Source organism: Diaphorobacter sp. LR2014-1, assembly GCF_002916785.1.
GTDB lineage: Bacteria > Pseudomonadota > Gammaproteobacteria > Burkholderiales > Burkholderiaceae_C > Diaphorobacter > Diaphorobacter nitroreducens.
Map to the genome: position 1 here is coordinate 1 of NZ_MTBE01000010.1, position 95,694 is coordinate 95,694.

At 68.7% G+C, this 95,694-nt stretch carries 85 protein-coding genes; 45 read left to right on the forward strand and 40 right to left on the reverse strand.

From position 1 onward, the window contains the following. The 5 genes from BV908_RS09780 to BV908_RS09800 form a co-directional block, all read right to left on the reverse strand. On the reverse strand, window positions 1–914 hold a 914-nt coding region (locus BV908_RS09780), incomplete at its 3' end, for an electron transfer flavoprotein subunit alpha/FixB family protein (protein WP_103738003.1). A gap of 21 nt (window positions 915–935) precedes the next feature. Further along, a complete protein-coding gene (locus BV908_RS09785) occupies window positions 936–1,685 on the reverse strand; it encodes an electron transfer flavoprotein subunit beta/FixA family protein (RefSeq protein ID WP_011805966.1) in 750 nt (249 codons plus the stop codon). A gap of 161 nt (window positions 1,686–1,846) precedes the next feature. Continuing rightward, window positions 1,847–3,130, reverse strand: a complete 1,284-nt coding sequence (locus BV908_RS09790; protein WP_103738004.1) for a mechanosensitive ion channel domain-containing protein — start codon at window positions 3,128–3,130, stop codon at window positions 1,847–1,849. Between the two features lie 19 nt (window positions 3,131–3,149). Next, window positions 3,150–3,968 carry an enoyl-CoA hydratase gene (locus BV908_RS09795; protein ID WP_103738005.1) on the reverse strand — a complete coding sequence of 273 codons (819 nt, stop codon included), beginning with the start codon at window positions 3,966–3,968 and terminating at the stop codon, window positions 3,150–3,152. Between the two features lie 48 nt (window positions 3,969–4,016). Beyond that, window positions 4,017–4,976 (reverse strand): histone deacetylase family protein, encoded by a 960-nt coding sequence (locus BV908_RS09800; RefSeq protein WP_011805969.1) that lies wholly within the window; start codon window positions 4,974–4,976, stop codon window positions 4,017–4,019. Window positions 4,977–5,014: 38 nt separating this feature from the next. Here BV908_RS09800 and BV908_RS09805 point away from each other — a divergent pair, with 38 nt between their 5' ends. The 4 genes from BV908_RS09805 (at window position 5,015) to mltB (ending at window position 10,201) form a co-directional block, all read left to right on the forward strand. Further along, complete coding sequence (locus BV908_RS09805) at window positions 5,015–5,935, forward strand: AAA family ATPase (protein WP_103738006.1); 921 nt, start codon at window positions 5,015–5,017, stop codon at window positions 5,933–5,935. Between the two features lie 4 nt (window positions 5,936–5,939). After that, complete coding sequence (locus tag BV908_RS09810; protein WP_103738007.1) at window positions 5,940–6,965, forward strand: DUF58 domain-containing protein; 1,026 nt, start codon at window positions 5,940–5,942, stop codon at window positions 6,963–6,965. A gap of 99 nt (window positions 6,966–7,064) precedes the next feature. After that, window positions 7,065–9,131, forward strand: a complete 2,067-nt coding sequence (locus tag BV908_RS09815; protein ID WP_103738008.1) for a DUF3488 and transglutaminase-like domain-containing protein — start codon at window positions 7,065–7,067, stop codon at window positions 9,129–9,131. Continuing rightward, complete coding sequence (gene mltB, locus BV908_RS09820) at window positions 9,128–10,201, forward strand: lytic murein transglycosylase B (RefSeq protein WP_047350483.1); 1,074 nt, start codon at window positions 9,128–9,130, stop codon at window positions 10,199–10,201. Before BV908_RS09815 ends, mltB begins: the two co-directional genes overlap by 4 nt. A 13-nt stretch (window positions 10,202–10,214) precedes the next feature. Here the strand turns inward: mltB and BV908_RS09825 are convergent, their stop codons facing one another. Next, entirely contained in the window at window positions 10,215–11,129 is a 915-nt protein-coding gene (locus tag BV908_RS09825) for a LysR family transcriptional regulator (protein WP_011805974.1), read from the reverse strand. 113 nt (window positions 11,130–11,242) lie between these two features. Here BV908_RS09825 and BV908_RS09830 point away from each other — a divergent pair, with 113 nt between their 5' ends. Beyond that, entirely contained in the window at window positions 11,243–12,325 is a 1,083-nt protein-coding gene (locus tag BV908_RS09830; RefSeq protein WP_103738009.1) for a YeiH family protein, read from the forward strand. On the opposite strand, the gene BV908_RS09835 is transcribed toward BV908_RS09830, so the two are convergent. After that, on the reverse strand, window positions 12,326–13,624 hold the full coding sequence (locus tag BV908_RS09835; protein WP_103738050.1) for a branched-chain amino acid ABC transporter substrate-binding protein: 1,299 nt from the start codon (window positions 13,622–13,624) through the stop codon (window positions 12,326–12,328). A 67-nt stretch (window positions 13,625–13,691) separates the two neighbouring features. After that, a complete protein-coding gene (locus BV908_RS09840) occupies window positions 13,692–14,585 on the reverse strand; it encodes a DUF2242 domain-containing protein (protein WP_103738010.1) in 894 nt (297 codons plus the stop codon). Between the two features lie 191 nt (window positions 14,586–14,776). On the opposite strand from BV908_RS09840, the gene BV908_RS09845 reads away from it, so the two are divergent. Then, window positions 14,777–15,172, forward strand: coding sequence for an Hsp20/alpha crystallin family protein (locus BV908_RS09845; RefSeq protein WP_047350485.1), 396 nt, complete (start codon window positions 14,777–14,779; stop codon window positions 15,170–15,172). 521 nt (window positions 15,173–15,693) lie between these two features. On the opposite strand, the gene BV908_RS09850 is transcribed toward BV908_RS09845, so the two are convergent. The 4 genes from BV908_RS09850 to BV908_RS09865 all read right to left on the reverse strand — a co-directional run bounded on the left by BV908_RS09850 (window position 15,694) and on the right by BV908_RS09865 (window position 20,565). After that, complete coding sequence (locus BV908_RS09850; RefSeq protein ID WP_199856234.1) at window positions 15,694–16,899, reverse strand: ABC transporter permease; 1,206 nt, start codon at window positions 16,897–16,899, stop codon at window positions 15,694–15,696. Further along, window positions 16,899–17,669, reverse strand: coding sequence for an ABC transporter ATP-binding protein (locus tag BV908_RS09855; RefSeq protein WP_011805980.1), 771 nt, complete (start codon window positions 17,667–17,669; stop codon window positions 16,899–16,901). The genes BV908_RS09850 and BV908_RS09855 overlap by 1 nt, the downstream gene beginning before the upstream one ends. Beyond that, window positions 17,666–19,066, reverse strand: a complete 1,401-nt coding sequence (locus BV908_RS09860; RefSeq protein ID WP_103738011.1) for an efflux RND transporter periplasmic adaptor subunit — start codon at window positions 19,064–19,066, stop codon at window positions 17,666–17,668. Before BV908_RS09860 ends, BV908_RS09855 begins: the two co-directional genes overlap by 4 nt. Window positions 19,067–19,137: 71 nt before the next feature. Then, on the reverse strand, window positions 19,138–20,565 hold the full coding sequence (locus BV908_RS09865) for an efflux transporter outer membrane subunit (protein ID WP_103738012.1): 1,428 nt from the start codon (window positions 20,563–20,565) through the stop codon (window positions 19,138–19,140). A 158-nt stretch (window positions 20,566–20,723) separates the two neighbouring features. On the opposite strand from BV908_RS09865, the gene BV908_RS09870 reads away from it, so the two are divergent. Beyond that, on the forward strand, window positions 20,724–22,175 hold the full coding sequence (locus tag BV908_RS09870) for an aldehyde dehydrogenase (protein WP_103738013.1): 1,452 nt from the start codon (window positions 20,724–20,726) through the stop codon (window positions 22,173–22,175). A 68-nt stretch (window positions 22,176–22,243) separates the two neighbouring features. On the opposite strand, the gene tsaD is transcribed toward BV908_RS09870, so the two are convergent. Beyond that, entirely contained in the window at window positions 22,244–23,293 is a 1,050-nt protein-coding gene (gene tsaD / locus BV908_RS09875; protein WP_103738014.1) for a tRNA (adenosine(37)-N6)-threonylcarbamoyltransferase complex transferase subunit TsaD, read from the reverse strand. A gap of 77 nt (window positions 23,294–23,370) precedes the next feature. Then, the gene (locus BV908_RS09880; RefSeq protein ID WP_103738015.1) at window positions 23,371–24,531 is read right to left on the reverse strand and encodes a branched-chain amino acid ABC transporter substrate-binding protein; all 1,161 of its coding nucleotides are present in this window, start codon (window positions 24,529–24,531) and stop codon (window positions 23,371–23,373) included. Window positions 24,532–24,691: 160 nt separating this feature from the next. On the opposite strand from BV908_RS09880, the gene BV908_RS09885 reads away from it, so the two are divergent. From BV908_RS09885 to BV908_RS09900, 4 genes are all read left to right on the forward strand, one after another. After that, window positions 24,692–25,312, forward strand: coding sequence for an ANTAR domain-containing protein (locus BV908_RS09885; RefSeq protein WP_103738016.1), 621 nt, complete (start codon window positions 24,692–24,694; stop codon window positions 25,310–25,312). A gap of 331 nt (window positions 25,313–25,643) precedes the next feature. Then, complete coding sequence (locus tag BV908_RS09890; protein ID WP_011805987.1) at window positions 25,644–26,888, forward strand: CmpA/NrtA family ABC transporter substrate-binding protein; 1,245 nt, start codon at window positions 25,644–25,646, stop codon at window positions 26,886–26,888. 34 nt (window positions 26,889–26,922) lie between these two features. After that, entirely contained in the window at window positions 26,923–27,864 is a 942-nt protein-coding gene (gene ntrB, locus BV908_RS09895; protein WP_103738017.1) for a nitrate ABC transporter permease, read from the forward strand. Further along, the gene (locus tag BV908_RS09900; RefSeq protein ID WP_011805989.1) at window positions 27,861–28,664 is read left to right on the forward strand and encodes an ABC transporter ATP-binding protein; all 804 of its coding nucleotides are present in this window, start codon (window positions 27,861–27,863) and stop codon (window positions 28,662–28,664) included. Before ntrB ends, BV908_RS09900 begins: the two co-directional genes overlap by 4 nt. 176 nt (window positions 28,665–28,840) lie before the next feature. On the opposite strand, the gene BV908_RS09905 is transcribed toward BV908_RS09900, so the two are convergent. Both BV908_RS09905 and BV908_RS09910 read right to left on the reverse strand, forming a co-directional pair. Next, entirely contained in the window at window positions 28,841–29,278 is a 438-nt protein-coding gene (locus BV908_RS09905) for a CBS domain-containing protein (RefSeq protein WP_011805990.1), read from the reverse strand. 179 nt (window positions 29,279–29,457) lie between these two features. Then, window positions 29,458–30,126, reverse strand: a complete 669-nt coding sequence (locus BV908_RS09910; RefSeq protein ID WP_011805991.1) for a DUF937 domain-containing protein — start codon at window positions 30,124–30,126, stop codon at window positions 29,458–29,460. 374 nt (window positions 30,127–30,500) lie between these two features. Here BV908_RS09910 and BV908_RS09915 point away from each other — a divergent pair, with 374 nt between their 5' ends. The 8 genes from BV908_RS09915 (at window position 30,501) to cobA (ending at window position 45,086) form a co-directional block, all read left to right on the forward strand. Then, window positions 30,501–31,841: an efflux RND transporter periplasmic adaptor subunit gene (locus tag BV908_RS09915; RefSeq protein WP_047350495.1), complete on the forward strand. Its 1,341-nt coding sequence runs from the start codon at window positions 30,501–30,503 to the stop codon at window positions 31,839–31,841. Between the two features lie 18 nt (window positions 31,842–31,859). Further along, window positions 31,860–35,027 (forward strand): efflux RND transporter permease subunit, encoded by a 3,168-nt coding sequence (locus BV908_RS09920; protein WP_103738018.1) that lies wholly within the window; start codon window positions 31,860–31,862, stop codon window positions 35,025–35,027. Then, window positions 35,024–36,610 carry an efflux transporter outer membrane subunit gene (locus BV908_RS09925; RefSeq protein WP_103738019.1) on the forward strand — a complete coding sequence of 529 codons (1,587 nt, stop codon included), beginning with the start codon at window positions 35,024–35,026 and terminating at the stop codon, window positions 36,608–36,610. Before BV908_RS09920 ends, BV908_RS09925 begins: the two co-directional genes overlap by 4 nt. A 488-nt stretch (window positions 36,611–37,098) precedes the next feature. Beyond that, on the forward strand, window positions 37,099–39,564 hold the full coding sequence (gene nirB / locus BV908_RS09930) for a nitrite reductase large subunit NirB (RefSeq protein ID WP_103738020.1): 2,466 nt from the start codon (window positions 37,099–37,101) through the stop codon (window positions 39,562–39,564). Between the two features lie 76 nt (window positions 39,565–39,640). Then, a complete protein-coding gene (gene nirD, locus BV908_RS09935) occupies window positions 39,641–40,030 on the forward strand; it encodes a nitrite reductase small subunit NirD (protein WP_088886406.1) in 390 nt (129 codons plus the stop codon). Between the two features lie 368 nt (window positions 40,031–40,398). Beyond that, window positions 40,399–43,257, forward strand: a complete 2,859-nt coding sequence (locus tag BV908_RS09945) for a nitrate reductase (RefSeq protein WP_103738021.1) — start codon at window positions 40,399–40,401, stop codon at window positions 43,255–43,257. A 93-nt stretch (window positions 43,258–43,350) separates the two neighbouring features. Next, complete coding sequence (gene ybiB / locus BV908_RS09950) at window positions 43,351–44,280, forward strand: DNA-binding protein YbiB (protein ID WP_047350501.1); 930 nt, start codon at window positions 43,351–43,353, stop codon at window positions 44,278–44,280. Further along, window positions 44,277–45,086 (forward strand): uroporphyrinogen-III C-methyltransferase, encoded by an 810-nt coding sequence (gene cobA / locus BV908_RS09955; RefSeq protein WP_011805999.1) that lies wholly within the window; start codon window positions 44,277–44,279, stop codon window positions 45,084–45,086. Before ybiB ends, cobA begins: the two co-directional genes overlap by 4 nt. Window positions 45,087–45,090: 4 nt before the next feature. On the opposite strand, the gene BV908_RS09960 is transcribed toward cobA, so the two are convergent. Beyond that, window positions 45,091–45,591: an acyl-CoA thioesterase gene (locus BV908_RS09960; protein WP_011806000.1), complete on the reverse strand. Its 501-nt coding sequence runs from the start codon at window positions 45,589–45,591 to the stop codon at window positions 45,091–45,093. A 194-nt stretch (window positions 45,592–45,785) separates the two neighbouring features. Here BV908_RS09960 and BV908_RS09965 point away from each other — a divergent pair, with 194 nt between their 5' ends. From BV908_RS09965 to BV908_RS09980, 4 genes are all read left to right on the forward strand, one after another. Then, on the forward strand, window positions 45,786–46,952 hold the full coding sequence (locus BV908_RS09965) for an ABC transporter substrate-binding protein (RefSeq protein ID WP_103738022.1): 1,167 nt from the start codon (window positions 45,786–45,788) through the stop codon (window positions 46,950–46,952). A gap of 70 nt (window positions 46,953–47,022) precedes the next feature. Beyond that, window positions 47,023–48,264 (forward strand): NAD(P)/FAD-dependent oxidoreductase, encoded by a 1,242-nt coding sequence (locus BV908_RS09970; protein ID WP_011806002.1) that lies wholly within the window; start codon window positions 47,023–47,025, stop codon window positions 48,262–48,264. 102 nt (window positions 48,265–48,366) lie between these two features. Continuing rightward, on the forward strand, window positions 48,367–49,572 hold the full coding sequence (locus BV908_RS09975) for an NnrS family protein (RefSeq protein WP_103738023.1): 1,206 nt from the start codon (window positions 48,367–48,369) through the stop codon (window positions 49,570–49,572). A gap of 69 nt (window positions 49,573–49,641) precedes the next feature. Continuing rightward, a complete protein-coding gene (locus BV908_RS09980) occupies window positions 49,642–49,941 on the forward strand; it encodes a DUF2249 domain-containing protein (protein ID WP_011806004.1) in 300 nt (99 codons plus the stop codon). A gap of 67 nt (window positions 49,942–50,008) precedes the next feature. On the opposite strand, the gene sufT is transcribed toward BV908_RS09980, so the two are convergent. From sufT to BV908_RS10015, 7 genes are all read right to left on the reverse strand, one after another. Further along, on the reverse strand, window positions 50,009–50,566 hold the full coding sequence (gene sufT / locus BV908_RS09985) for a putative Fe-S cluster assembly protein SufT (RefSeq protein ID WP_103738024.1): 558 nt from the start codon (window positions 50,564–50,566) through the stop codon (window positions 50,009–50,011). Further along, window positions 50,563–51,042 (reverse strand): Fe-S cluster assembly sulfur transfer protein SufU, encoded by a 480-nt coding sequence (gene sufU / locus BV908_RS09990; RefSeq protein ID WP_011806006.1) that lies wholly within the window; start codon window positions 51,040–51,042, stop codon window positions 50,563–50,565. Before sufU ends, sufT begins: the two co-directional genes overlap by 4 nt. Next, window positions 51,039–52,304: an aminotransferase class V-fold PLP-dependent enzyme gene (locus BV908_RS09995; RefSeq protein ID WP_103738025.1), complete on the reverse strand. Its 1,266-nt coding sequence runs from the start codon at window positions 52,302–52,304 to the stop codon at window positions 51,039–51,041. The genes sufU and BV908_RS09995 overlap by 4 nt, the downstream gene beginning before the upstream one ends. Next, a complete protein-coding gene (locus BV908_RS10000) occupies window positions 52,297–53,544 on the reverse strand; it encodes a SufD family Fe-S cluster assembly protein (RefSeq protein WP_103738026.1) in 1,248 nt (415 codons plus the stop codon). Before BV908_RS10000 ends, BV908_RS09995 begins: the two co-directional genes overlap by 8 nt. Before the next feature lie 4 nt (window positions 53,545–53,548). Further along, window positions 53,549–54,319 carry a Fe-S cluster assembly ATPase SufC gene (gene sufC / locus BV908_RS10005; RefSeq protein WP_103738027.1) on the reverse strand — a complete coding sequence of 257 codons (771 nt, stop codon included), beginning with the start codon at window positions 54,317–54,319 and terminating at the stop codon, window positions 53,549–53,551. Between the two features lie 80 nt (window positions 54,320–54,399). Further along, window positions 54,400–55,893, reverse strand: a complete 1,494-nt coding sequence (gene sufB / locus BV908_RS10010) for a Fe-S cluster assembly protein SufB (RefSeq protein ID WP_103738028.1) — start codon at window positions 55,891–55,893, stop codon at window positions 54,400–54,402. A 142-nt stretch (window positions 55,894–56,035) separates the two neighbouring features. Next, entirely contained in the window at window positions 56,036–56,764 is a 729-nt protein-coding gene (locus BV908_RS10015; RefSeq protein ID WP_047350543.1) for a helix-turn-helix transcriptional regulator, read from the reverse strand. Between the two features lie 108 nt (window positions 56,765–56,872). Between BV908_RS10015 and BV908_RS10020 the strand changes: the two genes are divergently transcribed. The 11 genes from BV908_RS10020 to murI all read left to right on the forward strand — a co-directional run bounded on the left by BV908_RS10020 (window position 56,873) and on the right by murI (window position 65,240). Beyond that, complete coding sequence (locus tag BV908_RS10020) at window positions 56,873–57,226, forward strand: NIPSNAP family protein (protein ID WP_011806012.1); 354 nt, start codon at window positions 56,873–56,875, stop codon at window positions 57,224–57,226. Beyond that, on the forward strand, window positions 57,223–57,627 hold the full coding sequence (locus BV908_RS10025) for an antibiotic biosynthesis monooxygenase (RefSeq protein WP_103738029.1): 405 nt from the start codon (window positions 57,223–57,225) through the stop codon (window positions 57,625–57,627). Before BV908_RS10020 ends, BV908_RS10025 begins: the two co-directional genes overlap by 4 nt. A 129-nt stretch (window positions 57,628–57,756) precedes the next feature. Then, the gene (gene rpsU / locus BV908_RS10030; protein ID WP_007833691.1) at window positions 57,757–57,969 is read left to right on the forward strand and encodes a 30S ribosomal protein S21; all 213 of its coding nucleotides are present in this window, start codon (window positions 57,757–57,759) and stop codon (window positions 57,967–57,969) included. Between the two features lie 97 nt (window positions 57,970–58,066). Next, complete coding sequence (locus BV908_RS10035) at window positions 58,067–58,528, forward strand: GatB/YqeY domain-containing protein (protein ID WP_103738030.1); 462 nt, start codon at window positions 58,067–58,069, stop codon at window positions 58,526–58,528. A gap of 337 nt (window positions 58,529–58,865) precedes the next feature. Then, window positions 58,866–59,960: a tartrate dehydrogenase gene (locus BV908_RS10040; protein ID WP_103738031.1), complete on the forward strand. Its 1,095-nt coding sequence runs from the start codon at window positions 58,866–58,868 to the stop codon at window positions 59,958–59,960. A 202-nt stretch (window positions 59,961–60,162) separates the two neighbouring features. Continuing rightward, window positions 60,163–60,435 carry a metal/formaldehyde-sensitive transcriptional repressor gene (locus BV908_RS10045; protein ID WP_011806016.1) on the forward strand — a complete coding sequence of 91 codons (273 nt, stop codon included), beginning with the start codon at window positions 60,163–60,165 and terminating at the stop codon, window positions 60,433–60,435. After that, window positions 60,432–61,415, forward strand: a complete 984-nt coding sequence (gene dmeF, locus BV908_RS10050) for a CDF family Co(II)/Ni(II) efflux transporter DmeF (RefSeq protein WP_210434010.1) — start codon at window positions 60,432–60,434, stop codon at window positions 61,413–61,415. The genes BV908_RS10045 and dmeF overlap by 4 nt, the downstream gene beginning before the upstream one ends. Before the next feature lie 11 nt (window positions 61,416–61,426). Beyond that, window positions 61,427–62,071 carry a DUF938 domain-containing protein gene (locus tag BV908_RS10055; RefSeq protein WP_103738032.1) on the forward strand — a complete coding sequence of 215 codons (645 nt, stop codon included), beginning with the start codon at window positions 61,427–61,429 and terminating at the stop codon, window positions 62,069–62,071. Between the two features lie 25 nt (window positions 62,072–62,096). Continuing rightward, a complete protein-coding gene (locus BV908_RS10060) occupies window positions 62,097–62,528 on the forward strand; it encodes a GFA family protein (RefSeq protein WP_047350515.1) in 432 nt (143 codons plus the stop codon). A gap of 330 nt (window positions 62,529–62,858) precedes the next feature. After that, a complete protein-coding gene (locus BV908_RS10065) occupies window positions 62,859–64,067 on the forward strand; it encodes an IS4-like element ISBvi1 family transposase (RefSeq protein WP_103738033.1) in 1,209 nt (402 codons plus the stop codon). 297 nt (window positions 64,068–64,364) lie between these two features. Further along, on the forward strand, window positions 64,365–65,240 hold the full coding sequence (gene murI, locus BV908_RS10070; protein ID WP_103738034.1) for a glutamate racemase: 876 nt from the start codon (window positions 64,365–64,367) through the stop codon (window positions 65,238–65,240). Window positions 65,241–65,307: 67 nt separating this feature from the next. Here murI and BV908_RS10075 read toward each other — a convergent pair whose 3' ends face one another. The 5 genes from BV908_RS10075 to BV908_RS10095 form a co-directional block, all read right to left on the reverse strand. Next, window positions 65,308–65,826 (reverse strand): YgjP-like metallopeptidase domain-containing protein, encoded by a 519-nt coding sequence (locus BV908_RS10075; protein WP_103738052.1) that lies wholly within the window; start codon window positions 65,824–65,826, stop codon window positions 65,308–65,310. Window positions 65,827–65,892: 66 nt separating this feature from the next. Then, the gene (locus tag BV908_RS10080) at window positions 65,893–66,879 is read right to left on the reverse strand and encodes a tripartite tricarboxylate transporter substrate binding protein (RefSeq protein ID WP_103738053.1); all 987 of its coding nucleotides are present in this window, start codon (window positions 66,877–66,879) and stop codon (window positions 65,893–65,895) included. A gap of 50 nt (window positions 66,880–66,929) precedes the next feature. Further along, window positions 66,930–67,931 (reverse strand): tripartite tricarboxylate transporter substrate binding protein, encoded by a 1,002-nt coding sequence (locus tag BV908_RS10085; protein ID WP_103738035.1) that lies wholly within the window; start codon window positions 67,929–67,931, stop codon window positions 66,930–66,932. Window positions 67,932–67,967: 36 nt separating this feature from the next. Beyond that, window positions 67,968–68,942 carry a hydroxymethylglutaryl-CoA lyase gene (locus BV908_RS10090; protein WP_088886386.1) on the reverse strand — a complete coding sequence of 325 codons (975 nt, stop codon included), beginning with the start codon at window positions 68,940–68,942 and terminating at the stop codon, window positions 67,968–67,970. Then, the gene (locus BV908_RS10095) at window positions 68,939–70,171 is read right to left on the reverse strand and encodes a CoA transferase (protein WP_103738036.1); all 1,233 of its coding nucleotides are present in this window, start codon (window positions 70,169–70,171) and stop codon (window positions 68,939–68,941) included. Before BV908_RS10095 ends, BV908_RS10090 begins: the two co-directional genes overlap by 4 nt. 120 nt (window positions 70,172–70,291) lie before the next feature. Here BV908_RS10095 and BV908_RS10100 point away from each other — a divergent pair, with 120 nt between their 5' ends. The 3 genes from BV908_RS10100 to efp all read left to right on the forward strand — a co-directional run bounded on the left by BV908_RS10100 (window position 70,292) and on the right by efp (window position 73,021). Beyond that, on the forward strand, window positions 70,292–71,191 hold the full coding sequence (locus BV908_RS10100) for a LysR family transcriptional regulator (RefSeq protein ID WP_103738037.1): 900 nt from the start codon (window positions 70,292–70,294) through the stop codon (window positions 71,189–71,191). Continuing rightward, window positions 71,188–72,300 (forward strand): elongation factor P maturation arginine rhamnosyltransferase EarP, encoded by a 1,113-nt coding sequence (gene earP / locus BV908_RS10105; RefSeq protein WP_103738038.1) that lies wholly within the window; start codon window positions 71,188–71,190, stop codon window positions 72,298–72,300. Before BV908_RS10100 ends, earP begins: the two co-directional genes overlap by 4 nt. Window positions 72,301–72,466: 166 nt before the next feature. Then, window positions 72,467–73,021, forward strand: coding sequence for an elongation factor P (efp, locus tag BV908_RS10110; RefSeq protein WP_011806028.1), 555 nt, complete (start codon window positions 72,467–72,469; stop codon window positions 73,019–73,021). A 114-nt stretch (window positions 73,022–73,135) separates the two neighbouring features. Here the strand turns inward: efp and BV908_RS10115 are convergent, their stop codons facing one another. The 4 genes from BV908_RS10115 to ppsA all read right to left on the reverse strand — a co-directional run bounded on the left by BV908_RS10115 (window position 73,136) and on the right by ppsA (window position 78,554). Beyond that, window positions 73,136–73,603, reverse strand: coding sequence for a hypothetical protein (locus BV908_RS10115; protein WP_103738039.1), 468 nt, complete (start codon window positions 73,601–73,603; stop codon window positions 73,136–73,138). A gap of 136 nt (window positions 73,604–73,739) precedes the next feature. Continuing rightward, complete coding sequence (locus tag BV908_RS10120; protein WP_103738040.1) at window positions 73,740–75,827, reverse strand: VC_2705 family sodium/solute symporter; 2,088 nt, start codon at window positions 75,825–75,827, stop codon at window positions 73,740–73,742. Next, window positions 75,820–76,137, reverse strand: a complete 318-nt coding sequence (locus BV908_RS10125; RefSeq protein ID WP_047350522.1) for a DUF4212 domain-containing protein — start codon at window positions 76,135–76,137, stop codon at window positions 75,820–75,822. Before BV908_RS10125 ends, BV908_RS10120 begins: the two co-directional genes overlap by 8 nt. Before the next feature lie 26 nt (window positions 76,138–76,163). After that, complete coding sequence (ppsA, locus tag BV908_RS10130; protein WP_103738041.1) at window positions 76,164–78,554, reverse strand: phosphoenolpyruvate synthase; 2,391 nt, start codon at window positions 78,552–78,554, stop codon at window positions 76,164–76,166. A gap of 223 nt (window positions 78,555–78,777) precedes the next feature. Here ppsA and BV908_RS10135 point away from each other — a divergent pair, with 223 nt between their 5' ends. Beyond that, on the forward strand, window positions 78,778–79,608 hold the full coding sequence (locus BV908_RS10135; protein ID WP_011806033.1) for a pyruvate, water dikinase regulatory protein: 831 nt from the start codon (window positions 78,778–78,780) through the stop codon (window positions 79,606–79,608). Window positions 79,609–79,708: 100 nt separating this feature from the next. Here BV908_RS10135 and ahpF read toward each other — a convergent pair whose 3' ends face one another. After that, on the reverse strand, window positions 79,709–81,265 hold the full coding sequence (ahpF, locus tag BV908_RS10140; protein WP_103738042.1) for an alkyl hydroperoxide reductase subunit F: 1,557 nt from the start codon (window positions 81,263–81,265) through the stop codon (window positions 79,709–79,711). A 105-nt stretch (window positions 81,266–81,370) separates the two neighbouring features. Beyond that, window positions 81,371–81,934, reverse strand: coding sequence for an alkyl hydroperoxide reductase subunit C (gene ahpC, locus BV908_RS10145; protein ID WP_015913767.1), 564 nt, complete (start codon window positions 81,932–81,934; stop codon window positions 81,371–81,373). 237 nt (window positions 81,935–82,171) lie between these two features. Here ahpC and bfr point away from each other — a divergent pair, with 237 nt between their 5' ends. The 3 genes from bfr to flhC all read left to right on the forward strand — a co-directional run bounded on the left by bfr (window position 82,172) and on the right by flhC (window position 83,863). Beyond that, entirely contained in the window at window positions 82,172–82,648 is a 477-nt protein-coding gene (gene bfr / locus BV908_RS10150) for a bacterioferritin (RefSeq protein WP_011806036.1), read from the forward strand. Between the two features lie 304 nt (window positions 82,649–82,952). Continuing rightward, a complete protein-coding gene (gene flhD / locus BV908_RS10155; RefSeq protein WP_011806037.1) occupies window positions 82,953–83,282 on the forward strand; it encodes a flagellar transcriptional regulator FlhD in 330 nt (109 codons plus the stop codon). A 41-nt stretch (window positions 83,283–83,323) separates the two neighbouring features. Continuing rightward, window positions 83,324–83,863 (forward strand): flagellar transcriptional regulator FlhC, encoded by a 540-nt coding sequence (gene flhC / locus BV908_RS10160; RefSeq protein WP_015913769.1) that lies wholly within the window; start codon window positions 83,324–83,326, stop codon window positions 83,861–83,863. Window positions 83,864–83,944: 81 nt separating this feature from the next. On the opposite strand, the gene BV908_RS10165 is transcribed toward flhC, so the two are convergent. From BV908_RS10165 to ppc, 4 genes are all read right to left on the reverse strand, one after another. Next, the gene (locus BV908_RS10165; RefSeq protein WP_246867486.1) at window positions 83,945–84,499 is read right to left on the reverse strand and encodes a FlgO family outer membrane protein; all 555 of its coding nucleotides are present in this window, start codon (window positions 84,497–84,499) and stop codon (window positions 83,945–83,947) included. 14 nt (window positions 84,500–84,513) lie between these two features. Further along, window positions 84,514–85,128: a hypothetical protein gene (locus BV908_RS10170; RefSeq protein WP_015913771.1), complete on the reverse strand. Its 615-nt coding sequence runs from the start codon at window positions 85,126–85,128 to the stop codon at window positions 84,514–84,516. A gap of 97 nt (window positions 85,129–85,225) precedes the next feature. After that, a complete protein-coding gene (gene yccS, locus BV908_RS10175) occupies window positions 85,226–87,409 on the reverse strand; it encodes a YccS family putative transporter (protein ID WP_103738044.1) in 2,184 nt (727 codons plus the stop codon). Window positions 87,410–87,418: 9 nt separating this feature from the next. Further along, complete coding sequence (gene ppc, locus BV908_RS10180; RefSeq protein WP_103738045.1) at window positions 87,419–90,268, reverse strand: phosphoenolpyruvate carboxylase; 2,850 nt, start codon at window positions 90,266–90,268, stop codon at window positions 87,419–87,421. 124 nt (window positions 90,269–90,392) lie between these two features. On the opposite strand from ppc, the gene hemC reads away from it, so the two are divergent. The 4 genes from hemC to BV908_RS10200 are packed head-to-tail and all read left to right on the forward strand — an operon-like array spanning window position 90,393 to window position 94,519. Further along, complete coding sequence (gene hemC / locus BV908_RS10185) at window positions 90,393–91,325, forward strand: hydroxymethylbilane synthase (protein WP_103738046.1); 933 nt, start codon at window positions 90,393–90,395, stop codon at window positions 91,323–91,325. 2 nt (window positions 91,326–91,327) lie between these two features. Further along, entirely contained in the window at window positions 91,328–92,146 is an 819-nt protein-coding gene (locus BV908_RS10190; RefSeq protein WP_103738047.1) for a uroporphyrinogen-III synthase, read from the forward strand. Then, entirely contained in the window at window positions 92,136–93,212 is a 1,077-nt protein-coding gene (locus tag BV908_RS10195; protein WP_103738048.1) for a uroporphyrinogen-III C-methyltransferase, read from the forward strand. Before BV908_RS10190 ends, BV908_RS10195 begins: the two co-directional genes overlap by 11 nt. A 23-nt stretch (window positions 93,213–93,235) precedes the next feature. Next, window positions 93,236–94,519: a heme biosynthesis HemY N-terminal domain-containing protein gene (locus BV908_RS10200; RefSeq protein ID WP_103738049.1), complete on the forward strand. Its 1,284-nt coding sequence runs from the start codon at window positions 93,236–93,238 to the stop codon at window positions 94,517–94,519. A gap of 16 nt (window positions 94,520–94,535) precedes the next feature. Here the strand turns inward: BV908_RS10200 and BV908_RS10205 are convergent, their stop codons facing one another. Beyond that, complete coding sequence (locus tag BV908_RS10205; protein WP_078465000.1) at window positions 94,536–95,501, reverse strand: IS110 family transposase; 966 nt, start codon at window positions 95,499–95,501, stop codon at window positions 94,536–94,538. Window positions 95,502–95,694 lie beyond the last annotated feature (193 nt).

Below are 95,694 nucleotides of genomic sequence, written 5' to 3' on the forward strand. Positions count from 1 at the left end.
TCCGGCACGGCCTGGAACAGATCGGCCTCCAGCCCGTAGTCGGCCACCGCAAAGATCGGCGCCTCCGGGTCTTTGTTGATCGCCACGATCACCTTGCTGTCCTTCATCCCTGCCAGGTGCTGGATGGCCCCCGAGATCCCCGCCGCGATGTACAGCTGCGGCGCAACGATCTTGCCCGTTTGCCCCACCTGCAGGTCGTTCGGGGCGTAGCCCGCGTCCACCGCTGCGCGGCTGGCGCCAATGGCCGCGCCCAGCTTGTCCGCCAGCGGGGTCATGACTTCGTTGAACTTCTCGCTGCTGCCCAGCGCCCGGCCGCCCGAGACGATGATCTTGGCGGCGGTGAGCTCGGGGCGGTCGCTCTTGGTGACTTCGCGTCCTGCAAAGCTGCTCTTGCCGGCGTCGGCCACGGCGGCGGTGGTTTCCACCGCGGCGCTGCCACCCGTGGCGGGCGCCGCGTCAAAGCCGGTGCCGCGCACGGTGATGACCTTGACGCTGTCCGCGCTTTGCACGGTGGCGATGGCGTTGCCCGCGTAGATGGGGCGCTCGAAGGTGTCGGCGGAGATCACTTTGGTGATGTCGCTGATCTGCGCCACGTCCAGCTTGGCGGCCACGCGCGGGGCGACGTTCTTGCCGCTGGCGGTGGCCGGGAACAGGATGTGGCTGTAGTTGCCGGCAATCTGCAGCACCTGGGCGGCCAGGTTCTCGGCCAGGCCGTCCTTCAGGCTGGCGCCGTCGGCGTGCAGGACTTTGGCGACGCCTGCGATTTGGGAGGCGGCCTGGGCGGCGGCCTGCGCGCCTTCACCGGCTACGAGCACGTGCACGTCGCCCCCGCAGGCGAGTGCGGCGGTGACGGTGTTCAGGGTGGCGGCCTTGAGGCTGGCGTTGTCGTGTTCTGCAATGACGAGTACGGTCATGTTGTTTCTCCTGTCCTGCCTTTAGATGACCTTGGCTTCGTTCTTGAGCTTGTCCACCAGCGTGGCGACGTCGGGCACTTTCACGCCGGCGCCGCGCTTCGGGGGTTCGGCCACCTTGAGGGTCTTGAGGCGCGGGGCCACGTCCACGCCGAGGTCTTCGGGCTTGATGGTGTCCAGCGGCTTTTTCTTGGCCTTCATGATGTTGGGCAGCGTGACGTAGCGCGGCTCGTTCAGGCGCAGGTCGGTGGTGATGACGGCCGGGGTGGTCAGTTGCAGGGTTTCCAGGCCGCCGTCGACTTCGCGTGTGACGCTCACTTTGTCGCCGGCGACTTCGACTTTGCTGGCGAAGGTGGCCTGGGGCAGGTCGGCCAGGGCCGCCAGCATCTGGCCGGTCTGGTTGGCGTCGTCGTCGATGGCTTGCTTGCCCAGGATGATCAGGCCCGGTTGCTCTTTGTCCACCAGGGCCTTGAGCAGCTTGGCCACGGCCAGGGGTTGCAGCTCGGCATCGGTTTCCACCAGGATGCCGCGGTCGGCGCCAATGGCCATCGCCGTGCGCAGCGTTTCCTGGCATTGCGCCACGCCGCAGCTCACCGCGATCACTTCCGTGGCCACGCCTTTTTCTTTGAGCCGCACCGCCTCTTCCACGGCGATTTCGTCAAAGGGGTTCATGCTCATCTTCACGTTCGCGATGTCTACGCCCGTGCCGTCCGACTTCACCCGGACCTTCACGTTGTAGTCCACCACGCGCTTGACGGGGACCAAAACCTTCATTGCTGCGGCTCCTTCAATAGTTGATTGCTTGACGTTTACGTAAACCGGTCCATTCTATTGCGCACTGCAGCATTTCCGTCATGGAAACATGGTGCACAAGGCAAAAACGAACGATCGTGCTTTTTGATGATTATGCCAGTGCATTCATGGCAGGTCGAGGCCTACACCGGTGGCAATGCCGCCGGCGCGACTCCGTCTTGCCCCGGCGTCGAAGCCACGACATGCACCACGCGCTGCGGCTGTGCGATCTCGATACCCGCTGTGCGCAAGCCTTCCAGCACCGCGAGGTTGACGGCAGACCGCACGCTGGCAGTGCCGGCAGCCGGATCATTGATCCAGTAATTGAGGTTGAACACCAACCCGTCGGGCATGAAATCGAGCAAGAAGGCTACGGGCGCCGGGTCGCCCAGCACGCGCGCTTGCGCACTCGCCGCAGCACACAGGATCTGCTGCACCTTCGCGGCATCACTGCCGTAGGCGACGGTGATATTGGTCGTGAGGTTGAATTTGCGGTCGGACGCGGTCAGGTTTTCCACGCGCTGGGTGATCAGGCTTTCGTTGGGCACGATGGACTCGCGCCCGTTGCCCGCGCGGATCAACGTGTAGCGCGTCTTGATGTCCGTGATGCGGCCCTCGAAACCATCCACGCGCACGTTGTCCCCGATGCGCAGCGAGCGTTCCAGCAGAATCACGAAGCCGCTGACGTAATTGGCCGCCAGCTTCTGCAGGCCAAAGCCCAGGCCCACGCCCAGCGCACCGCCCAGAACCGACAGCGCGGTGAGGTCCACCCCCACAGCGGCCAGCGCCAGCAGCAACCCCACGAACAGCAGCAGCGCCCGCGTGGCATTCACCGCCACCTTGCGCATGGACAGGTCGGCCACCGCATGGTCGAGCACGCGCCGCTCGAAAGTCGACGCCGCCCACAGCGCAGCCACCAGCACCAGGACCGCGGACAGGCCGCCTTGCAGCAGCGCCAGCAGGCTGACGCTGGACTTGCCGAACGCGATGCGGATGTCGTCCAGTTCCTGCAGCACGCGCGGCAGCAGCCCGGCGATCCACAAGGCGGCCACGCCCCAGGCCAGCCAGGAGAGCACGCGCTCCATCAGGCGCATCAGGCCTGAACGCGGAAACGCCATGGCCAGCACGCGTGCCACGAAGCGGATCAGCACCAGCGACGTGAACACCGGCACCGCCAGGCGCAGCAGGAAAACCGCCTGGTAATGCTCCACCACCACGCGCGCCGCATACACCAGTGCCAGCACCACCGCAGGAAACATCAACCCGTCCACGATGCGGCGGCCGAACCAGACCGACTCCGGCGGCTGTCCTCGACCGGCCCGCCGGCTCAGCACATAAGCGAGTGCCACGCTACCGGCCAGCACCGCCAGTTCCAGCCACAGGCTGGACAGCCGGAAGTCGGCCGCCAGCCGTTCCCACCATTCCATCAGCGCGGCGCTCCTCGGCTCAGGCCTTATCAGCAGCCGGCTTCCAGGCCGGCTGACGCTTCTCTGCAAAGGCGCGCGCACCTTCTTGCGCGGCCTCGTCCATCATGTTGGTGGCCATGGTCTGGCCCGCCAGTTGGTACGCCGCGTCCAGGCCCAGTTCGCGTTGCTGGTACACCAGCGCCTTGCCCATGGCCACGGCCACGCGGGGTTTCTGCAGAATGGACTGCACCAGCGACTCCACCTCGGCGTCCAGCGACTCGGGCGCCACCACGCGGTTGACCAGCCCCTGGTCCAACGCGGTGCGCGCGTCAATGAAGTCCCCGGTGAGCAGCATCTCCATGGCCCGCTTGGCCGGCACGTTGCGCACCAATGGCACGCTGGGCGTGGCGCAGAACAGGCCATAGTGGATGCCGCTGGTCGCAAAAGTCGCGTTTTCGCTGGCAACGGCCAGGTCGCACTGGGCCACCAACTGACAGCCCGCCGCCGTGGCCATGCCGTGCACACGCGCAATCACCGGTACGGGCAGCTTGTGAATGCTCAGCATCATGCGGCTGCACTGGGCGAACAGGCGCTGGTACCACGCCAAGTCCGGGTTGGCCGCCATATCCTTGAGGTTGTGGCCCGCACAGAAGGCCTTGCCAGCCGCGGCGAGCACCACCACGCGCACGCTGTCGTCGCGCGCAACATCGTCCAGTGCCTGCTGCAGTGCTGCCAGCATCTCGTGGCCGAGGGCGTTGAAGCGCGGCGCGTCATCCAGCGTGAGGGTGACCACGCCGCGATCGTCGCGCTGCACACGCAGTGGGCCGCCACCGGCCGCCGTGGAGGGGGAGGAAGTCATGGCGAAGTCTCCTGAGTACGAATACCGCGCGGCGCGCGCGGGGAAGAATCAAAGGTCTGCCAACACGCGCACATGGGCTTCCACGCTGCGCGCCAGAGGCCCCATCATGTAGCCGCCCTCCAGGCACGACACGATGCGGCCGCGGGCAAAGCGCCGGGCCACATCCTTGACGCGCATGGTGATCCAGGCGTAGTCCTGTTCGTTGAGGCCGAGCTGGCCCATGTCGTCCTCGCGGTGCGCATCAAAGCCCGCACTCACGAAGATCATCTCGGGCTTGAACGATTCCAGCCGCGGCATCCAAACCATGTCCACGATGTCGCGCACCTCCATGCCCTTGGTGTAGGCGGGAACGGGCACGTTGAGCATGTTGGACGCCGGCTCCTGGTCCCCGCAGTACGGGTAGAACGGATGCTGGAAGATGCTCACCATGAGCGCGCGCGGGTCGCCGGCCAGGATGTCCTCCGTGCCGTTGCCGTGGTGCACATCGAAGTCCACCACCGCCACGCGCTTCAGGTTGTAGCGCTGCAGCGCGTACTTGGCGGCGATGGCCACGTTGTTGAAGAAGCAAAAGCCCATGGCCTTGGTGCGCGTGGCGTGGTGGCCCGGCGGTCGCACGCTGCAAAAGGCGTTCTCGATCTCTCCGGCCATCACCGCGTCGGTGGCGGCCAGTGCGGCGCCCGCGGCGCGCAGCGCGGCCGTCCAGGTGTGGCGGTTCATCGAGGTGTCCGTGTCCACCTGCACATAGGGCGGTCCGCCCGCGGCCTCTTCCTCGATCAGACGGTCGGACAGGCCGCGCAGCGCAGCCATGTGCATGCGGTCGTGGGCCAGCTCGATGTCGGCCAGTGAGGCCAGCGGTACCTCACAATGCTGCAAGGCATCGGCCACGCCGGTCACCAGCAGCCGATCCTCGATGGCGTCCAGCCGCGCCGGGCATTCGGGGTGTCCTGGGCCCATCTCGTGCTTCCAGCAGTCACGGTGGGTGTAATAGCCCGTCTTGCTCACAGTCATTCCCCGGTGTCTCAATCGTTTTCGGATAACGTCACGCCATGCATGCACAGCAGAAGATCAAGTCGCTTGTGGATCAGCTTAACACGGTGATCGTGGGCAAAACCGCGCAGGTACAGGACTGCGTGGCCTGCCTGCTGGCCGGCGGGCACCTGCTCATCGAGGACGTGCCGGGCGTTGGCAAGACCACGCTGGCCCATGCGCTGGCACGCACCTTCGGCCTGCAGTTCGCGCGTGTGCAGTTCACGGCCGACCTGATGCCCAGCGACCTCACCGGCGTGTCGGTGTACGAGCGTGGCAAGGAGGCCTTCGTGTTCCACCCCGGGCCGGTGTTCGCCCAGGTGCTGCTGGCCGACGAGATCAACCGCGCCAGCCCCAAGACGCAAAGCGCGCTGCTGGAGGCCATGGAGGAAAAGCAGGTGTCGGTGGAAGGCGAGACGCGCGCCCTGCCCCACCCGTTCTTCGTGATCGCCACGCAGAACCCGCACGACCAGCTGGGCACCTTCGCATTGCCCGAGAGCCAGCTCGACCGCTTCCTCATGCGCATCTCGCTGGGCTATCCCGACCGTGGCGCCGAGCGCCTGCTGCTGGCCGGCAGCGACCGCCGCGACATGCTGGACGGCCTGCTGCCGCTGCTGTCGCTGGACGATCTGGCCGCGCTGCAGCACCAGGTGCTGGCCGTGCACACGGCCGAGCCGCTGCTCAACTATGTGCAGGATCTCATCGCCGCCACGCGCTCGGGCCGCTGGTTCCTCCAGGGCCTGTCGCCGCGCGCGGGCATCGCGCTGATGCGGGCGGCCAAGGCCCAGGCGCTCATCGAGGGGCGCGACTACGTGGCGCCGGACGATGTGCAGGCCATCCTGCCGCAGACCATTGCCCACCGCCTGGTGCCGGTGGGCGACGCCGGCCGCGGCGCCGTGGAGCAGGTGCGCGCCATGGTCGAGTCCGTTCCCCTGCCCTGACGCCATGCCCGCAGCATTCGAGCAGGCCGCACCGCCCGGTGCCGCGGCCCCGCGGCAGATGCCCTGGCGTGCCGTGGCCGCGCGCTGGCAGCGCTGGTGGCTGGCGCGCCTGCGGCGCACCGACACGCTCACGCTCACGCAGGGCAACATCTACATCCTGCCCACAGGCGCAGGATGGATGCTGGCCCTCACGCTGCTGGTGCTACTGGTGGCGTCCATCAACTTCCAACTCAACCTGGGCTACCTGCTCACCTTTCTGCTCGCCGGCAGCGTGGTGGTGGGCGTGCACCTGTGCCACGCCACACTGCGCGGACTCACGCTGCACCTGGTGCCGCCGCAGCCGCAGTTCCTCGGTGCTGGCGCGCTGCTGCAGGTACAGCTGCACAACCCGCGGCGCGCCACGCGCCATGGCATCGCGTTGGCGGTGCGCGGCGGCCAGGCCGCGGAATGGGCCTGGACCGACGTGCCCGCCGAAGGCTCCGCCACCGTGCGGGTGGCGTTCCTGCCCGCGCGGCGCGGGCTGCAGGACGTGCCCGTGCTGATGGCGGAAACCCGCTACCCGCTGGGCACGTTCCGCGTGTGGACGCTGTGGCAGCCCGCCGCGCAGCTGCTGGTCTACCCGCGCCCGGAGGTGGGCGCCCCTGCGCTGCCCGCCGGCGAGCCGCGCTCGGGCAGCGGCGGCCAGGCACCGGCGCGCGGCATCGGGGAATTCGATGGCGTGCGCGCGTACCGGCGGGGTGACCCACTCAAGCTGGTGGTCTGGAAGAAAGCCGCCAAGTCGCTTGCCACCGGCACCGACGACCTGGTGAGCCGCGACACCCAGCAGGCGCAGCACCACGAACTCTGGCTGGACGGCGCTGCCACCGGCCTGCAGGACCCGGAGGCCCGCGTCTCGCGCCTCACGGCCTGGGTGCTGCAGGCCGACCGGCTGGGCGTGGAATACGGCCTGCGCCTGCCCGGCCAGCAGATTGCACCGGACAGCGGCGCCGCACACCGCCACCGCTGCCTGGAGGCACTGGCGCTGTGCTGATTCTGTGTTTGACATGAAAAAAGCACCTAGCCCACTACCAACAAGCGCGACCAGCTATTCATTCAATAGCAGACCCTATCGACGCGCGGGAGCCTCGACGTGAATCTGGCCCAGCGGCTTTCGCATCTGCCGCGCGAAGCGCGCGACACCCTGTTCCTGCTGGCGGTGGTGGCCTGTTGCGTGGCGCCGCTGGCCGCATACCTGCCGCTGTGGACCAGCGCGCTGACCGCCGCGCTGCTGGGCTGGCGCGGCTGGCTGGCCGTGGGCGCGCGTGCCCTGCCGGGGCGCTGGGTGATTGGCGCACTGCTTGCGGCGGCCGTGGCGCTCACGCTGCTGTCGCACCGCACCATCGTCGGGCGCGACGCGGGCGTGACGCTGATCGTGGTGCTGCTGGCGCTCAAGACCCTGGAGCTGCGCGCGCGGCGCGATGCCATGGTGGTGTTCTTCCTCGGCTTCTTTACGCTGCTGGCCAACTTCTTCTTCTCGCAGTCGCTGCCCACGGCCGCCGCCCTGCTGGTGGCGCTGCTCGGGCTGCTCACCGCGCTGGTCAACGCCCACATGCCGGTGGGGCGGCCGCCGCTGGCGGCCTCCATGCGCACCGCCGCGCGCATGGCGCTGCTGGGCGCGCCCATCATGGTGGCGCTGTTCCTGCTGTTTCCGCGCATGGCACCGCTGTGGGGCGTGCCGGACGATGCGCGCTCGGGGCGCAGCGGCCTGTCGGGGGAGATGTCCATCGGCAGCATGGCGTCGCTGGTGCTGGACGACAGCGTGGCGCTGCGCGTGCGCTTTGACACGCCGGGCGGAGCCCCACCGCCGCAAAGCAGCCTGTACTTTCGCGGCCCGGTGCTCACGGCCTTCAACGGGCGTGACTGGTATGCGCTGTCGCAGCCCGAGGCGCGCGGCATCACCTGGGCCTACCCCACGCCGGCCAACCTGCAAATGCAGGGTGAGTCCGTGCGCTACGAGGTCACGCTGGAGCCCAGCCGCCGCCCCTGGCTGCTGACGCTGGACGCCGTGCAGGAGCGGCCCGAACTCCCACAGGGCACTGGCGCGATGATGTCGCCCGAACTGCTGTGGTCCGCCAGCCGGCCCATCTCCAGCGTGCTGCGCTACCGCGCCGAAAGCCACCTGCGCTTCACCCACGGCCCCACGCGGCGCACCTCCCTGTTGAACGGCTACGTGGAACTGCCCGCGGAGATGAACCCCCGCACCCTGGCCCTGGCCGAACAGATGCAGGCCGACCCCGCGATCGCGGCGCGCGTGGCCGCCAGCGGGGCACAGGCCTACATCGACGCCGCGCTGGCACGGCTGCGCACGGGCGGCTACACCTACACGCTGGAGCCCGGCGTGTACGGGGAGCACACGGCCGACGAGTTCTGGTTCGACCGCAAGGAAGGCTTTTGCGAGCACATCGCCTCGGCCTTCGTGGTGCTGATGCGCGCGCTGCACGTGCCATCGCGCATCGTCACGGGCTACCAGGGGGGCGAGCTCAACGGTATCGACGGCTACTGGACCGTGCGCCAAAGCGACGCACACGCCTGGGCCGAGGTCTGGCTGGAGGGCCGCGGCTGGGTGCGCGTGGACCCCACGGGGGCCGTGTCGCCGGGGCGCATCGGCCAGTTCCAGCGATTGCAGGCGCCACGCGGCGTGTTGGGCACCGCGATGGATGCAGTCGTCAACCCTTCGCTGGTACGCCGTCTGCGGTCGGTGTGGGAGGCCGTGAACAACGGCTGGAACCAATGGGTGCTGAACTACACCCAGGGGCGCCAGCTCGATTTGCTCAAGTCGCTGGGCATGCAGTCGCCCAGTTGGCAGGACCTGGTGCGCCTGCTGGGCCTGCTGGCCGCGCTGGCCGCCGCCGCGGGCGCAGGCTGGGCCCTGTGGGAGCGCAGCCGCCAGGACCCCTGGCAGCGCCTGCTGCTGCAGGCCCGCCAGCGACTGGCACGCGCCGGCCTGCCGCTGCCACCCCACCTGCCGCCACGCACCATGGCCGCGCGTGCGCGCGCCGAACTGGGCGCCCCCGCCGAAGCCGCCGCGCAGTGGCTGCTGCGCGTGGAGCAGGCCCGCTACGCCCCCGAACCCCGCGCCCTGCTGGCCGACCTGCAGCGCGAATTGCGCCGCCTGCCCTGGCCCACCGCGCAGAATCCACGCCCCTCTGCCCCATGATCCGCACCCTTGCAAAAGCTACTTTTTTCATAGCTGTCAGCGCTTTACCCATAAGCGCTTTAGCCCAAAATCATTCTAAAAAGACAGCCACCAAGACGGCGGCCATCTACCACTATGCGCAACGTGCGCAGGCCATGCAATTCGCCGACGATCTGGCAGAGCGGCGCGGGCTGGACCGCGAATGGGTGCGCCAGGCGATCGGGCAAGCGCGGCTGCTGCCCCAGGTGCCGCGCCTGGTGCTGCCGCCCGCGCGGGGTACGCCCAAGAACTGGGCGGCCTACCGTGCGCGCTTCGTGGAGCCCACGCGCATCCGCGCGGGCCTGCGCTTCTGGCAGGACAACGCCGAAGCGCTGGCACGCGCTGAAACGCAATACGGCGTGCCCGCCGAGATCATCGTGGGCATCATCGGCGTGGAGACACTCTACGGCCAGCACATGGGCAACCTGCGGGTGATCGACGCGCTGGCCACGCTGGCCTTCGACTTTCCCGACGCACACCCGCGCGCGGCCGAGCGGCGCGCGTTCTTCCAGCGCGAGCTGGAGCAGTTTCTGACCCTCATGGACCGCACGGGCATCGACCCGCACACCCCGCGCGGCAGCTACGCGGGCGCCATGGGTCTGGGGCAGTTCATGCCGTCGAGCTGGTCGCGCTACGCGGTGGATTTCGACGGCGACGGCCGCATCGACCTGTGGCGCAGCGCGCAGGACGCCATCGGCTCCGTGGCCAACTACTTCGTGGGCCACGGCTGGCAGAGCGGCATGCCCACGCACTACGCAGTGGCGTTCGACGCGGCCACGCTGCAGTTGGACGCGCTGCTGGCGCCGGACATCCTGCCCACTTTCAGCGTCGCCAGCATGGCGGCCCAAGGGGCGCACGTGCAGAGCGAAGGCGCGCAGCACACGGGTCCATTAGCGCTGGTGGAACTGCAGAATGGCGCTGAGGCGCCCAGCTACGTGGCCGGCACCGAGAACTTCTATGCGATCACGCGCTACAACTGGTCGAGCTACTACGCCATGGCGGTGATTGAGCTGGGCCGTGAAATCGCAACGGCGCGTGCCACGCCACGGTAGCGGCGCACCCGTCTCATGCGGGCGTCCCTCGGGCATGCGCCTGGCAAGTCTGCACGAAGGCTGCCAGCGTGGGCGATTGCCTATGCCCCGCGCGCTGGAGCAGCGAAAAATGGCGCCACATGCGCGGCAGCAGGGTAGACAGCAGCACCAGTTCGCCGGCATCAAGCAGCGGCTGCACCAACACGCGCGACAGGCAGCTGATGCCCAGCCCTTGGGCCACGCAGCGCGCGATCGCCTCAGAACTGCCTAGCGTAGCGGCTGAGGGCAGCTGGTGCAGACGCGGCAGCAAAGCGTGCTCCACCATCTCGCGCGTACCTGACCCCTGCTCGCGCAGCAGCCAGCGCGCACTGCGTAATGCGGCCGCGCCCAGCGGCCGGGCTTGAGCTGCCTTCACCAACGGGTCGTGTGGTGCGGAGACGATGACCAGCTCGTCACGCTGCCAAGGCTGGACCTGCAGCCCCGGCCAGTGGCTGGCGCCCTCGATCAGCCCCAGGTCGGCCTCCAGCGCCTGCACGGCGTGTGCCACCTCGCGCGTGTTGCCGATCTGCAGGTCCACGCTCACCTGTGGGTGGCTGCGCGCAAAGGCGGCCAGTACGCGGGGCAGCGCATAGCTGCCGATGGTGGTGCTGGCCGCCACGCGCAGGCGTACCGGCAGGACCGCACTCTGCGCGCCAAAGGCCTGCTCGATGGTGTGCGCCTGCGCCAACAGCTCCAGCGCCTGCGGCAGCAGTGCACGTCCCGCATCGTTGAGCACCAGGCTGCGGCCCGCGCGCTCAAACAGCGGCGCGCCCAGGCAATGCTCCAGCTGCTGCAGCGCCGCGCTGGTGGCCGACTGCGACAGCGCCACCACGTGTGCCGCAGCCACCGTGGAGCCGCTTTGCGCCACGGCGCTGAATATCTCGAGCTGGCGCAAGGTGATATGCAGCATAAGACGAACCAGTTTTCCAGGTAGATTTTACAAAAAGTATTTGTTATACAAATATAACTAATATTTCTAAAGTGGGCGCCTGCCGTAAGGACCTTTTACCAGCGGCCGCTGTCATGCCCCTTGCTCCGCTTACCCTCGCCTCCTTCACTACCGAGCCAGTCCGCTGGCTGCCAGGGCTGCTGCTGAGCGGCGCCATCGCGGCGGGCGCGCTGCACCTGGCCGGTCAACCGTTTTTTGTAGGGCATGGCCTGAGTACCCTGACGCTCGCGATCGTGTTCGGGCTGCTGCTAGGCAACACCCTATACCCACGCCTGGCACAGACCTGTGCGCCCGGCGTGGGCTTGGCCAAACAGCAGCTGCTGCGCACAGGCATCGTGTTGTACGGCCTGCGTCTGACCTTCCAGGACATCGCCCACATGGGCTGGGGTGGCGTTGCCGTCGACGCCCTGGCGCTGGCCAGCACCTTTGGGCTGGCCTGCTGGCTGGGCCAGCGGGTGCTGGGGCTGGACCGGCGCACCACGCTGCTCATCGGTGCAGGCAGCTCCATTTGCGGTGCGGCGGCGGTGCTGGCCACAGCCCCCGTGGCCAGGGGACGCCCCCAGGATGTTGCCGTGGCTGTGGCCACCGTTGTGGTGTTCGGCACGGTGGGCATGTTCCTGTATCCCGCGCTCTACCGGTGGAACGCCGCCGGGGGCTGGATCGGCATGGATGCGCAGCAGTACGGCCTGTATGTGGGCGCCACAGTACATGAGGTGGCTCAGGTGGTGGCCGCCGGCACAGCCATCGGCTCCCATGCCGCCAGCACCGCCGTTATCGCGAAGATGGTGCGCGTGATGATGCTGGCGCCCTTCCTGCTCATCCTGTCATTCCTCCTGTTGCGTGCTCAACAGGCTTCGGACGCGAGCCGGGGGGAGACAGGCAGCCCGGGCGCCATCACCATCCCGTGGTTTGCGCTGGGCTTCGTAGCCATGGCAGGCGTGAACTCGCTGGACATGCTGCCTCCGGCATTGGTACAGGCCGGTGTGCGACTCGACGACCTGCTGCTGGCCGTGGCCATGGCGGCCCTGGGGCTCACCACGCATGTGCATGCCGTGCGCGCCGCGGGCCTCAAGCCACTGCTGCTGGCCGCTGCACTGTTTGCCTGGCTGCTGGTTGCGGGGTTGCTGCTGAGCCGTTATCTACCCGCGTGGCTGTGATCAAAGCCGCTGCATCTGGCAGGTGCTGGGCATTTGCGCCTTGTCCGCCGCGATCTGCCGTACCACGCGAAAGCCGTAGCCTGAACCCTCCACATCGAACTTCACACCCGGCGCGCCCTGGCGGTCCATGACGCCTATGACCAGCGATTGTTGGAACTGATGGTCTTGCGCGCGCATGGCGCCTGCCTGGCCGTACAGGCGCACACTGGCATGCTCCAGCGCGCGCGCCACGGCCAACGGATCGTCACTGCCCGCCTGCTGCAGGGCCTGCGCAAGCGCTTCGACCATGAGCTGCATGCGCATGTGCACATAGTCGTCCTGCGGGCTGGGAAAGCGCTCGCGGAAGGCACGGTAGAAGGTCTCGCTGCCCTGCGTGGGCAGATTGGGCAGCCAGTCGGCCACGGCCACCACCTTTCCCACGCCCGCATCGCCCAGGGCCGCAGGCGCGCCGAGCGCGTTGCCGTAGAAGGTATAGAACATGCCGTCGTAGCCCACCTCCCGCGCAGCCTTGACCAGCAGCGTGAGGTCATTGCCCCAATTGCCCGTGATGACGGCTTGCGCGCCGCTGGCCTTGATCTTCACGGCGTAGGGCGCGAAGTCCTTCACGCGGCCCACGGCGTGCAGCTCGTCGCCGACGATGGCGACATCGGGCCGTTGCGCGGCCAGCTGGCGCCGGGCTTCGCGCAGCACGGCCTGGCCGAAGCTGTAGTCCTGCCCGATGAGGTAGGCGCGCTGCAGGGCCTTGTCCTCGCGGATCACCTCCATGAGCGCTGCCATGCGCATGTCGGCATGCGCGTCGAAGCGAAAGTGCCAGAAGCTGCACTTCTCGTTCGTGAGGGCGGGGTCCACGGCCGAGTAGTTCAGGAACACCACACGCTTGCCGGGCTCGCGCTGGTTGTGCTTGTTGATCGCGTCGATGAGCGCAGCGGCCGTGGCCGATGAGTTGCCCTGCATGACGAAACGCGCGCCGCCGTCAATGGCGGCGCGCAGCGCGGACAGCGCCTCTTCGTTGGTGCCCTTGCTGTCGTAGCGCACCAGCATCAGCGGCCGCGCCCCGCCCGCCGCAGGGGGCAGTGCCACGCCGCCGCGCGCGTTCACACGTTCCATGGCCCAGGCGATGTTGCGGAACACCGCCTCGCCGGTATTGGCAAAGCTGCCGGACAGGCTCTCGATCAGCGCCACGCGGATCGGCGCGCCCTGGGGCGGCGCCGCCGCACCGGCCAGCGGCGCCGCAACGCCCAGCAGGGAGGACAGAGCCAACGCACAGGCGCGCAGAACATGGCGGCGGGGCAGGATCATCATGGCAACGGGCACAAGCAGGAAAAGATGGCAGCGCAGCGGCGCGCTGGCTCACGAAGAATGGAATTCACTGGGCCATGAGCTGCTGGATGCCCGGCGGCGCAGCGCCGTCGGATGCGCCGTCAGGTGCACCGTCGGATGCGCCGGCCGGCTGCGATTCTGGCGCTGGCTGAGGCGCTTGCGCGGACGCCTGCGTGCGCGGCTGCTCCCCGGCGGGAACCATGGGCGCAGGGGTGCTGGACTCTGCAGCCGGGCTGGCGGTGGCGGCTGCAGCAGCGGCGGGCGGCTGCGCCGCAACGGTCGCGGCGACCGCAGCGTGCGGCACGGCTTCGCGCTCGTGCAGGGCTGGCTTGGCCGCCACCGTCGGCGCTGCCGGCACCACGGGCGCCGCGCGCACGAACTGCTCGAAGAGCTGGAAGAACCGCTCGTAGAACTGCGGATCGGCGATGGTCTCGCTGCCCACCTTCACCAGCGTGTCGTCGATCGCCGTGACGGGCAGCGACACCGAGCCGATGCCACCGACGCCAAGCGACGCCGAGTTGTTGATCTTCTTGATCACGTAGCGGTCCTGCAGCGCGCTGGCAAAGGCCGACGTACGCACGTCGCCCTGCCCTTCGGATGCGCAGACCACGCGCATCTCCACGACGTAGTGCACGTCGGTGTGGGGCTGGTAGTACTTGCGGCCCGCCACCGTGTCGCTGGAGGCCACGTGCACCATGTAGCCCTGGCTCAGCAGCGCCCGCCGGGCCGCCTCGCAGGTGCTGGCCTGCGGCGCCGCCATGTGGCGCGTGTGCATGCCGGCGGTATCGAAGTCGTTGGGCGAGAACTGCAGGTTGCGGTCCAGGCCGGGCATGGTGTCGGGAATGTGGGCGCAACCAGCCAGCAGGGCACAGGCCACCAGGCCCAACCGGCAGCCCAGGGAAGCGAAGGGGGAAAGGCGTGGGAATCGAGACACGGGCATCAGCTAGAAAAATCTGCAGCAGGGCCGCATTGTGAAGCCTGAGCGATGCCCCTCCCGCGCGCGCTCGTTGTAACCCATTGCAAGGCGACGTTCCATCCGCGCGGTGGGGCACTCTTGAAAAACACCGCACGCAAACACATGTGCGGTCCATGCGGCCGACCCGTGCCGCGTCTGACCCAGGAGCCACCGACATGATTTTCGCCCCCGTGATCCGCCACGCCACCTATGTCGCACCGCGCGTGGGAGACGCCGCCGTGCAACGCTTCCTGCGCCACACGCTCACTGCCGCCGCCGCGCCGCACGATGCACGCGCCACAGGCGTGAACGTGCAGCAGGACGACAAGGCCATCACCGTGCAGCTGGACGTGCCAGGCCTGTCGCGCGAGCAACTCGCGGTCACGATCGAAGGCAACCAAGTGCGCGTCGCCAGCGCCGAAGGTGCGCCCCGGCGCGTGCAGCGTGCATGGGAGTTGGCGCAGGACATCGACCCGCAGGCCAGCACGGCGCGACTGGAACATGGCGTGCTCACCCTGGTGCTGGCCAAGAAGCCGCCGCAAAGCAGCGCCGTTCGACTGGCCATCGACTGACAAGACGCAGAGCGTCGCCTGATTCCAGGGCGGCCGGGCGGCCGCCCTTTTGCTATGTTTTATATAGCTACTGCCGCTTACCGGATGGGCGCTGCCGCCCATTTTTAACCTGATCCTCTTTCAGGGCACACCACAGCGAGACTCCGACTAGGGCCTGTTCACACTATTTTTGCCAGATGCGTTGCGATCAAAAAGGGCCAGGCGCAAGGCGCCAAACGAAGCTGGGGTGCTACCCCAGCGAGGCTTGGCAACGCCGCGAATGGCCCTTTTTGATCGCAACCCGGAGGGAACGGAGTGAAAACCGCGCCATTNCGTCGTTGCCCTCCTAGCCAAGGCCCCGGCCTTGGCGTCGTCACGCGCCTAGATTGGCGCGGTTTTCACGCCATTCGCACTGGCAAAAATAGTGTGAACAGGCCCTAAACCGTCCGCGTTCGACGCATGTGGGGCCTTGTCCCGGCTTGTCCAGTCCGGCGCCTGTCCGCATCGAACGCCGCGGCCGGGTGCTGCCCCATCGCAGCGCCTCACTCGTGGCGCAGCGCCTCGATGGGGTCCAGCCGCGCGGCGCGGCGGGCCGGGAAGTAGCCGAACAGCACCCCGATGCCCGCCGAGAACACGAACGACAGCAGGTTCACGCCCGCGTGGAACACGTAGGGGATGCCCATCACCTGCGCCAGCGCAATCGACGCGCCCGTGGCCAGCACGATGCCGATGAGGCCGCCCAAAGCAGCCAGCACCACGGCCTCGATGAGGAACTGCATCAGCACCTCGCGCTCCAGCGCGCCGATGGCCAGGCGCAGGCCAATCTCCCGCGTGCGCTCGGTCACGCTCACCAGCATGATGTTCATGATGCCAATGCCGCCCACCAACAGGCTCACGGCCGCCACCGCGCCCAGCAGCGTGGTCATCACGCGCGTGGTGCCCGAGAAGGTGTCGGCCAGTTGCTTGGTGTCCAGCACGTTGAAGTTGTCATCGTCGGTGTCGGCCAGCTTGCGGCGTTCGCGCAGCAACTCGGTCAGGCTGGCCTTCACGCGCTCGGGGTCGCTGCCATCCTTCATGGACACCAGCAGCGTCGGCACGCGCGTGGAGCCCGTCACGCGGCGCTGCAGCGTCTTGAGCGGCAGCAGCACCAGATCGTCCTGGTCGTTGCCGAAGGCGCCTTGCCCCTTGGAGGCCAGCACGCCCACCACCTCGCACGAAAACTGGCGCACGCGCACGCGCTCACCCAGCGCATCGCCGCCGGCGAACAGCTCCCGCCGCACCGTCTGGCCGATCAGGCACACGGCAGCGCCCACGCGCAGCTCGTCGGAGGTGAATTCGCGCCCGCTTTCCAGCGTCCAGTTGCCGGTCTGCAGCCAGGCATTGGTGCTGCCCATGACGCTGGTGGCCCAGTTACGCCCGTTGGCCACCACGGTGGCGCTGGTGCGCGCCTCGGGCGCCACGGCCAGAATGCCGCCGATCTGCTGCGCGATGGCCTCGGCATCCACATCCTTGAACGAGGGTGCGCCGCCACTGCCGCCGGGGCCCAGCCGCTGGCCAGGACGCACTTGCAGCAGGTTGGTGCCCAGGCTGGAGATCTGCGCCTGCACCGCCAGCGTCGCGCCGTTGCCCAGCGTGACCATGGTGATCACCGCGCTCACGCCGATCACGATGCCCAGCACGGTGAGAAAGGACCGCATCAGGTTGCGCCGTATCGAGCGCAGCGCCTGCAGCAGGGAGTTGAGCAGCATCATGGCGCCACCTCCCCCGTGCCTGCACTTGCAGGCGCTTCCCGGGGCACCTGCGCATGCGGGTGCGGATTGCGCTCGTCGCTTTCGATGCGCCCGTCCACGAAGCGCACGATGCGCCGTGCGTACTGCGCCATGTCGGGCTCGTGTGTGACCATGAGTACGGTGATGCCCTGCTCGGTGTTCAGGCGCCACAGCAGTTCCATGATCTCGCGGCTGCGCTGCGTGTCCAGGTTGCCGGTGGGCTCGTCGGCCAGCAGCACCGTAGGCTCGGTGACGATGGCGCGCGCAATCGCCACGCGCTGCTGTTGGCCGCCGGACAGCTCGGCCGGTGTGTGGTGCTCCCAGCCCTTGAGGCCCACGGCGTCCAGGGCGCGGGCCGCAGCCGCATGGCGCGCGGCCGTGCTCTCGCCGCGGTACAGCAGCGGCAGCTCCACGTTCTCCTGCGCCGAGGTACGCGCCAGCAGGTTGAAGCCCTGGAACACGAAGCCCAGGAAGCGCCGCCGCAGGCGCGCACGGTCGTCGCGCGACAGCGAGTGCACCGGCAGCCCGCGAAACAGGTAGGTGCCCGCGGTGGGCCGGTCCAGGCAGCCCAGCACGTTCATGGCCGTGGATTTGCCCGAGCCGCTGGGGCCCATGATGGCCACGAAGTCGCCGCTGTCGATGTCCAGGTCCACGCCCTTGAGCGCCTGGAAGGCCAGCGCGCCCTCGCCGTACACCTTGGTGATGCCGCGCAGGCGGATCAGCGGCTGCGCATCGGCGGGCGCCATCATGGCTTCGCCCCGCTCGCAAGCTGGTCGGTGATGACCTGCATGCCCGGCTGCAGCTCGTCGCTCTCCACCTCGGTGACGCGGCCGTCGCTGATGCCGGTCTTCACACGCACGGGCTTGGGCGCGCCGTCCTGCAGCACCCACACCTGGCGCTGGGGGCCGTCGCCGCGGTTGCCGTCCGCACCCGCGCTGCGTCGCTGGCCCGAGGGGCGCGGCATGCGCGGCATCAGCTGGGACATGATGCCGCCGCTGCCGCCCGCGCTTGCGCCAGAGCTGCCCTGTGCACCGGGCCGGCCTGCCTGGGGGGTGTCCCCCGCCGCGCTCGCGGGCTTGAAGCGCAGGGCCGTGTTGGGCACGGTAAGCACGTCATTGCGCTCGGTGGAGGTGATGGTGGCCGCGGCCGTCATGCCGGGGCGCAGGCTCAGATCGCCGTTGTCCACCTCCAGGTAGGTGATGTAGGTGACCACGTTGTCGGTCTTGGTGGAGCCGAAGGCCACGCGCGTGGTGCGCGCCGGGTAACGCCGCGAGGGGTAGGCGCTCACGGTGAAGGTGGCCTTCTGGCCCGGGCGCACCGAGCCCACGTCGGCCTCGTCCACGTTGACCTCCAGGCGCAGCTTGGTCAGGTCCTCGGCCAGGGTGAGCAGCGTCACCGCCTGCAGCGACGCGGCCACGGCATTGCCCGGCTCCACCGCACGCGAGAGCACCACCCCGTCGATCGGCGATCGGATGGAGGCCTTGGTGACGTTGGTCTCGTCGGTGGCCAGCGCCGCGCGCGCATCTTGCACGCTGGCGCGCGCAGCGGCCTCGTCGGCCTGGGCGCGCTCGTAGGCGGCGCGGCCGGTGTCCAGCTCGGCCGCCGAAGGCACCTTGCCGCCGGACAGGCGTGCCACCTCCTCCAGGCGCGACAGGCTGGCGCGCGCCTCCTGCATGGTGGCCTGCGCCTGTGCCAGGCGCGCCTGCGCCGACGCGACCGAAGCGCGCGAGCGCAGCACCTGCGAGTCGAGCTTGGTGGTGTCCAGCTCCACCAGCACCTGGCCCTTCTTGACCTGGTCGTTCACGTCCACCAGCACGCGGCGCACGGTGCCCGAGAGTTCACTGCCAATGTTCACCGACCGCGTGGGCTGCAGCGTGCCGTTGGCCGCCACGGTGAGCGTGATCTGCCCCCGCTGCACCTCCTGCGTGACATAGCGCGGCGCCGCCTGGGCGCGCTGGCGGTCCTGCCAGTACCACCAGCCGCCGGCAGCGGCGGCCAGCACCAGCACGGCCAGCCACAGGGTGATGCTCTGCCACCAGCGCCGGCGCAGGCCGTCGCCCAGCAGGGCCTGCAGGCTCTGCGGGGCCGCCGCGGCGGCATGGGAAGCGGGGGCGCTGGAAGAGCTTGGGGATTCTTGGTCGGTCATGGTTCTTGCCTGGGAAGGCGCTGCGTCGGCGGCAGCGCCGGGTCATTCAGCAGGTTTTTTGGGGGGGCCGCTCAGGGCGCGGGCCAGCCGCCTCCCAGCGCCTTGTACAGGCGCACATGGTCGGTACTCACGCTGGCGGCCGTGCTGGCCACGCTGTCCTGCGCGGACAGCAGCGTGCGTTGGGTGTCCAGCACGGTCTGGAAGTCCACCAGCCCGCTCGCATACTGGTTCTGCGCCAGCAGCGCCGCGTTGCCCGCAGCCTCGGCCGCGGCGGACAGGCGCTGCAGACGGTCACGGTCGCCCTGCAGCGCGACGAGCGCATCTTCCACATCCTTGAGCGCGCCGAGCACCGATTCCTCGTAGCCCACCTGCGCCTGCTGCAGCGCAGCCTCCTGCGCGCGCACCTGGGCACGCAGCGCCCCGCCATCAAACACCGGCAGCGACACGCTGGACAGCAGCGACGCCACCGTGGCGCCCCCACCCGTGAGCGCGCCCAGCGTGAGGGCGCGCAGGCCCAGCGTTCCGCTGATGCGCAGGCTGGGCATGCGCTGCGCCTCGGCCTGGGCGACGCGCTCCCAGGCGGCGCGCACGCGCTGCTCGGCCTGGCGCACGTCGGGGCGCTGGCGCAGCGTGTCTGCGGGGAAGGCCAGCGCCAGGTCCGCCGGCGGTTGGGGCACGGGCGCGGGCGCGGCCAGGGCAGCGTCCAGCGCCGCGGGCGGCTGGCCGGTGAGCACCGCCAGCGCATGCCGCGCCTGCGCGATGCCCGCCTGCAGCGTGGGCACCTGGGCGGCGGTCTGCTCCACGGCGGCGCGGGCCTGCTCGGCTGCCAGCGAACTCGCCAGCCCCGCCTGCACACGCCATTGGACGATCTGCGCGGTTTCGCTCTGCGCCGCCAGGTTCTGCTGGGCAATCTGCAGGCGCTGCTGCTGGCTGCGCAGGCTGATGTAGTTCACCGCCACCTCGGCGGCCAATGCCACCTGGGCGGCGGCCACGCCTTCCTCGGCGGCCAGCAGGTCGGCCTCGCTGGCGCGCACCCCGCTGGACAGGCGGCCAAACAGGTCGGGCTCCCAGCTCGCGTCCAGTCCCGCCTGGAAAGTGTTGCCGGTGCTGCCATTGCTGCGGCTGCGCTGGGCGGAGCCCGATGCGTTCACGGAAGGCAGCAGGCCGGCGGCCTGCACGTCGCGCTGGGCACGCGCCTGCTCCACGGCGGCGCGTGCGCTGCGCATGCTGGTGTGCGACTGCAGCGCGCGTTCCACCAGGCCGGTGAGCTGCGCATCGCCCAGTTGCCGCCACCACTGGGCCAGGTCTTGCGGGGTCGCGGCCGCGCCGCCCTGCACTGCCCCCTGGCCGGCCCAGGCGGCGGGAGTGGCCACCGCCCCCTCCAGCGCGGGAGGCGGCCGCGTGGCGCAACCGGCCAGCACCAGGGCGGCCAGCAAGGCCAGTGGCGCCGAAGCGCGCGGGCGACGGCGGGAGCGAGAAGGAAGCGCTGCGGCAAACATGAGGGCAATTGTTACAGCGCTCCTTGTCAGCGCCACCTGCGGCAGATGAACTTTTGTAAAGAAAACCGGAGAACCCGTGGCGTGGCACGCTGCTACACTTGCGTGCCAAACGCCCGCGTGGCCTCGCCGCCGCGGCCGCCCCTCGAAAAGGAGTTCCCATGCCCCCTCTTCCCCTGCTGATCGACGGCGCGCCCCGGCCCGCCTCGGGCGGCGCCACCTTCGAGCGCCGCAACCCGCTGGATGGCCGCATTGCCACCACGGCCGCTGCGGCCACCCCCGAAGACGCCGTGGCCGCCGTGCACGCGGCCGCCCAGGCCTTTCCCGCGTGGGCCGCGCTGGGCCCCGCCGCGCGGCGCGACCTGCTGCAGCGCGCCGCGCAGGCCCTCACGGCGCGCGCCGATGCCTTCGCCGCCACCATGGCGGCCGAGACCGGCGCCTCTGCCGCCTGGGCCGGCTTCAACGTGCACCTGGCCGCCAACCTGCTGCAAGAGGCCGCCGCCCTCACCACGCAGATCGCCGGCGAGGTGATCCCGTCCGACATGCCGGGCAGCCTGGCCATGGGCGTGCGCCAGCCCGCCGGCGTGGTGCTGGGCATGGCGCCGTGGAATGCGCCGGTCATCCTGGGGGTGCGCGCCATTGCCACGCCGCTGGCGTGCGGCAACACGGTGGTGTTCAAGGGCTCGGAAACCTGTCCGGCCACCCACCGCCTCATTGCCGAGGCGCTGCACGACGCCGGCCTGCCCGCGGGCGTGGTGAACTTCATCACCCATGCGCCCGGCGATGCGGCCGACGTGGTGGAGGCCATGGTGGCCCACCCAGCCGTGCGCCGCGTGAACTTCACGGGCTCCACCAAGGTAGGGCGGCTGGTGGCGCAAACCTGCGCGCGCCACCTCAAGCCCGTGGTGCTGGAGCTGGGCGGCAAGGCCCCGCTGGTGGTGCTGGACGATGCCGACGTGGATGCCGCCGTGAACGCCGCCGTGTTTGGCGCGTTCGCCAATTCGGGGCAAATCTGCATGTCCACGGAGCGCCTGGTGGTGGACGAGGCTGTGGCCGATGCGTTCGTGCACCAACTGGCCGAACGCGCCCGCGCCCTGCCGCTGGGCGACCCGCGCCAGGGCCCCGTGGTGCTGGGCCCGGTGGTGGACATGGCCACCGTGCAGCGCTGCAACGCGCTGATCGACGACGCGCTGGGCCAGGGCGCGACGCTGGTGTGCGGCGGCAAAAGCGACACCCCGCTGATGCCCGCCACGCTGCTGGACCGGGTGACGCCCGCCATGCGCATCTACCACGAGGAGACCTTTGCCCCGGTCAAGGCGATCGTGCGGGTGCGCGGCGTGGAGCAAGCCATCGCCACCGCGAACGACACCACCTACGGCCTGTCGGCCGCCGTGTTCGGGCGCGACGTGGCGCGCGCCTGGAACGTGGCCGCACGCATCGAGTCCGGCATCTGCCATGTGAACGGCCCCACGGTGCACGACGAGCCGCAGATGCCCTTTGGCGGCGTGAAGCAGTCGGGCTGGGGGCGCTTTGGCGGCATGGCGGGCGTGCGCGAGTTCACGGAACTGCGCTGGATCACGGTGCAGACCGCGCCGCGCCACTACCCGTTCTAGCTTGCTACCAAAATGTGAGCTACCAGCGCTTGATAGACAAGCGCTGGAGCCTATTTTGACCCATATCTTCAGGCCGCGAGCGTGATGGCGTCCAGCGGCCAGCGCGGCTTCACGTCGAAGGCGTAATCGCGGTTGGGCTGCTGCTGCCCGGCCTGCAGGCGCATGGCCGCGGCCATGGCGATCATGGCGCCGTTGTCGGTACACAGGTGCAACTCGGGGTAGTGCACACGCACCTTGGCTCGCGCGCAGGCCGCGTTGAGTTGCGCGCGCAGATGCCGGTTGGCGCCCACGCCGCCGGCCACCACCACGCGCTGGAGCCCTGTTTTCTGAAGGGCGGCCAGCGTCTTCTTGACCAGCACCTCCACGATGGCGGCCTCGGTGCTCGCGGCCAGGTCGGCCTTGCGCGCGGACAGTTCGTCGCCCAGCTTCTTGGCCTGGGTCAGCACGGCGGTCTTGAGGCCTGCGAACGAGAAGTCCAGGTCGCCGCTGTGCAGTAGCGGGCGCGGCAGTTTGAACGCGGTGGCGCTGCCCTGCTCGGCCAGGCGCGACAGCGCCGGCCCTCCGGGATAGCCCAGGCCCATGAGCTTGGCCGACTTGTCGAAGGCCTCGCCCGCCGCGTCGTCGATGGTCTCGCCCAGGATCTCGTAGCGCCCCACGCCCTCCACGCGCATGAGCTGCGTGTGCCCGCCCGACACCAGCAGCGCGACGAACGGGAATTCGGGTGGGTCGCTGCTCAGGAACGGTGATAGCAGGTGGCCTTCGAGGTGGTGCACGCCCAGCACGGGCTTGTCCAGCGCTGCGCCCAGCGCGCAGGCCACGCCCGCGCCCACCAGCAGCGCACCCGCCAGGCCCGGCCCGCGCGTGTAGGCCACCACGTCCACATCCTCCAGGCGCTCGCCCGATTCGCGCAGCACCTCGCGGGTCAGCGGCAGCACGCGGCGGATGTGGTCGCGGCTGGCCAGCTCGGGCACCACGCCGCCATAGGCCTGGTGCATGTCGATCTGGCTGTGCAGCGCATGCGCCAACAGCACGGGCACGGCGCCGCCCTCGCCGGCGCGCACCAGGGCCACGCCGGTTTCGTCACAGGAAGATTCGATACCGAGGATCAGCTGACTCATGCCCGCGAGTGTAGTGGCCGCCCCCCGCGCCCGCCGGGCCGGGGGCAATCGCACGCCCGCGCATACCCGGACGGCGGCTACCAGCGGTCGGAGCGCATGCGCAGCTCCCACTGGCCCTTGCGCAGCTCGTACACGCCCACGGCGCCATAGCGCAGCTCGCCCCGGTCGTCCCAGGCCATGGTGCCGGTGACGGGGGCGTAGCCGTTGATGCCGCGCAGCGCGCGCGTGATGTCGGCGGGCGCGGCGGAGCCGGCCTTCTTGATCGCCTCGCTGACCACGTACACGGCGTCGTAGGTGTAGTGGCCGCCATAGGCCGGGGGCTTCTGGAAGGCGGCGATGTACTTCTCCAGGAACTGGCGGCCGGTGGTGAACTCGGCCACGTCCAGCACCGGCGAGGTGGCGTAGATCCCGTCGATCACGCCCATGCCCTTGGCCATGTCGGCCGTCTTCACCAGGTCGCCGCCCAGCAGCGCCACACGGCTGTGGCCCAGCTTCTGCAGTTCCTGCAGCAGCGCCAGCGCCTGGAAGTCGTTGAGCATGCAGACGATGACGCGCACCTGCGCCTCCATGAGCCGGGCCGCCAGTTCAGCAAAGGCCACGGTCTTGTCGTCGAAGCTCTGGCGCACGGCGATGTGCTTCTTGGCCGCCAGCAACTGCGCGGCCGCGCCCTCGGCCAGTCCCTTGCCGTAGGGCGAGCCGTCGTCGACCACCGCGTAGGCATCGGCGTTGAGCTGCGCGGCCGCGAACGCCCCGATGGCGCGCGCCTGCAGGTTGTCGTTGGCGACGATGCGGAAGGTGGTGGCCAGCCCCAGCTGCGTGATGCGCGGGTTGGTGGAGATGATGAGTTGCGGCACCTCCTTGGCGGCATAGATGGGCGCGGTCTCCAGGCTCACGCCCGAGTTCAGGTGCCCGATGACGGCCACCACGCCCGATTCCAGCAGTTGCTGCGCAGCCGCCTTGCCCGAAGCGGCGTCCGCGCGGTCGTCCTGCGCCACCACCTCCAGCGTCACGCGCTTGCCGTCCACGTTCAGGCCGGATCGGTTGATCTCGTCCACCGCCAGCTTCACGCCATTGAGCAGGTCCTGCCCCAGACCCGCCAAGGGGCCGGACAAGGGCTGCGCCACACCGATCTTGATGGTGTCCGGCACCTTGCTGCATCCCGTGATCCACCCGCCCACTCCCAACGCCGCCAGCCCCAGGCTGGCGGAAAAACCGCGTCGTTTGATTCCCTGCTGCACAGTCGACTCCTCTCTCATTCATGTGGATATGTGACAGGATGTTCGCGAAAGGATGCCGCCCGCGCCAGGGGGATTGCCCGCGGCCCCAACCGGCGCGTTTCGGCAATCTTCCACAACGCATCGGGGCGGGTGTGGCGTATTTCTTGCTGGCGCCTGCGGCATGACTGAACAACTGCGGATCGTGGTGGTGGCGCCGGACCTGGCGGCCGACGGCGACGCGCACGCGGCGCTGCAGGCCGAGCGTTCGCGCGCGCTGCGCATCGGGCTGCTGGAGAACGGCTTCAACCTCGTGGCCACGCTGCCGGGCGACATGTTCCTGGGCGAGCGCCTGGCCCAGTTGCAGCCCGACCTGGTGATCGTGGACGCCGAAAGCGAGGCGCGCGACGCGCTGGAGCATGTGGTGATGGCCACGCGCGAGGCGCCCCGCCCCATCGTCATGTTCACCAACGACGAGGACACGCGCCACGTGAAGGACGCGCTGGCCGCGGGCGTGACGGCCTACATCGTCACGGGCCTGGCACCGCAGCGCATCCGCCCCATCCTGGAGGTGGCGCTGGCCCGCTTTGCCCACGAACAGGCGCTGCGCACCGAACTGGCGCAGGCACGCACCGCCCTGCACGAGCGCAAGACCATCGACCGCGCCAAGGGCCTGCTGATGCAGCGCCAGGGCCTGACCGAGCAGCAGGCCTACGAGCGGCTGCGCCGCGCCGCCATGGACCGCGGCCTGCGCCTGGCCGAGGTGGCGCAGCGCATGCTGGACGCGGCCGATTTGCTGGGTTGATGCGCCGGTTTGTGCATTGCACAAATGCGGTGCATCCGATGCCGCGCCGCACGGCCATGAAGCATTCAAACAAAACGGGGCTGGAACGCCCGACCATCAAGCGCAGACAGCTATCAAAATGAAAGCAACCCCAGAGATGGCACACCGCTTGCAATAGGCCTTGTGACCACCGCTGGTCACGCACCAGGCCCTTCCAACGGCGGAAGGGCCAGGCTCCCAGGACAAAGGCGTCCCCACCCGCCCGGACAGCGCACATGCGCCGGCCGCGCGGCGTGAGGACGCCTTTTTCCGTTGCTGCACTGCTTTTTTGACGACCCCAAAGGACTCTTGCATGACCGATCTGCTCCACACCCGAATCCCCCGACGCACCGTGCTGCAGGCGGCCACCGTGGGCGCCGTGGGCGTGAGCCCCGCGCTGCGTGCCCTGGTGCACGCCCAGGGCTCGGACGCCCCCGAGAAGAAAGAGGTGCGCATCGGCTTCATCCCCCTCACCGACTGCGCCAGCGTGGTCATGGCATCGGTGCTGGGCATCGACCAGAAGTACGGCGTGAAGATCATCCCCACCAAGGAGGCCAGCTGGGCCGGCGTGCGCGACAAGCTGGTCAACGGCGAGCTGGACTTCGCCCATGTGCTCTACGGCCTGGTCTACGGCGTGCATCTGGGCGTGGGCGGTCCCAAGAAGGACATGGCCGTGCTGATGACGCTCAACCACAACGGCCAGGCCATCACGCTGTCGCGCAAGCTGGCCGACAAGGGGGCCGTCAACGGCGCAGGCCTGGCCCAGCTGATGGCCAAGGAACGGCGCGAGTACACCTTTGCGCAGACCTTCCCCACCGGCACGCATGCGATGTGGCTGTACTACTGGCTGGCCGCGCACGGCATCCACCCCCTGAAGGACGCCAAGGTCATCACCGTACCGCCCCCGCAGATGGTGGCCAACATGCGCGTGGGCAACATGGACGGCTTCTGCGTGGGCGAGCCCTGGAACCACCGCGCCATCATGGACGGCATCGGCATCACCGCCACCACCACGCAGGCGATCTGGAAGGACCACCCAGAAAAGGTGCTGGGCACGACCGCCGACTTCGTGCAAAAGTACCCCAACACCGCACGCGCCGTGACGGCCGCCATCCTGGAGGCCAGCCGCTGGATCGACGAAAGCCTGGCCCACAAGAACCAGATGGCCGAGACCATCGCCGGCAAGGCCTACGTGAACACCAGCGTGGACGCCATCAACCAGCGCATCCTGGGGCGCTACCAGGACGGCCTGGGCAAGACCTGGGACGACCCCGACCACATGAAGTTCTATGGTGGCGGCGCGGTGAACTTCCCCTACCTGTCCGACGGCATGTGGTTCCTGACCCAGCACAAGCGCTGGGGCCTGCTCAAGGACCACCCGGACTACCTGGGCGTGGCCAAGGCCATCAACCGCACCGACGTGTACCGCCAAGCCGCCACGGCCGCGAAGGCCCCCCTGCCCGCGAGCGACATGCGCAGCCACAAGCTGGTGGATGGCGTGGTCTGGGACGGCAAGGACCCCGCGAAGTACGCCGACGGTTTCAAGCTCAAGGCCTGACGCCCCGATCGCCCCACCCCCACCAGGAGAAACCATGGTCAGTGCCGTCTTTCACAGCCCGCTGGAGCCGCAAGCGCCGGCCGGCGCGTCCGATGCTCCCAAACCGATAGCTGCCAGCACTCATCCCACAAGCGCTGCAGGCCCAAAAGCCTCAGGGCCTGCCAGCCCACCCCCGCGCAGCGACGCGCGCCAGCGCTGGAACGCCCTCTGGCTGGCCGTGCTGCCGCCGCTGTGCGGCGTGGGCCTGCTGCTGGGCCTGTGGGCCGTGGTCTCGGCCACCACGGGCCAGAGCATTCCTGGCCCGCTGCAGACCTGGGCGCAGGCGGTGGAGATCTTCAGCGACCCGTTCTACCGCAACGGCCCCAACGACCAGGGCGTGGGCTGGAACGTGCTGGCCAGCCTGCAGCGCGTGGCCGTGGGCTTCGGCCTGGCCGCGCTGGTGGGCATACCGGCGGGCTTCGTGATCGGGCGCTTCGCGTTCCTCTCGCGCATGTGCAACCCGGTCATCAGCCTGCTGCGGCCCGTCTCGCCGCTGGCGTGGCTGCCCATCGGCCTGCTGGTGTTCAAGGGCGCCAACCCGGCCGCCATCTGGACGATCTTCATCTGCTCCATCTGGCCCATGGTCATCAACACCGCCGTGGGTGTGCAACGCGTGCCGCAGGACTACATGAACGTGGCGCGCGTGCTCAACCTGAGCGAATGGAAGATCGCCACCACCATCCTGTTCCCGGCGGTTCTGCCCTACATGCTGACCGGCGTGCGCCTGGCCGTGGGCACGGCCTGGCTGGTGATCGTGGCGGCCGAGATGCTCACCGGCGGCGTGGGCATTGGCTTTTGGGTGTGGGACGAGTGGAACAACCTGAACGTCACCAACATCCTGGTGGCCATCTTCGTCATCGGCGGCGTGGGCCTGCTGCTGGAATGGGCGCTGGTCCGGCTGGCCACGGCCTTCACGTTCGAGGAGGTGCAATCATGAGCGACGCAAAATTCCTGCAGATCCAGGGGGTCGAGCAGACCTTCCGCACCGCCAAGGGCGTGTTTCCCGCGCTGCGCGGCATCGATCTGGCCATCGCCCGGGGCGAATTCGTGGCACTGATCGGCCACTCGGGCTGCGGCAAGAGCACGCTGCTGAACCTGATCGCGGGCCTGACCACGCCCACCGCCGGCGCGCTGATCTGCGCCGGGCGCGAGATCAAGGGCCCCGGTCCCGAGCGCGCGGTGGTGTTCCAAAACCACTCGCTGCTGCCCTGGCTGACCTGCGAAGGCAACGTGCACCTGGCCGTGGAACGCGTGTTCGGCGCGCGCGAGTCCAAGGCCCGGCTGAAGGAGCGCACCCACGCCGCGCTGGAACTGGTGGGCCTGGCCCATGCCGCGCACAAGCGCCCCGGCGAGATATCGGGCGGCATGAAGCAGCGCGTGGGCATCGCACGCGCGCTGTCGATGGAGCCCCAGGTGCTGCTGATGGACGAGCCCTTCGGCGCGCTGGACGCGCTCACGCGCGCACGGCTGCAGGACGAGCTGCTGGAGATCGTGGCGCGCACGCGCAGCACCGTGGTCATGGTCACGCACGACGTGGACGAGGCGGTGCTGCTGTCCGACCGCATCGTGATGCTCACCAACGGCCCCGCCGCCACCATTGGCGAGGTGCTGGACGTGGGCATTGCACGCCCGCGCAACCGGGTGGCGCTGGCGGAGGATGCGCGGTACCTGCAGTGCCGCAAGGCGGTGATCGACTTTCTCTACACGCGGCAGGGGCACGTGGAGAGAGCGGCTTGAGGGTTTTTGGGCTCTAGCGCTTGCTGGGTAAGCGCTGGCAGCTATTGTTTTTGATCATTTGCCCTTGGGTTTCATGCCGCTGGCCGGGGCGAGTCCCGGCCAGCGACGAAGAAACTCACACCGCAGGGCTTCACAGAGCCCGCGCCCCGATCGGCACAGGCCCGCCCGGAACACCGTCACCGCACCCCCGTGATGTAAAGCTCCATCTGCTCGATGATGAACTGCTGCTCCGAAATCACGCTCTTGACCAGGTCGCCGATGGACACCAGCCCCACCACGCGCCCGCCCTCCACCACCGGAAGGTGCCGCAGCCGGTTTTCTGTCATCAGCGCCATGCACTGCTCGGCGCTCTGCGCGGGCCGCACGAAGCGCACCGCGCGCGTCATCACCTCGCTCACCGGGGTGTCGCCCGAGGAGCGGCCCAACAGCACCATCTTGCGGGCGTAGTCGCGCTCGGTGAAGATGCCCGCGATCTGATCGCCTTCCATCACCAGCAGCGCACCGATGCCCTTGTCGGCCATGCGCCGCAGCGCGGTGAGCACGGTGTCCGAAGGTTCGACGGCATGGACCTGCCCATCGGCTTTGGTTCTGAGGATTTCTGCAACAGTCGTCATGGCTGCCTCCCTGGCTGTGGATGGAACGAAACCGAACACGCGCCCACAGTGTCCGCCGAACCAGGGCGGGCGCGCAACCGGGTTCAAAATTTGTTGCAACCAGGTGGTCGCAGCGCCCACGGGCCGGGCGAGTGCAGCTATGCTTTTGGAAGCTGCAGGCGCGGCCTGAGCCGCTGCGCTCAGCGCCGCCCACCCAGCAGGCTGCCGCCGATCTTGAACAGGTCGCCCAGGCCCACCTGGCCGTCGCCGTCCTGGTCCAGCAGGCTGCCCAGCAGATCGCCGCCGGGCGCGCCCGTGCGCTGCACCTGGGCGCGCTCCTGGCCCAGCACCTGCCCCAGGCCACCCGCGTCCAGCCCGTCGCTGCGCACCCGTTGCGCCAGGAACGCCATGACGATGGGCGCCAGCATCTGCAGCAGCTGACCGGCGTTCGCACCCAATCCGCTGGCCTGGCCCAGGCCGGCTTCGGCCCTCTCGCGGCCACCGCCGAAGATATGGCCCAGGATGGCGCCCGCATCGCCGCCCTGCCCGGCGCCGCCGGCCATGCCGCCGCCCAGCACCGACCCCAGCAGCCCGCCCAGGTCCAGGCCGCCGATGCCCTGCGCCGCAGGTGCCGCGGCGTCCATGTGATCGCGCTGCAGCGCCCCCATCAGCGACTGCGCACCCTGCGGCCCCTCGGCGTTGCGCCCCAGGGCACCCAGCAGCAGCGGCAGGGCCATCTCCACGGCGCTTTGCGTCTGGGCGATGTCGGTGCCCAGGCGCTGGGCCATCTGCTGCAGCGGCGCCCCCTGCAGGTGCTGCAAAAGCTGCTGGGTCAGCAGCGGGGTCGATGCGGAAGTGGAAGTATTCATGGCAGGCAACTCCTTCAGGCGGTGATGCGCGGCCACGGCAGCCGCGTCAGGCGTACATGGTAGGCGCTGCACGGCTTCGCTGCATGTCGATAGCTATCATTTACATAGCTTTAGGCGCTGAACACCCAAGCCTCAAGCGCCGATTTAACGCCAGCAGCTGACCCCCACATCCTGCCGGTGGGGGCTCTGCGGCGCGCGACGCCCTTTGACAATGCCTTGTAAAGAAGCATGAAGAATCGCTGCTACCACGGCAGCCTTGCCGTCAATGTGCGAAAGTGCAACGCGTGCCTGCAGAGCGGAGCGCCCTGCGACGCCCTTCCAGGCCCCGCTTTCCTGCTCTGCGCCACCCTTTCCAGACCTTGCGCCTTCGCCCCATGATCCACGCGACGACACCCGCGCCCATTGAGCGCCCCGCCCGCGCCCCCCGTCTTTCCGCTTCACCCGCTTTTTCCCCCTCGTGCACCTCTGCGGCCCGTCACGGCGCGCTCGCGCAGCGGCTGGCTGGCCTGGCCCTGGCGCTGGGCCTGGCGGCCTGTGGCGGCAAGGACGCGCCAGCCACCGAGCCACAGGGCCCCGCCGCCGTGGGCGTGGTCACCCTGCAAACGCGCGCGCAGCAACTGGACGCCACCTTGCCCGGCCGCACCCGCGCCTACCTGACCGCCGAGGTGCGCCCCCAGGTCTCGGGCATCGTGCAGCAGCGCCTGTTCACCGAGGGTGCGCTGGTGCGCAAGGGCCAGCCGCTGTACCAGATCGACGACCGCCCGCTGCGCGCCACCGAGGCCAGCGCCGAGGCCACCCTGGCCCGCGCCGAGGCCACGGCGCGCACGCAGGAGGCCAATGCGCGCCGCAATGCCGAACTGGTCAAGATCGACGCCATCAGCCGCCAGGCCTATGACGAGAGCCAGGCCGCGGCCGCGCAGGCCCGCGCCGACGTGGGCGTGGCCCGCGCCAACCTGGAGACGGCGCGCATCAACCTGCGCTACAGCCGCATCGAGGCGCCCATCGCCGGACGCATCAGCCTGTCCAGCGTCACCCCTGGCGCGCTGGTGACAGCCAACCAGGCCAATGCGCTCACCACCATCGTGCAGATGGACCCGATGTACGTGGACTTCACCCAGTCCAGCACCGAGCTGGTACAGCTCAAGCGCGACTGGGAGGCCGGCCGCTACCAGAAGGTGGACGGCAACCAGATGCGCGTGCGCATCCGGCTGGACGACGGCAGCGACTACCCGCACGAAGGCCGGCTGCAATTTGCGGGCGTGATCGTCAACGACACCACGGGCACGGTGACGCTGCGCGCCGTGGTGCCCAACCCCGACGGCGTGCTCATGCCCGGCATGTACGTGCAGGCGCTGCTGCCCACGGGCCTGGCCAGCGACGCGCTGCTGATCCCGCAGCAGTCCGTGCACCGCGACCTGACGGGCCGCGCCAGCGTGCTGGTGGTCAACGCCGACAACGTGGTCGAGAAGCGCCCCGTGGAACTGGCGCGCGCCTTGGGCAACCGCTGGCTGGTGGACAGCGGCCTGCAACCCGGCGAGCGCCTGGTGGTGGATGGCTTTCAACGCATCAAGCCCGGCGACAAGGTGGCGCCCCAGGTGGTGGACCTGAACACCAAGAAGGGCCCGGCCGCCGCGGCGCCAGCACCCGCCGCCAGCGCCACCCCCGCGGCGGGCCAGAGCGTGGACATCACCGCCCGCCCCGGCGCATCCCGCTGAGCACGAGGTCAGGCGCACATGGCCCAGTTCTTCATCAACCGCCCCATCTTCGCGTGGGTGCTGTCCATCATCATCATGCTGGCGGGCGGCCTGGCGATCTTCACGCTGCCGCTGGAGCAATACCCCGACATCGCACCGCCGCGCGTGACCATCTCCGCGCAGTACACGGGCGCTTCGGCCGAGACCGTGGAAAACTCGGTCACGCAGATCATCGAGCAGCAGCTCAAGGGCATCGACAACATGATCTACATGGGCTCGACGTCGGATGCGTCGGGCCGCTCGGCCACCACCCTCACGTTTGCGCCGGGCACCAACATCGACGTGGCCCAGGTGCAGGTGCAGAACAAGCTGCAGTCGGCCATGAACCGCCTGCCCGATGCCGTGAAGAGCCGGGGCGTGTTCGTCAACAAGGGCGGGCAGGACTACCTGGTCACCTACAGCTTCTTCTCGGGCGACCCGAACATGAGCGCGGTGGACATCGGGGACTACCTGAACTCCAACCTCGTGGACGTGATCGGCCGCCTGGACGGTGTGGGCGACATTCGCGTGTTCGGCACCTTCTACGCCATGCGCCTGTGGATGGACCCGGCCAAGATGGAGAAATTCCAGCTCATGCCGTCGGACCTGATCAGCGCGCTGAACGCGCAGAACGCACAGGTCTCGGCGGGCCAGCTCGGCGCGCTGCCCGCCGTGCCCGACCAGCAGCTCAACGCCACCATCACCGCGCGCACCAAGCTGCAGACGGTGCAGGAGTTCGAGGACATCGTGCTCAAGACCGCCACCGACGGTTCGGTGGTCACGGTGAAGGACGTCGCGCGCGTGGAACTGGGCCCCGATAACCTGTCGGTCAAGGCCAAGCTCAACGGCCGCCCGGGCGCGGGCATGGGCATCGTGCTGGCCGACGGCGCCAACGCCATGGCGGTGTCGGACGCCGTGGCCGCCAAGCTGGCGGAGCTCAAGCCCTACTTTCCCAACCAGATCGACTATTTCGTCAGCTCCGACTCCACGCCCTTCGTGCGCGCCTCGATCCGCGAAGTGGCCACCGCGCTGGGCGAGGCCATGGTGCTGGTGGTGATCGTGATGTTCATCTTCCTGCAGAACTTCCGGGCCACGCTGATCCCTGCGATCGCCGTGCCAGTGGTGCTGCTGGGCACCTTCGGCGTGCTGGCTGCGGCGGGTTACTCGATCAACACGCTGACCATGTTCGCGCTGGTGCTGGCCATCGGCCTGCTGGTGGACGACGCCATCGTGGTGGTGGAGAACGTCGAGCGCGTGATGCACGAGTCGGGCCTCTCGCCCAAAGAGGCCACGCGCCACTCGATGCGCGAGATCACGCCCGCGCTGGTGGGCATCGGCCTCACGCTGTCGGCGGTGTTCGTGCCGATGGCGTTCTTCGGCGGCTCCACGGGGGTGATCTACCGGCAGTTCTCCATCACCATCGTGGCGGCGATGGCGCTGTCGGTGCTGGTGGCGCTCACGCTCACGCCGGCGCTGTGCGCCAGCATCCTCAAGCCGTCCGCCCACCTGGGCAAGGACCCGCAGGTGCGCCGCGGCCTGCTGGGGCTGAACGACCGCTTCTTCCTCTGGTTCAACCGCCACTTCGAGACCAACACGCTGCGCTACCAGCGCGGCGTGCGCTGGATGCTGCACCGCGCCAAGCGCATGCTGCTGATCTTTGCCGCCATCTGCCTGGCCGTGTGGTGGATCATCGGCCGCGTGCCGACGGCCTTCCTGCCCGATGAAGACCAGGGCTACATCCTGGCCAACGTCAACCTGCCCGCTGGAGCCACCGACGCGCGGCTGCAGGACGTGCTGGACCAGGTGAATCTGTACTTCAAGGACGTGCCCGAGGTCATCAGCTTCAACCAGGTCTCGGGCCTGAACGGCGACCAGAGCTCGGCGCGCGCATTCATCCGCCTCAAGCCCTGGGATCAGCGGCCGCTGGCCAGCCAGTCCGCGGCGGCCATCGCCCACCGCGCCACCCAGGAGCTGGCCAAGATCCGCGACGCGCGCATCTTCGTGTCGCAACCGCCGGCCGTGCGCGGCCTGGGCTCCAACGCGGGCTTCAACTTCATGCTCAAGGACATCAACGGCCTGGGGCACGAGGCGCTGCTGGCCGCCAAGGACCGGTTCCTGGCCGAGGCGCGCAAGCACCCCGAGCTGACCAACCTGCGCACCACCAACCTGGACGACGCCACCGAGCTGCGCCTGGACATCGACGACCGCAAGGCCGCCGCGCTGGGCCTGAGCTACGACGCCATCAACAGCGTGCTCTCCAGCGGCATGGGCGGCACCTACGTGAACGACTTTCTGAACAACGGCCGCGTCAAGCGCGTCTACATCCAGGGCGATGCGCCGCACCGCATGCTGCCGCAGGACATCGGCAAGTGGACCGTGCGCAACAAGAACGGCGAGATGGTGCCGTTCGGCGCCTTCTCCAAGGCGCACTGGGCTTATGGCTCGCCGCAGCTCATGCGCTACAACGGCGCGCCCGCCTATGAGATGGTGGGCAGCGCCGCGCCGGGCGTCAGCTCGGGCGTGGCCATGAAGATCGTGGAGGACATCCTCAAGGGCCTGCCGCCCGGCATTGCGTACGAATGGACGGGCGCCTCGCTGCAGGAGCGCCAATCCGGCGCGCAGGCGCCGCTGCTGTACGCCATCTCGATCCTGTTCGTGTTCCTGTGCCTGGCCGCGCTGTACGAGAGCTGGACCGTGCCCCTGTCGGTGATGCTGGCCGTGCCGCTGGGCGTGCTGGGCGCGCTGCTGGCGACCTGGACGCGGGGCCTGGCCAACGACGTGTACTTCCAGGTCGGCCTGATCACCACGGTGGGCCTGGCCTCCAAGAACGCCATCCTGATCGTCGAGTTTGCCGTGCAGTTGCAGGAACAGGGCCGCAAGCTGCTGGATGCCACGCTGGAAGCCGTGCGCATGCGCCTGCGCCCCATCCTCATGACTTCGCTGGCCTTCGGCTTCGGCGTGGTGCCGCTAGCCCTGGGCACGGGCGCCGGCGCAGGCGGGCGCAATGCCATCGGCACGGCTGTGCTGGGCGGCACCGTGGCCTCCACGGTGCTGGGCATCTTCATGGTGCCGGTGTTTTTCCTGCTGATCCGCAGTTGGTTCAAGAGCCGCTCGCGCCAGGAAGACGCGGCCCAGCCTGCCCCCATCCACCCGGAGAGTGCCGCATGACGCGCCCCCATCCCTTCACGCCTGTGACCGCCGCCCTGGCCTGCGCCCTGGCGGCCGGCTGCAACCTGGCGCCACGCTACGAAGCGCCGCCGCTGCCCGTGCCGGACACGGTGGCATCGCCCCTGCCCCAGCCACCGACCGCCGGCGCCGTGGCGCTGCCGGACGGCGGCCCCATGGCCTGGCAAGACTTCGTGCAGGACGCCCGCCTGCGCACGGTGGTGGAACAGGCCCTGGCGAACAACCGCGACCTGCGCGTGGCGGTACTGGCCATCGACAAGGCCCGCGCGCAGTACGGCGTGGTGCAGGCCGACCGCTTTCCCACGGTGAACGCGGCCGGCGCGGGCAACCGCAGCCGCACCGCCGACGACCTGACCGCCGCGGGCCGCTCCAACACTACCAGCCAGTACAGCGCCACACTGGGCTTCAGCAGCTACGAGATCGACTTCTTCGGCCGCGTGCGCAACCTGAACGATGCCGCGCTGCAGGAGTTCCTGCGCGTGGCGGAGAACCGCCGCAGCGTGCAGCTCAGCCTGGTGGCCGAGGTGATCGGCGCCTGGCTCACGCTGGACGCCGACGCGCGCCGCCTGCAACTGGCGCGCGAGACCCTGCGCACGCGCCAGCAGGCCCTGGAGCTCACGCAGCGCAGCCATGAACTGGGCGCCAGCTCGGGCCTGGTGCTGGCGCAGGCCCAGTCGGCGGCCGACACCGCACGCGTGGATGCGGCCGCCTTCGTCTCGCAGCTGGCGCGCAGCCGCAACGCCCTGGCCCTGCTGGTGGGATCGCCCGTGCCCCCAGCGTTGTTGCCCGCCAGCGTGGCCACCGTGGAAACGGCCATGCCGGTCACGGCCATGGCGGGCCCGGCCACGCCGGCAACCCAGCCCGCTCCCGGCACCGGTACTGCGGACAGTCCTGCCCCCCGGTCCCCTGTCCCCGCGCTGGCCGATCCCGCGGCGCCCGCAACGGCGCTGCTCGCCGTGCCTGCAGACGTTCCGTCCAGCGTGCTGCTGCGCCGCCCCGACGTGCGCGCGGCCGAGCATGCACTGCAGGGCGCCACGGCCAATATCGGCGCGGCACGCGCGGCGTTCTTTCCGTCGATCACGCTCACGGCCTCGGTGGGCACGGCCAGCAATGCGCTGTCGGGCCTGTTCGAGGGCGGCAACGGCACCTGGGCGTTCGCGCCGCAGATCCGCCTGCCGATCTTCGACGCCGGCCGCAACCAGGCCAACCTGCGCGTGGCCGAGGTGACGCGCGACACCGCCGTGGCCCAATACGAGAAGGCCATCCAGACCGCCTTCCGCGAGGTGGCCGACGCGCTGGCCGAGCGCGCCACGCTCACCGAGCGCCTGCAGGCGCAGGGCTCGCTGGTGCAGGCCACACAGCGCACGCTGCAGCTGTCGGACGCACGCTTTCGCCTCGGTGCGGACAACTACCTCGCCGTGCTGGACGCGCAGCGCACGCTGTATGCCGCACAGCAGGCGCAGATCACGCTGCAACTGGCCGAGCAGGTCAACCGCGTGACGCTCTACAAGGTGCTGGGCGGCGCCTGGACGGACCCAACACCACCGCCGGCAGGCGGCTCCTGATTCCATCGCTGGCAGCGCTTGAGGGGCAAGCGCTGGACGCTGTTTTTGTTCAATTGCGGTGCACCGGGCGCGCACGCAGGGGCCACGCCACCGGCACAACATCCCCTACGAGGTCCGGGCGCCATCAGGACGCCAGCGCCCGCACCATCGCGCCGCCACTTGCACCACGGCGGTGCGCAGCCCGCCACGCCCGGCCACGTGCGCGATTGCTACTAAAACCATAGCTTCTCGCGCTTACCCATCAAGCGCTAGCGGACTATTCAGCCCAACCCATGAGCGCACACCTCTCACCCCGCCGCACCCTGGCACGCCCATTGCATTGAAGCCAGCGCGGCCACGGTAGGCCGCAGCGCGTGCCCTCTCCAACGGCGGAGGCAGGGCTCGCGGGACGAAGGCGTCCCCACCCGCAACCAGGCCCCTGCCCGGTGCGGCGTGCGGACGCCTTTTTTGTTGATGTGGCTGCGCGGGGCATTCCCGCCGGGGAGACGATGGTGAAGCAATCCAGGCTGGTGATGGTGGGCAATGGCATGGCAGGCGTGCGCGCGCTGGAAGAGCTGCTCAAGATCGCGCCCGACCTCTACGACATCACGGTGTTCGGCGCCGAGCCGCACCCCAACTACAACCGCATCCTGCTGTCGCCCGTGCTGGCGGGCGAGCAGACGCTGGAGGAGATCGTCCTCAACGACTGGTCCTGGTATGCGGACCACCACATCACGCTGCACGCGGGGTGCACCGTGACCCATGTGGACCGCACGCGGCGCACCGTGCATGGCGTGGCGCAGGACGGGCGCACCGTCGAGGCTCCCTACGACCGGCTGATCCTCGCCACGGGCTCCAACCCGTTCATGCTGCCCATTCCGGGCCGTGAGCTGCCCGGCGTGCTGGCCTACCGCGATATCGCCGACACGCAGGCCATGATCGACGCTGCCGCCAGCTACAAGCACGCCGTGGTGATCGGCGGCGGCCTGCTGGGCCTGGAGGCGGCCAACGGCCTCATGAAGCGCGGCATGCAGGTCACCGTGGTGCATGCGGGCGAGTGGCTCATGGAGCGCCAGCTTGACGACGTGGCGGGCAAGCTGCTGCAGCAGTCGCTGGCCGAGCGCGGCATGCAGTTCCTGATGCAGGCGCAGACGCAGGAACTGGTGGCCGGCGGCGACGGCCGCGTGGCCGCGGTGCGCTTCAAGGACGGCAGCGAGGTGCCCGCCCAGCTCGTCGTGATGGCCGTGGGCATCCGCCCCAACACGGCCCTGGCCGAGCAGATGCACCTGCACGTCAACCGCGGCATCGTCGTCAGCGACACGCTGCAGACCGTGACCGACCCGCGCATCTACGCCGTGGGCGAATGCGCGGCGCACCGCGGCATCGCCTACGGGCTGGTGGCGCCGCTGTTCGAGCAGGGCAAGGTGCTGGCCAACCACCTGGCGGAATGGGGTATCGGGCGCTACCAGGGCTCGCTCACCTCCACCAAGCTCAAGGTCACGGGCATCGACCTGTTTTCCGCCGGCGACTTCCAGGGCGGCGAGGGCACGGAGGAGATCGTGCTCAGCGACCCGCATGCCGAGGGCGGCGGTGTGTACAAGAAGCTGGTGCTCAAGGACGACCGGCTCGTGGGCGCCTGCCTCTATGGCGACACGGTGGACGGCAGCTGGTACTTCAAGCTGCTGCGTGACGGCCGCAGCGTGGCCGACATCCGCGACCGGCTCATGTTCGGCGAATCGCACCTGGGCGACGCGGGCCATCAGGGCCAGAACAAGGCCGCCGCCATGGCCGACAGCGACGAGGTCTGCGGCTGCAACGGCGTGACCAAGGGCCAGATCTGCAAGGCGATCAAGGACAAGGGCCTGTTCACGCTGGACGAGGTGCGCAAGCACACCAAGGCCAGCGCCAGCTGCGGCTCGTGCACCGGGCTGGTGGAGCAGATCCTCATGGCCACTGCGGGCGGCGACTATTCCGCCACGCCCAAGACCAAGCCCGTGTGCGCCTGCACCGACCACGGCCACCAGGCCGTGCGCGAAGCCATCCGCACACACCGGCTGCTGACCGTGGACGGCGTGTTTCGCTTCCTGGAGTGGAAGACGCCCAACGGCTGCGCCACCTGCCGCCCGGCCGTGAACTACTACCTCACCAGCACTTGGCCCAAGGAGGCGCGGGACGACCCGCAAAGCCGCTTCATCAACGAGCGCAGCCACGCCAACATCCAGAAGGATGGCACCTACAGCGTGGTGCCGCGCATGTGGGGCGGCGAGACCAGTGCCGCCGAACTGCGCCGCATTGCCGACGTGGTGGACAAGTACCAGATCCCCACGGTGAAGGTCACGGGCGGCCAGCGCATCGACCTGCTGGGCGTGAAGAAGGAAGACCTGGTCAACGTCTGGCGCGACATCGGCATGCCCTGCGGCCACGCCTACGCCAAGGCACTGCGCACGGTGAAGACCTGCGTGGGCAGCGAGTGGTGCCGCATGGGCACCCAGGACAGCACGCAGCTTGGCAAGGACCTGGAGCACGCCTTCGTGGGCATGTACGCGCCGCACAAGGTCAAGTTCGCCGTCAGCGGCTGCCCGCGCAACTGCGCCGAGAGCGGCATCAAGGACGTGGGGATCATCGGCGTGGACTCGGGCTGGGAGATGTACGTGGCCGGCAACGGCGGCATCAAGACCGAGGTGGCGCAGTTCTTCACCAAGCTCAAGACCGCCGAGGAGGTGCTGGAGTACACGGGCGCCTTCATGCAGCTGTACCGCCTGGAGGGCTGGTACCTGGAGCGCACGGTGCATTTCGTCGCCCGCGTGGGATTGGACTACGTCAAGCGCCGCGTACTCCAAGATGCCCCCGGCCGCCAGGCGCTGTGGCGCGAGCTGCAGGACGCGCTGGCGGGCGAGCCCGACCCGTGGTTCGAGTTCGAGCCGGCGGCGGTGGACCGGCGCCAGTTCATCCCGATCACGCAGATCCCCGCATGAACGTTGGCATGAGTTTCGGCCAAAAGTGTCTGTCACGCCCTGCCAGCAAGCGCCAACAGCTCCTAAAGGAATAGCTATGACCACCTGGACCCCGATCTGCTCCCTGGACGACATCCCCGTGCTCGGCGCGCGCCGCGTGGCCCGCCCGCACGGCATGGACGTGGCCGTCTTCCGCAACGACGCCGGCGGTGTGTTCGCCCTGCTCGACCGCTGCCCCCACAAGGGCGGCCCCTTGAGCCAGGGCATCGTCTTCGGCAACAGCGTGGCCTGCCCGCTGCACAACTGGACCATCGGCCTGTGCGACGGCCAGGCCGCCGCCCCCGACGAAGGCTGCACGCCGCGCTTTCAGGTCAAGGTGGAAGCCGGCACCGTCTACCTGGACGCCCAGGAACTGGCCCACCACGCCCTGGACCTGCAACGCCCGGTGGCCGGCCCCGCGTTGCGCTGCAAGGCAAACCCACCATGACCCCGCGCAGGCGCAACGCGCCGCGCAAGGCCAGGCCGAGCGCAGCGATGGCCCGAATGGGCTGTCCGGTTTCCGGGTTCCCTTCAGGATGCGCCGAGGAGCGCAGCGGCCAGCGGATCAGGGCTCGCGATTGTTTGAGCGAAGCGAGTTTGAGCGAGACCCCGCTGGACGCGAGCACCGCAGGTTGCCCGTAGCGAAGCGAAGGGACGCAGCCTGTAGGGTCGCCTTTCTTTTGGGTACTTTGCTTTGGCGAAGCAAAGAAAAGTACCTCGCCCGCCGGGGCGAGTCCCGGCCAGCCACATCCAAAAAGAATAGCTACTCGCGCCCACCACAAGCCCTAAAGCCCAAAAATACCAAGAGAACACGCCATGCAAGAAACCCGTTCCACCTGCCCCTACTGCGGCGTAGGCTGCGGCGTGATCATCCAGTCCGACGGCGACACCATCACCGGCGTGCGCGGCGACCCCCACCACCCCGCCAACTTCGGCCGCCTGTGCACCAAGGGCAGCACCCTGCACCTCACCGCCAGCCGGCCCGTCACACTGCAGACCCGGCTGCTGCAACCCCAGCTGCGCCCGCAGCGCGGCCAGGCAGCGCACCCCATCGACTGGGACGCGGCTCTCGACACCGCGGCGCAGCGCTTCGCCGCCACCATCGACCGCCACGGCCCCGACGCGGTGGGCTTCTATCTGAGCGGCCAGTTGCTCACCGAGGACTACTACGTCTTCAACAAGCTGGCCAAGGGCCTGATCGGCACCAACAACATCGACACCAACTCGCGCCTGTGCATGAGCAGCGCCGTGGCCGGCTACAAGGCCACGCTGGGCGCCGACGCGCCGCCCGCCTGCTACGACGACCTGGCCCACGCGCAATGCCTGTTCATCGCCGGCAGCAACACGGCCTGGGCGCACCCCATCGTGTTTCGCCGCATCGAGGACGCGCGCGCCGCCAACCCGGCCATGAAGATCATCGTGGCCGATCCGCGCCGCACCGACACCGCGGCCATGGCCGATCTGTTCCTGCCCCTGCTGCCGGGCAGCGACGTGATGCTGTTCAACGCCATGCTGCACGTGATGCTGCGCGAGGGCTGGGTGGACCAGGGCTACATCGCGCGCCACACCAGCGGCTTCGCCGATTTGCAGGCCGTGGTGCAGGACTGCACGCCCGAGCGCGCTGCCGCCGTCTGCGGCCTGCCGCCGCAGGACATTGCCACCGCAGCGCGCTGGTTCGCAGGCGTGGAGGGCATGGCGGAGGGTGGGCCGCGCCGGCCCACGCTGAGCCTGTACTGCCAGGGTCTCAACCAGAGCACCAGCGGCACGGCCAAGAACGCCGCGCTGATCCACCTGCACCTGGCCTGCGGGCAGATCGGCCAACCGGGCGCAGGCCCCTTCAGCCTGACGGGCCAGCCCAACGCCATGGGCGGACGCGAGGTGGGGGGCCTGGCCAACCTGCTGCCCGCGCACCGCGACATGGCCAACCCCGACCACCGCGCCGAAGTGGCCCGGCTGTGGGGCGTGGGGTCGGTGCCCGCGCGGCCCGGCAAGACGGCGGTGGAGATGTTCCAGGCCGCGGCCGACGGCGAGATCAAGGCGCTGTGGATCGCCTGCACCAACCCCGCGCAGAGCTTGCCCGACCAGACCACCGTGCGCCGCGCCCTGCAGCGCGCCGAGTTTGTGGTGGTGCAAGAGGCCTTCGCCACCACCGCCACCGCGCAGTACGCCGACCTGCTGCTGCCCGCCACCACCTGGGGCGAAAAGACCGGCACCGTCACCAACAGCGAGCGCCGCATCAGCCGCGTGCGCGCGGCAGTGGCCGCACCCGGCGGTGCGCGGCACGACTGGCAGATCGCGCTGGCGCTGGCGCAGCGGCTGGAGAGGCACCTGCGCCCCGGCCAGCCCACGCTGTTCCCCTACACCGGCGACACGGCGCAGGCCTGCGCCGAGGCCATCTGGAACGAACACCGCGAGACCACGCGCGGGCGCGACCTGGACATCACCGGCCTGACCTGGGCCGCGCTGGAGGCCGACGGGCCGCAGCAGTGGCCCTACCCGAGCGGCGCCCGCGCGGGCCGCGCGCGCCTGTATGCGGACGGCGTCTTTCCCACTCCCGACGGGCGTGCGCGCTTCGTCCCCGCGGCCTGGCAGCCCCTGTCCGAGCCGCCCAGCGCGCGCTACCCGTTCAGCCTGACCACGGGACGCCTGCGCGACCAGTGGCACGGCATGAGCCGCACCGGCACGCTGGGGCAGCTGTTCGGCCACGCGTCCGAGCCCGCGCTGCAGATGCACCCGCAGGACCTGCAGCGCCTGCAGTTGGCCGCTGGCGACCTGGCGCATGTGACCAGCGCGCGCGGCTCCATCATCGCGCCCGTGCAGGCCGACGACACGCTGGCACCCGGGCAGGCCTTCATGGCCATGCACTGGGGCGGCGAATACCTGGGCGGGCGCTCCAGCACGGGCCGGCCGCTGGCGGGCGTGAACGCGCTCACCACGCCGGCCTTCTGCCCTGGCTCCAAACAGCCGGAGCTCAAGCACGCGGCGGTGAAGGTGCTCAAGGCCGAGTTGCCCTGGACGCTGCTGGCCATGGCCTGGCTGCCCGAAGATGAAGCCCTGGCCGCGCGCGAGGCCCTGGCCGCGCTGATGCCAGAGCTACCCTTCGCCCACTGCGTGCCCTTCAGCGGCGCCGCGCCGGCGGCAGGGCCCGCGCGCACGGGCGTTCTGCTGCGCGGTGCCGCGCACGAGGCGCCGCCACCGGCCCTGCTCGCTCGCATCGAGCACCTGCTGCACCTGGACGGGCCTGGCACGCTGCGCTATGCCGACCGCCGCCGCGCCCAGCACCGCGCCGCGCGCCTGCAGCGCCAGGCCGACGGCCGCACCACTTTGGACGCACTGCTGCTGGCCGGCAATGGCAGCGCTGGCGGCTGGCTGCGCACGCTGCTGCAGGAAGAACTGCCCGTGCAGACCTATGGCCGGTTGCTGCTGCTGCCCACCCAGCAGCCGCCCGTGGCCGTGGCCGCACGCGGCAAGCGGGTGTGCGTCTGCATGAACGTGACCGATACCGACATCACCGAGCGCCTGGGCCAGTGCCAGGGCAGCCCGGCCGAGCGCTTGGCGCAGTTGCAGGGCGCGCTGCGCTGCGGCACGCAATGCGGCTCCTGCGTGCCCGAGCTCAAGCGCATGGTGCAGGCGGCGGTCGCCGGCATAGGCACCACTGCGGTGCAGGCAGCATGACGCGGCACACAATTCGCCGCACGCATATAACGGGCGGTTATCAGACATGCCGCAGAATGGACACCACTCGTCCCACCCGCCAGCCAATACCCCATGGGCATCAGCCACTACATCAAGGAAATCGGCCGCGGCGCACGCGGCGCCAAGGCACTGGACCGCGCGCAAGCCGCCGATCTGTTCGGGCAAGTGCTCGACGGCCAGGTGACCGATCTGGAGATCGGCGCCTTCTGCGTGGCCATGCGCATCAAGGGCGAGACCGCCGAGGAAATGTGCGGCCTGCTGGACGCGGTGCATGCGCGCATCGCCGCCATACCGGCCTGTGCGGGCGGGCAGCCGCTCATCGTGCTGCCCAGCTACAACGGCGCGCGCAAGCTGCCCGTGCTCACGCCGCTGCTGGCGCTGCTGCTGGCGCGCGAAGGCCTGCCCGTGCTGCTGCACAGCATGCGCACCGAGGCGCGCCGCGTTCTGGCATCAAATGTGCTTGAAGCGCTGGATATACCTGCGCTAACAGCTCCTCAATCCATAGCACCCGGCAGCGTGGCGCACATCGGCACCGCGGTGCTGCTGCCCGGGCTGGCGCGCCTGCTGGCGGTGCGCGAGGTGATCGGCCTGCGCACACCGGGGCACAGCGTGGCCAAGCTGATGAACCCCTGCGCCGGCCCGGCGCTGGTGGTGAGCAGCTTCACACACCCCGAATATTTCGACATCCTGAGCGGCACCTTTGCCACGCTGGGCGCGCACGCGTTGCTGTCGCGCGGGCTGGAGGGCGAGGTGGCGGCCGACCCGCGCCGCACGCCGCGCTACGACGCCTTCATTGGCGGCACGCACCAACTGCTGCAAGACCAGCAGCCCGGCACGGCCGCCGAAGTGCCGGGCCTGCCGACCGAGATCGACGTGGCCACCACCGCCGCCTATACCCGGCGCGTGCTGGCGGGCGATGCGCCCGTGCCCCCTGCCCTGCGCCAGCAGGTGGAACATATCTTGCACTTGAGCCGTCAAATCACTGCACAGGCCTCGTCATGACCACACCTTCTCTTCCAGCCCATGCAGGCAGCTGCACCCTGGTGGGCGCCGGCCCCGGCGACCCCGAGCTGCTCACCCTCAAGGCGGTGAAGGCCATCCAGGCCGCCACCGTGCTGCTGGTGGACGACCTGGTGAGCGACGCCATCGTCGCCCTGGCCCGCCCCGGCGCCCGCGTCGTGCATGTGGGCAAGCGCGGCGGCTGCAAGAGCACGCCCCAGGCGTTCATCGAAAAGCTCATGCTCACCGCCGTGCAGGAGGGCGAGACCGTGGTGCGCCTGAAGGGCGGCGATCCGTTCATCTTTGGGCGGGGAGGCGAAGAAGTGGAGCACCTGCGCGCGGCGGGCGTGCCGGTGCAGGTGGTCAATGGCATCACCGCCGGCCTGGCGGGCATGACGCAGCTGGGCGCGCCGCTCACCCACCGCGAACATGCGCACGGCGTGGTCTTCATCACGGGCCACAACAAGCCTGGGAACCAAGGCACCGACTGGCGCCAGCTGGCCGCCACCGCGCGCGATGCACGCCTGACCCTGGTGATCTACATGGGCGTGACCGGCTGCGCCCACATCCAGGAGGAACTGCTCACCGGCCTGCCTGCGCACACGCCGGCGGTGGTGATCCAGCATGTGAGCCTGCCGCAGCAGCGCCACGCGGTGACCACGCTGGGCCAGTTGCAGTCCACCATCACCCGCGAGGGGCTGGCCAGCCCCTCGGTGATCGTGATCGGCGACGTGGTACGCGGCATCCAGGCCGTGGCGCACGGCGAAGATGCAGCCCCGGTAGCAGGCACGCGCAGCCGGGCGGTGTGACGGCTCAGCCGGCGGCGCTGGCCTGCGCCGCCTGGCGGATCTGCGCGAAGCGCTCGGCCTGTTCCTTGCGCAGGGCCTTGCGCAGCAGCGCGGCCTCCCAGCGGCGGCGCTCGTCGTAGCTGGTGGGGGCCAGCGGCGGCACGGGGGTGGGTTTGCCCGCATCGTCCACTGCCACCATCGAGAAGAAACAGCTGTTCACATGCCGCACCACCTGGGTGCGGATGTTCTCGGCCACCACCTTGATGCCGATCTCCATGGACGACGTGCCAGTATGGTTGACGCTGGCCAGGAAGGTCACCAGTTCGCCCACGTGGATGGGCTGCAGGAACATCACCTGGTCCACGCTCAGCGTGACCACGTAGCTGCCCGAATAGCGGCTGGCGCAGGCATAGGCCACCTGGTCCAGCAGCTTGAGGATGGCGCCGCCGTGGACGTTGCCGGAGAAGTTGGCCATGTCGGGCGACATGAGCACGGTCATGCTGAGTTGGTGCGCGGGAAGGTGCATGGCGGTATTAGAGCGTGTTTACGCCGACCGTGCGAGGCCGGAGCACGTGCCTTCACCCGCCACGCCCCGTGTCACACCCGCGTCACGGTTTCTTGGTTTCCCCCAGTGGGCGCGTACGCCGGCGTTCCTAGCATGGTCCCTGCGCTGCCCATGGCGGTGCAGCGCCAGCCCAATACAAAAAGCAGGGAGCTCCCATGACCACACCGTTCATCGCCCACCCTTGTGCGCCGCGCAGGCGGCTGCTGCAGTCGCTGTGCGCGAGTGCCTGTGCGCTCGCGTGGCCGGCGCTGGCCCAGCAGCGCTCGGCAGACGCCAAGGCAGCCATCCTCATCGGGCGCTCCTCGGCACTGTCGGGCCCCATGGCGCCGTTCCTCACGCCGGTGCACGAGGGGCAGGAGGTCGCCCTGGCGGACTTCAATGAGGCCGGCGGCGTCGCAGGGCGCAAGGTGCAGCTCGTGTCCCTGGACGACAAGTTCGACGCCGCGCTCGCCCTGGACAACGCCCGCAGACTCGTGCAGGACAGCGGCGTGGTCGCGCTGTTCGGCCAGGCCGGCACCTCGCAGGTGCTGGCGCTGCTGCCCTACCTGGCGCAGGCACGCACGCCGCTGGTGGCCGTCTACACCGGCAGCCCCGCGGTGCACGGCGCGCGCAGCCCCTACCTGTTCACCACCAGCGCCAGCTACGCGGACGAGCTGGTGAAGATCGTGCGCAACCTCGTGGCCATTCAGACCACGCGCATCGGCGTCGCCTACGAGAACAACGACTTCGGCAAGCTCGCCCTGCCCCTGGTCGAGAAGGCCATCACGGCCGAGGGCGGCACCTTCGTGGGCGCCCATGCCATGCACAGCAGCGGCCAGGACGCCGAGGCCGCCGCCAAGGCCCTGGCGGCCCTGCGGCCGCAAGCCGTGGTGATGATTGCCGCGGGCCCGCCCGTGGTGGCCTACGTGCGCGCCAATAAGGCGCACCTGGGCGTGCCGGTGTACACGCTGTCGCTGGGCGCGGGTGCGCAGGTCATCCGCGCGCTGGGCAGTGACGCGCGCGGGCTGGCCGTGGCGCGCACCACGCCGCCGCCCACGCGGCTGACCACCGCCGTGGCGCGCGAGTTCCAGGCGTCCATGAAGCGCCACGGCCACCCCGTGGACTATGACCGCTTCAGGGGCTACCTGGACGCGCGCATCCTCATTGAAGGCCTGCGCGCCTCGGGCCCTTCGGTGACGGGCGCATCGCTGGCGGCGACCCTGGAAGGGCTGCACAAGGTGGACCTGGGCGGCTACACCTACCAGTACAGTGCGCAGAACCGCAATGGCTCCAGCTACGTGGACATTGCCGTGATCGGGCCCGACGGCAACTACATGCACTGAACTGCCTGCACTGCACGGCCTCGGAGCCCGTACGCGACAATCGGCGGCTTTGCCCGCCAGGTTGCTGCCCGTGTCCACACCCTTCTTTGATGCCGTCATCATCGGCGCCGGCGCCGCCGGTCTGTTCTGCGCCGCCCAGGCGGGCCAGCGCGGGCTCAAGGTGCTGCTCGTCGACCATGCCGACAAAGTGGCCGAGAAGGTCCGCATCTCGGGCGGTGGGCGCTGCAACTTCACCAACCGCGACCTGGACGTGCGCGCGCCGCACAAGCACTTCGTGGGGCAGAACGCGCAGTTCTGCCGCTCCGCGCTGTCGCGCTACACGCCGGCGGACTTCATCGCGCTGGTGGAGCGCCACGGCATCGCCTACCACGAGAAGCACAAGGGCCAGCTGTTTGCCGACCGCTCGGCCGAGGACATCATCGCCATGCTGCTGGCCGAATGCGCCCAGGGGCGCGTGGAGCGCTGGCAGCCCTGCGGGGTCAAGAATGTAGTCTTTTTGGCCGATGAGGCAGGCGGTAAAAGCGCTGGCAGCTATCAAATTGATACCGATCGCGGCCCGGTGCAGGCGCGCAGCCTGGTGGTGGCGACGGGCGGGCTGTCCATCCCCAAGATCGGTGCCACGGACTTCGGCTACCGGCTGGCACAGCAGTTCGGACTGCCGCTGGTGGCGCAACGCCCCGGCCTGGTGCCGCTGACCTTCGACGGCCAGGCCTGGGCGCCCTACGCACAGCTTGCCGGGCTGGCACTGCCGGTGGAGATCAGCACCGGCGCCAAGAAGGAACGCATGGCCTTCGTGGAAGACCTGCTGTTCACGCACCGCGGGCTGTCGGGCCCGGCCGTGCTGCAGATCTCCAGCTATTGGCAGCCGGGCACGCCGCTGGCCATCAACCTCGCACCGGGCGTGGACCTGCCGGCCGCACTGGCCCAAGCCAAGGTGCGCTCGCGCAAGCTGATCGCCAACGAACTCGCCGCGCTCGTGCCCAGCCGTCTGGCCGACGCCTGGGCCAGCCAGATCGTGGACTGGCAGCGCCCCATCAACGAAGCCGCGGACAAGGCCCTGGCGCGGTTGGCCGAGCGGCTGGCGCGCTGGGAGCTCACCCCCACGGGCACCGAAGGCTACAAGAAGGCCGAGGTGACGCTGGGAGGCGTGGACACGCGCGCCCTGTCGCAACAGACCATGGAATGCAAGGCCCAGCCGGGCCTGTACTTTATCGGCGAGGTGGTAGACATCACCGGCTGGCTGGGCGGCTACAACTTCCAATGGGCCTGGGCCAGCGCCCACGCCTGCGCCCAGGCCCTCCCGCTCCACTGAACGCCCTCCGTCTCTAGGGGCCGTCTGCGCGCGAATTTCTGGCCGATTTTTAATATTCATGTAAAATGAATCTTAAGAAAACCGCCCTGCCAAAGGCCCGCCATGTCCCTGCCCCCGCTCGTCTCCGCCTCCCGCCCGGCCCAGTCCGCCGCTCCGCTGCAAGGCTGGCCTTTGCTGCGACTGGGGTTTCGGCCCTTCTACCTGGGCACGGCCCTGCTGGCCTGTCTGGCGGTGCCGCTGTGGATAGCGATCTTTCTGGGCCGCATCCAGGTGCCGTTGCCGATGTCACCTTTGCTGTGGCACGCGCACGAGATGCTGTTCGGCTTCGCCGCAGGCGTGGTGGTGGGCTTTCTGCTCACCGCCGTCAAGGCCTGGACCGGCCTGGAGACGGCCCGCGGTCCGCTGCTGGGCGCGCTGGCCCTGCTGTGGCTGGCCGCGCGGCTGGCTTCGCTGGTGGCGCCCTACGCCGTCTATGCCACGCTGGACATGCTGCTGCTGCCGGCCGTGGCCGCCGTGCTGCTGCGCGTGCTGATCAAGGCCGGCAACAAGCGCAACATTCCGCTGATCTGCCTGTTGCTGCTGATGGCTGCGGCCAACCTGGTGTTCCATCTTTCGGTGCTGGGCATCGTGGCGGTGCCGGCCGTGAGCGCGCTGTATGCCGAGCTGGCGCTGATCCTCATGGTGGTGAGCGTGATCACCGGCCGCGTGGTGCCCATGTTCACGCGCAACGTGACGCCCGGCCTGGTCATCAACATGCCGCGCAAGTTCGAGCTGTCGCTGCTGGCCGTCACGGCCGTGGCGCTGGCGCTGTGGGTGTTCGCAGCGCCCGCGCCGGTGGTGCTGGTGGCCAGCCTCGCGGCGGGTGTGATGCATGCGGTGCGGCTGTGGAAGTGGCATCCGCAGGTCACGTTCAAGCGCCCCATCCTCTGGATCCTGCACGCTTCGTACGCATGGCTGCCCCTGGGCTTCGTGCTGCTGGCGCTGGCGCAACTGGGCTGGGTCGTGCCGTCGCTGGCCGTGCATGCCTTTGCCGTGGGCGTGATCGGCGGGCTGATCATCGGCATGGTCACGCGCACCGCGCGCGGCCATACGGGCCGGCCGCTGCAGCCCTCGCGCGGCGAGGTGGTGGCCTATGCCCTGGTGATGCTGGCCGCCGTGCTGCGCGTGCTGGTGCCCGCCGTGCAACCCGCGTGGTACGCCTATGCGCTGGAAGGCGCCGCCTGCTTGTGGACCATCGCCTTCGCGATCTACCTCGTGATCTACACCCCCTGGCTGATGCGCACCCGTCTGGACGGCAAGGACGGCTGATGCCGGCCCATGCCTCACAACTGCAAGCTCCCTCCCCCCTTTTTTTACACACACCCGAAAGGTTGAACCATGAGCAACACCGTTTCCGTGATCGACGTACGCACCATCGCTCCTTATGAGCGCCATGCGCAAATCTTTGGCCGCCTGGACGCGCTGGGCGCGGGCGAGTCGCTGCAGATCGTGAACGACCACGACCCCGTGCCGCTGCGCATGCAACTGGAAGGCCGTGCACCCGGCCAGTTCCAGTGGGCGTACCTGGAGGCAGGCCCCCGACAGTGGCAGATCGAAATCACCAAACTGGCATCCAAGACCCAGGCCGCCGCAGAGGCTGAAGACTCCTGCTGCTCGGGCGGTGCTTGCTGCGGCTGATCGGCAAAGCCACTCAACCAAAGCAAAAGGGGCAGGTATCACCTGCCCCTTTTTGATCGTCCCTGCTTCACAGCCCCAGCGCCAGCTGCGCCTCCTCGCTCATCATGGAGCGGTCCCAGGGCGGGTCAAACACCAGATTCACCGTGATCTCGCCCACGCGCGGCAGGGCCAGCAGCTTGTCGCACACCTCGTCGGCAATCGCTTCGCCCATGCCGCAGCCGGGGGCGGTGAGCGTCATGTCCACCAGCGCGCGCACCTTGTGGGCATCGTCGGGCAAGGGCTCGAAAGCCAGCCGGTACACCAGGCCCAGGTCCACGATGTTCACCGGGATCTCCGGGTCGTAGCAGGTGCGCAGCGTCTCCCACACCAGCGGCTCCAGTTCCTCGATGGGCAGGTCCGCGGGCGCAGTGATAGTCTCGGGCGGCGTCTTGCCGATAGCGTCGGCATCCACACCCTTCAGCCGCATGAGCTGGCCTTCGACCAGCAGCGTGAAGGAAGAACCCAGCGCCTGCGTGATCTGCGCCAGTTGCCCGGCCTCCAGTTCGATCGGCTCGCCGCTGGGAATCGCCTCCACGATCACGTTGCGGCGCACCAGCACATCCTCGCGATGGCGGCGGTAGGTCATGCGGGCTCCTCCTCAGTACTTACGCTCTGGCCGTTGCCGTTGTCGGCAATCGCATGCATCAGCGCATGCCAGCCCAGCAGGGCGCACTTGATGCGGCTGGGGTACTGGCGCACGCCGGCCAGGCTGACCAGCTTGCCCAGCGGGGCGTCCTCAGGCGCCTCCTCTCCCGTCAGCACCGCACGAAAGTGCTGCTGCAGCGCCTGCGCGGCGGCAACCTCCTTGCCCTTCACGGCCTCGGTCATCATCGAGGTAGAGGCCATGCAAATCGCGCACCCCTGGCCGGTGAAGCGGATGTCCTGCACGCGCCCTTGCTGCAGCTGCAGCTCCACGGCAATGCGGTCGCCACACGACGGGTTGGTGCCCTGCGCCTGGTGCGTGGGCTGCGGCAAATGGCCGAAGTTGCGCGGTGCGCGCTTGTGCTCCAGCACCACTTCCTGGTACAGCTCGTTCTCGGCGTTGCCGGTGAATCCAGTCATCGCATGACCTCCAGCGCCTGTGCCACGCCGGCGATCAAGCGCTCGACCTCCTCATGGCTGTTGTACAGCGCGAACGATGCGCGCGTGGTCGGCCCCAGCCCCAGGTGCTCCTGCAGCGGCTGTGCGCAGTGGTGGCCCGTGCGCGCGGCGATGCCGCGCTCGTCCAGCAGCGTGCCGATGTCGTGCGGGTGCACGTCGCGTGCCACAAACGACACCAGCGACGCCTGCGTGGCATGCGGGGCAAGCACCGTCACACCCTCCAACGCCGACAAGCCCGCCAGCGCCTGCGCGCGCAGGGTCTGCACGTGCAGGTCAATGGCCTCTCGGCCAATACCATCGATGAAGCGCGCCGCCGCCGCCAGGCCCACGGCCCCGGCCACGTTGGGCGTGCCGCCTTCCAGCCGCGCAGGCAGCGCCGCATAGCCCGCAGCGGTGTAGCTCACCCACTCCACCATGTCGCCCCCCAGGCGCAGCGGGTACAACCGCTCCAGCGCCTCGCGCCGGCCGGCCAGTGCGCCGGTGCCCATGGGCCCGTACATCTTGTGGCCGGAGAAGGCCATGAAGTCCGCCTCCAGCTCCGCCAGAGCGGGCATGGCATGGCCCACCGCCTGCGCGGCATCCAGCACCGTGAGGGCGCCAGCCGCGCGTGCCATGGCCAGCAGCGCCTCATACGGAGGACGCTCGCCCGTGGCATTGGCGCAGGCCGTGAGTGCCAGCACACGGGTGTTGGGTGTGAGCAATGGCGCCAGATCGGCCTCATGCACGCGCCCCTGAGCGTCGGGCTGGAGGACGACCAGTTCCGCCCCGCTCATGCGTGCAGCCTGCTGCCAGGGCACCAGGTTGGCATGGTGCTCCAGCCCGCTCACGATGATGCGGTCGCCGGGGCGCAGCCAGGCCTTGCCCGGCCCCGCTGCCCACAACCCTTGGGCCACGAGGTTCAGCGCCTCGGTCGTGCCGCTGGTGAAGACCAGTTCATGCTGCGTGCCCGCGCCGATGAAGCGCTTGAGCGTGGCGCGCGCCTCTTCAAAGGCGTCGGTGGCGCGCTGGCTCAGCGTGTGCACGCCGCGGTGAATGTTGGCGCGGTCATGGCGTTCGAAGCGCTGCATGGCTTCCTGCACCGCCAGCGGCATCTGCGTGGTGGCGGCGTTGTCCAGATAGGCCAGGGGCTGGCCGTGGATGCGCTGCGCCAGCACCGGAAACTGCGCGCGCAGTGCCTGCACCGGCAGGCCGCCGGTGTGCAACAAAGGATGTGGTTTACCCATGGTGTGCTTCCTCGGCTGTGGGCTTCAGGCGGGCGATCGCACCGGCCAGCCAGCCGCTCTGCAGCCACTGCGCCAGCATGCCGTCCCCCTCGGTCCCCAGGCATCGATCAAGCAACGCTTGGGCCATGCCTTCGATGATGAGCGCGCGCGCAGCCGCGTCATCCAACCCGCGCTGGCGGGCGTAGAACAGCGCATCCTCGGGCAACGCGCCCCAGGTAGCGCCGTGCGCGGCCTGCACGTTGTCGTGCAGGATCTCCAGGTGCGGGCGCAGGATCAAACGTGGCTGGCCCGCCAGCGGCACGCCGGCCAGGCGCTGGCGCACATCGGCCCCGTCACTGCCGGGCGCGATGCGCGTATAGGCATTCGCCACCGCGTGGGCGCGGCCCTGGGCCAGGGCCAGGGTCTCGACCTGGCTCACGGCTTGGGCGGCTTGCAGGTCGGTGTACGTCTGCTGGTCCAGCTTGCCGTCCGCCAACAGCAGCAACGCGGCCTGCCGCGCGCTGGCGCCCGCGCCCTGCAGCGTGATGTGGCTGCGTTGCAGGTGGTAGCTGGCGCCCGTGGCAACCAGCGCCTGGGCATAAGCGGCACCTGCCGCCACATGGACCTGCAGGTGGTGCGCCACGCGGTCGTCAGCCAACGGCGCAGCGACGCGCAGGTGTTGTAGCCGTGCCCCCTGCGCCAGACGAATGTGGGCGTGCAGGTTTTGCGCCACGGTCGACAGACCGTCTGCGGCAGGCCGCTCATGGGTTTCGATCAGAACGCACTGCACGCCGGCTTCCACGTCCAGCACCAGCAAGGGCGCCTCGGCCGCGGCGCCGGGCTGGTGGTACAGCTCCAGGCGCACAGGCTCGCGCTCACGGCCCGGCGTGGCGGCCACGCGCAGGCGCAGGCCCCGGCGACACAGGGCACGGTGCGCCCAGGCGAAGGGGGCGGCGGCCCCATCCCCACCGCCGGACTCTGGCGACGGCAGCCCTGCCATCAACTCGGCGCGCTGCGCCGGATCCAGGGCGTCCAGCCAACGCGCCTGGACGCTGGTGGCCGCCTGTGCATGGGGCAGGCGCAGCGTCCAGCCCGCACCCGCGGGCAAGGAGGGCTCATCGACGACCTCGGCCTGCGTTCCCAGCCAGTCCTGCAGCGCGGGCGGGGGCAAGTGGTGAAAGGCTTCGCTGCGCCGGGCAATCCAGCCCTGCGTCTGCAGGCGCTTGCGCGCGGCGTGCATGTCGGCTTGTGCGCTGTTCATGGTGTCATGCCTCCGCCGTGGCAGGTTGGCGCGCAAAGCCCGTGCGGGCGATGCGCCGCGCCAGCTCCACGTCGCCCGTCTCGGCGATGCGGCCCTGGTCCAAGCGCAGCACGGTGTCGGGCTGCAGCTGCTCGATCAGGTGCAGGTAGTGCGATACGACGATGAAGGCCGTGCCCTGTTCGCGCAGTTTCTGCACCAACGCGACCACGGCGCGCACGCCGTCCACGTCCATGCCCGAGTCGATCTCGTCCAGCAGCGCCAGGCGCGGTTGCAGCAGGGCCAGCTGCAGCAGTTCATTGCGCTTGCGCTCGCCGCCGGAAAAACCTTCGTTCACCGGGCGGCCCAGCATGGCCTGGGGCAGCCCCAGTTCCTGGGCGGCCTGCTTGGCGCTGGCCAGGAAGTCGAACGCGTCCAGCGGCTGCTGGCCGCGCGCCTCGTGCACGGCATTCAGCGCGGTGCGGATGAACAGGTTGTTCTTCACGCCGGGCACATCGGGCGGCGACTGGAAGGACACGAACAGCCCCGCGCGGGCGCGCTCATGCGCGGGCAGCTGCAGCAGGTCCTGCCCGTCCAGCAGCGCCTGGCCGTCCTGCACCTGGTAACTCGGGTGGCCGGCCAGCGCCATGCCCAGCGTGCTCTTGCCGCTGCCGTTGGCGCCCATCAGCACGACGAGCGCGCCGGCGGGCACGTCCAGCGAGACCGATTGCAGCACGGTGCGCTCGCCAACGCGCACACGCAGGTCGCGCACTTGCAGCAAAGGAGTGGTGGAGGTCATGTGGGTTTCCTATTAATTTGATAGCTATTCGCGCTGGATGGATAAGGGCTGGATGCCGTTTTTATTCAAATCTTGTGATCTCAGCCCACCGCGCCTTCCAGCGACACGGCAAGCAGCGCCTTGGCTTCCAGCGCGAATTCCATGGGCAACTCTTCCAGCACCGCCTGGCAAAAGCCGCCGACGATGAGGGCCGTGGCCTCCTGCGGGTCGATGCCGCGCTGCTGGCAATAGAACAGGCGCTCCTCCGAGATGCGCGTGGTGGTGGCCTCGTGCTCCACCACGGCATCGCTGCGCGCAGTGTCCACGTAGGGGAAGGTGTGTGCGCCGCAGTCGGGCCCGATGAGCAGCGAGTCGCACTGCGTGTGGTTGCGCGCGCTGGCGGCGCCGGGGTTCACGCGCACCAGGCCGCGGTAGCTGTTGTGCGCGTGGCCCGCGCTGATGCCCTTGGAGACGATGCGGCTGGTGGTGTTCTTGCCCAGGTGGATCATCTTGGTGCCGGTGTCCGCCTGCTGGAAGTGGTTGGACACGGCGATGGAGTGGAACTCGCCGTTCGATTCGTCGCCGCGCAGCACCACGCTGGGGTACTTCCAGGTGATGGCCGAGCCGGTCTCGATCTGCGTCCAGGCGATGCGCGAGCGCCTGCCGGCCGCCAGGCCGCGCTTGGTCACGAAGTTGTAGATGCCGCCCACGCCGTTCTCGTCGCCGGGGTACCAGTTCTGCACCGTGGAGTACTTGATGAACGCGTCGTCGTGCGCGATCAACTCCACCACTGCGGCGTGCAACTGGTTCTCGTCGCGCTGCGGGGCGGTGCAGCCCTCCAGATAGCTGACCGAACTACCCTCCTCGGCAATGATCAGCGTGCGCTCGAACTGCCCCGTGTTCTGCGCGTTGATGCGGAAGTAGGACGACAGCTCCATGGGGCACTTCACGCCCTTGGGGATGTAGACAAAGGAGCCATCGGAAAACACCGCCGAGTTCAGCGCGGCGTAGAAGTTGTCGCCCTGCGGCACCACGGTCCCCAGGTATTTCTCGACCAGCTCCGGGTGGTTCTGCACCGCATGCGAGAACGAGCAGAAGATCACGCCCACTTCGGCCAGCTGCTCGCGGAAGGTGGTGCCCACCGAGACCGAGTCGAACACCGCGTCCACCGCCACGCCCGCCAGGCGGGCGCGCTCGTGCAGCGGCACGTTGAGCTTCTCGTAGGTCTCCAGCAGCTTGGGGTCCACCTCGTCCAGGCTCTTGGGTGCGTTCTTGAGCGACTTGGGTGCCGAGTAGTAGCTCAGCGCCTGAAAATCGATGGGCTCGATCTTCAGGTGCGCCCAGTCGGGCAACTCCATCGCACGCCAGCGCTCGAAGGCCGCCAGCCGCCAGTCCAGCAAGAACTGCGGCTCGCGTTTCTTGCGCGAGATGGCGCGGATGGTGTCCTCGTCCAGGCCCGGCGGCAGGGAATCGGACTCGACGTCGGTGACGAAACCATGCTGGTACGGGCGCTGCAGCGCCTGCTCCAGCGCGGGCGCCTGCGGCGCATCGCGACCGGCGACGGGCGCGTCGAGGATGGCGGGTTGTGAGGACATGACCGTGGGGCGGAGTTTTTAATATTCATATGTTATGAATCTTTTAAAAATCCGCCAAACCCGCATGCGGTCCCTGCACCCGCATCAGGGGTTTACCGGCTCGCCGCTTCTTGGGCCAGCGGCTTGACGTCAGGCCAGCGCATCACCCCACTGAGCCGGTCACCTCGCCCCAGCGCACCACGCCCAGCCAGTTGCGCAGCGCCACCACGCCGGGCGGCGTGATCTCCAGCGCGCGCGATGCCTGCGCGCGCCGCAGCCAGCCGCGCTCCAGGCAATGCACGCACAGCAGCGCCCCCAGGCGCCCGGCCATGTGGGGGCGGCGCTCACTCCAGTCCAGACAGGGCCGGCATGGCGGGCGCCGCGCGGCGCCTGCGGCCAGTGCGTCCTGCGCGGCCAGGCCCAGCGGTGCCAGCACAGCCTGCGCCCGGCCGGTCACCCGCCCACCCGCATCGTCATCGAAGACGATGGCGCCCTCCTCCAACAGGTGCGCGGCGATGGCCACGCCCAGGCGGCCGGCAATATGGTCATAGCAGGTACGCGCCTGGCGCAGCGCCGCGTCGCGCGGGCCCACGACCACGGGCCGCGGCGCCGTCGCCTGCCGCACGGCCAGCTGCATCAGCCCTTCCAGCAAATGCGCCACCTCGGGCGAAGCCAGGCGGTGGTACCGATGGCGCCCCTGGCGTTCCAGCACCAGCAGCCCGGCCTCCACCAACAGGCCCAGGTGGCGGCTGGCCGTGGCGGCAGACACGCGCCCGGCCTCGGCCAATTCACGTGCCGTGAGGGCGCGACCGTCCATCAGCGCGACCAGCATGGCGGTGCGCGCCGGCTCGCCCACCAGGGCCGCGACATGCGCAATCTGGTTGGTATTCATGCGCGCAGTGTGCCGCAGCCAGCCCGGCGCACGCTTCGCTCCAGGACGAAGCATCGGCCGTGCGACGGCCGGCACCATGGAGGCATCCACCCACCACAGGAGCACGCCATGCCCATCACCTGTTTCATCCGCTACGAAATCGACCCCTTTCAGCGCGAGGCCTTCCGCGCCTATGCCGAAGCCTGGGGGCGCATCATCCCGCGCTGCGGCGGCCACCTGCTGGGCTACTTTCTGCCCAGCGAGGGCACCAACTACGAGGCCTGGGGCCTGATCGCCTTCGCCAGCCTGGCCGACTACGAGGCCTACCGCGCCCGGCTCAAGGCCGACCCCGAGGGCCGCGCCAACTTCGAGATGGCGCAGCGCCAGCGCTTCATCCTGCGCGAGGAACGCAGCTTCACCGAGGCGGTGGCGGGCACCCTCGCGCGCCCCGCATCGCCCACCACCACGCAGGCCCAGCCATGATCGCCGTCATCTTTGAAGTGCAGCCGAGCAGCGACGGCCGCCAGGCCTACCTGGACCTGGCGGCGGACCTGCGCGCCGCGCTGCAGGCCATCGACGGCTTCATTTCCGTGGAGCGCTTCGAGAGCCTGTCCACGCCCGGCAAGCTGCTGTCGCTGAGCTTCTGGCGCGACGAAGAGGCCGTGGCCCGCTGGCGCGCGTTGCCGCAGCACCGCCAGGCCCAGGCGGCGGGCCGCGCAGGCGTGTTTGCCGACTACCGGCTGCGCGTGGCCACCGTGCAGCGCGACTACGGCCTGCATGCGCGAGGAGAGGCACCCGCCGACTCGCGCGCCTGCCATGCGCCGCGGCCTGTGCCCAACCCCGCGCCAGGCAGCCGCTTGCCCGGCAGCGCAGAGCCGTTATAATGCTCGGCTCTGCTGGCATGACCCCGTCGGCCGGATACTAGTTACAGACGGGGAAAACCGCCGTATATGGCTTTTGGGCCCGATCTTCCCGAAAACCCGCTAGCGGCACCTATTGGAAAACATTAGCTAATGACGACCATTCGTGTAAAAGAAAACGAACCCTTTGACGTGGCCCTGCGCCGCTTCAAGCGCACCATCGAAAAGCTGGGCCTGCTGACCGACCTGCGCGCCCGTGAGTTCTACGAGAAGCCCACCGCCGAGCGCAAGCGCAAGAAGGCTGCCGCCGTGAAGCGCCACTACAAGCGCGTGCGCAGCATGCAGCTGCCCAAGAAGCTGTACTAAGCACAGCCCGGCGTTGACACCAGACGCCACAAAACCCGCGCTAGGGACGCCAAGCGCGGGTTTTTTGTTTTCTACACCGTTTGACTGGAGAAACACCATGAGCCTTAAGGACCAGATCACCGAAGACATGAAAACCGCCATGCGCGCCAAGGACAGCGAGCGCCTGGGCACCATCCGCCTGCTGCAGGCCGCCATGAAGCAAAAGGAAGTGGACGAGCGCATCACGCTGGATGACGCGGCCATCGTGGCCATCGTGGACAAGCTGATCAAGCAGCGCAAGGACAGCATCACCGCCTTCGAGGGCGCGGGCCGCCAGGACCTGGCCGACAAGGAAAAGGCCGAAATGGCCGTGCTGCAGGCCTACCTGCCCGAACGCATGTCGGCCGACGAAGTGGCTACCGCCGTGAAGGCCATCGTGGCCGAAGTCGGCGCAGAACTGGGCAAGACGGTGGGCCCCGGAGACATGGGCAAGGTGATGGGCGTGGTCAAGACCCGCCTGGCCGGCAAGGCCGACATGGGCCAGGTGTCGGCCGCCGTGAAGGCCGCGCTGAGCAGTTAATTGCCACTATGCTATTCATAGCTGCTTGCGCTTGATCTGTATCGATCACAGACCCATTTGGCATTGAGTTCATTCGCTGGCAAGCGCTGGTAGCTATCGTTTTCGCTGCGCCGCACACGCCCCGCTCAACAGCCGCTCGGACACCCACAGACCTGGCTGCTGGCAGACCGCTGGGCCGCGCGGGGCACGCCCCCCGTATTGGGCGTCCCCCCGCCATTCCGTGCGCAGCGGCAAACGTCCTGCCAACGTCACGAAAGACGCAGACACGGGCGCGCACATTGAACGGACGCTCTCCTCGGTGAACAATGGCGGGCTTACATCGTTTGAAAAGCCACCCATGCAGCAGCAACGCACCCACAAGATCGCCGTGATCGCCGGAGACGGCATCGGCAAGGAAGTCATGCCCGAAGGCCTGCGCGCCGTGCAGGCCGCCGCCCGGCGCTTCGGCCTGAACCTGGAACTGCACACCTTCGACTGGGCGCATTGCGACTATTACGCCCAGCACGGCCAGATGATGCCCGACGACTGGAAGGCGCAGCTGTCGGGCATGGATGCGATCTTCTTCGGCGCCGTGGGCTGGCCGGCGACCGTACCCGATCACATCTCGCTGTGGGGTTCGCTGCTAAAAATGCGCCGCGAGTTCGACCAGTACATCAACCTGCGCCCCGTGCGTCTGTTCGAGGGCGTGCCCTGCCCGCTGGCCGGCCGCAAGCCCGGCGATATCGACTACCTCGTGGTGCGCGAGAACACCGAGGGCGAATACACGTCGCTGGGCGGCATCATGTACGAGGGAACGGACCGCGAGATCGTGATCCAGGAGTCGGTCTACTCGCGCCACGGCGCCAACCGCCTGCTGAAGTTCGCCTTCGACCTGGCGCAAAGCCGCCCGCGCAAGCACGTGACGCTGGCCACCAAAAGCAACGGCATCGCCATCAGCATGCCCTGGTGGGACCAGCGCGCCGACGATGTCGCCAAGGGCTACCCCGAAGTCACGCTGGACAAGCAGCACATCGACATCCTCACCGCGCGCTTCGTGCTGCAGCCGGGGCGCTTCGACGTGGTGGCCGCTACCAATCTGTTTGGCGACATCCTCTCCGACCTGGGGCCGGCCACCACCGGCACCATCGGCCTGGCACCGTCGGCCAACCTGAACCCCGAGCGCACCTTCCCCAGCCTGTTCGAGCCCGTGCACGGCTCGGCGCCGGACATCTACGGCCAGAACATCGCCAACCCGATCGCCATGATCTGGTCCGGTGCGCTGATGCTGGACTTCCTGACCCACGGCCAAGGTGCGGGGCGGCAGGCCCACGATGCCATCGTTGCGGCCATCGAAGAGATCATCAAAATCGGCCCGCGCACGCCAGACCTGGGCGGTGCGGCAAGCACCACGCAGGTGGGCGAGGCCATCGCCGCGCGCATCGCGCACGGGTAACCCCCGCCCGCAGGGCGCGGCATGCTTTTGTCAACGGACTTACGCTATTAATTAAATAGCATGTAGCGCTTATCCATCAAGCGCTGCAGCCCATTTCTGCAACATATTGCGCAAGCCCCCGCTGCGCGCAATGGCCGCGTTCCCGCCGCGGTCCGCACGGCCGGGTTAGCATAGCCCCCCACACTATTTTTTGAATCACCCCATGTCCCACACCCACGGGCAAAAAGACAAGCTGATCGCACGCGTGCGGCGCATCAAGGGCCAGATGGAGGGCATCGAGCGCGCCCTGGAGGGTGACGCCGCGTGCGCGGAAGTGCTGCGGCAGCTCGCTTCGGCACGCGGCGCCATGAATGGTCTGACCACCGAAGTCATGCTGGGCCACCTGCAGGAACACGTGGTGGGCGCCCGCACCGACGCCGAGCGCCGCACCGGCGGCGAAGAAATGATGGACATCCTGCGCTCGTACCTGAAATGACTTCCTCCACCCTGCACACTGCGGGCGCCGCGCCCGCACCCTTCCCCGCCGACCATCACCACGTCTTCCTGGGCGCGGAACACCAGCGCAACGAGCGGCGCGTGTGGCTCGTGATCGCGCTGACGGCCGGCATGATGGTCGCCGAGATCCTGGCGGGCAAACTGTACGGCTCGATGGCCCTGGTGGCCGACGGCTGGCACATGTCCACGCACGCCGGTGCCATGCTGATCACGGCGCTGGCCTATGGGTATGCACGCCGCCATGCGGCCAACCCACGCTTCTCGTTCGGCACCGGCAAGATGGGCGACCTGGCTGGCTTCGCCAGCGCCGTGGTGCTAGCCATCGTGGCGCTGCTCATCGCGTGGGAGAGCTTCCTGCGGCTGACCAACCCCGTGCCCATCCGCTTCGAGCAGGCGATCGCCGTGGCGGTGATCGGCCTGGTGGTGAACCTGGTGTCCGCCCGGCTGCTGCATGGCGGACAGGGGCACCACCACCATGGCCACGATCACGGGCACGACCATCACCACGCCGACCACGACCACGATCACGGCCGCCATGGCCACGACAACAACCTGCGCGCGGCGTACCTGCATGTGCTGGCCGACGCGCTGACCTCCGTGCTGGCCATCGCGGCGCTGCTCGTGGGGCGCAGCTACGGCTGGCTCTGGGCCGACCCGGCCATGGGCGTGGTGGGCGCCCTGGTGATCGCCCGCTGGTCCTGGGGGTTGATCCGTGACGCCGGCAGCGTGCTGCTGGATGCGCCGGCCGAAGGGCCGCAGGTCCGCCAGGAGATCGAGGACATCCTCGCCGCCACGGGCGACACGCTGAAAGACCTGCACGTCTGGCAGGTCGGCCCGGGCCATTTTGCTGCCATCATCTCCGTCGCCTCGGCCACGCCGCAACCCGCGCAACACTACAAGGCCCTGCTGCTGCCAGTGCACGAGCTGTCGCACGTCACCGTGGAAGTACAGGTGCTTTGAGCACACATGCCATGAGTCACCCTCCCTTGCCGTTCTCCCAGGCCTGCGAAAACAACCAGGCGCCCATCTTCGCCGTGCTGCAGCAGGCCTTTGCCGACCGGCGGCATGTGCTGGAGGTGGGTTCGGGCACGGGCCAGCACAGCGTGTATTTCGCGCCGCGCCTGCCCCACCTGGTGTGGCAGACCAGCGACCTGGCGGACAACCACGCGGGCATACGCGCCTGGCATGCGCAGCACCCGGCGCCCAACCTGCGCCCGCCGCTGCTGCTGGACCTGGCGCACAGCGATTGGCCGCAGGGCGACCCTGGCAGCGGGCCGTTCGACGCGGTATTCAGCAGCAACACCGCGCACATCGTGGCCTGGCCGTTGGTGCAGCGCCTGTTCGCGCTGGCCCGTGCCCACCTGCCTGGCGGCGGCGTGCTGGCGCTGTACGGCCCCTTCAACTACGGCGGCACCTACACCAGTGACAGCAACCGCGCCTTTGATGCCTGGCTGCGCCAGCGCGACCCGCACAGCGGCATCCGCCACTTCGAGGACATCGTGGCACTGGCGGCACAGCACGGCCTCGCGCTCGCGCACGACCACGCCATGCCTGCGAACAACCGGCTGCTGGTGTTCCACCGCACCGCCGCCCCGGCGGAGCCTGCCGTAGAGTGACGCCGACACCCCCTCGCCGTCTGCCATGAACCCATCCGAGCCACTGCACCACGGCGCCTGCCTCTGCCAGGGCGTGCGCTTCACGATCCGCGGGCCGCTGGCCCCGATCCAGATCTGCCACTGCGCGCAGTGCCGCCGCGCGCAGGGCAGCGCGTTTGCTGCCAATCTGCCGGTGGACGTGGATCGGCTGCAGTTCCAGGCCGGCCAGGACCTGCTGCGGCGCTTCGAGTCCTCCCCCGGCAAGCGGCGCGTGTTCTGCGGCATCTGCGGTTCGCCAGTATTCAGCCAGCGCGACAGCCTGCCCGGCGTGGTGCGCATCCGCGCAGGCCTGCTGGACGAGCCCGTGGCCACGGCGCCGGCATTCCACATGCATGTGGCCTCGCGCTGCAGCTGGTGGCCCCTCCAGGACGATCTACCCCAGCACCCGCAGGGGTACGTACTGCCCGGCGCGGCCTAGGGCCTGTTCACACTATTTTTGCCAGATGCGTTGCGATCAAAAAGGGCCAGGCGCAAGGCGCCAAACGAAGCTGGGGTGCTACCCCAGCGAGGCTTGGCAACGCCGCGAATGGCCCTTTTTGATCGCAACCCGGAGGGAACGGAGTGAGAACCGCGCCACGCGTCGTTGCCCTCCTAGCCAAGGCCCCGGCCTTGGCGTCGTCACGCGCCTAGATTGGCGCGGTTTTCACGCCATTCGCACTGGCAAAAATAGTGTGAACAGGCCCTAGAGCCAATACTGTTCAGATAGTATTTTTAAAGCCATAATCCTCATCCATCGAAGCTTCAATGGATGAGGGTGATGGCCAGAACACGCAAGACGCTGCCGTCGAGAGTTGACGTTGCGCATTTGATCAGCGCCGGGGTGCTGGCCAGCGTGTGTCCACGGACGTTGATCGAAGAAGTGTTGGCCGAGACCGGCAAGGCCAGCCAGCGGGAGCGGCTGCTGCCCGCGCCGGCAGTGGTGTATTACGTGATGGCGCTGGCGCTGTGGCGCGAAGCGCCGCTGGAGGAAGTGCTGCGCGTGGTGTGCGAAGGCCTGCAATGGCTCGGCGGCGGCCACACTGAGGCGGTGCAGGCCAGCAAGTCCGCGATCTCGCAGGCGCGCAGCCGGCTGGGCCCCGAGGTCATGCGCCAATTGGCCGATCGGGTGCTGCGCCCGCTGGCCGCGCCGGGGGCGCCAGGGGCGTGGTACCGGGGATTGCGCGTGATGGCCCTGGACGGCAGCTGCATGGACGTGGCCGACGAGGCGGCCAACGCCAAGTTCTTCGGCTACCCGGGCGCCTCGCGCGGCCAAAGCGCCTTCCCGCAGGCGCGCGTTCTGGGCCTGGTGGAATGCGGCACGCACGCGGTGGTGGCAGCCGGCATCGCACCCTACGGCCACAGCGAGCAGGTCATGGCCGCCCAGTTGCTGCCCGCCAAGCTCACGCCCGAGATGCTGGTGCTGGCCGACCGCAACTTCTACGGCTTCAAGCACTGGCAGACCGCCTGCGCTACGGGCGCCAAGCTGGCCTGGCGGGTCAAATCCAACCTCAAGCTGCCGGTAGAGCAGATGTTGCCCGATGGCTCGTACCTGAGCCGCGTGTTCGACAGCGACGACCGCGCGCGGCGCGCAGGGCAAACGGTGCGTGTGATCGACTACGCGCTCGAGGGCTCGGCCACGCCGGCGCAGGGCAGCTACCGGCTGCTGACCAACCTCCTGGACCCCGATGCGGCGCCGGCCCTGGAGCTGGCCGCGCTGTACCACGAGCGCTGGGAGATCGAGGGGGTGTTCGATGAGTTCAAGACGCATTTGCGCGCCAACAGCACGGTGCTGCGCAGCAAGACGCCCGAGCTGGTGCAGCAGGAGCTGTGGGGGCTGCTGCTGGCGCACTTTGCGATTCGCCAGTTGATGGCGCAGGCGGCCTGGGCGCGCGAACTCGATCCGGATCGCCTGAGCTTCATGCACGCCGTGCGCGTGATCAAGCGCAAGATGCCGCAAGCTGCGGCCGTTTCCCCCTGAGCGTTTGCCTGCCTGGCGCGAGGCCCTGCTGGCCGAGATCGCGCGCGGGCGCTGCGTGAGCAGTCGTGGGCGCCTGAACCCGCGCGGCGTCAAGCGCAAGATGAGCAACTTCAATGTTCGGCATCGCGGCGCAGCGCTCCATTTGCGGCATCAGCCAGTGCCGGTGCTTCGTATCTGAACAGTATTTGCCCTAGAGCGCACCCCTGCAGCCCGGCCGCCGCACGGGCATACTGGAGGCCCGTGCGGCGCCGGCCCCTCCTGGCGGTGCCCTTTCCCCGATTTCTTGCCACGCCTTCCATGACATCGCCCCTTGCCGCCCGTCCCATTGGTGTGTTCGACAGCGGCATTGGCGGCCTGAGCGTGCTGCAGGCGCTGCGCCACGAACTGCCGCACGAGCATTTCGTCTACCTGGCCGACAGCGGCAACGCTCCCTATGGCGACGCCAAGGGCGACGCCTTCGTGCAGCAGCGCACGCTGGCCATCGCCCGCTGGCTGCGCGAACACCACGGCATCAAGGCGCTGGTGGTCGCCTGCAACACGGCCACCGCCGCCGCGGTGGAACAACTGCGCGCCGCCTTGCCCGACCTGCCCGCCATCGGGGTGGAGCCGGCGATCAAGCCCGCCGCCGCCAGCAGCCAGACGCACCACGTGGGCGTGCTGGCCACGCGCGGCACGGTGGGCAGCGCGCGCTTTCAGCGCCTGCGCGATGGGCATTCGGCCGGCACGCGCTTTTCGGTGCAGCCTTGCGACGGCCTGGCGCGCGCCATCGAGCAAAGCACCGAGGAGCCGCTGCCCGCCGCCGCATCCATGGCAAAAATAGAAGCGCTTTGCGCCCAGTACACGGGCGCGCTGGGCACTTTTGGCTTGAAAACGGGCGAGATCGACACGCTGGTGCTGGGCTGCACCCACTACGTGTTCGCCAAGGACATGCTGCGCGCCCTGGTGGGGCCGGATGTGCAGATCATCGACACAGGTGCGCCCGTGGCGCGCCAGACCCGGCGCATCCTCGACCAGGCCGGCGCCCTCGCACCCGAGCACGCGGCGGATGGCGCGCCCGCTGCGCCGGGGCATATCCAGCTCTACACCACCGGCCAGTTGGCCGCGCTGCAGTCGGCAGCCGAACGCTGGCTACAGTTGCCCGCGCAGTACTGCGCGGCGCTGCAGATCGACTGATATTTAAGCCAAAACGGGCCGTAGCGCTTACCTATCAAGCGCTGGCAGCTATTTTTTCAATAGCATTTCACCACAGCAGCTCACCACCCGCGTCCAGGTGCGTGAGGTACAGGCGCAGGTCGAACTCGAACTGGTGGTACTGCGGCTCCATGTGGGTGCACAGCTGGTAGAAGGCCTTGCCATGGTCTTTCTCGCGCAGGTGGGCCAGCTCGTGCACGACGATCATGCGCAGGAACTCGTCGGGCGTCTGCTTGAACAGCGCGGCCACGCGGATCTCATGCCGCGCCGCCAGCCGCCCGCCCTGCACCCGCGTGCGGTGGGTGTGCAGTCCCAGCGCATGGCGCACCACGTGGATCTTGCTGTCGAACAGCACCTTGTTCACCGTGCCCGCGTTGCGCAGGTGGCGCGCCTTGAAATCCTGGGCGTAGTCGTACAGCGCCTTGTCGCTGCGCACCGCGTGGCCCTCGGGGTACTTGCGCTGCAGCAGCGCGCCCAGTTGGCCCTGCGCCAGCAGCGCATGGGCCTGGGCCTGCAGCGCGGGTGCATAGGCCCGCAGGTAGGGCAGATCGAGAGGGGCTGTCGTCATCAGGGCGCCGGGCAGCGGCACCAGGCGTGCCGCCGCATTCCAAAGGGCGCCCAGTGTAGGGCGGATTTATTCCGCCTCGATCTTGGAGCTCTTGATCACGCCCGCCCAGTCGGCGAAGTCGCTCTTCACGCGCTCGCCCAGCTGCTGCGGGCCCTGGTAGTCGGCCGCGGCACCCTGTTCCTGCGCCTTCTTGCGGAAGGCCGGGTCTTCCACCACCTTCTTCATGTCGGCGGCCAGCTTGTCGATGACCGGCTTGGACACGCCTGCGGGCGCAAACAGCGCGAACCACGAGGTGGCGTTCACGCCCGGGTAGCCGGCCTCGGCCGTGGTGGGGGCGTCGGGCAGGCTGGCCAGGCGCTCCTTACCCGTGACGGCCAGCACGCGCAGCTTGCCGGACTGGATGTGGGGCATGAACGGCGGAGCGGTGCCGAAGGTCAAGTCCACCTGGCCGCCCAGCAGGTCCTGCAGCGCGGGGCCCGTGCCCTTGTAGGGCACGTGCACCATCTTGATGCCGCCTTGCTGCTCCAGCATGGCGCCGGTCACGTGCTGCAGCGAGCCGTTGCCCGACGAGGCGTAGTTGAGCTTGCCGGGGTTGGCCTTGGCGTAGGCCACCAGCTCGGCCAGGGTCTTCACGGGCAGGCCGTCGCGCACCACGATGATCTGCGGCGCCGAGATCACGTTGGCGATGGGCTGGAAGTCCTTCTGATCCCACTGCGGTGCCTTGGCGAGATGGGGCGAGATCACGTGGTAGCCCGAGTACTGCATGAGCAGCGTGTAGCCATCGGGCTCGGCGCGCTTGACGATGTTGGCCGCGATGGCGCCGTTGCCGCCACCCTTGTTGTCCACCACCACCGACTGGCCCAGCACCGGCGCCAGCGCCTGCGCGGCCATGCGGGCCGAGATGTCGGTGGTGCCGCCGGCGGCGGCCGGCACGACGAAGGTCACCGTGCGCGACGGGTAGCCGCCCTGCGCCCAGGCCGTGGACAGCGCCAGCGGCGCCAGAGCGGCCAGCGCCAGTGCGCCGAAATGTTTGCGTGTGATGCGCGTGGTCATCATGGGTCGTGTCTCCTTGTTGAAAGTTGTGCGAAATCGGGATGGAAGAATCAGTCCACGGTGGCGCCGGTGTCCTTGACCACGCGCGCCCACCTGGGCAGGTCGGACTGCACCAGCGCACCCAGCTGGGCAGACGTGCCCTTGAACGGCTCGCAGCCCACGACGGCGAGCTTGTCCACCACATCCTTGTGGTCCAGCGCGCGTGCCACTTCGGCCTGCAGCCGCTCGACGATGGGCGCGGGCGTGCCCGCCGGGGCGAACATGGCGTACCACGGTGCCTGGGCGAAGCCCTTGAGCGTCTCGCCGATGGTGGGCACGTCGGGCAGCGCGGCGACGCGCTTTTCATTCACCACGCCCAACACCTTGAGCTTGCCCGCCTTGATGAAGGCGATCGACGAGGGCAGGCTCTGCACCGACAGCGGCACCTGCCCGCCCGCCACGTCGGTGGCGGCCGCCGCCGAGCCCTTGTAGGGAATGTGCTGCAGCTGGATGCCCGCGGCCTTTTGCAGCAGCTCACCGATCAGGTGGTTGAGCGTGCCGTTGCCAGCCGAGGCGATGGCGTACTTGCCGGGGCTGGCCTTGGCCAGCCGGATCAGGTCCGCCACGTTGTTGCCCGGAAACGAAGGATGCGCCACCAGCACATAGCCGGCGGTGGCGACGGGCGCCACGGGCTCGAAATCCTTGACGGCGTCAAACCCCGGGTTCTTGTAGAGCGCCGGGCCGATCACGTGCGCGCTGTCGGCCGTGACCAGCAGCGTGTAGCCATCGTGCTTGGTACGCGCCAGGGCCGCCGTGGCCAGCGTGCCGCCCGCGCCGGGGCGGTTGTCCACCACCACGCTCTGGCCCATCTGCTCGCCCAGGCGCTGTGCCAGCACGCGCGCAATCGCGTCGTTGGCGCCGCCCGCGGCCTGCGGCACCACCAGGGTGATGGGCTTGGAGGGGTACTTGTCCTGCGCGGCGGCGCCCAGGGGCGCGGTGCACAGCAGTGCGCCCACAGCGGCCCCAAAGGCCAGCGCGGCCCTGCGGCCGTGGAATGCAGTGGTCAAAGGCATGGGTTGTCTCCTGTCGTTATGGATGTGCGGTGAAAGCTACCGCGCCAGCGCGCGCTCGCGGATCGCGTCAAAGCCCGCAGGCACCGGATGCAGGTCCAGCCGGCACCCCGCCTTCACGATCTGGCTGGGCACCTCGTGGCCGATCAGCGCGGGCAGGCGGGCCGCAGTGGCAATCAGCGCCGGCAGATCAATGCCCGTGTCGTAACCCATGAGCTGCAGCGCATGCACCACTTCTTCGGTGCACACATTGCCCGTGGCACCCGGCGCATAGGGACAGCCGCCCAGGCCGCCCAGCGATGCGTCAAAGCGCTGCGCCCCCGCATCGATGGCCGCCAGCACATTGGCCAGGCCCATGCCGCGCGTGTTGTGGAAGTGCAGCGTGAAGGCCATGCCCGGCCAGCGCGCGCGCGCAGCGGCCACCACCTGCCCCACCTGCGTGGGAAAGGCCATGCCCGTGGTGTCGCACAGCGTGATGCCCGCAACGCCCAGGTCGGCGAAGCGCTGCACATGCTCCCACACGGCGTCCAGCGCCACGTCGCCCTCCATGGGGCAACCGAACACGCACGACAGCGACACGTTCACCGGCACCTGCGCCGCCTGCGCCATGGTGATCACCTGTGCCAGTGCCGCGAACGACTGCGCGCGCGTCATGCGCAGGTTGGCGAGGTTGTGCGTCTCGCTGACGGACATGACCAGGTTCAGCTCGTCGGTGCGCGACTCGATGGCGCGCTCCGCGCCGCGCGCGTTGGGCACGAGCGCGGTGTAGGTCACGCCGGGGCGGCGCTCGATCTCGCGCATCACCACCTCGGCGTCGCGCAGCGCGGGGATGGCCGTGGGCGAGGTGAACGAGGTCACCTCGATCTTGGACAGGCCCGCGTGGGACAGTGCATTCACCAGCGCGATCTTGTCCTCGGTCGGCACGAACTGCGCCTCCATCTGCAGGCCGTCGCGCAGGCCCACGTCGCACAGCTCGATGCGCCGCCCGGCGCCGTTCCACACGCTGGTCGTCATTGGATCACTCCCTTGCTGCGCAGCAGCGCGATCTGCTCGGCCGTCAGCCCCGCCTCGGCCAGCACGGCATCGGTGTCGTCCCCCAGGCGCGGCGCGCTGGTGCGGATGGTGCCCGGCGTGGCCGAGAGCTTGGGCACGATGCCCGGCACCTGCAGCTCGTAGCCGTCGCGCGTGCGCTGCGTGAGCAGCATGTCTCGCGCCTGGTAGTGCGGGTCCTCGGCGATGTCCTTGGCGGTATAGACCTTGCCCGCGGGCACGCGCGCCGCGGCCAGCAACTCCATGACTTGCGCCACGGTGCGCTCGGCGGTCCAGCGGCCAATGGCCGCGTCGATCTCGGCCACGCGCGCCACGCGGCCGGCGTTGTCGGCCAGCTGCGGGTCATCGGCCAGATCCTGGCGGCCGATGGTGGCCATCAGGCGCTTGAAGATGCTGTCGCCATTGCCGGCCACCAGCACCCAGCCGTCCTGGCAGGGGTAGGCGTTGCTCGGCGCAATGCCCGGCAGCGCGCTGCCCGCGGCCTCGCGCACGGCGCCAAAGGCGCTGTACTCGGGGATCAGGCTTTCCATGCAGTTGAACACCGCCTCGTGCAGGGCCACGTCGATCACCTGGCCCGCGCCGCCGTTCACCTTGCGGTGGTACAGCGCCATCATCACGCCGATGGCGCCGTGCAGCGCGGCCAGCGTGTCGCCGATCGACACGCCCACGCGCACCGGCACGCGGCCGGGCTCGGCCGTGAGGTGGCGCAGGCCGCCCATGGCCTCGCCGATCACGCCGAAGCCCGGCAGGTCGCGATAGGGGCCGGTCTGCCCGTAGCCCGAGATGCGCAGGATGACCAGGCCCGGGTTGAGGGCGTGCAGCGCCTCGGGCGACAGGCCCCAGCCCTCCAGCGTGCCGGGACGGAAGTTCTCGATGAGCACGTCGGCTTCGGCAATCAGGCGGCGCGCAATGTCCTGCGCCTCGGCCTGGCGCAGGTCCAGCGCCACCGACTTCTTGTTGCGCGACTGCACCTGCCACCACACGGAGGTGCCCTCCTTGATGAGGCGCCAGTTGCGCAGGGGGTCGCCCGCGCCCACGGCCTCGATCTTCACCACATCGGCGCCGAACTCGCCCAATGTCTTGCCGCAGAACGGCCCGGCGATGAGCTGGCCCATTTCGATCACGCGCACGCCGGCCAGTGCCGCGGGCGTGGGTGCGGCGCTGCCTTGGACAGTGTCTTGCTCGGGTTTCATATGCCTCCTGGAATCCGGCGGGCATGATGCAGCGCACGCGCCGGGCCGCAAAACGCTCAAGCGCGAAGCTGCCATCGCAAACCGGCATGGCCCGCCGCCGCCGCAGTACCATCCCCGCCCATGAAGCTCGACCCGGTCTCCCTGCGCCTGTTCGTCGCGGTGATGGAGGAAAACGCCATCGCCCGCGCCGCCGCACGCGAACACATCGCGCCCTCCGCCGCCAGCCGCCGCCTGGCCGAGCTGGAGGACGCGCTGCGCGTGGAGCTGTTCTCCCGCAGCAACCGCGGCACCGAGCCCACGGCTGCGGCCTACGCCCTGCTGCACCTGGCGCGCGGCGTGCTCAACGACCTGGACGGCATCGCCACGCAGATGCAGGACTTCCGCGCCGGCGTGCGCGGCCACGTGCGCGTGGTGGCCAACATCTCGGCCATCACGCAGTTCCTGCCGGGCGAACTGCAGCGCTTCATGGCCGCGCACCCGCAGGTCGATGTGCGGCTGCAGGAGCAGATCAGCACCGCCGTGGCGCAATCGGTGGCCGAGAACGCAGCCGACGTGGGCATCCTCAACCACGGCAGTTATGGCGAGCGCGTGACCCTGCTGCCCTACCGCGAGGACGAGCTGGTCCTCATCGTCCCCGCGGGCCATGCGCTGGCGCGCCGCCGCAGCGTGCGCCTGGCAGACGCCCTGGCCTGTGACTTCGTGGGCATGCATCCGGGCAGCGCCATCAACAACCTGCTCACACGCGCCGCGGCCGAGCAGGAGATGCCCCTCAAGCTGCGCATCCAGGTCACGAGCTATGACGCCCTGTGCCTGATGGTGTCCGCCGGCCTGGGCGTGGCCGTGCTGCCGCGCGGCAGCGCCCAGATCTACCGCGGCACGCTGGCCCTGCGCGCCATCACGCTGGATGAGCCCTGGGCACGGCGGCGCCTGTCGCTGTGCGTGCGCTCGGAGGAGTCGCTGTCCAGCGTCGCACGCTTGCTGGTGGACCACCTGCGCGCCGGCGCCCAGGAGGCGCCATGACGAAGGCCACGGCCCACCTGCGCTGGGACATCTTTTGCCAGGTGATCGACAACTTTGGCGACATCGGCGTGTGCTGGCGCCTGGCGGCCGATCTGGGCAGCCGCGGCCACCGCGTGCGCCTGTGGGTGGATGACGCCAGCGCTCTGACCTGGATGGCGCCGCAGGGCGCACCTGGCGTACAGGTGCTGCCCTGGCCCACGCAGGCGCCCGCAGACGGGCCTGGCGACGTGGTGGTGGAGGCCTTCGGTTGCGAAATTGCTCCGCAATTCATAGCTGCCATCGCTCACCACACAAACCCTACAGGCCCAAAACCCTTATGGATCAACCTGGAGTACCTGTCGGCCGAGGCCTATGTGGAACGCTGCCACCGGCTGCCGTCTCCGCTCATGAGCGGCCCGGGGGCGGGCCTGACGCGCTGGTTCTACTACCCCGGCTTCACCGAGCGCACGGGCGGCCTGCTGCGTGAGCCAGACCTGCTGGCGCGCCAGGCCGCGTTCGACCGCACCGCCTGGCGCGCCGGCCACGGCATCGGGGCAGATGAAGTCGCCATCTCGCTGTTCTGCTACGAACCACCCGCCCTGCCCCAGCTGCTGGCGCAATGGCGGCCGCGCAGCGACGTGCGGCTGCTGGTCACGCCCGGACGTGCCACGGCGGCCGTGCGCCAATGGCAGCAGCGGTTTGAGAGTCAAAAAAGCCTCAAAGGCTCATACAGCAAGCGCGAGCAGCTATCAATTTCATATCTGCCACCCTGCCCTCAGCCGGCCTTTGACGAAATGCTCTGGGCCTGCGACCTGAACTTCGTGCGCGGCGAGGACTCACTGGTGCGCGCCCTGTGGGCGGGCCAGCCGTTCGTGTGGCAGATCTATCCGCAGCACGACGATGCGCACCACGCCAAGCTACTGGCCTTCCTGGACTGGCTGCACGCACCAGCGTCGCTGCGGCGCTGGTCGGCCCTCTGGAACGGTCTGGAGACCCGCAGCGAGTTGCCGCCCCTGGACGCGGCCACCCTGGGCGAATGGCGCGCATGTATACAGTCCGCGCGTGCGCGACTGCTGGCACAGCAGGATTTATTGACCTTACTACTAGGGTTTGTGGCGGAGAAAAGCTAGAATCCCCGGTTTTGCGCCATTCGAAGGCGGCACTCGCGTGCCCAGCCGGCGCCCCCGCCGCGGAACATGCGCCGGGGTGGAAGGCGGCCCAGTTCACGCAAACGCCTGGGCCACGCCCGCCCGCCCCGACTTGTGGAGCGGTCAACCTTTCCTTCCCAAGCAAGCCATGAAAATCGCTCAAGAAATCCGCGCCGGCAACGTGATCATGCAGGGCAAAGACCCCATGATCGTGCTGAAGACCGAATACGCCCGCGGCGGCCGCGGCGCCGCTACCGTGCGCATGAAGCTGAAGGCGCTCCTGTCCAACATGGGCACCGAAGTCGTCTTCAAGGCCGACGACAAGATCGACAACGTGATCCTGGACAAGAAGGAGTGCACCTACTCCTACTTCGCCGACCCGATGTACGTGTGGATGGACGCCGAGTACAACCAGTACGAAGTGGAAGCCTCCAACATGGGCGATGCCATCAGCTACCTCGAAGACGGCATGGCCGCCGAAGTGGTGTTCTACGACGGCAAGGCCATCTCCGTGGAACTGCCCACCAGCGTGGAGCGCGAGATCACCTGGACCGAACCCGCCGTGAAGGGCGATACGTCCGGCAAGGTGCTCAAGCCCGCGAAGATCGCCACCGGCTTCGAAGTGGCCGTGCCGCTGTTCGTGGACCAGGGCGACAAGATCGAGATCGACACGCGCACGGGCGAATACCGCAAGCGCGTCTAAGAACACCTTGCGTCCGGCTGCGGACGCTGTTCATGCAAGGGGAGCGTGTCATGCGCGCTCCCTTTTTTATTGAGGACTGGGTGGGTCCGGCAGGGGCCACGCCCAGCGCCGCATTCACGCGAACAACGCCCTCTCCAGCCTGGTGTACTTGGCGTCTCCCACGGCCTCGCGGATCTTGGGAGCCAGCGCCGCCAGATCCTCATACCCCGCAGCGCCCTCGACCGCCAGATTCAGGCGGAAGCCCTTCAGCCCAAGGCTGGCGGTAAGTTCGGTGGCGATCGGGTAGGCGGCTTGATAGCGCTCGCGCTGCGTGCGCCCCGTGCCATCGACCTGCACCTCGGCGCCGTCCGCCGGCGCTGCGGCCGCGGGTGCCGGCGCTCCCGGTCCGCTCTCCAGCAACCCCTGGTCGATCATGAGCTGCACGTCCTCGCGCGAGATACCCATGGCCGCCGTGGCCGTCAGCACCTGGTCCAGGGTGCGCTTGCCGTCGAACAGGATGAAGGCTGAGCGCTGGCGCGGCGAAAGCGCACCCTGACGATCCTTCAGCGCCTGTTGCCCAGCCGGTGTTTTCACGAGAATCATGCCCACCTCTTCGCTTGGTACGTGATGGAAAAGCGGCATGGAACGCCGCACGGGATCAGCGTCGCACGAATGTGACCATTTGTGAATGAGGTCAAACCGCAGGTCGCCCGTGGGCGCAACCGCGGGGCGCGGCGCGCTAAAGCCCGTCCGCGGGAGCCGGCCGCACGCGGACGGGTCGCGTGGTCAGGCTGACGCTCCACGCCACAGCCAGGCCTACCGGCACGCCGAAGACCCCGGCCGAAATCGGATGGATGCCGAACCACAAGCCATCGACGAGCAGCGCGGAAGGCACCCATTCGCGCACGCTGTCCACCTGCGCCAACAGGTAATACACGGTGACGGACAGGCCGGCGAGCATGCCGGCTACCGCGCCCTGGCGCGTAGTACCGCGCCAGAAGATGCCCAGCACCATCGCGGGCACGAAGGCCGATGCGGCGATGGAAAACGACGCCGACACCATGGGCAGGATTTCGGACGGCTTGAGCGCCGCCACGAACGCCGCGGACAGCGCCACGGAGAGCAGCGTGAACTTGGTCAGGATCACCCGCTGCTCGGGCGACGCCTTGCGGCGCGTTTCCTGGTGGTACAGGTCGCGCACCAGCGCGTTGCTGATGGTGAGCAGCAGGCCGTCGGCAGTGGACAGCGCAGCGGCCAGCCCGCCCGCGGCCACCAGGCCGGAGATCACGTAGGGGAGCCCGCCGATCTCGGGCGTGGCCAGCATGATGAGGTCGGCCCCGAAGCGGATCTCGCCGAACTGCACGATTCCGTCGCCGTTCACGTCCTCCACGGACAGCAGCGAGGCGTCCACACGCGCCCATTGCGCCATCCAGTTGGGCAGTTGGTCGAAGCTGCTGCCCACGAGGTTGTTCATGACCTCGAACTTCACCAGCACGGCGAGCGCCGGCGCGCTCAAGTACAGCAGTGCGATGAAGAACAGCGACCACGCCACCGACGCGCGCGCACCCGCCACCGAGGGCACCGTGTAGTAGCGCGTCAGCAGGTGCGGCAGGCCGGCCGTTCCCACCATCAGGCAGAACATCAGCGCCAGGAAGTTGCGGCGCGCATCGTCGAAGACCTGGCGCTCCTGCGGGGTGCCCTGCGGATCGCCCGCAAACGCCTGGCTGTGGCGCGGCAGGCCGCCCATGGCGCGGGCGCGCTCATAGTTGTCGCGCATCTCGCGCGTCCAGCGATCGCGCGCGGCAGCCTCGTCGCGCGGCATGGAGGCCAAATCCCGGCTGGCGGCCACGATCAGCCCCACGTCGGCGTTCTGGGCGCGCAGGCGCTGGATGCGCTCGCGCGCCGCTTCGCGCTCCCGCGCGAGTGCGGCGGGCACGTCGGCCAGCCGCGCCTTGTAATCCTCGGCGCGCTGCAGGTAGGCCGCGACCACGTCTTGCTCGACCTCGGAGGCCAGCAGCCCGCCCTCCAGCGTGGTGATCTTGCCGATCTGCGCTCCCGCCACCACCGGAGCAACGGGGTTGCCGAGCTGCTTGTACGCCAGCCACGACACCGGGATCAGGAACGCCAGCAGGATGACGATGTACTGCGCCACCTGCGTCCAGGTGATGGCGCGCATCCCTCCCAGGAACGAGCACAGCAGCACGCCGCCCAGGCCGAGCATGATGCCGATCTCGAACTGCACCCCGGTCAGGCGCGAGGCGATCAGCCCCACGCCGTAGATCTGCGCCACCACGTAGGTGAAAGAGCACAGCACGGCCGACAGGGCCGCGATGATGCGTGGCCAGCGCCCGCCAAAACGCACCTGGAAGAAGTCCGGAACGGTGTAGAGGTTCATCGCCCGCAGGTGCGGCGCGATGAGCATGGCCACAAGCACGAAGCCGCCCGTCCAGCCCAACAGATAGGCCAGCCCGCCCGGCTGCTCCGGCGTGCCCGAGAAGCCCTGCAGATACAGCGCGCCCGACAGGCTGATGAACGAGGCCGCGCTCATCCAGTCCGCGGCGGCGGCCATGCCGTTGTAGAACGGCGGAATGCGGCGGCCCGCCACGTAGTATTCGTCCGCATCCGTGGTGCGGCCGTACACGCCGATGGCGGCGTAGGCCATCACGGTAAGAAACAGGAAGATGGGGCCGATCCACTGGCGCGACAACCCGCGCTGCTCGGCCCAGGCCATCAGGGCCACGAACCCCAGCAGCCCCGCGATGTACAGCGCCACGATGCGGTTCAGGCGCGCCATGTAGCTGCGCCCCTCGCCGCCGCGTTCAATCATGGGATGGGGCTGTGGCAGCGTCGCGCTGCGCCGCCATGTCCTGCCGTTCGAAGTAGCTCATGGCGGCACAGTAAACGCAGACGATGCCAATGAACATCAGGACTGCCCCCTGGGAGGCAATCCAGTAGCTCAACGGCCACGGGCCCACCAGGAATTGCAGGTCGCGCGCGAAGTAGCCGGTGCCGAACGACACCAGCACCCACACGAGCAGCAGGCCCGCCTTCAGCCACAGGTGGCGTGCATCGTGCAGGTCGGGGGCAAAAGGCGCCCCCTCGATCTCTTCCTGCGTGAGCGACCGGCGGTGGGGCATGGCCTGCGGCTGCGGCTGCGGCGCGGTCAGCGCGCCAGTTGCTGCCAGGTATCGATCACGCTGTCAGGGTTCAGCGAGATCGACGTGATGCCCTCGCGCGCCAGCCACTGGGCAAAGTCGGGATGGTCGCTGGGGCCCTGCCCGCAGATACCGATGTACTTGCCCTGCGCGCGGCACGCCTTGATGGCCAGGTGGATCAGCGCCTCCACGGCCGGGTCGCGCTCGTCAAAGTCGGCGGCCAGCAGTTCCAGGCCCGAGTCGCGGTCCAGGCCCAGGGTGAGCTGGGTCAGGTCGTTGGAGCCGATGGAGAAGCCGTCGAAGTACTCCAGGAAGCGCTCGGCCAATATCGCGTTGCTCGGGATCTCGCACATCATGATGAGCTTGAGCTCGTTCTCGCCGCGCTGCAGGCCGTGCTGTGCCAACAGCTTGGTGACGCGCTCGGCCTGGCCCAGCGTACGCACGAAGGGCACCATGACCTGCACGTTGGTCAGGCCCATGTCGTTGCGCACGCGCTTGATGGCCTCGCACTCCATGGCGAAGGCCTCGCCGAAGTCCTGGCTCACGTAGCGCGCTGCGCCACGGAAGCCCAGCATGGGGTTCTCTTCCTCGGGTTCGTAGCGGCTGCCGCCGATGAGCTTGCGGTACTCGTTGGACTTGAAATCCGACAGGCGCACGATGACGGGCTTGGGCCAGAACGCGGCGGCGATGGTCGCCACGCCCTCGGCCACCTTGTCCACGTAGAACGCGCGCGGGCTGGCATGGCCGCGCGCCACGCTCTCCACGGCCTTCTTCAGGTCGGCATCCACGGCGGGGTAGTCCAGGATGGCCTTCGGGTGCACGCCAATGTTGTTGTTGATGATGAACTCCAGGCGCGCCAAGCCCACGCCTTCGTTGGGCAATTGGGCGAAGTCGAAGGCCAGCTGCGGATTGCCCACGTTCATCATGATCTTGGTGGAGATGGGCGGCATCTCGCCGCGCTGCACCTCGGTCACCTCGGTCTCGAGCAGGCCGTCGTAGATACGGCCGGTGTCGCCCTCAGCGCAGCTCACGGTGACCAGCGTGCCGTCCTTGAGCACGTCGGTGGCGTGGCCGCAGCCCACCACGGCCGGAATGCCCAGCTCGCGCGCAATGATGGCCGCGTGGCAGGTGCGCCCGCCCCGGTTGGTCACGATGGCGCTGGCGCGCTTCATCACCGGCTCCCAGTTGGGGTCGGTCATGTCGGTGACCAGCACGTCGCCGGGCTGCACCTTGTCCATCTCGGCGATGTCGTTGACCAGTCGCACCGGGCCGGTGCCGATCTTCTGGCCGATGGCGCGGCCTTCGGCCAGCACCGGGCCGTGGCCCTTGAGCTTGAAGCGCTGCTCGGCCTGGCCCTTGGCCTGGCTCTTCACCGTCTCAGGGCGCGCCTGGAGGATGTAGAGCTGGCCATCAGTGCCGTCCTTGCCCCACTCGATGTCCATGGGGCGGCCGTAGTGCTGCTCGATCACCAGCGCGTAGTGGGCCAGTTGCTCGATCTCGGCGTCGGTCAGCGAGTAGCGATTGCGCAGCTCGGTTGCCACCTCGGTGGTCTTCACCAGCTTGCCGCTGGCGGCCTTTTCCTGCGCCGTGGAGAACACCATCTGGATCAGCTTGGAGCCCAGGTTGCGGCGGATCACGGCCTGCTTGCCGGCCTGGAGCATGGGCTTGTGCACGTAGAACTCGTCGGGGTTCACGGCGCCCTGCACCACGGTTTCGCCCAGGCCGTAGCTGGAGGTAATGAACACCACGTCCTCGAAGCCGCTTTCCGTGTCGATGGTGAACATCACCCCGGCCGCGCCCAGGTCGGAGCGCACCATGCGCTGCACGCCCGCCGACAGGGCCACCACGTCATGGGCAAAACCCTTGTGCACGCGGTAGGAGATGGCGCGGTCGTTGTACAGCGACGCGAACACTTCCTTCATCTTGTGCAGCACGGCTTCGATGCCCACCACGTTCAGGAAGGTCTCCTGCTGACCGGCAAAGGAGGCATCGGGCAAGTCCTCGGCCGTGGCGGAGGAGCGCACGGCGAAGCTGGCCTGGTCGTTACCCGCCGACAGCGCGGCAAATGCCTCGCGCACGGCCTTTTCCAGGTCGGCGGGGAACGGCTGGCTTTCCACCCAGCCGCGAATCTCGGCGCCGGCCTCGGCCAGCGCGCGCACGTCGTCCACGTCCAGCGCGGCCAGGCGCTGGCTGATGCGGTCGTGCAGGCCTTCGTACTTGAGGAACTCGCGGAACGCATGCGCGGTGGTGGCGAAGCCCGTGGGCACGCGCACCCCCTGGGGCAGTTGGGAGATCATCTCGCCGAGGGAGGCGTTCTTGCCGCCAACGACCTCGACGTCGCTCATTCTCAGGTTCTCAAACGGTACGACCAGGGCGGTCGCCTCGAAACGTGCAGACATGGGAAAGCTCCAGAGTTTAAAAACCGGTCTGCGCCCACCGTCGCGTCAAGGGAAGGCGGGCAGTCGTCGCTCATGCAGCGGCCACGGCTTTGCTGTTGTGGTTGTGGGCCGGCGCGGTGCATGGGGAGAAATTGGGAATAATGGGCGCCATTGTAGGCGGGCTGCCCGCCGCAGCGCACGCGCCATCGCATCACCACGCTCTCCTTCCCGCTCTTCCTTTCCCATGCTTGCCACGCACACGCGCACCGTGTTCTATATCTCCGACGGCACCGGCATCACGGCCGAGACCTTCGGCAATGCCATCCTGGCGCAGTTCGACATCCGCCCGCGCCACGTGCGCCTGCCCTTCATCGATACCGAGGACAAGGCGCACCAGGTGGTGCGCCAGATCAACCACACGGCCGAGCTGGAGGGCAAGAAGCCCATCGTGTTCACCACGCTGGTGAACATGAGCGTGCTCAAGATCATCGAGGACGGCTGCAGGGGCATGCTGCTGGACATGTTCGGCACCTTCATCCGCCCGCTGGAGTCCGAGCTGGGCGTGAAGTCACACCACCGCGTGGGGCGTTTCTCGGACATCAGCGTGTCCAAGGAATACAGCGACCGCATCGAAGCCATCAACTTCAGCCTGGACCACGACGACGGCCAAAGCCACCGCGACCTGTCGGGTGCGGACGTGATCCTGATCGGCGTGTCGCGCAGCGGCAAGACGCCCACGAGCCTGTACCTGGCCATGCAGTGCGGCCTGAAAGTGGCCAACTATCCACTGATCCCCGAGGACTTCGAGCGCCGCCAACTGCCGCCCGCACTGGTGCCGCACCGCAAGAAGATCTTCGGCCTGACGATCGACCCGCAACGGCTGTCGCAGATCCGCAATGAGCGGCGCCCCGGCTCCCGGTACGCCGATCTGGTGAACTGCCGCAACGAGGTGGCCGAGGCCGAGGCGATGATGCGCCGCTCGGGCATTCGCTGGCTGTCCACCACCACCAAGAGCATCGAGGAGATCGCGACCACCATCCTGCAGGAGGTGCGGCCGGAACGGCTGCAGTACTGACCGCCCCTGCATCAAAACAAAAACGCCCCGAAAGGCGCTTTGTTTTTGATAGCTATCAGCGCTTGACCGGTAAGCGCTAAAGGCCAATTTGGCTTAGATATCAGTGGCGAATCAGGTGGTCGAAGGCCGACAAGGCCGCCGTCGCGCCCGCCCCTGCGGCGATGATGATCTGCTTGTACGGCACGTTGGTGCAGTCTCCCGCGGCGAACACGCCCGGCACGTTGGTGTGGCCCCGGGCGTCGATGATGATCTCGCCAAAGCGCGTCAGGTCCACCGTGCCCTTGAGCCAGTCGGTGTTGGGCAACAGACCGATCTGCACGAAGATGCCCTCGACCGCCACGGTCTTGGCCTCGTCCGTCGTGCGGTCCTTGTAGGTCAGGCCGGTGACCTTGCTGCCGTCGCCATTCACTTCCGTGGTCTGGGCGTTCAGGATGACCGTCACGTTGGGCAGGCTGCGCAGCTTTTTCTGCAGCACGCCATCGGCCTTCAAATCGCTGGCGAACTCCAGCACCGTCACGCTCTTGACGATGCCGGCCAGGTCGATCGCGGCCTCCACGCCCGAGTTGCCGCCGCCGATGACCGCCACGTCCTTGCCCTTGAACAGCGGGCCGTCGCAGTGCGGGCAGTACGTCACGCCCTTGGTGCGGTACTGCTCCTCGCCCGGCACGTTCATGTTGCGCCAACGCGCGCCGGTCGACAGGATCACGGTCTTGCTCTTGAGCGTTGCGCCGTTTTCGAGTTCGATTTCCACCAGGCCGCCTTCGGTTGCGGCGGGCTTGAGGGCCTTGGCGCGCTGCAGGTTCATCACCTCGACGTCGTAGTCATTGACGTGCTGCTCCAGCGCGATGGCGAACTTCGGGCCCTCGGTCTTGCTGACCGAGATGTAGTTCTCGATGTCCACCGTATCCAGCACCTGGCCGCCGAAACGCTCGGCCACCACGCCGGTACGAATGCCCTTGCGCGCCGCATACACGGCGGCCGCGGCACCGGCGGGACCACCGCCGACCACCAGCACGTCGAACGGCTCCATGGCATTGAGCTTGGCGGCCACGCGGGCATGGGCGCCGCTGTCGATCTTGGCGACGATCTCCGCCAGCTCCATGCGGCCCTGGCCGAAATTCTTGCCGTTCAGGAACACCGTGGGCACGCCCATGATCTGGCGTTCCTTGATCTCGTCCTGGAACACGGCGCCGTCGATGGCCGTGTGCGTGATGCGCGGGTTGAGCACGCTCATCAGGTTCAGGGCCTGGACCACGTCGGGGCAGTTGTGGCAGGACAGCGAGTAGTACGTCTCGAAATGGAAATCGCCGTCCAGGTTCTTCACCTGCTCCAGCAGGTCCGCTGATTCCTTGGAGGGATGGCCGCCCACCTGCAGCAGCGCCAGCACCAGCGAGGTGAACTCATGGCCCAGGGGGACGCCCGCGAAACGCACGCCGGTGTCCACGCCGGGGTTGGTGATCAGGAAGGACGGCTTGCGCACGGGCGCGTCGTTCTTCTCGACCACGGTGATCTTGTCGGAGAGGGAGCGAATCTCCTGGAGCAGCTCCCGCAGCTCTTGGGAAGTGGCGCCATCGTCCAGCGTGGCGACCAGCTCCACCGGGCGCTGCAGGCGCTCCAGATAGGCTTTCAATTGGGCTTGGAGGTTGGCGTCGAGCATAGGGTTACTCCTAATCAATCTAGTTATGGGCAAAAAAAACCCGGGCGCCTGGCACCCGGGCGTCTTGGTCAGCCGCCGCGGCGGCTGAACGCGGCTGGTGCCAGCTTAGATCTTGCCGACCAAGTCCAGCGAAGGAGCCAGCGTCTTGGCGCCCTCTTCCCACTTGGCGGGGCACACTTCACCGGGGTGGCTGGCCACGTACTGGGCAGCCTTGACCTTGCGCAGCAGATCGGCGGCGTTGCGGCCGATGCCTTCGGCGGTGATTTCCATCGCTTGGATCACGCCCTGGGGGTCCACGATGAACGTGGCGCGGTCTGCCAGGCCCTGGCCTTCGCGCAGGCAGTCGAAGTTTTGGCTGATTTGCCAGGTGGGGTCGCCCAGCATGGTGTACTTGATCTTGCGGATCGTGTCGGAGGCGTCATGCCATGCCTTGTGCACGAAGTGCGTGTCGGTGGACACGGAGTACACCTCAACACCCAGCTTCTGCAGCTCGTCGTAGTGGTCGGCCACGTCGCCCAGCTCGGTGGGGCACACGAAGGTGAAGTCGGCCGGGTAGAAGAAGAACACGGCCCACTTGCCCAGGACGTCCTTCTCGGTCACTTCGACAAACTTGCCGTTCTTGAAGGCTTGCGTCTTGAAAGGCTTGATAGTGGTGTTAAGCACGGACATTGCTGTTTCCTCTTACTTAGGTTGATGGGCTAGAACAAGACTGAAGTCTAGGCCGGATCGAATGATAAATCCAATAAATTGAACACATCAATTGAATTGATATTGACTATCAACTCATTCCATTCGAGAACACGACTCAGCATCACACGCAGGCAAAGCCTGCATGCAGGGGCATTGTCTTGCCCCCTGGTGCCAGGGTCATGACAATGCCCCTTTCTGACTGAAAGGAGAAGCCCCATGAAAGGCGACGCGCAAGTCATCGCACACCTGCAGGCCCAGCTGAAGAATGAGCTCACGGCCATCAACCAGTACTTCCTGCACTACCGCATGCTCAAGCACTGGGGCTTCGACAAGCTGGCCAAGAAGGAATACGACGAGTCCATCGGCGAGATGAAGCACGCCGACCGGCTGATGGACCGCATCTTCATGCTGGACGGCCTGCCCAACCTGCAGGACCTGGCCAAGCTGCAGGTGGGCGAAGACGTACCCGAGATCCTGGAATGCGATTTGCGCGCCGAGCGCGGAGCGCAGGCCACCATCAAGGAAGGCATTGCCTACTGCGAGTCCGTACGCGACTATGTCTCGCGCGAACTGCTGGAAGACATCCTCGAAGACACCGAAGAGCACATCGATTTTCTGGAAACCCAGATCGAACTGGTCGCCAAGGTCGGGCTGCAGAACTACCTGCAGTCCCAGATGGGCGACGCCGACTGAGCCAGGCGCCAGGCGCCTGACACGGTGCCTTCCACCCTGCGCACGACCGCGTGCACTCCATCCAACGGGCTGCGGCCCGTTTTTTCATGCCTGTATCGGCGAAACCACTACCGCAAACACGCGCCACACGCCGACTCCGCTGTAAGGCAAATTCCTACAAAGGCTGCTCATCCGCCAGACGCCACGCAGCGCCGAACCCCGACTTAATTTCTTTTTGCCCCGGTTTCACAATCCATTTCATCGGATCACGCAACACATGCAACGTTATGCAACGCAGTGATCCCCTCTTGGAAAGGATTGCCCCATGACCTCCGAACAACTGCTCGCCGAAATCCGCGAAGCCAACCTCACTTACCTGATGCTGGCGCAGACCCTGATCCGCCAAGACAAGGCCGAAGCCGTTTTCCGTCTGGGGCTGAACGAAGAAGCGGCCGACATTCTGGCATCGCTGTCCGCCGCACAGGTGCTCAAGCTGGCCTCGCGCAACACGCTGCTGTGCAGCTTCCGCGTGGACGACGAACTGGTGTGGAGCCTGCTGACCAGCCACAACACGCCGCGCAAAGCCGCCAGCGAAGCCACCAACACGCTGCACGCCAACATCCTGATGGCCAGCCGCGTCTCCGAAGTGCTCTGAAGTCCCACGCCAGCGTTCCCCTCTTCTTCCGAAAGCCCGCCATGTCCGCACCCGCCAAGAGCGTTCTCAACGAATCCAAGCAAATCGAACGCGCCGCCATGCTGATCGAGATGGGGGCCCGCATGCAGGTGCTGGAGTCCGAGACCACGCTGTCGTACGAACGCCTGATCCGCCTGTACAAGGAGATCGCGGGCAAGTCGCCGTCCAAGGGACAGCTGCCCTTCTCCACGGACTGGTTCCTCACCTGGCAGGAGAACATCCACAGCTCGCTGTTCCTGAACATCTACGAATATCTGTCCAAGGGCGTGAGCCTGGACGCGGTGGAGCTGCTCACCAAGGCCTATCGCCTCTACAACGAGCAGGTGGCCGCGGCGCAGATCGACCCACTGCTGTCCTTCACGCGCGCCTGGCGGCTGGTGAAGTTCGTGGATGCCGGCATGCTCACGCGCACCAAGTGCTCGCAGTGCAGCGGCCAGTTCGTCACCGAGTTGTACGAGAACCGCCACTACACCTGCGGCCTGTGCAACCCGCCCGCACGTGCCGGCAAGAGCAAGAGCGCCGGCGCACTCACGCTGCACTAATTCAGGTCAAAATGGCTTCTATCGCTTACCCATCAAACGCTAACAGCTATTAAATAAATAGCATAACGGCGCGACAACGGGCTACCGGCCCGCCAGCAGACCGCGCACGTTGGCATCCATGGGCAGTGCATAGTCGTGCGCCGCCAGCACCGCGTTGCCCGCGCCCACCAGCTTCAGGCTCACGTAAACCGCCTGCGGCGCCACCGCGTAGGTGCCCACCAGCACGGCCTGCGCCGCCTGGGCGCGCGCCACCTCCTGTGCGTGCCGCGACAGCAGCAGCTCGCCCTGGCCGGGGCGCATCGCCAGGGTCTCGCGCATGCGCAACTCGGTCACGCGCAAGCCGCGCTGGGCCAGCCGGCCCGCCAGTTGCTCGGCCACCAAGCGCCCCAGGCGCGAAGATTCATCCAACCGGTCCAACTGCACCACCGTTGCCACCAACACAGGGGTATCGGGATCCAGCGGCACTTGCAGCAACAGCGCATCCGCGGCGCCGTGGTTGCTGGCCATCAGGTCCACGGGGTCGCTGCTGGCCGCAGCGCCGTAGTAGTAGCGTGCGCAGCCCGGCAGGGCCAATGCGCTGGCGGTCAGCACCGCTGCCAGCAGCACGCGCCGCTGTATTCCAATGCGTTGTGTCATGCGGTCTCCCTCCTTCATGGCACGACCCGCCAGGTCGTGAGGGGCCCCGGCGCCGCAGCGGGGCGCTGGTACAGCGGTGCGTCCGGCTGCGCGATCGTGTACACGTCAGATGTGCGCACCAGCACCCGGCCCTCGCTTTCCAGCGACGTGACGACCAGCACCTCGGTGCGCATCGGCACACTCGCGTCCGCATGCGTTGCATTGCGCCGCACGTACACACCTTCGGCCAGGCGCTGCAACGGCGCCGCGGACGCCGCACCCGCGTGGTGCTGCACCAGCTGGGTGCTGGCCCGCAACCGCAGGGCTGCGGGTTCGGTGGTCACGGCGATGCCCCGCTCCACCAAATGCGTGACCAGCAACTCGCGAAAGCCGCGCTGAAAGTCGGAGGCTTGGGGGGCCATCTCCACATGGATCGGGTGCTGCCCCGCGGGCCACGCACGCAGCCGGTCGGCCACATGCGCCGCCACGTCGGCAGCCAGCACGTCCCATTGGCGGACTGCGTTCACCGCCTGTTGCTCCGTGGGCGCGTGCGCCCCCTCCGGCGTCGCGCCGTGCGGCGCCGTTGGCAGGGGCGCGCAGCCGGCCGCCAGCCCGGCCAGGACGCAGAAGGCCAAAACCCGGTTTCTCATGATCGAAGAATATGTATTGCGTGACGACCGGCCATGCTAGCCGGTGCGCCTGCGCCCCAAGGGTGGAACAAGACGGGCTTTGCGGGCTAGATCAGCCTCAGGCCGCCGCGCCCTGCCCGGCAAGCGAGCGCACCGCGGCCCGCAGCGGCGCCACCTGCCGGCACACCAGCGCCAACTGGGCCTGCACGAGCGATAGGCCGTCGCCGGAGGCATCGGCCGCCTGCTCCAGCGCCAGCGCCAACTCCTCGGCAGCGCCATCCTCCTGCGCCAGCGCATGCCGCCCGCGCAGCGCCTGGGCCATCTGCTCGATCTGGTCCGCGGCCTCACGGGCGGCGCGCTCTGCCAACGAATCGGCCGCCACGTCGGCCGGCAGACCGCGGTGCGCACCCAGGGCCGACAGATAGCTCAACAGCGTATGCGAGAGCACCAGCAACTGCAGTCCCACGCGCGCGTGGCGGCGCACCCAGCGCGGCTCCAGCAGCATGTGCGACAGGGCGGCGGACAGGGCCGCATCGGCGTTGTGCGCCACGCGGCGCGCCAGGCGGTAGTCCAGGTCGTCGTCCTTGCCCGTGGCGTACTGCGACATGATCTCGCGCAGGTACAGCGCATGGGCCTCCAGCGCCTCGGCCGCAACGGCACCCAGGCGCTTGCCCTGCCAGTCAGGCAATACCAGAAACATGGCGGCCGCCGCGATGAGACTGCCGATCACCGTGTCCAGCAGGCGCGGCAGGATGAGCGTGTAGCCTTCGCCCGTGGTCTGGTTGAAGCACAGCAGCACCATCAGCGTGATGGCCGCCGTGGCCAGCAGGTAGCGCTGGGTGCGCGTAAGGAAGAACAGCACCCCCGCCGCCACGGCCAAGAGCGCCTGCAGGGTCGGGCTGGGGAACAGCTCCAGCAACGCCCAGCCCGCCACCAGCCCCAGCGCGGTGCCCAGCACGCGCCGCGCCACGCGGGACACGGTGGCCCCATAGGTCGGCTGGCAGACGAACAGCGTGGTCAGCAGGATCCAGTAACCGTGCCTGGGGTCCGTGAGCTGCATGGCGGCATACCCCGCGGCCAGCGCCAGCGTGAGGCGCACCGCATGCCGAAACAGCACCGAGCGCGCATGCAGCTGCGCACGCACGCGGCCCCACGCATCGGCCAGCGAGCGCGGTGTGCGGTCGAACAATGCGATGTCCCCCAGCACCGCGTTTTGCATGGGCAGCGTGGCGGTGGTGAGTTGCGCGTCCAGCGTGCTGAGGTTGCGCGCCAGCGCGCGCAGCGAGCGCAGCGGGCGCTGCCAGGCGCTCTGGCCCTGGCGCTCCAGGTAGGTGATGGAATCATGCAGGTCTGCCAGCGCCTGCGCATGCCCCGCATCGCGTACCAGCGGGCGACGCCGGCGCAGTGCTTCACCCAGTTGCGTGCAGGCCATGCCCTGCAGCGTGAGGACGCGCTGGCAGCGGTACAGCACATCGCTGTGAAAGAGCACGTCCGCCCATTCGTTGTAGTGGTAGTGCGAGGAGCTCGCGCGCTCGTGAATATCCTGGGCGATGAAATACAGGTTGAGCAGCTGCAGCAGCCGGCCCTGGGGCGGCTGCGCGTCCATGCGGCTGAACAGGCTTTCCTTGGCGCTGTTGAGCGCCGCCACCACGCGCGCATTGGTCTGTGCCAGCGCCAGCCGCCTTTGCTGCACATCCACGCCGCGCACGGGCTCGAAGACGCTGGCCTTGAGCCGCAGGTAGGCGCCCAGCTCCTCGTACAGCGCGGCCATGCCATGCCGCAGGGGCAACAACGGCGTGAGCACACACCACGCCAGCGACAGCAGCCCGTACCACCCCGCGCCCGCCAGCAGCAGCGCAGGCATGCGCCACCAGGGCTGCGTGTCGCCCGCACCCTGGGGCACGCTGAGTGCCGCATACAGCGCCAGGATCACCGTGGCCGAAGCGATCGCGCGGTAGCGCCCGCCGACCGCGCCCAGCAATGTGAAGACGAAGCTGCACACCAGCAGCACCACCAGGAACCACAGCGGCTGGTCCACGAGCGCCGCCACCGGGAAGGCCACCAGCGCGAAGCACGCCAGTGTGACCAGCAGCGCCTTCAGGCGGCCGCGCCAGCTGTCATCCGTCTCGGCCAGCGCAGACGCGAGCACGCCCAGGAACAGCGGCACCACCAGCTCCACCTGGTGCGTGCCCCAGCTCCAGGCCATGGCGCCGCCCAGCGCGAGCAGCACGCGCAGGCCGTAAGCCCAGGCGACCTGCGCGCCCAGGCGTTGCAGCCACTGCGCCGTGATGCCGTCTACCACGCCCGTACCTCAGCCCGTGTTGCGCAGCCCCGCGGCAATGCCGTTGATGGAGATGTGAATGCCGGTCTGCACGCGCTCGTCGCCCTGGCCCGCGCGCCAGCGGCGCACCAGCTCCACCTGCAGGTGGTGCAGGGGGTCGATGTAGGGGAAGCGGTGCCGTATGGAGCGCGCCAGCGCCGTGTTGGCCGCCAGGCGCTGCTTTTCCCCTGTGATGCGCGTGAGCGCGTCGGCCGTGCGCTGCCATTCGGCCTCGATCACGCCGAACACCTTTTTGCGCAGGCGCGCATCGGCCACCAGCTCGCTGTAGCGCGAGGCCAGCGCCAGGTCGCTCTTGGCCAGCACCATGTCCATGTTGGACAGCAGCGTGCTGAAAAAAGGCCACTGGCGGTACATCTTGCGCAGCAGCGCCAGCTGGGCTTTGGGGTCTTTGCCGGGCGTGTTCAAAAACGCATCTACCGCGGCGCCGAAGCCAAACCATCCCGGCAGCGTGAGGCGGCACTGGCCCCAGCTGAAGCCCCAGGGAATGGCGCGCAGATCCTCGATCTGCTGGCTGGCCTTGCGGCTGGCCGGGCGCGAGCCGATGTTGAGCTCGGCAATCTCGCGGATCGGCGTGGAATTGAAGAAGTAATCGGTGAAGCCCGGCGTCTCGTACACCAGCGCGCGGTAAGCCTCCATGCTGGCCTGCGAGAGCTGCTCGGCGGCTTCCAGGAACGCCTTGGTGGCGGACTTGGTGGGTTGCAGCAGCGTGGCTTCCAGCGTGGCGGCCACCAGGGTCTCCAGATTGCGCCGGCCGATCTCGGGGTTGGCGTATTTGGAGGCGATCACCTCGCCCTGCTCGGTCAGGCGGATCTGCCCGCGCACGGTGCCTGGCGGCTGCGCCAGGATGGCCTGGTAGCTGGGTCCGCCGCCACGCCCCACCGTGCCGCCACGACCGTGGAACATGCGCAGCTGGATGGGCGCGCCCGCCTGGGCGGCGTTCATCTCGTCGAACAGCGCCACCAGCGCGATCTCGGCGCGGTACAGCTCCCAGTTGCTGGTGAAAATGCCGCCGTCCTTGTTGCTGTCGCTGTAGCCGAGCATGATGTCCTGCTCGGCCCCGCTGGCGCGCACCAACTGCACGATGCCAGGGATCGCGTAGAACTCGCGCATGATGGGCGCGGCATTGCGCAGGTCCTCGATCGTCTCGAACAGCGGCACCACGATCAGGTCCGCCCTGGCGCCCGTGTCCAGCGTGCCTTGCAGCAGGCCCACTTCCTTTTGCAGCAGCAGTACCTCCAGCAGGTCGCTCACCGTCTCGGTGTGGCTGATGATGTAGTGGCGGATGGCGTCGTCGCCATAGCGCTCGCGCATCTGGCGCGCGGTCTCGAAGATGGCGACCTCGCCCGTCGTGTGCTCGGAATACGGCGCCCCCACCACGCGCAGGGGCCGTGCGTCACACAGCAGGCGCAGCAGCAGCGCGCGGCGCGCGGGCTCGGGTAGGGCCTCGTAGTCGGACTCCACCCGGGCGGTGGCCAGCAGTTCGGCCACCACGCGCTCGTGCTGGTCGGAGCTTTGGCGCAGATCCACCGTGGCCAGGTGGAAACCGAACACTTCCACTGCGCGCATCAGCGGGCGCAGGCGTTCGCCCACCAGGGCCGCACCGCGGTGCGAGCGCAGCGAAGCCTCGATCACGCGCAGATCGGCCAGGAAGTCGCCCGCGCTGGCATACGCATTCTGTGGAGCTACGGCATGGCGTGCAGCCTCGCCGCCCGTCAAATCCCTGAGCGTGGCGGCCAGGCGCGCGTACACGCCCGTGAGTGCGCGGCGGTAGGGTTCGTCGCGGCGGTGCTCGCTGGTGTCGGGCGAGCGTGCGGCGAGCTGCAGCATCTCGGCCGAGACCTGCACCAGGTTGCTGGAGAGCGACAGCTCGCGCCCCAGGTGATGCACCTCGGTCAGGTAGTGGCGCAGCGCCACCTCGGCCTGGCGGCGCAGGGCCAGGGCCAGCGTGTCGGCGCTCACGTTGGGGTTGCCGTCGCGGTCGCCGCCGATCCACTGGCCCATGCGCAGGAAGCTCGCCACGGGCTGGTTGCCGCCCAGCTCGCGCTCCAGCTCGGCATAGATCTTGGGGATCTCGTGCAGGAAGGTGTATTCGTAGTACGAAAGGGCGTTCTCGATCTCGTCGGCCACGGTGAGCTTGGAGTAGCGCAGCAGCCGCGTCTGCCACAGCTGGGCCACGCGCGCGCGCAGCTGCGCCTCGTTGGCGGCCAGCTCGCGCGGGGTGAGCGTGTCCTTCGCGCTGTTGTAGAGCTGGGCGCGCGCCTGGATATCGTCGCGCTGGGTGAGCAGCAGGGCGATCTCGCGCTCCGCGTCCAGGATGCTCTTGCGCTGCACCTCGGTCGGGTGGGCCGTGAGCACCGGCGCCACATAGCTGGTGGCCAGCGTCTGCGCCACGGTGCGCGGCGCGATGCCGGCCCAGCGCAGGCGCGCCAGCGCCACCTCGATGCTGCCCTCCTGCGCGCTGCCCGCGCGCTCATGCACGGCGCGGCGGCGGATGTGGTGGCGGTCCTCGGCCAGGTTGGCCAGGTGGCTGAAATAGGTGAAGGCGCGGATCACGCTCACCGTCTGGTCGCCCGTCAGGCCCTTGAGCAGCTTCTTCAGCGCCTTGTCGGCCTCGTGGTCCGCGTCGCGCCGGAAGGCCACTGACAGTTTGCGGACCTGCTCCACCAGGTCATAGGCGGCCACGCCCTCCTGTTCGCGGATCACGTCGCCCAGGATGCGCCCCAGCAGGCGGATGTCCTGGATCAGCGGCAGGTCCTTGTCGGTCTTGCGGGCGGGCGCCGGCGCCGCGGCGGCGTCGGTCTTGCGGGCGGGGGCGGTCATGCGCAAAGGTCTCCTGGCGCGCCGATGGGATGGTTGATGGAATGGCGCGGCTGTTGCAGCGCAGCATGCTAGCATTCCCCGCTGCCCCGCCGCCGTGCCTGCGGGGGCCGAGACAGACGCCGCAATGACCACTCCCTCCCCCTCGCTTCCTTCCATCGTGATCGCCACGCGCGAAAGCCAACTCGCGCTCTGGCAGGCCGAGCATGTGCAGTCCTTGCTGCGCGCGCGCGGCCACGCCGTGGCGCTGCTGGGCATGACCACGCGCGGCGACCAGATCCTGGACCGCACGCTGTCCAAGGTGGGCGGCAAGGGCCTGTTCGTGAAGGAGCTGGAAGTGGCGCTGGAGGAAGGCCGCGCCGACATCGCGGTGCATTCGCTCAAGGACGTTCCCATGGAGCTGCCCCAGGGCTTCGCCCTGGCCTGTGTGATGGAGCGCGAGGACCCGCGCGACGCCTTCGTGTCGCCCGGCTACGCATCGCTGGACGAGCTGCCCCACGGTGCGGTGGTGGGCACGTCCAGCCTGCGCCGCCAGGTGCTGCTGCAAGCGCTGCGCCCCGACCTGCAGATCGAGCCGCTGCGCGGCAACGTGCAGACGCGCTTGCGCAAGCTGGACGAAGGCCAGTACGCGGCCATCGTGCTCGCGGCCGCAGGCCTGAAGCGCCTGGGCCTGCACGAGCGCGTCCGCGCCGTGTTCACGCCCGAGCAGATGCTGCCCGCCGCCGGCCAGGGCGCGTTGGGCATCGAGATCCGCGGCGACCGCCACGACCTGCGCGAGGCGCTGGCGCCGCTGGCCCATGAGCGCACCTGGCTCACGGTGACGGCCGAGCGTGCCGTAAGCCGCGCCATGGGGGGGAGCTGCTCCATGCCGCTGGCCGCGCATGGCCAGTGGGACGGCGACACGCTCTCGCTGCGCGCCGCCTGGGGCGACGTCGCGGCCCGGGTGCCGCTGGTACGCGCCGAGGGCGTGGCCCCCGTGCATACGCTGGAGCAGGCCGACGCGCTGGGACTGGCCGTCGCCGCACAGCTGCGCACTGCGGGCGCGGTGGGAGCGCTCTGACCTTGCCCGTGCCGCCGCCCCGGGCCATCGTCACGCGCCCCGCGCGCGAGGCCACGCAGTGGGCCGCCGATCTGCAGGCGCGCGGCATCGCCGCGCTGGCGCTGCCACTCATCGCCATCGGCCCGGTGACCAACCCGGCTCTGCGCGAGGAACTGCAACAGGCCCGCGCACGGATGGACCGCTACTGCGCGGTGATGTTCGTGAGCGGCAACGCGGCGCAGTATTTCTTTGAATCAAATATGCCTCTAACGCTTTCTGGACAAGCGTTAGCAGCTATCAAAACGAGAGTATGGGCTCCCGGCCCCGGTACCGTGGCGGCACTCGTGCAGGCCGGGGTTGCGCCCGAGCGCATTGACGCTCCCGGCGCCGACGCCGCGCAGTTTGACTCCGAGGCCCTGTGGCAGGTGGTCGCGCCGCAGATCGGCCCGGGCGACCGCGTGCTCATCGTGCGTGGAGCCAACGCCCCCACGGCCGAGGGCGGCAACGGGCGCGAATGGCTGGCCCGGCAGATCGCCGCTGCGGGTGGCGCGGTGGACTTCGTCGCCGCGTACGAGCGCGGCGCACCCTGCCTCGACGCCCAGCAACTGGTGCTGGCGCAAGCGGCCGCCAGCGACGGCTCGGTCTGGCTGCTGAGCAGTTCCGAGGCCATCGCCAACCTGCGTGCTGTGTTGCCCGCGCAACACTGGGGCATGGCCCGCGCCCTGACCACCCACCCGCGTATCGCGCAGGCCGCACGTGCGGCCGGCTTTGGCAGCGTGCACGAATGCCGTCCGGCGTTCGATGAAGTGACAGCCTCGATAGAATCGCTTTATGAGCAATGAGTCCTCATCCGGGCTGCCCGCACCGGCGCCCGCCGCTCCCCGGCCCGCCGCGGCCCACGGCGGCCGCGCGACCCTGTTCGCGCTGAGCGCCATCGCCATTGCCGCGCTGGCCAGTTCGGTGATGCTGTGGCAGCGGCTGTCGTCCATCCAGGAGCAGTTGGCACGCCAGTCGGCCGACTCCGGCGCCCAGGCCATCGAGGCGCGCACCATGGCCCAGCAAGCGCAGGAGCTGGCGCGCGAGACCTCCACGCGCCTGGCCGTGGCAGAAGCCCGCGTGAGCGAAGTCGCGCTGCAGCGCAGCCAGCTGGAAGAACTCATGCAAAGCCTCTCGCGCACGCGCGACGAGAACCTGGTGGTGGACTTGGAAGCCGCCATCCGCCTGGCGCAGCAGCAGGCCCAACTCACGGGCAGCCTGCAGCCCCTGGTGGCCGCGCTCAAGAGCGCGAGCCAGCGCGTGGAGCGCGCATCGCAGCCGCGCCTGGCGCCCGTGCTGCGCGCCATGGGCCATGACCTGGAGCGCCTGGAGCGCGCCAACGTCATCGACACTGCGGGTCTGCTCGGCCGCCTGGACGACCTGGTGCGCCAGGTGGACGAGCTGCCCCTGCTGGGCAGCGTGGCCCAGGCAGCCAGCATGCGCCGCCCGGCGGGCGAGGCGACGGCGCCCGCCCCCGCTGCGAGCACCGCCAGCCAGCCCCGCTGGCAAGCCACGCTGCACCGCACCTGGGAAGGTGTGCGCGACGAGGTGCGCGGCCTGGTGCGCGTGAGCCGCATCGACCATCCCGACGCCATCCTGCTCGCCCCCGACCAGGCCTTCTTCCTGCGCGAGAACCTCAAGCTCAAGCTGCTCAATGCACGGCTGGGCCTGCTGGCGCGTCGCATGGATTCGGCGCGCGCCGACCTGGCCGGCGCCTACAGCGCGCTGGGCAAGTACTTCGATCCTGCCTCGCGCCGCACGCAGAACGCCATCGAGGCCCTGCAGCAGCTGCAGGCGCACATGAAGACCGTCGAAATGCCCGCGCTGGAGGACACCTTCGCCGCGCTGGCCACGGCCGCGGCCGGCCGTTGACCCGCCCCTAGGACACTCTGCCCATGCGCGCAGCACTCTGGTTCCTGGCCCTGTTCGGTGTGGCCGTTGCCGTCGCCCTGTTTGCGGGCAACAACCAGGGCACGGTCACGTTGTTCTGGCCGCCCTACCGCATCGACCTGTCCCTCAACATGGTGCTGATGCTGCTGTTCGGCGGCTTCACGCTGCTGTACGCGGCGCTGCGTGCCCTGGCGGCGCTGCTGGAGCTACCCATGCAGGCGCGCCGCTGGCGCCTGCTGCAAAAGGAGCGTGCCATGCACGGTGCGCTGCTGGATGCGCTGTCGCAGATGCTGGGAGGGCGCTTCCTGCGCGCCCGCAAATCCGCGGAATCCGCGATCGCGCAGGAGCGCGCCCTCGAAGACGCCAAGGAAGCCCTGCCCCATGGCCGTCGGCTGCGCACGCTGGCCCACATGGTGGCCGCGGAAAGCTCGCATGCGCTGCAGGACCGTGCCACGCGGGAAGCACACTTGCAGCAGGCGCTGGACAACATTCCCGATCGTGCGGTCGCCATCGAGCAGGAATTGCGCGAGGGCGCGCAGCTGCGCGCTGCACGCTGGTCGCTGGACGAGCGCGACGCCACCACCGCGCTGGAGCGCCTTTCCGTCCTGCCGGCCGGCACGGCGCGCCGCACGCTGGCACTGCGCGCCAAACTCAAGGCATCGCGCCTGTCGCACCAGACCGAGCAGGCGCTGGAAACCGCCCGTCTGCTGGGCAAGCACCACGCTTTTTCGCCGGCCGCCGCCGAGAGCATCGTGCGCGGCCTGGCAATGGAACTGATCAACGGCGCCTACGACCCGGCCCAGTTGCAGCGCATCTGGCTGGGGCTGGAGCCCCATGAGCGCGCCATGCCCGAGATTGCCGTGCATGCGGCGCAGCGCCTGGGCCAGTTGGGCGGCGATGCGATGCAGGTGCGCGCATGGCTTCTGCCGGTGTGGGAACGCATGACGGACCCCGCTCAGCCCCCGCTGCCCGATGCCCAGGTGCTCAAACTGGTGCGCGCGCTTGAGGGCAGCCTGCAGGCGCTGGATGCCAACTGGCTGGCGCGCATCGAGTCCGCCCAGCAGGCGGCTCCGCGCAACGCGCGTCTGCAATACCTGTCGGCCAAGGCCTGCCTGCAGCGCAACCTGTGGGGCAAGGCCCAGCAACTCTTCACCCAGGCCGCTCAGCAGCTTACCGATGCGTCGCTGCGCGCCAGCGCTTGGCGCCATCTTGCCGAGCTGGCCGAGCAGCGCGGCGACGCAGAGGCCGCCGCGGATGCCTGGAAGAAAGCCGCCCAGGCGAACGCCTGAGTAACCGTCTTCGAAGTCAAGCGCAATGAAGCGACTTGTCCCAAGGTTTTCCAGTGCGCACCATGGCGTTGAGCGTGGTGAGCAACTTGCGCATGCAAGCGACCAGGGCGACCTTGGGCAACTTGCCAGCGGCCTTCAGACGCTCGTAGAAGGCCTTGATGGCCGGGTTGTAGCGGGTGGCCGTGAGCGTTGCCATGTACAGCACGCGGCGGATCTCGAAGCGCCCGCCTTGTACGCGCCGCCTGCCCTTGCTGCCGCCGGAGTCATTGGCCATGGGCGCCACGCCCACCAATGCAGCGATCTCGCGCCGGTTCAGCCGGCCCAGCTCTGGCAGCTCGGCAATCATCGTGGCACTGGCCACCGGGCCGACTCCCGCAGCCGACTGCAGCAGCGTGTCGAGCTCCCCAAAGTGCTCGCGCACATGCGTGACCATCTGCTCTTCGATCTCATCGAGCTGCGCCTTGATCGCCGCCTCGATGGCCTCGATGCTGGCGTGCAGCTTCTTGGGCGTGATCTGCAGCCGTTGGCGCTCCGAATGGAGCATGGTCAGCAACTGGCGCCTGCGCGTGACCAGGGCCGCGAGCCACTGCTGGCGCTCATCGGCCAGGGGGCGCAAGAAGCGCTGCAGATCGTCGCGGCGCAGCAGCACCGCTGCCAGCTCGGCCAGCGTGCGCGCATCCACCGCGTCGGTCTTGGCCAGGCGTCCCATGGATTTGGCGAAGTCGCGCGCCTGGCGCGGGTTGATGACCGCCACGGGCAGGCCTGTGGCCTGCAGGGCACACGCTAACGCGGCCTCGTAGCCGCCGGTGGCCTCCATCACCACCAGACCCACGTCCAGGGGCTGCAGGGCAGCCGCCAGCGCCGAGTGGCCTTCGGCATCGTTGTCAAACCGCTGGGCGCTGCTCTTGGCACCCAGCACACAGACATCCACGTGCGCCTTGGCCACGTCGATGCCCACCGTCACTGAGGTAACAGACATGATCTTCAGATCCCTTGCTTGTGCATGCGCGCTCAATCAAGGCGCGCGTAACCGTTCGGGCTTCACGAAGACCAGCGCGGCGGCCATGCGTTCTGTACTCAGTCACGGGCTCTATCACCCCAGCGCCTACCAAACTGCACGGGCCGGTCTGGCCGCCTCAACGGCGTTCAGACTCTACCGCGCTGGTCTGGTTTAA

What these genes read in the sequence shown, in the direction of transcription:
- BV908_RS10075 (WP_103738052.1), bottom strand. Translation starts at nt 65,826, where the DNA reads ATGACGACAGCCCCTCTCGATCTGCCCTACCTGCGGGCCTATGCACCC.
- BV908_RS09805 (WP_103738006.1), top strand. Translation starts at nt 5,015, where the DNA reads ATGCATGCACAGCAGAAGATCAAGTCGCTTGTGGATCAGCTTAACACG.
- BV908_RS09855 (WP_011805980.1), bottom strand. Translation starts at nt 17,669, where the DNA reads ATGATGGCGCCCGCCGATGCGCAGCCGCTGATCCGCCTGCGCGGCATC.
- sufU (WP_011806006.1), bottom strand. Translation starts at nt 51,042, where the DNA reads ATGACTGGATTCACCGGCAACGCCGAGAACGAGCTGTACCAGGAAGTG.
- nirD (WP_088886406.1), top strand. Translation starts at nt 39,641, where the DNA reads ATGACCACCTGGACCCCGATCTGCTCCCTGGACGACATCCCCGTGCTC.
- BV908_RS09870 (WP_103738013.1), top strand. Translation starts at nt 20,724, where the DNA reads ATGCCCCCTCTTCCCCTGCTGATCGACGGCGCGCCCCGGCCCGCCTCG.
- dmeF (WP_210434010.1), top strand. Translation starts at nt 60,432, where the DNA reads ATGACTTCCTCCACCCTGCACACTGCGGGCGCCGCGCCCGCACCCTTC.
- BV908_RS10120 (WP_103738040.1), bottom strand. Translation starts at nt 75,827, where the DNA reads ATGATTGAACGCGGCGGCGAGGGGCGCAGCTACATGGCGCGCCTGAAC.
- nirB (WP_103738020.1), top strand. Translation starts at nt 37,099, where the DNA reads ATGGTGAAGCAATCCAGGCTGGTGATGGTGGGCAATGGCATGGCAGGC.
- BV908_RS09910 (WP_011805991.1), bottom strand. Translation starts at nt 30,126, where the DNA reads ATGAATACTTCCACTTCCGCATCGACCCCGCTGCTGACCCAGCAGCTT.
- BV908_RS09835 (WP_103738050.1), bottom strand. Translation starts at nt 13,624, where the DNA reads ATGATCCTGCCCCGCCGCCATGTTCTGCGCGCCTGTGCGTTGGCTCTG.
- flhC (WP_015913769.1), top strand. Translation starts at nt 83,324, where the DNA reads ATGTCCGCACCCGCCAAGAGCGTTCTCAACGAATCCAAGCAAATCGAA.
- BV908_RS09945 (WP_103738021.1), top strand. Translation starts at nt 40,399, where the DNA reads ATGCAAGAAACCCGTTCCACCTGCCCCTACTGCGGCGTAGGCTGCGGC.
- BV908_RS09925 (WP_103738019.1), top strand. Translation starts at nt 35,024, where the DNA reads ATGACGCGCCCCCATCCCTTCACGCCTGTGACCGCCGCCCTGGCCTGC.
- ybiB (WP_047350501.1), top strand. Translation starts at nt 43,351, where the DNA reads ATGGGCATCAGCCACTACATCAAGGAAATCGGCCGCGGCGCACGCGGC.
- BV908_RS10000 (WP_103738026.1), bottom strand. Translation starts at nt 53,544, where the DNA reads ATGAACAGCGCACAAGCCGACATGCACGCCGCGCGCAAGCGCCTGCAG.
- BV908_RS09810 (WP_103738007.1), top strand. Translation starts at nt 5,940, where the DNA reads ATGCCCGCAGCATTCGAGCAGGCCGCACCGCCCGGTGCCGCGGCCCCG.
- BV908_RS10195 (WP_103738048.1), top strand. Translation starts at nt 92,136, where the DNA reads ATGAGCAATGAGTCCTCATCCGGGCTGCCCGCACCGGCGCCCGCCGCT.
- BV908_RS09890 (WP_011805987.1), top strand. Translation starts at nt 25,644, where the DNA reads ATGACCGATCTGCTCCACACCCGAATCCCCCGACGCACCGTGCTGCAG.
- BV908_RS10170 (WP_015913771.1), bottom strand. Translation starts at nt 85,128, where the DNA reads ATGAGAAACCGGGTTTTGGCCTTCTGCGTCCTGGCCGGGCTGGCGGCC.
- BV908_RS10020 (WP_011806012.1), top strand. Translation starts at nt 56,873, where the DNA reads ATGCCCATCACCTGTTTCATCCGCTACGAAATCGACCCCTTTCAGCGC.
- bfr (WP_011806036.1), top strand. Translation starts at nt 82,172, where the DNA reads ATGAAAGGCGACGCGCAAGTCATCGCACACCTGCAGGCCCAGCTGAAG.
- BV908_RS09830 (WP_103738009.1), top strand. Translation starts at nt 11,243, where the DNA reads ATGCCCCTTGCTCCGCTTACCCTCGCCTCCTTCACTACCGAGCCAGTC.
- BV908_RS10165 (WP_246867486.1), bottom strand. Translation starts at nt 84,499, where the DNA reads ATGACACAACGCATTGGAATACAGCGGCGCGTGCTGCTGGCAGCGGTG.
- BV908_RS09850 (WP_199856234.1), bottom strand. Translation starts at nt 16,899, where the DNA reads ATGCTGCTCAACTCCCTGCTGCAGGCGCTGCGCTCGATACGGCGCAAC.
- BV908_RS09900 (WP_011805989.1), top strand. Translation starts at nt 27,861, where the DNA reads ATGAGCGACGCAAAATTCCTGCAGATCCAGGGGGTCGAGCAGACCTTC.
- sufC (WP_103738027.1), bottom strand. Translation starts at nt 54,319, where the DNA reads ATGACCTCCACCACTCCTTTGCTGCAAGTGCGCGACCTGCGTGTGCGC.
- BV908_RS09795 (WP_103738005.1), bottom strand. Translation starts at nt 3,968, where the DNA reads ATGACTTCCTCCCCCTCCACGGCGGCCGGTGGCGGCCCACTGCGTGTG.
- BV908_RS09995 (WP_103738025.1), bottom strand. Translation starts at nt 52,304, where the DNA reads ATGGGTAAACCACATCCTTTGTTGCACACCGGCGGCCTGCCGGTGCAG.
- efp (WP_011806028.1), top strand. Translation starts at nt 72,467, where the DNA reads ATGAAAATCGCTCAAGAAATCCGCGCCGGCAACGTGATCATGCAGGGC.
- BV908_RS10125 (WP_047350522.1), bottom strand. Translation starts at nt 76,137, where the DNA reads ATGCCCCACCGCCGGTCGCTCACGCAGGAAGAGATCGAGGGGGCGCCT.
- BV908_RS10025 (WP_103738029.1), top strand. Translation starts at nt 57,223, where the DNA reads ATGATCGCCGTCATCTTTGAAGTGCAGCCGAGCAGCGACGGCCGCCAG.
- BV908_RS10115 (WP_103738039.1), bottom strand. Translation starts at nt 73,603, where the DNA reads ATGATTCTCGTGAAAACACCGGCTGGGCAACAGGCGCTGAAGGATCGT.
- mltB (WP_047350483.1), top strand. Translation starts at nt 9,128, where the DNA reads ATGATCCGCACCCTTGCAAAAGCTACTTTTTTCATAGCTGTCAGCGCT.
- BV908_RS09980 (WP_011806004.1), top strand. Translation starts at nt 49,642, where the DNA reads ATGAGCAACACCGTTTCCGTGATCGACGTACGCACCATCGCTCCTTAT.
- BV908_RS10015 (WP_047350543.1), bottom strand. Translation starts at nt 56,764, where the DNA reads ATGAATACCAACCAGATTGCGCATGTCGCGGCCCTGGTGGGCGAGCCG.
- rpsU (WP_007833691.1), top strand. Translation starts at nt 57,757, where the DNA reads ATGACGACCATTCGTGTAAAAGAAAACGAACCCTTTGACGTGGCCCTG.
- ntrB (WP_103738017.1), top strand. Translation starts at nt 26,923, where the DNA reads ATGGTCAGTGCCGTCTTTCACAGCCCGCTGGAGCCGCAAGCGCCGGCC.
- BV908_RS09845 (WP_047350485.1), top strand. Translation starts at nt 14,777, where the DNA reads ATGATTTTCGCCCCCGTGATCCGCCACGCCACCTATGTCGCACCGCGC.
- sufT (WP_103738024.1), bottom strand. Translation starts at nt 50,566, where the DNA reads ATGACCTACCGCCGCCATCGCGAGGATGTGCTGGTGCGCCGCAACGTG.
- BV908_RS09960 (WP_011806000.1), bottom strand. Translation starts at nt 45,591, where the DNA reads ATGCACCTTCCCGCGCACCAACTCAGCATGACCGTGCTCATGTCGCCC.
- murI (WP_103738034.1), top strand. Translation starts at nt 64,365, where the DNA reads ATGACATCGCCCCTTGCCGCCCGTCCCATTGGTGTGTTCGACAGCGGC.
- BV908_RS10090 (WP_088886386.1), bottom strand. Translation starts at nt 68,942, where the DNA reads ATGACGACCAGCGTGTGGAACGGCGCCGGGCGGCGCATCGAGCTGTGC.
- BV908_RS10085 (WP_103738035.1), bottom strand. Translation starts at nt 67,931, where the DNA reads ATGCCTTTGACCACTGCATTCCACGGCCGCAGGGCCGCGCTGGCCTTT.
- BV908_RS10100 (WP_103738037.1), top strand. Translation starts at nt 70,292, where the DNA reads ATGAAGCTCGACCCGGTCTCCCTGCGCCTGTTCGTCGCGGTGATGGAG.
- BV908_RS09800 (WP_011805969.1), bottom strand. Translation starts at nt 4,976, where the DNA reads ATGACTGTGAGCAAGACGGGCTATTACACCCACCGTGACTGCTGGAAG.
- cobA (WP_011805999.1), top strand. Translation starts at nt 44,277, where the DNA reads ATGACCACACCTTCTCTTCCAGCCCATGCAGGCAGCTGCACCCTGGTG.
- BV908_RS09785 (WP_011805966.1), bottom strand. Translation starts at nt 1,685, where the DNA reads ATGAAGGTTTTGGTCCCCGTCAAGCGCGTGGTGGACTACAACGTGAAG.
- BV908_RS09865 (WP_103738012.1), bottom strand. Translation starts at nt 20,565, where the DNA reads ATGTTTGCCGCAGCGCTTCCTTCTCGCTCCCGCCGTCGCCCGCGCGCT.
- BV908_RS09840 (WP_103738010.1), bottom strand. Translation starts at nt 14,585, where the DNA reads ATGCCCGTGTCTCGATTCCCACGCCTTTCCCCCTTCGCTTCCCTGGGC.
- ahpC (WP_015913767.1), bottom strand. Translation starts at nt 81,934, where the DNA reads ATGTCCGTGCTTAACACCACTATCAAGCCTTTCAAGACGCAAGCCTTC.
- tsaD (WP_103738014.1), bottom strand. Translation starts at nt 23,293, where the DNA reads ATGAGTCAGCTGATCCTCGGTATCGAATCTTCCTGTGACGAAACCGGC.
- BV908_RS09885 (WP_103738016.1), top strand. Translation starts at nt 24,692, where the DNA reads ATGACTGAACAACTGCGGATCGTGGTGGTGGCGCCGGACCTGGCGGCC.
- flhD (WP_011806037.1), top strand. Translation starts at nt 82,953, where the DNA reads ATGACCTCCGAACAACTGCTCGCCGAAATCCGCGAAGCCAACCTCACT.
- BV908_RS09915 (WP_047350495.1), top strand. Translation starts at nt 30,501, where the DNA reads ATGATCCACGCGACGACACCCGCGCCCATTGAGCGCCCCGCCCGCGCC.
- BV908_RS09975 (WP_103738023.1), top strand. Translation starts at nt 48,367, where the DNA reads ATGTCCCTGCCCCCGCTCGTCTCCGCCTCCCGCCCGGCCCAGTCCGCC.
- BV908_RS09920 (WP_103738018.1), top strand. Translation starts at nt 31,860, where the DNA reads ATGGCCCAGTTCTTCATCAACCGCCCCATCTTCGCGTGGGTGCTGTCC.
- BV908_RS09965 (WP_103738022.1), top strand. Translation starts at nt 45,786, where the DNA reads ATGACCACACCGTTCATCGCCCACCCTTGTGCGCCGCGCAGGCGGCTG.
- sufB (WP_103738028.1), bottom strand. Translation starts at nt 55,893, where the DNA reads ATGTCCTCACAACCCGCCATCCTCGACGCGCCCGTCGCCGGTCGCGAT.
- ahpF (WP_103738042.1), bottom strand. Translation starts at nt 81,265, where the DNA reads ATGCTCGACGCCAACCTCCAAGCCCAATTGAAAGCCTATCTGGAGCGC.
- ppsA (WP_103738041.1), bottom strand. Translation starts at nt 78,554, where the DNA reads ATGTCTGCACGTTTCGAGGCGACCGCCCTGGTCGTACCGTTTGAGAAC.
- BV908_RS10060 (WP_047350515.1), top strand. Translation starts at nt 62,097, where the DNA reads ATGAACCCATCCGAGCCACTGCACCACGGCGCCTGCCTCTGCCAGGGC.
- BV908_RS10080 (WP_103738053.1), bottom strand. Translation starts at nt 66,879, where the DNA reads ATGACCACGCGCATCACACGCAAACATTTCGGCGCACTGGCGCTGGCC.
- BV908_RS10045 (WP_011806016.1), top strand. Translation starts at nt 60,163, where the DNA reads ATGTCCCACACCCACGGGCAAAAAGACAAGCTGATCGCACGCGTGCGG.
- ppc (WP_103738045.1), bottom strand. Translation starts at nt 90,268, where the DNA reads ATGACCGCCCCCGCCCGCAAGACCGACGCCGCCGCGGCGCCGGCGCCC.
- BV908_RS09905 (WP_011805990.1), bottom strand. Translation starts at nt 29,278, where the DNA reads ATGACGACTGTTGCAGAAATCCTCAGAACCAAAGCCGATGGGCAGGTC.
- earP (WP_103738038.1), top strand. Translation starts at nt 71,188, where the DNA reads ATGACGAAGGCCACGGCCCACCTGCGCTGGGACATCTTTTGCCAGGTG.
- BV908_RS10095 (WP_103738036.1), bottom strand. Translation starts at nt 70,171, where the DNA reads ATGAAACCCGAGCAAGACACTGTCCAAGGCAGCGCCGCACCCACGCCC.
- BV908_RS09790 (WP_103738004.1), bottom strand. Translation starts at nt 3,130, where the DNA reads ATGGAATGGTGGGAACGGCTGGCGGCCGACTTCCGGCTGTCCAGCCTG.
- BV908_RS10065 (WP_103738033.1), top strand. Translation starts at nt 62,859, where the DNA reads ATGAGGGTGATGGCCAGAACACGCAAGACGCTGCCGTCGAGAGTTGAC.
- hemC (WP_103738046.1), top strand. Translation starts at nt 90,393, where the DNA reads ATGACCACTCCCTCCCCCTCGCTTCCTTCCATCGTGATCGCCACGCGC.
- BV908_RS10135 (WP_011806033.1), top strand. Translation starts at nt 78,778, where the DNA reads ATGCTTGCCACGCACACGCGCACCGTGTTCTATATCTCCGACGGCACC.
- BV908_RS10040 (WP_103738031.1), top strand. Translation starts at nt 58,866, where the DNA reads ATGCAGCAGCAACGCACCCACAAGATCGCCGTGATCGCCGGAGACGGC.
- BV908_RS10055 (WP_103738032.1), top strand. Translation starts at nt 61,427, where the DNA reads ATGAGTCACCCTCCCTTGCCGTTCTCCCAGGCCTGCGAAAACAACCAG.
- BV908_RS10035 (WP_103738030.1), top strand. Translation starts at nt 58,067, where the DNA reads ATGAGCCTTAAGGACCAGATCACCGAAGACATGAAAACCGCCATGCGC.
- BV908_RS10200 (WP_103738049.1), top strand. Translation starts at nt 93,236, where the DNA reads ATGCGCGCAGCACTCTGGTTCCTGGCCCTGTTCGGTGTGGCCGTTGCC.
- BV908_RS09860 (WP_103738011.1), bottom strand. Translation starts at nt 19,066, where the DNA reads ATGACCGACCAAGAATCCCCAAGCTCTTCCAGCGCCCCCGCTTCCCAT.
- BV908_RS09825 (WP_011805974.1), bottom strand. Translation starts at nt 11,129, where the DNA reads ATGCTGCATATCACCTTGCGCCAGCTCGAGATATTCAGCGCCGTGGCG.